We start from the raw sequence: 111,814 nt of genomic DNA on the forward strand, positions 1-111,814 counted from the left end.
GAGACCGAGATCGATGCCTGGGAGCGTCAGCGCAACGCCACTGGCGCTCCCATCAAATGGATGTTCACCACCCAACGCGCACGCATCAAGCTCCTTCGAGCCTATCCAGACCCCGCCTAAGAGTCATAATCTCTGTGCAGAGGTACTAGTAGGTCTTGTAGGCCAGGAACTTGCCCGACATGCCGATCTTCACCCGGTCGCCCTTCTGGTCGGGCTGGCGCTCCATGGTCATGTCGAAGTCGATGGCGCTCATGATGCCGTCGCCGAACTCCTCCTGGATCAGCTCCTTCCAGGTCGTGCCGTAGACCTGCACCAGCTCGTAGAAGCGGTAGATCAGCAGGTCGGTCGGCGGCACCTGGGGCAACGAGCCGCGATAGGGCACCTCCTGAAGGAGCAGCGTCTCCTCCTTGCCCAGGCCGAACAGCCTGGCGGCCTTGGTCGCCTGCTCCCTGGTCATCCTCATCTGGCCCATGCAGGCGGCCGTAACGATGATCTTCGACGCCCCGCCGATCTTCCTGGCGATCTCCTCCCAGCTCAGCTCCTTCATGCGCTTGGCGCTCAGTATCTTCTCGGTCACGTCGGCCCTGTTCATGGTTCTTTCCCTGTTGTGGCGGGAGGGTCGGGGCAAGCGCGATGCCAAGGCCGGGTGTTGATGGACACTAGGTGTGGCGGCACCAGGAACCCGGGGAAGTAGCTGCCCTTGCGCAGCCTGGGGATGCGCAGTTCGACCGTGCCGGCCCGTGTCTCCCAATCGCGATCGCGATAGCCGTTGCGCTGCGCCAGGCGGGCCGCGCTCTTCTCGCCGTGGCCGGCACCGGTCAGCGCCCCGACACCCGAAATCGCCGGTGACCGCCGCAAGGCCGCTCCCTCGCTACGGCGCTATCAGAGCGCGCGCTCGCTCGCGGCCTTGCTACTGCCAGATACACCACCAAATGGGACACGACCGGGGCCGCGCCGGCGGCATCACCTCCCTCCAGATGCCGAAGCGCAGAGGGCACGCGGCTTCGCGTTAGGTCAGATCGCGCGGACTTGTGCCAAGCTAGTTCTCGATCGACTTACCCAATTGGGTAATGCGTCCACGACTGGCCCAAGAGTAGTCTTCCTCCCACGTTCGCACGGTCTACGGGGGGAGAGAGACATGGGTCGCGCGCTCGGATGGGGGGATGCTCGCTGTCTGACGATCAACGCGGTGGCAAGAGGCGCCGGAGCCGGCCTGCTGGCAATCGTGCTGGCCGGAGCGGCGGGCCCCGCATTCGCCGATCCCTATTGCGGTCCGGGTCGCCATGTCGGCTCGGAGAATGACGGTACCGGCAAGTCCTGGACCTGTGTTCCGGATGGCGTCGTCGGATCACCGACGGGCCGGCAGTATGTCTTCCAGGGTGGGGCGGTGCAGGCCAACCGCGTCGCGGCCGGCATGGCGCTTGGCGCCGCGGGGGCGGAGCTGGTCGGCGCGCTGGTCGGCATCCTGGGCAGCAGCCAGCGCTCGGGGCCGACGGAGGAGGAACTGCGGGCTGCGGAGCAGCGACGGCGGATCGATCAGGAATGGGAGGCCAATAAAGCGGCCGCCAACGTGGAAGCGGCCGCGTATCGCGACGAGGGCCTCAAGGCGGCGCAGGCGAGCAACTACCTAGGCGCCTTCAACGCCTTCAAGCACGCCTACGAGCGCAACAGCGATTATGGCTCCCTGCGGGACATGAAGGCCATGGAGGCTCTCCTGCATCTGCAGGAAGCGCTGGCCCTGACGGCGGAGAAGAAGACGGCGCCGGCCTACACGGAATTCTTCAAGGCCGAAGCACTGGCCAGGGAAGCGTCCCGTCCGGACATCTCCCAGCGCATCGAGGCCTATCGCACCAGGCTGTTCGCGGACATCAAGGACTCACAGAAGACCGCCCCTGGCGCCACGAAGCCAACGACCAAATGCGTGTCCGTCAATGGAGACTTCGTCTGTGACTGATCGTCCTGTCGTCCCGGCTGCGTGCGCTCTGCTCCTGCTGGGAATCGCGGTCGGCTGTACGCCCGACGGCCAATCCGTTTCAACCTCGGTGCCGGCGTCGGTCGAGCCGCTCGATTTCGCGGCGCTCAACGGCAAGACGATCAGGATCGAGGGTATGGCGTCGGGCGATTTTTCCGTCATTCCACCCGAAACCAAGATCCCGCTTCGCGTCATCGGCAAGACGATCGTCTGGGGCGATCTGGAGGGCAGGTGCATCCTCAAAGGCACGGCTTACGGCAGCAGCATGGGCATCCTGTACACGCTCGACCAGCCCAGAACGGGCGTGAAGGTTCCATGCGAAGGCCAGCGCCGCTTCGTCATCAATAGCTGGACGGTGACCGCACCCGCCGATGTCAGCTACTCCAGCTCCATGGGCCTGCAGGGCAACGTGCTGGAGCTGTCGGGCGAACTGACGGAGCACAACACCATATCCGACGAGCGTCTGCACTTCACTGCCACCGAGGACATCAAGCACCAACAGCATGTGAAGGTCCGCGTCTCCGGCGACAAATGCCAGGTCCTGGAATTCGCCTGGACCACCGACAAGCGTGAACTCCACTCGTCGGTGGGGCGGCCGACCTCTGCCAAGCGAAGCGTGCGCGCGACGGGCTGCTCGATCGTGGCGCAGCCCTCATAGACATGGAGGTTGGGCCTGTGATTGATCGCTCTGCCACCTCGATTGTCTGCGCCTTGTTCTTGTTGGCGATCGCTGTCGGCTGCACGCCCGACGGCCAGTCCGTTGCAACCTCGGTGTCGGCGTCAGCCGAACCGCTCGATCCCGCGGCGCTCAACGGCAAGACGATAAGGTTCGAGGTCAAGGAGTCGGATAGCTTCATACCCAAGACCGAGATTCGGCTTTCCGTCATCGGCAAGACGATCATCTGGCCTCGCCTGGCAAAGAGCAGATGCATCCTCAAAGGCAACTCCGGCTATGACGCGGCCATCCTCTACACCCTTGATCAGCCCAGAACGGGTGTGAAGATTCCGTGCGAAGGCGAGCGTCGTTTCGCCTTCAATACCTGGGCTGTGACCGCGCCCGCGGAGGTCAGCTACTCCAGCACCATGAGCCTTCAGGGCAATGTGCTGGAGTTGTCGGGTGAGCTGACGGAGCACAACTTCGTGACCGATGAAGGGAACGCCGGGACTCCAGGATTCACGGTCACGGAAGACGTCAAGCAGCAGCAGCACGTGAAGATCCGCATCTCGGGCGACAAATGCCAAATCCTCGACTTCACCTGGACCACCGAGGTGCGCCAACTCCACTCGTCGTTGGGGCAGCCGACCTTTTCCAAGCGAAGCGCACAGGCGATGGGCTGCTCGATCATTTGACGCGCAGCCCGCATGGGCTCGGAGGCTGAATATTGCGCCGGCCATGCATTCGGCGCCGTGTGCGCCGCCAAACCAAGTGGCGGGATCGGGATTCGGCGTGCGGAATCGCACGCCTCGCGGGCGGGTATTGGGGATTAAATTTTTGGAATCGCTGACTCTTTTCCGCTTTTTCCAATTGCCGCGCGAATCCCGCTTATGTAGGCTACCGGTTGTGGGTTGTTGGGTGCTCACCACGATATGTCGGCCACCCGCTCAAGGATTGGCTCCAGACGAGCCGCACAGCGGAATGGTTGGGGAGTTGGTCGATGGCGTTATCTCGACACGAGCGGACCAAGCACAAAGCCGATCTGAACCCGCTCGAAATGATCGAGAAGCTCGTTCAGGCGAATGATTGGCCCTTCGACCGGACCTCCGAGCGGGAGATCGCGGTCGAGGTCGCCGGCCGCTGGTGCGACTACCGGATGTTCTTCTCCTGGCGCGACGACGTGGAGGCCCTGCACTTCACCTGCGCCTACGACGTCCGCATCCCGACCGAGCGCCATTCCGACATCCACGGCTTGCTGGCCCTGATCAACGAGAAGATGTGGCTCGGCCACTTCGACCTGTGGACCGAGGAAGGCCTGCCGATGTTTCGGCACGCCATACCGCTGCGGGGCACCGAAGGCCTCAAGCCCGAGCAGCTCAACGACCTGGTCGACGTGGCGATCAGCGAAAGCGAGCGTTTCTACCCCGCCTTTCAGTACGTCGTCTGGGCGGGCAAGTCGCCTTCCGACGCGTTGACCGCCTCGATCCTCGAGACGGTCGGCGAAGCCTGAACGAGAAGGACTCTCCGACGCCCCCTCTCCCAAAAACATAAACAACGTCAGAAGTTGGAAAGTCCCCAGCGGCGCCGGTCTCAAACCGGCGCCGCGACGATTTTGGCCTCCCGTCAGCCACGGCTATAAGGCGCCGCATGACCCTCCTGCTGCTGCCCTACCCCAAGATCCAGCCCGAGATCTTCTCGATCGGCCCGTTCGCGGTGCGCTGGTATGCGCTGGCCTATATCGCGGGCCTGCTGATCGGCTGGCAGATCATGCGGCGGGTCTGCGAGCAGCCGCCCAAGGTGCTGTCGCGGGAGAAGATCGACGACTTCCTGCTGTGGGCGGCGCTGGGCGTCATCCTGGGCGGCCGGCTGGGCTACGTGCTGTTCTACAAGCCGGGCTTCTTCCTGGAGAACCCGCTGCAGATCCTGCTGTTGTGGGAAGGCGGCATGTCCTTCCATGGCGGCCTGCTGGGCGTGATCGCAGCTATCCTCGCCTTCTCCTGGAAGAACGGCATCACGCCCTTCCTGCTGTCGGACTTGGTGGCGCTGGTGACGCCGATCGGCCTGTTCTTCGGCCGGCTGGCCAACTTCATCAACGGCGAGCTGTGGGGCCGGCCCACCGACGTGGCCTGGGCGATGATCTTCCCGCGCGCCGAGCCGGCCGTGCCGCGCCATCCCAGCCAGCTCTACCAGGCGACCTTCGAGGGCATCCTGCTGTTCCTGCTGGTGCTGGCGGTGTGGCGATGGACCGACGGCCGCCGCCGGCCCGGCCTGATCACCGGCGTGTTCTGCATGGGCTACGCCGTGGCCCGCATCGTGGGCGAGATCTTCCGCGAGCCCGATTCCTTCCTGGGCTTCCTGGCCGGCGACTGGCTGACCATGGGCATGGTGCTGTCGCTGCCGGTGCTCGCCTTCGGCGCCTGGCTGGCCGTGCGGGCCTATCGGAACGCGCCGGTCACGACGCCGTGACGTCCGAACTCGGCCGGCTGATCGCGCACCGTATCGCGCTCACCGGCCCGATCTCCGTTGCCGACTTCATGGCCGAAGCGCTCGGCCATCCCCGCCTCGGCTACTACCGCCGCGCCTTGCCGGTCGGCGCCGCCGGCGACTTCACGACGGCGCCCGAGATCTCGCAGATGTTCGGCGAGCTGATCGGCGCCTGGCTCGCCGAACGCTGGCTGGCGATGGGCCGGCCCGCGTTCAACCTCGTCGAGCTCGGCCCCGGCCGCGGAACCCTGATGGCCGATGCGCTCCGCGCCACGCGCGGCACGCCGGGCTTCCACGCATCGCTGCGGCTTCACCTGGTCGAGACCGACGCGCCGCTGCGCGCGCTGCAGGCACAGGCGCTCGCCGCCTTCGCGCCGACCTGGCACGAGCGCTTCGACGACGTGCCGACCGGGCCGCTGCTGCTGGTCGCCAACGAGTTCTTCGATGCCCTGCCTGTGCGCCAGTTCGAGAAGACCGCGCACGGCTGGCGCGAGCGCATGGTCGGTTCGCCCGACGGCGAGACGCTGACGTTCGCCCTGGCGCCGGGCGCGACGCCGTTCGCGCGCTTCCTGCCCGATGCGGCGGAAGGCACACAAGCGGAGATCAGCGAAGCCGGCCGCGCGCTCGCAGGCGCGATCGGCGCACGCGTGAAGCGCGATCGCGGCTGGGCGCTGATCATCGACTATGGCTACGACTCGGGCGCGGGCCGCTCGCTGCAAGCGGTGCGCGGGCACAAAGGCGCCGGCATCCTCGAGCGGCCGGGCGAGACCGACTTGAGCGCGCATGTCGATTTCGCGGCATTGGCAGCAGCGGCCGATGCGCCGACCTTCGGGCCGGTCCCGCAAGGTGACTTCCTGCGTCGGCTGGGACTCCTGCAGCGTGCTGAAACCCTGAAATCGCGCGCCTCGGCGGCCCAGCGCGCGGCGATCGACGCGGCGTCGGCGCGCTTGATCGGCAAGGACCGAATGGGCACCTTGTTCCGCGTCCTGGCCGTCGGCGACGGCACAAGTCCCCCGGCCGGTTTTTCGGAAGCTCCATGATCGAAGCCCCCTCGCTCGCGCTCGACGGCGTCGCGCACCGCTTCTTCACCCGCCGCGGCGGCGTCAGCAGCGGCCTCTATTCCTCGCTGAACTGCGGCTACGGCTCGGGCGACAGCCCCGACAACGTGCGCGAGAACCGCCGCCGCGTCGCCGCGACCTTCGGCAAGAGCGAGCCCGAGCTCCTCACCCTGTACCAGATCCATTCGACCGAGGTGCTGACGGTCGGCGCCGGGCGCTGGACCTCGCCCGGCGCGCCCAAGGCCGACGGGCTGGTGACCGACCGGACCGACGTCGTGCTGGGCGTGATGGCCGCCGACTGCGCACCCGTCCTGCTGGCCGATCCGCAGGCGCGGGTGATCGGCGCCTGCCATGCCGGCTGGCGCGGCGCGCTGAGCGGCGTCGCCGAGGCGACGATCGCGGCGATGGAGAAGCGCGGCGCGCGGCGCGAGCGCGTGCGCGCCACGGTCGGCCCCTGCATCGGCCGCGACTCCTACGAGGTCGGGCCGGAGTTCCCCGCGCCCTTCCTGCAGCAGGACGAGGCGAACGCCGCCTTCTTCCGCCCCGCGCTGCGCGTCGGCCACTTCCTGTTCGATCTCGCGGGCTACCTGACGCACCGCATCGGCAAGGCCGGCGTCGCCGCGGCGGCGACCGGTCACGACACGCTCGCGGCGGCGGACGATTTCTTCAGCTATCGCCGCAACACCCTGCAGGGCGTGCGGGATTATGGACGAGGCCTCTCGGCAATCGCGCTCGAGGACTGACGTGCCGTATTTCGTGATCCTGATAGTCTGCCTGCTGCTCGGGGCGATCGCGACATGCGTCCTGTTGTGATCGCGCTCGGCCTGCTGCTGGCCGGCTGCATCGCGACGCCCAAGCCGTTCGAGCACGATTCCGGCAACGACGAGCCCTTCCGGCCCAAGCGCGACAAGATCGAGGTCGCGATCGCGCCGCCCGCCAACATGCCGGACAAGATGGCCGAGCGCGTCGCCACGGCGCTGGCGATCGAGCTGCAGTCCTACGACATCGTCGCCGCCGTGCAGCCGACAGCGGCGCCGCTCAAGGTCGCGGGCGCCATGAGCACGCGCGACGCCGAGTTCGGCACCGGCATCGAGATCGAGATCGAATGGTACGTGCTCGGCAAGGGCCGCGGCCTCGAAGGGCCGGCGATCAGCAAGACCGTGGTGCAGTCGCGCGACTTCCTCGAGGCCAACGACCGGCTGGTGTCGCGCATCGCCCAGCAGGCCGCGCCGCGCATCGCCACGCTGATGGGCAAGCCGCCCGTCTACGAGGCGCGCGCGCCAGGGCAGATCGCGGCTGGCGTCAACGCGCCGACGCCGGGCTCGCCTGAGCCGTCGCCGGCCCAGGCCGCGGCCGCCGCAGGCTCGACCGCGCCGCCGCCTGCCGCCGGCATGCAAACACCGCCAACCAACCAGCGAGCCATCAAGGTGATGGTGGCGCCGATCGAAGGCGCGCCCTCCGACGGTAATCGCCAGCTGTTCGGCGGCATGCGCCGCGCGCTGGGCTCGAGCAAGATCGTGGTGATGGATTCGCCCGGCGCCGACACCTTCGTCGTGACCGGCCGCGTCAAGCTGACGGCGATCGACGACCGCAGCGGCCAGCTCGAACTCACCTGGGTCCTGAAGGACCCGAGCGGCAAGGAGATCGGCAAGGTCGACCAGTCCAATCCGGTGCCGCTGGCCGCGACGCGCGGCTCGTGGGCGGGCTTCGGCGACATCGTCGCGCAGGCCGCCGTCGAAGGCATTCTGGAACTGCTCGAAAAGTCGCTCGGCAAGCCGCGCTGAGGCCGTCCGCGAGCCGGGAATCGGCTTGTCAGAGGGGGGCCGAAGGCTGCTACTGTCCGCGCCAGCGGCTCGATTCTTGCAACAGACAGCCGCAGGTAAGGGAGACGAGTAACATGTTCCAATTCAGGAAGTCGGTCGCCGCGCTCGCGGTGGCCGCGAGCGTCGCCGGCTTGTCGGCCGCGATGCCTGTGGGGGTGCAGGCGCAGACGCTGAAGGCGGTGATGCATTCGGACGTGAAGATCCTCGATCCGATCTGGACGACCGCCTACATCCAGCGAAATTTCGGCTACATGGTCTGGGACACGCTGTTCGCGATGGACGAGAAGTTCGCCGTGAAGCCGCAGATGGTCGACAAGTACGAGGTGTCGTCCGACAAGCTCACCTGGACTTTCACGCTGCGCGACGGCCTGGAATGGAGCAACGGCACGCCGGTCATCGCGGAAGACTGCATCGCCTCGATCAAGCGCTGGGCGGCGCGCGATTCGATGGGCCAGAAGATGATGGGCTCGGTCGCGGGCTTCGAGGCGGTCGACGCCAAGACCTTCAAGATGAAGATGAAGGAGCCGTACGGCCTGGTGCTCGAATCGCTCGGCAAGCCCAGCTCGAACGTGCCCTTCATGATGCCGAAGAAGACCGCGGAGACCGACCCCGCGACGCAGATCAAGGTCGAGGACGTGATCGGCTCGGGGCCGTTCGTGTTCGTCGCCAGCGAATGGAAGCCAGGCGAGAAGGTCGTCTTCACCAAGAACGCCAAGTACAAGCCGCGCGCCGAGCCCGCCTCGGGCCTCGCCGGCGGCAAGGTCGTCAACGTCGCCCGTGTCGAATGGATCGCCATGCCCGACGTGCAGACGCAGGTGGCAGCCATCCAGAACGGCGAGATCGACATGATCGAGGCACCGGGCCACGACCTGCTGCCGCTGCTCGGCAAGGACAAGAACATCAAGCTGTTCGACAGCAACCCGCTGGGCAACCAGTACGTGATGCGCTTCAACCAGCTCAGCAAGCCGTTCGACAACGCCAAGATCCGTCACGCCGTGATGGTCGCGTTCGGCCAGGAGGACTTCCTCAAGGCAACGATCGGCGATTCGAAGTACTACAAGACCTGCAAGCCGGTCTTCATCTGCGGCACGCCGCTGGCCAGCGAAGACGGCATGAAGGACGTGCTCAACCAGAACGCGGCCAAGGCCAAGGAGCTGCTGAAGGAGGCCGGCTACGACGGCACGCCGATCGTGCTGCTGCAGTCGACCGACCTGCAGGTGCTGACCAACCTCGCGCCGGTCGCCAAGCAGCAGCTCGAGGCCGCCGGCTTCAAGGTCGACCTGCAGTCGAGCGACTGGCAGACCGTGGTCGCCCGCCGCGTCAAGAAGGACCCGCCGGCCCAGGGCGGCTGGCACGCCATGCTGACCTCGTGGGTCGCCGCCGACATCCTCAATCCGGTGATGGCCGGCTTCTTCAATTCGTCGTGCGACAAGGCGATGTTCGGCTGGCCGTGCGACGAGACGATCGAGAAGATGCGCGACCAGTTCTCCAAGGAGACCGATCCGGCGAAGCAGAAGCAGATCGCGTTGGACTTGCAGAAGTACTGGGTCGACCATCCGACCCACGTCAATCTCGGCCAGTGGTACTCGCCGGTCGCCATGCGCACCAACGTCGACGGCATGCTCACGGCGCCGGTGCCGGTGTTCTGGAACATCACCAAGAAATAAGACAGCGCACGCGGGGCTTCGGCCCCGCGTGCCCATCGATGATAGCAGGCTTCACCGAGGTCTGCTCTCTTCAATGGGGAGAGTAAACGTAGAGGGGCGCACATGAGCAAGGGTGGAATGAAGCGGCGAACATTCGGCGCGTTGACCGCGGGCGCAGTCGTCGCCGGCAGCCTGCCGGCGCGGGCGGCCGACAAGGTCCTGCGCTTCGTGCAGAACGGCAACATGACGATCCTCGATCCGATCTGGACGACGGCCTACGTCACGCGCACGCACGGCTACTTCATCTACGACACGCTGTTCTCGATGGACGCGAACAACGTCGTCAAGCCGCAGATGGTCGAGAAGCACGACGTGTCGGCCGACAAGACGCTATGGACCTTCACCCTGCGCGACGGCCTGGAATGGCACGACGGCAAGCCGGTGACGTCGGAGGACTGCATCCCTTCGATCAAGCGCTGGGGCGCGCGCGACGCGATGGGCCTCAAGCTGATGGACTTCGTGAAGGAGATGAAGGCGGTCGATGCCAAGACCTTCACCATCCAGCTCAAGGAGCCGTACGGTCTGGTCCTCGAATCGCTCGGCAAGCCCAGCTCGAACGTGCCCTTCATGATGCCGAAGAAGGTCGCCGAGACCGACCCGTTCAAGCAGATCGACAGCCAGATCGGCTCCGGCCCGTTCATCTACGTCAACGCCGAGTCCAAGCCCGGCGAGAAGCACGTCTACGTCAAGAACCCCAAGTACAAGCCGCGCAGCGAGCCGCCCTCGGGCCTCAGCGGCGGCAAGGTGGTCAAGGTCGACCGGGTCGAGATCATCGAGATGCCCGACCCGCAGCAGCAGGTGAATGCGATCGTCGCCGGCGAGATCGACCTGATCGAGCAGCCGCCGCACGATCTGATCCCGATCCTCAAGGGCGACAAGAACGTCCAGACGGTCGACTGGAACCCGCTCGGCCAGCAGTTCGTGTACCGCATGAACCACCTGCAGCCGCCGTTCAACAACCCGAAGATCCGCATGGCCGCGCTGCTCTGCATCGAGCAGGAGGAGTATCTCAAGGCGACGGTCGGCGAGCAGCAGTACTACAAAGTGAGCTCGGCCGCCTTCATCGGCGGCACGCCCAACGCCTTCGAAGCGCCGGACGGCCTGTTCATCAAGCCGAACTACGAGAAGGCCAAGGCGCTGCTGAAGGAAGCGGGCTACGACGGCACGCCGATCGTGCTGATGCAGTCGACCACGCTGCCGGTGCTGACCAACACCGCGCCGGTCACCAAGGCGCAGCTCGAGAAGGGCGGCTTCAAGGTCGACATGCAGTCGATGGACTGGCAGACGCTGGTCTCGCGCCGCACCAAGAAGGATCCGCCGGCCCAGGGCGGCTGGAACGTCTTCCACACCTTCACCGTGGCGGCCGACATCCTGAACCCGATCTCCAACACCTACATGGTCGCCCAGGGCGACAAGTCGTGGTTCGGCTGGCCGACCGACCCGGAGATGGAGAAGATCCGCGACGCCTACGCCAAGGAGACCGATCCGGCGAAGGCTAAGGAGCTGGCACACGCCGTGCAGAACCGCGCCATCGAGACCGCCCAGTACGGCTGGATCGGTCAGTGGTACGGTCCGGGCGCGGCACGCAAGAACATCCAGGGCTGGCTGAAGGCGCCGGTTCCCGTGATGTGGAACGTCACGAAGGCTTAAAGAGGTATCGCAAGGTACATGCTCGATTTCATCGCCCGTCGTCTGGTCGCCATCATCCCGGTTCTCGCGGTGGTGGCGGTCCTCGTCTTCCTCATGCTGCGGCTGACGCCGGGCGATCCGGCGGCGGTGATCGCCGGCGACAATGCGACCTCCGACCAGATCGCCGACATCCGCGAGAAGCTCGGCCTGAACCTGCCGATCTGGCAGCAGTTCGGCATCTGGATCGGCAACATGCTGCAGGGCAATTTCGGCGAGAGCTTCTTCTTCAAGAAGACCGTCGCCGAGCTGATCGCCCAGCGCGTCGAGCCGACCCTGGCGCTCGCCCTCTGCACCCTGATCTTCGCCGTGGCGATCTCGGTGCCGATCGGCGTAGCGGCGGCCTACAAGCAGGGCTCGGCGTTCGACCGCTCGGTCATGGCCTTCTCGGTGCTCGGCTTCTCGATGCCGACCTTCGTGATCGGCTACTGCCTGATCTACGTCTTCGCCATCGAGCTCGGCTGGCTGCCGGTGCAGGGCTACGTGCGCATCGCCGTCAATTTCGGCCAGTTCTTCGAGCGCATGATCCTGCCCTCGATCACCCTGTCGGTCGGCTTCATCGCCCTGATCGCCCGCATCACCCGCGCCTCGGTGCTCGAGGTGCTGAACGAGGACTACATCCGCACCGCCCGCGCCAAGGGCCTCTCCAACCGCGTCGTGCTGATGCGCCACGCGCTGCGCAACGCCGCGGTGCCGATCATGACCGTGATCGGCCTCGGCATCGCCATCCTGATCGGCGGCGCCGTGGTGACCGAGAGCGTCTACGGCCTGCCGGGCCTCGGCCGCCTCACGGTCGAGGCGGTGCTGAGCCGCGACTTCCCGACCATCCAGACCGTGATCCTGCTGTTCTCCGTCGTGTACGTGGTCATCAACCTGCTGATCGACATCAGCTACACCCTGTTCGATCCGAGGATCCGCTATTGAGCGCGATTGCCCCTGAAGACGTCGCCGTCGATTCCGCGTCGATCGCCGCCGCGTCGAACAAGCGCCGGCCGCTCTGGCAGCTGGCGATCCGCAATCCCAACGTGATCTTCGGCGGGGCGATCCTGCTGATCATGGTGATCATCGCGGCCTGCGCGCCGCTGCTCGGCGCCGTCGACCCGACCCGCATCGATCCCGCGTCACGCAACAAGAAGCCGGGCACCGAGATCACCTACCGGCTCGACGACGGCAAGACCGCCAAGCGCACCGCGATCATGGGTACCGACAGCCTGGGCCGCGACGTCTACAGCCGCGTGCTCTACGGCACGCGCGTCTCGCTGATCGTCGGCGTCGCGGTCTCGATCTGCGCCATCGCCATCGGCATGGTGATCGGCCTGGTCTCGGGCTACATCCGCTGGGCCGACGGCATCATCATGCGCTTCATGGACGGGTTGATGGCCATCCCGGGCATATTGCTCGCCATCGCGCTGGTCTCGATCTGGCGCTCCGGCCTCTACACCGTGATCCTGGCGATCGTCGTGCCCGACGTGCCGCGCGTCGTGCGCCTGGTCCGCTCGATCGTGCTCAGCGTGCGCGAGGAGCCCTATGTCGAGGGCGCGATCTCGGTCGGCACGCCGACCTGGACCCTGATGTTCCGCCACATCCTGCCCAACACCATCGCGCCCCTGATCGTGCAGGCGACCTTCATCGCCGCCGCCGCGATCCTGGCCGAGGCGGCGCTCTCCTTCCTCGGCATCGGCATCCCGCCGGAGACGCCGAGCTGGGGCAACATCATGTCGGAGGGCCGCACGCTGTTCCGCGTGTTCCCGCACAACATCCTCTATCCCGGCATCTTCCTCGCGCTGACGGTGCTGGCGATCAACATCATGGGCGACGGTCTGCGCGACACGCTCGATCCGAAGATGAGCAAGAAGGTCTAGCGTTTCATGGCTGACAAGAAGCCGGTCCTCGAGGTCCGCAACCTGACCGTGGCGCTGCCGTCGGGCGCCGACCGCGCCCATGCCGTCGAGAAGGTGAGCTTCACCGTCAGTCCCGGCGAGATCGTCTGCCTGGTCGGCGAATCGGGCTCGGGCAAGTCGGTGATCGCCTTCACCGTGATGGGCCTGCTCGCCAAGGCGCTGAAACCGACCGGCGGCGAGATCCTGCTCGAGGGCGAGAACGTGCTGACCGCCAGCGAGCAGCGGCTGCGCGAGCTGCGCTGCACGCGCATGTCGATGATCTTCCAGGAGCCGATGACGGCGCTGAACCCGGTCATGACCTGCGGCGAGCAGATCGACGAGGTGCTGCGCACCCACACCAAGCTCGACCCGGGCGCGCGCCGCACCAAGATCCTCGGCATCCTGAAGCGCGTGAAGCTGCCGGAGCCGGAGCGCATCTACGCCTCCTACCCCCACCAGCTCTCGGGCGGCCAGCGCCAGCGCATCATGATCGCCATGGCGCTGGTGCTCGATCCGGTGCTGCTGATCGCCGACGAGCCGACCACCGCGCTCGACGTCACCACTCAGGCCGAGATCCTGAAGCTGATCGCCGAGCTGCAGACCAGCCAGGGCACCGGCGTGCTGTTCATCACCCACGACTTCGGCGTGGTCGCCGAGATCGCCCACAAGGTCGCGGTGCTGCGCTGGGGCGAGCTGGTGGAGATGGGGCCGACCGAGCAGATCCTGTCGCGGCCGCAGGAAGGCTACACCAGGATGCTGATCTCTTCGGTGCCGTCGATCGTGCCGGCGCATCGCGGCGTGCGGCTCGACAAGGCGACCGTGCTGCGCACCGAGAAGCTCGGCAAGACCTACTCGGGCAAGTCGTTCTTCCAGAAGGCGCGCACGGTCAAGGCCGCGGTCGACGTCGATCTCGACATCAGGAAGGGCGAGACGCTCGGGATCGTCGGCGAATCGGGCTCGGGCAAGTCGACGGTGGCGCGCTGCATCGCCCGCCTGATCGATCCGACCGAGGGCAAGGTCTATCTCGGCGACACCGAGATCGCGACCATCTCGGCGAGCCGGCTGCGGCCGCACCGCCGCAAGGTGCAGATCGTCTTCCAGGATCCCTACCGCTCGATGAACCCGCGCATCACGATCGGCGAATCGATCATCGAGGGGCCGATGAATTTCGGGCTCAAGCGCGACGAGGCGCTGGCGCGCGCCCGCAGGCTGATGGAGACGGTGCGGCTCGATCCCAACTCGCTCGACCGCTACCCGCACCAATTCTCGGGCGGCCAGCGCCAGCGCATCTGTATCGCCCGCGCGCTCGCCATGGAGCCCGAGCTGCTGATCGCCGACGAGGCGGTGTCGGCGCTCGACGTCTCGGTGCAGAAGCAGGTGCTCGAGCTGCTCGACGAGATCCGCGTCAGGCTCAACCTCGCCGTGCTGTTCATCACCCACGACCTGCGCGTCGCGGCCCAGATCTGCGACTACGTCGCCGTCATGAGCCAAGGCCGCGTGGTCGAATACGGCGCTGCCGAGCAGGTGTTCGGCTCCCCGAAGCACGACTACACCAAGGCCCTGTTCGCGGCCGCCCCCGGCCGCCACTGGGAATTCGGCAAGTTCGCCGCAGCCTAGGTCGCTCCGCGGCTGCGGAGCGACCGCACTGACCAGAGCACGAGCGCCCGTGGAGTGGCGCGCTCCCAGCGCCACCGGCTGCCAGACGCGCGCAGACACCTATTTTGGGCATTGGACGCGATTTTTCGGCCCAAGAATTAGGGGTCGAGTCGCCTTCCATTGCCCGTAATGGGGTTCCTCCGCAGAGGCTTATCCACAAGCCGTGACGCGTCCGGCCAGGGGATGTAGCCTTCGCGGCAAGGAAAGCTCCGGAGGCCGACGCCGCGCCTCCCCTTCCGGCGCCGGATGCAAACGGCTGACTCGTGTCAGGGAGGTAGCCATGGCCGATAGCGTCTACAAAGTGATCGAGCTGGTCGGCACCAGCACCGAGTCCTGGGAGAAGGCCGCCAAGGTGGCGGTCGAGCGCGCCGCCGAGTCGCTGCGCGATTTGCGCGTCGCCGAGGTGGTCGAGCAGGACATCGTGATCGAGAAGGGCAAGGTCACGTCCTACCGCACCAAGCTGAAGCTCTCCTTCAAGTACGAAGGCGGCGGCTGACGCTTCAGCTGTAGCGCTCGCGTACTTTCTTCTCGACCCAGCCGGCGGCGAGGAACGCGCTCGCCGAGATCACGGTCGCCACCAGCGAGGCGCCGAACGCCTGCTCGGTCTGGAAGTCCGACTTGGTCTTGGCGAACAGGTAGCCGAGGCCGGTCGTGCCCATCAGGAACTCCGCCACCATGGCGGCGAGGATGGCGTGCGCCGCCGCGAGCTTGAAGGCGATCGCGAGATTGGGCATCGCCGCCGGCAGCGCCAGCCGTCGCAGCAGGTCGAGCCGCGAGGCGCCGAGCACACGGAACAGGTCTTCGGCTCCGGGCGGCGGCTGACGCAGGCCGGACGAGGCGAACACGAAGCTCGGGAAGAAGGTGATGATCACCACGATCGCCAGCACGGTCGAGGTGTCGTATCCCAAAAGCCGCGCGATCACCGGGATCAGCGCCACCACCGGCACCGAGCTGAACAGCACGGTCAGCGGATTGAGCAGGCCCGAGGCGATCGGCGAGAACCAGGCGGCAACCGCCAGCCCCGTCCCGACCAGCATGCCGGCGACCAGGCCGAACACGGCGATCGAGAGAGTGATGCCGACATTGCCGAGATAGACACCGGGATGACTGACGAGATCGCCCAGCACCGCGGTCGGCGTCGGCATGACGATCGGGTTGAAGCTGTTGACGACCACCCAGGCTTGCCAGGCGAACAGCAGCAGCAGGATGCCCCAGTAGTCCTCGACCAGACGCACCAGCAGCGGGCGCATCAGCCGAACCTCGCGTAGGCCGCGCGCTCGAGCAGCGTCAGCAGGCCGTAGAAGAACAGCGACGCCCCGACTGCCAGCAGGACGGCGCACCACAGCAGCACGATCTGGAAGTTCTGCATGGCATTGATGATCAGGATGCCGATGCCGCGCGGCGCGCCGAACCACTCGCCGATGATCGCGCCGATTAGCGCCGCCGGCCAGGCGAGCCGCAGCCCCGAGACCAGCGACGGCAGCGCCGCCGGCAGCTCCAGCCGGCCGAAGCGCTTGATCCGGTCGGCGCCCAGCACGGCGAACAGGTCGCGATGCGCCGGCGTGGCGCGCTGCAGGCCCGAGCTCACCGAGACGAAGACGATGAAGAAGACGTGGATCGACGACACCGCCGCCGGCGTGCTCTCGCGCGTCAGCAGCACCAGGAAGATCGGCCCGAGCGCGATCGACGGCACCGAGTTCAGCACCGCCGCCAACCGGTCCGAGCCGCGGCGCAACGCCGGCAGCAAGTGCGCGACCGTCGCCAGGATCAGCCCGGCGCCCGTGCCCCAGAGATAGCCGAGCGCCGTCGATTCCAGCGTGGCGCCCAGCGCCCGCAGGAACAGCGGCCGGCGGCGCTCGTCGGTCAGCTCGGCCAGCACGTCGCTCAGCGGCGGCCAGGAGATGCCGAGGATCTGGGTGCGGCCGACCACCTCCCACAGCGCCAGGAAGAGCGCGATGCCCAGCGCGCCCAGGAGGGTCTGTTTCATGTCAGCCCTCCCTCCCCATTCATATGGGGAGGTGCCCCCGTAATCGGGGGTGGAGGGGTCATTGCTGGGAGCGCGGCACTCTGTGCCGCTCTTTTCGCTGCAACAGCATGAGCGCGACTATGCGCGGAGGTTACTCCGCGCTTGTCGCGCGCTCCCAGCCATGACCCCTCCGTCGCCGTATGACGGCACCACCTCCCCAGATGACTGGGGAGGAAGGAATCATGAGCGCGCCTCGGCCTCATGCTTCCAGCGCCGCGGTGAGATCGTCGACCAGGCGGTGGAATGCCTCGCTGCGCATGACCCAGGGATCGCGCGGGCGGGCGAACGGGACCTGGACCTCGCGCAGGATGCGGCCGGGCCGGCCGCTCATCACCACCACGCGGTCGGCGAGGAACAGCGCCTCGTCGACCGAATGGGTGATCAGCATGGTCGTGATCTGGCGTGCCGACCAGATGCGCTGCAGCTCGACATTCATCTGCCGCCGCGTTACCGCGTCGAGCGCGCCGAACGGCTCGTCGAGCAGCAGCACCTCGGGCTCCAGCACCAGCGCGCGGGCGATCGAGGCGCGCTGGCGCATGCCGCCGGAGAGCTGCTTGGGCCGCGCCTTTTCGAAGCTCGCCAGCCCGACCAGCTCGAGCAATCGCGCGATCGCGGGCTCGTCGATCCTGCGGCCGGCCAGCCGGAACGGCAGGGCGATGTTGTCGTGGACGCTGAGCCACGGCAGCAGCGCATGGTCCTGGAACGCGACGCCCAGCGCATGCTGGGCCGAGACCAGGCCGGGCGCGGCGCCATTGACCGTGACCGTGCCGCCGGTCGGCTGCTCCAGCGAAGCGACCAGCCGCAGCAGAGTGCTCTTGCCGCAGCCGCTCGGGCCCAGGATGGCGACGAACTCGCCCGGCGCGATGGTGAGCGAGAGCTCGGCGAGGGCGAGCACGCCCTCCTTGTCGCCAGGCAGCGGGAAGCGCTTGCTGACCTTGTCGATCGCGATGGCGACGTTCATTGGACCGCGGACCTCCAGGTCCGCATCATGATCATGAGCGGACCTGGAGGTCCGCGGTCCGGCAAGACGCTCATGCCGTCATCTTGTCGAAGCGGTCCATCAGCTTCGGCAGGCGCTCGGCCAGCCGCCGCTCAATCTCTTCGCGATCGACCGTGAGCAGCTCGCGGTCCTTCATCACCACGTTGCCGTCGATCACCACCGTGCGCACGTCGCGGCCGACCACCGTGTTCGCCGCGACGAAGTAGATGTCGTAGAGCGGCGACTGGTCGAGCTGGCTGCGATCGACCAGCAGGATGTCGGCTTTCTTGCCGACCTCGAGGCTGCCGATCTGCTTCTCGATCCCGAGCGAGCGCGCGCCGCCGTTGGTGGCGACCTTGAGGATCTCCTCGCTGGGCATGACGTTGCGGTAGGCGAAGGGTGTGCCGTTGACCGCCTGCTGGCCGACGCGCGCCATGTGCGCCACCTGGAAGATGTCGAGCGAGCCCCAGGAGGCGGCGCCGTCGGTGCCGAGCCCGATATCGATGCCGCGCCGCCACATCTCGAGCAGCCGGTGCGGGCCGATCGCGTAGTTGCCGAAGGCGCAATGGCAGGCCGACGGCCGGTGCTTCACGTAGAGGTCCATCTCGTTCTCGGACAGCAGCACCGAATGGGCGCAATGCATGTGCCGGTCGAGCGCGCCCAGGCTCAGCAGGTACTCGGCCGGGCGCTTGCCGAACTTGGCCAGCGCATAGTCGATCTCGTAGACGCCCTCGCAGAGATGGGTGTGAATCTTGACGTCCAGCGCCCGCGCCGCCTCGGCCATCGCCTCGATCAGCGCCGGCGTGCAGGTCATGATCTGGCGCAGCGACAGCGTCGCCTGCACGCGGTCGGTGCCGCCCTTGGTCCCCGCCCACCGCTTGACCAGCGCGACATTGCCGTCGAGCGCCTTCCTGGTGGTGGTGATCATGGTCTTGGGCCAGTGATCGCCCTGATCGATGGTGTTGAGCGACACGAAGCCCCGGATACCAGTGTCGATCGCCGCCCGCGCCATCGCATCGGGATGCGGGCCCCCTGCCTCGGCGAAGCAGGTCGTGCCGACCGAGATCATGTTGGCGTAGCACAGCAGGCCGGAGAGATAGACGTCCTCGTCCGTCAGCATCGATTCGAACGGCACGTAGTAGTTCCACCACACCGGGATCTTCACCGGCCGGCGCCTGTCGATCTCGGCGATCTTGCCGCGCAGCAGCGTCTGCGCCGTGTGCACGTGGGCGTCGATCAGGCCGGGCATGGCGATCTGGCCCGAGCCGTCGATCGTCGAGGTGGCGGTCACGCTGCGCTTGGCCGCAGAGGCCTTGCCGATCCAGACGATCTTGTTGCCGCGGACGGCGACGGCGCCGTTGGCGATCACGCGGTTCTTGCCGTCGATGGTGACGACGTCGCAGCCGCTCAGCAGCAGGTCGGCCTTCAGAGGCGCGGGCATTCGGGTCAACCCTTCTTCAGCGAGGCATGGACCTCTTCCATCAACGAGAAGTCGCAGAGCTTGTCGATCTCCGGCAGCTTGTCGCGGCCCGACGCCTTGGCCGCGGCGTACATCGGCCCGGCGATGGTTTCCTTGTCGAGCACCAGCAGCGGCAGGTTGGGCTTGTCGGGGTTCTTGAGCATGCCGATCTGCAGCTCGTTCTGGCGGGTCTGCTGCTTGAGATCGAGGCCGAGGTCGGCGCCGTACTTGGTGACGCAGAGCTTGGCCGCCACCGCTGGATCCTTGGCGTTCTCCATCCAGCCGCGCGTCAGGCCCTTGAGATACCCCAGCACGATCGGCCGGTTGGCCGCCAGCCAGTCGCGCTTCACGAACACCAGGTTGGTGTAATAGCGATAGCCCATCGAATCGAACGAGGTGAAGTGGAAGTCCTTGCCGCGGACCATGTTCATCTTCACTTCCAGCGTCACCGCCTGGTTGGTGCCGAAAGCGGTGTAGCCGTCGCCGGCCTTGGCGAGCAGCGGCTCGGGCGAGAAGCCGGCCGGCACGAACTCCCACTGCTTGGGCAGGTTGTTGAGCGCGAGCGTCGCGTCGATCGCGGTGCGCTCGTTGGGGCCCTGCGCCAGGATCTTCTTGCCGACGATGTCGGCCGCCTTGAGGATCGGCTTGCCGGGCAGCGACAGGATGCCGAGCGGCGACACCGGGAAGGTGCCGGCGACCAGCACGAAGTCGTTGCCGCGCGCCAGTGCGTCGAGATAGGGCAGCCAGTTGCCGTAGCCGATCTCCGCCCCGCCCGAGGCCACCGTAACCGGCGGCGGCGGTGCGTTCGGCCCGCCCGGCAGGGTCTTCACGTCGAGGCCTTCCTGCTTGAAGTAGCCGTTCTCGATGCCGAGCCAGACGCCGGCATATTCGACGTTGTTGATCCAGCCGATCGCCACCTTCACCGGCTTGGCCTGGGCGATGGCCGGCGCGGCGAGGCCGGCCGCGGCGGCTGCGGTGGCCTGCAAGAAGTGTCGACGCTGCATGATTCCCTCCCCGGTTTCCGACTACCTTATAGCGGCGTGCAAGCGCCGGGCCATCGGAGCAACTCTCTCATGCTCCTCTCCCCCACTAGAGGGAGAGGTTGGGTGAGGGGGGTTACTCCTAGGTCGCAATCTCGATGCTTACTTCGACGTCGTCGCCATAGCGTTCCTTCTTCCACTTCCTCGCCGTCGCGACAGCTTGTGCGATCAAGGCAATGTGGTCCCGAACTTCTTGAGGCGCCGCATCGACCTCCGATATTTCGACGACGTACGGTGGTTCGATTCGGCTCATGCCGCCGTAGACCATCAGGTCAATCATCGCATCGAGGCTCGAACCGCAGCCCTTTATCGCGCCGAGTGCTCCCTTGAGCGCATCGACGAAATCGACTGCCTCCTTCCACGCTCCCGCGCTGAGCTGAATGGTCGGCAAGTCTGCCCTATTGCGGGTGTCCATCGGACGGAACGTACCATGGGACCCATCCCCCTCACCTAGCCTCTCCCCCTAGCGGGGGAGAGGAACATGAACGAAACTAACGAAATGACCGGCTTTCTTGAAGACGCCTCGTTCAACCAGTCGCCGGCGTTCGGCGACGTCGATCTGTTCAGCGCCGACAAGCCACTGAGCGAAGCGGCGGCACGCTGCGGGCTCGACGCGAAAGCGCTCGCCGCTTGCGGCAAGGACTACGGCTCGGCCGAGACTCTCGATCTGGGTCGCGTAGCGAACGAGAACCCGCCCAGGCTCAGGACGATGGACGGCAAGGGCAACCGCATCGACTTCGTCGAGTTCCATCCCGCCTATCACGCGCTGATGGCCAAGAGCATCGGATGGGGCATCCATAGCGGCGCCCACGACGGCAGCGAGCCCAACGCGCCGCTGACCAGCCGCGCGGTGCGGCTCTACCTCGCGACCCAGGCCGAGAGCGGCCATCTCTGCCCGATCACCATGACCCACGCCTGCATCGGCGCGCTCAAGTCCGAGCCCGACGTGCTCGCGAAGTGGCAGGCCAAGATCGTGTCGCGCGAGTACGACAAGCGCGCGCTGCCGTGGTGGGAGAAGGCGGGCGTCACCCTCGGCATGGGCATGACCGAGCGCCAGGGCGGCACCGACGTGCGCGCCAACATCACAGAGGCGGCGTTGCACGGCGATCATGTCGAGATCAGCGGCCACAAGTGGTTCATGTCGGCGCCGATGTGCGATGCCTTCCTCGTGCTGGCGCAAGCCCCCGGCGGCCTCACCTGCTATCTGATGCCGCGCTACCGGCCCGACGGCAGCCAGAACGCCATCCGCTTCCAGCGCCTTAAGGACAAGCTGGGCAACAAGTCCAACGCCTCGTCCGAGGTCGAATTCCACGGCGCCTGGGCCGAACGCATCGGCGCCGAAGGCCAGGGCGTGCGCACCATCATCGAGATGGTGAACCTCACACGGCTCGATTGCGCCATCGCCTCGGCCGGCCAGATGCGCTTCGGCCTCAGCCAGGCGCTGAACCACATCCGCAACCGCTCGGTGTTCCAGAAGCGGCTCGCCGACCAGCCTGCGATGCGCGCCGTGGTCGCCGACATCGCGCTCGAGCTCGAGGCGCAGATCGCGCTGGTCTTCCGCCTCGCCCATGCCATCGACAAGGGCGAAACGGCCTACGCACGGTTGCTCACGCCGGCGGTAAAATTCCTGATCTGCAAGAGCACGCCGCACGCCGTCTACGAATCGCTCGAGTGCCTGGGCGGCAACGGCTACACCGAGGATCTGCCGATGGCCCGCCTCTACCGCGAGGCGCCGCTCAACGCGATCTGGGAAGGCTCGGGCAACGTCATGGCCCTCGACGTGCTGCGCGCCGCCGGCCGCGCGCCCGATGCCACGATGGAGACGGTCGGCGCGCTGGTGCGCACCGCCGGCCAGGCGTTCGACGTGCGTCGGCTGGCGGCAGCCCTCGAGAAGACGCTGAAGTCGCCCGACGCCGAGCGCCGCGCCCGCTTCCTGTGCGAAGGCCTCGCCCGCCTCGCCGCGCTGGCGGCGCTGGCGGAAGCCAACTCGCCGTTCGCGACCCTCTATGGCGATGCGCGGCTGACCGGCTTCCCCTTCTCGCAGTACGGCGCAGCCGACCTCGGCGCCAGCGAGGCCGCGCTGTTGGATCGCGCCCTGGCCGCCTGACTGCCAATGGCCGCGCAGAAAGCCGCTGTTTCCAGCCCTCGGCGCGCCGCGCCCCTTTCCACGGCCTCCGACGCCCACGGATCGCGCATTGCTGGAGAATCGAGGCCAAGCCGGGTGGCGAATTTTGTCTCCGCCAAAAGAAAATATGTCGAATAGGGTAACGCATGCTCACCCGCCGCCGCGCCCTCGCCGGTCTCGCCGCAGCCGTCGGGAGCCGTAGCGCCTTCGCGCAATCGGGACCGCAAGCCGATCTCTACGGCGCCCAGGAAGGCTACCCGGTCCCGTCGCGCCTGGTCGGCCAGCTCGAGGGCAATCCCTGGCCGCCGAAATACCGCGTCGGTGCCTTCACCCATCTCGACCGGATCTACGACACGCGCACGGTCAGCGGAGCCGCCGAACCCTCGCCCTTCAAGCGCGCGTCCTTCGAGGCGCCGGCAGCGGTGGCCGATCATCTCGCACGCCAACCGGTCACCGGACTGCTGATCGCCCGCGCCGACCGCATCCTGTTCGAGCAGTACCAGTACGGCCGCACCGATCGCGACCGCTTCGTCGCACAGTCGATGGTGAAGTCGATCACCGGCCTGCTGGTCGGCCTCGCCATCGCCGATGGCGCCATCCAGTCGGTCGACGATCTGCCGGAGAAGTACGTGCCCGGCTTCACGGGCAGCGAATACGGCCGCACGCCGATCCGTGCCCTTCTGCACATGTCCTCGGGCGTCGAGTTCGGCGAGGACCGCGACGACGGCCGCGACCTGAACCGCCTGTGGCGCGGCGTCGTTGCCGGACGGGGACCGGGCCACGGCACGGTCGACAGCATTCGGCAATTCAATCGGCGCATCGCGCCGCCGGGCACGCGCTACGCCTACGCCAGCATCGAACCCGACGTGCTGGGGATGGTGCTGAAGCAGGCGATCGGCAAGACGGCGTCGGCCTATCTCCAGGAAAGGATTTGGCAGCCGATCGGCGCCGAGTCCGATGCGACCTGGCTGATCGACGCCGAAGGCTACGAGCTCGCTCATTTCGGCTTCTCGGCGGTGCTGCGCGACTATGCGCGGCTCGGCCGGCTGCTGGCGCATGACGGCGCGTGGAATGGCCATCAGATCATCCCGGCCCAATGGATGATGGACGCCACCACGGTGCGTCCGTCGGACACCTATCTTTTGCCGGGCAAGGCGATGCGCGGCTTCGGCTACGGCTATCTGCTGTGGTTGCTGCCGGGCGAGCGGCGCCAGTTCGCGCTGGTCGGCGATCTCGGGCAACGGATCATCGTCGATCCGCCCTCGAAGCTGGTCATGGTGCAGACCGCGCTCGACGAAGCCGACGGCGCGTCCTGGAAACTCTGGAGGACACTCGTCGCGCAGCTCGGCTAGTCAGGCGCTCGACCTACGACCTAGGCCTTCTGAAGCAGGTGGATGTAGCAAACAGCACCCACGCCGACCATGTGGGCGAGACCTGTGCGGGCGCCGCGATGCTGCCGCGCGCCGGCCTCGCCGCGAAGCTGCAGCACGATCTCGCCGATCTGGCCGACGCCGGTCGGGCCGATCGGATGGCCCATGGCGATCAGGCCGCCCGACGGATTGACGGCGCAACGTCCGCCGATCTCGAGCGCCCCTTCCTTCAGGAGATGCACGCCCTGGCCCTCGGGGCACAGGCCGATATTCTCGATGTAGTGCAGCTCCTCGACGGTGAAGGCGTCGTGCAGCTCGATGATGTCGAGATCCCGGGCCGAGATCTGCGCCTCCTGGAGCGCCAGCCCCGCGGTTTCCTTGGTCAGCACGGCGTCGAAGCCCTGCCCCGCCGGGTAGACCCGCTCGCTGCGCGCCGTCGAGCCGGCGACGCGAATCGCTCGCGACGCATCGAGGCCGAGACGTCGGATGCCGTCCTCCGACGCCACGATCGCGGCGGCGGCGCCCTCGCCCACCGGCGTGCATTGCAGCGCCGTCAGCGAGCCCGCGACCCGCTTGCCGCCCAGCACCTCGTCGAGCGTCCGTTCCTTCTGGCGCTGGGCGTTCCTGTTCTTCGCGCCGTTGCGATGGTTCTTGACCGCGACCCGCGCGATGTCCTCGAAGCTCACGCCGTGCCGATGTGCGTACTCGTTGGTCAGCAGCGAGAAATGCGTGAACTGGGCGATCGCGTCCTCGGCCAGGGCGTCGATGCCGGTGCTCTCTCGCCGCACCGGGTTGCGCTTGTCGACGCCGACTGCCAGCGCGACGTCGCTGATGCCGCTCGCGACCTCGATGCAGGCCTGGCGGAACGCGGTCGACCCCGAGGCCGAAGCGTTCTCGATATGGGCGATCGGCAGGCCAGTCGCGCCGAGATGGCGCAGCATCGGCCGTCCCACCGCCATGCCGAGCAGGGCCGTGGCGACATAGGCCGATTCGACGGCCGGCCACTCGATCGCCGCATCGGCCAGCGCCGCGCGGATCGCCGTGACCCCCAGGGTCACGTAGGGCGTCGGGCCGGGGTTCTGGTAGGGATGCCAGCCGATGCCGACTATGTAGACCGGACGCAGGTCCTTCAGGGTTCTGGCCATGTCAGCGCTCCGGCGCAAAGCGCAGGTCGCGCTTGCCATCCTCGACCGGCACGAGGGTCGCCTTCATCGCTGTGCCTGGCGCGATCGAGGGGGCGGGATCGACCAGCAGGGTGCGCACCACCGGCCCTTCCTCGAGCGCGATCTTGCCGATGGAGAAAGGCGCCGGCCGGGCCTTGTCGGCATGCAGGTGAACGACCGTCGAGGACAGCAGCGTGCCTCGGCCGCTCAGCGTCATCGGCTGCAGGTCGCCGCCGTGCCGGCCGCAGACCTCGCAGCCATGGGTCTGCATCGGGTAGAAGACGTGGCCGCAGGCGCAGCGACCGCCGAGCAGCGTGGCGGCCGGCGTGTACAGCGAGGGCTTCAGCAGCGCGTCCATCACAGGCTGCGCCCGATGATCTCTTTCATGATCTCGCTGGAGCCGCCGAAGATCCGGTTCACGCGGGCGTCGGCGTAGGCGCGGGCCACCGGGTACTCCCACATGTAGCCGTAGCCGCCATGGAGCTGCAGGCAGGTGTCGACGACGCGGCCGTAGGTCTCGGTCAGCCACAGCTTGCACATCGCCGCGGTCGGCACGTCGAGCGCGCCCTTCATGTGCAGGGCGGTGCAATGGTCGAGGAACACACGCGCGATCTTCACCTCGGTCTTGACCTCGGCCAGCTTGAAGCGGCTGTTCTGGAAGTCGATGATCGGCTTGCCGAACGCCTTGCGCTGCTTGGTGTAGTCGAGCGTCCAGCCCAGCACCGCCTCCATCGCGGCGACCGCGCCGATGCCGATCAGCAGCCGCTCGCGCGGCAGCTCCTGCATCAGGTAGGCGAAGCCGCGGCCTTCGTCGCCGAGCCGGTTGGACACCGGCACGCGCACCTGCTCGAAGAACAGCTCCGACGTGTCCTGCGCCCTGAGCCCGATCTTCTCGAGGTTGCGGCCGCGGCTGAAGCCCGGCCGGTCGGCCTCGACCAGGATCAAGCTGACGCCCTTGGCGCCCGCACCCGCCGTCGTGTCGGTCTTGCAGATCACGATGATCAAGTCGGCGTGCTGGCCGTTGGTGATGAAGGTCTTCTGGCCGGCGATGACGTAGTCGTCGCCGTCGCGCACCGCCATCGTGCGCACGCTTTGCAGGTCGCTGCCGGTGCCGGGCTCGGTCATGGCGATCGCGCCGACCGTCTCGCCGCTGGCCATCTGCGGCAGCCACTTCCGCTTCTGCTCCTCGCTGCCGTAATGGAGGATGTAGCGGGCGACGATGTCGGAATGCACGCGGAAGCCCGGCCCGGTGTACATGCCGCGCATCATCTCCTCGGTCATGATGCCGATGGTCAGGAAATCCGCGCCCGCGCCGCCATACTCGGCCGGGATGTCGGTCAGCAGCAGGCCGGCCTGGCCCGCCTTGCGCCACAGCTCGCGGCTGACCACGCCGTCCTTCTCCCACTGGGCGTGATAGGGCGCGATCTCCTTCTCGATGAAGCGCCGCGCGGTGGTGCGGAACTGGTCGTGCTCGCTGCCGTAGCTCAGGGCATCCATGGCGTTCCTCATATATTTGTTGATCAGCAAATAAGTTTTCTTTAAGCTCCTGTCAATGCCGATCGAAGCCACGCGCCGCAGGACCCAGGCCGAGCGACGGGAGGAGGCCGAAAGCGCCATCCTCGACGCCACGACGCGGCTGATCGCGGGGAAGGGCCTCGACGAGTTCACGCTGGCCGATGCGGGCGAGGCTGCCGGCTACAGCCGCGGCCTGCCGGCGCACTATTTCGGCTCCAAGGCCGACCTGCTGACCGCCGTCGGCGAGCACATCCGCCGCTGGTTCTTCACCGGTCTCGAGGCGCACCTGCAGACGCGGCGCGGGCTCGCCAACCTGCTGGCCGCCATCGATTTCTACTTCGAGGTCTGCGGCCGCGACCGCGCCATGGTGCTGGCGCTGCACACCCTGCTGGCCGGCGCCCTGAACAAGCCCACGCTGGCCGGGGCGGTCGCCAAGCTCAATCGCGAGTCGAAGCGCTCAGTCGAGGTTGCGCTGCGCGCCGGCATCGCCAATGGCGAGATCCGCCGTGCCATCGACGTCGACGCCTGGTCGATCCAGATCCTGGCGACGGTGCGCGGCATCATCGCCATGTGGCTGGTCGATCCCGACAGCATCGACCTGGCAGCGCAGCGCCGCACACTGGTGGCCGCGCTCAAGCGCGATCTCGCGCCTTAAGACAGAGGACACGATGGACGACATTCTCGATCTCGGCGGCAAGGCCGCGCTGGTCACCGGCGCGGGCCAGGGCGTCGGCCGGCAGATCGCCCTGCACTTCGCCGAGCACGGCGCGGCCGGCGTCGCGGTCAACGACTACTTTCCCGAGCGCGCGCAGCTCGTGGTCGACGAGATCGCGGCGTTGGGCGGCAAGGCGATCGCCGTGCCCGGCGACGTCACCGATCTCGGCGCGGTGAAGGCGATGGTGGGCAAGGCCGAGCAAGCTTTCGGGGCTGTCGACATCCTGGTGAACAACGCCGGCAACGCCGGCGCCAATCCCGATGCCGCGGCGCGCAAGCCGTTCTGGGAGACCGGTCCCGAAGCCTGGAACAGCTTCCTCGGCGTCAACCTGTATGGCGTGATCAACTGCGCCAGCGCCTGCATCCCGCCGATGATCGAGCGCAAGGGCGGCCGCATCATCACCATCATCTCCGATGCCGGCCGCATGGGCGAGGCGGGGCTGGAGGTCTATTCCGGCGCCAAGGCCGGCGCCGCGGGCTTCACGCGGGCGATCGCCCGCTCGCTCGGCCGCTACGGCATCACCGCCAACTGCATCGCCATCGCCGCCACCATGACGCCGGCGATCGAGGGACGGCTCAGGGCCAATCCCGACGTGCTGAAGAAGATGATGGAGAAGTACGTCATCCGCCGCCCCGGCCAGCCGGGCGACGTCGCCAACATGGCGCTGTTCCTCGCGTCGGGCGCCAGCACCTGGATCACCGGCCAGACCTATCCGGTCAATGGCGGCTTCTCCTTCGCGATGTGATGACCATGAGCGCCCCTCCGAGCCAACGCATTCACACCGAGCGGCGCGGCCACGTCCTGCTCATCACCATCAACCGGCCGGAGGCGAAGAACGCCTTCGATTCGGTCTCGGCGCAGGCGATGCACGCGGCGATGGACCTGCTCGACGCCACCGACGAGCTGTTCGTCGGCGTGATCTCCGGCGCCGGCGGCACCTTCTCGGCCGGCGCCGACCTCAAGGCGGTGGCGCGCGGCGAGCGCGCGGTGACCGCACGCGGCGGCTTCGGCATGTTCAGGCGGCCCTCGCGCAAGCCGCTGATCGCCGCGGTCGAGGGCTATGCCGTGGGCGGCGGGCTGGAACTCTGCCTGTCGTGCGACCTGATCGTGGCGGCGCGCGACGCGAAGATGGGCCTGCCCGAGGTGCGCCACAACGTGGCGGCGGTCGGCGGCGGGCTGTTCCGCCTGCCGCGACGCATCCCCTATCATGTCGCCATGGAGCTGGCGTTGACCGGCGGGTTTCAAGACGCGGCGTTCTTCCAGCGCCACGGCTTGGTGAACCGCATCGCCGAACCGGGCGAGGCGCTGGCCGACGCGCTCGCGCTCGCCGAGCTGCTGCTGGTCAACGGCCCGACGGCGCTTGCCGCCTCCAAGGAGATCATCTTCCAATCGGCCAACTGGACCGACGAGGCGGCGTGGACCGAGCAGGCGCCGATCGCGGCGATCGCCTTCGAGGCCGAGGACCGCGCCGAAGGCCTGCGCGCCTTCGCCGAGAAGCGAAAGCCGGTCTGGAAGGGCCGCTAAAGACAACGCTGCGGGAGGAACGACGATGAACGACAGCATCCGCCAGGCACCGACCACGGTCACCATCACCTTGCGCGCCCTCGCCCGCTTCCCCGAACGCCGTGCCTTCGTGTGGGACGGCGGGATGCTGAGCTACCGCGAGACCTACGATCTGATCGGCCGCCTGCAGGCCGCCATGACGGCGGCCGGCCTGCACAAGGGCCAGACCGCGGCCTTCCTCAGCGCCAACTCGGCCGTGACCTGGTGCGCCGGCGTGGCCGCCCAGGGACTGGGCCTGGTGATCACTTGGCTGCACCCGCTGGGCTCCCTCGCCGACCATCTCGACGTGATCGAGGACGCCGAGGCCTGCGCCCTGGTGGTCGATCCGCTGACCCACGCCGAGCGCGGCCGCGATCTCGCGGCGCGGGCGCCGCGCCTCGAGACCGCGCTCACCATGGGCAAGGCCGATTTCGGCCGCGACCTGTTGGCCGCCGCCCGGATGATCGGCACCGCGAGCCCGGTCGATCTCGCCTCGGCCGACGACTACGGCATCATCAATTACACCGGCGGCACGACCGGCAAGTCCAAGGGGGCGATCCGCCGCCATCGCGCGCTCAGCAACGGCACGCAGGCGATTTCCGCCGACTTCGAGTTCCCCGCGACGCCGCGCTATCTCGCGGCGGCACCGATCACCCATGTCTCGGGCTCCAAGGTGCTGCCGACGCTGGTGCGTGGCGGCGAGGTCCATCTGCTGAAGGGCTTCGATCCGGAGACGTTCCTGGCCACCATCGAGCGCGAGAAGATCAATACGACGCTCATGGTGCCGACCATGATCTACGTGATGCTCGATCATCCGAAGCTCGACAGGACCGACCTGTCGTCGCTCGAGCTGCTGCTCTACGGCGCCTCGCCGATGTCGCCGACGCGGCTGGTCGAAGGGCTGGAGCGGATCGGGCCGGTGTTCAGCCAGCTCTACGGCCAGACCGAATGCTATCCGGTGAGCGTGCTGCGCAAGAGCGACCACGATCCGCGCCGGCCCGAGCTGTTCGCCTCCTGCGGCTTCCCGCTCGCCTCGGTCTCGGTGAGCTTGCGCGACGGCGACGACAACGAGGTCAAGCCCGGCGAGCCGGGCGAGATCTGCGTGCGCTCCAACCACACGATGGAGAAGTACTGGAAGCGCCCGGAGCAGACCGCCGAGACGCTCAGGAACGGCTGGCTGCACACCGGCGATATCGCCCGCGCCGACGCGCGCGGCTACCTCTACATCGTCGACCGCAGCAAGGACATGATCGTGTCGGGCGGCTTCAACATCTACCCGCGCGAGGTCGAGGACGTGATCTCGTCCCATCCCGACGTCGCCATGGTGGCGGTGATCGGCGTGCCGCACGAGAAGTGGGGCGAGGCGGTCACCGCGCTGGTCGTCGCCAAGCCCGGCGCGAAGCCTGCGCCCGAAGCGCTGATGCAGCTGGTCAAGGACCGCAAGGGCGGCACTCACGCGCCCAAGCAGGTCGAGTTCGTCGAAGCCCTGCCGCTCACCGCCGTCGGCAAGGTCGACAAGAAGGTTCTCCGCGCGAAATACTGGGCCGGCCGCGAGCGCATGGTGAGCTGACTCGGTTCGCAAGAACCCGAAAGCCGTCTACAGTCGGCGGATGAGCAAGAAGATCTTCACCGCCTGTCTCGGCACCGAGACCAACACCTTCGCCTCCATCCCCACCGGCCTTCAGCTGTTCGAGGAGACCTGCCTTTACCGCAAGGGCAGCTACGGCAAGGACTTCCCCATGTTCGGTGCGCCGCTCGCGGTCTGGCGCCAGCGCAGCGAGGCCAAGGGCTGGACCGTGGTCGAGAGCCTGTGCGCCTTCGCCATGCCGGCCGGCAAGACGGTGAAGAAGGTCTACGAGGCGTTCCGCGACGAGATCGTCGCCGACCTCAAGGCCGCCATGCCGGTCGACGCCGTGTTCCTGTCCTGCCACGGCGCCATGGTCGCCGAGGGCTACGACGACTGCGAAAGCGACCTGCTCGCCCATGTCCGCAAGGTGGTCGGCCCGAACGTGCCGGTCGGCGTCGAGCTCGATCTCCATTGCAACATCGGCGAAGGCACGATGCGCGACGCCACCGCGCTGGTGCTGTTCAAGGAATATCCGCACGTCGACGTCTCGGAGCGCGCCGAGGACCTGTTCAACGTCATGGAAGGCGCCATCGAGGGCCGCACCAGGCCGGTGATGGCGACCTTCGACTGCCGCATGATCGGCGTGTTCCACACCACCCGCCAGCCGATGCGCGGCTTCGTCGACAAGCTGCAGGCGATGGAGGGCAAGGACGGCGTGCTGTCGCTGTCGGTCGCGCACGGCTTCCCGTGGTCGGACATCAAGGAGATGAGCAGCCGCATCATCGCCATCACCGACGGCGACAAGGCCAAGGCCGAGACGCTCGCGAAGGAGCTCGGCCTGGAGTTCTTCGGCATGCGCGACAAGACGCAGCCGCCTTACGTCACCCTGGACGTGGCGATGGCGCGCGTGAGCTCGCACAACCTGCCCAAGCCGATGGTGCTGGCCGACGTGTCGGACAATGCCGGCGGCGGCGCCGCCTCCGACTCGACCTTCATCCTGCAGGCCCTGCTCGACCGCAAGGTGAAGGACGCGGCGATCGCGATGTTCTGGGATCCGGGGGCGGTGAAGCTCGCCTTCGAGGTCGGCGAGGGCGCCGAGCTCGACATCCGGTTGGGCGGCAAGCTCGGGCCGCAGTCGGGCCCGCCGATCGACGCCCGCGCCAAGGTGCTGGCGCTCGGCCGCGAGATCACCGTGCATTTCGGCGGCAACCGCAAGGGCGTCGGCAATATCGGCGACGCCGCGGCGCTGCAGATCGACGGCGTGACGGTGATCGTCAACACCAAGCGCAGCCAGTGCCACAGCCTGGAATGCTTCACCAAGCTCGGCGTCGATCCCTCGACCAAGAAGGTCGTGGTGGTGAAGTCGATGCAGCACTTCCACGCCGCCTACGCGCCGATCGCCAGCGAGGTGGTCTATGTCGCAGCACCCGGCGCGCTGATGCCGGACTGGTCGCTGCTGCCCTACACCAAGGCCGACAAGACGCAGTGGCCGTTCGTGGCCAATCCACACCAATGAAGGCGTCATTGCTGCTCGGCGCCGCAGCGCTGCTGTTGTCGGCGCCCGCCGTCGCCCAGACCTCGCCCAACGGCGTCAAGGCGATCAGCCCGCCCGGCGCGCCCAAGCCTGTCGGCGCCTGGGGTCTCGGCTCGCGCGCCGGCGATCTCGTGTTCATGGCCGGGATGCAGGGCTTCGGCCCGGACGGCAAGCTGCCGCCGGATCCCGAGACGCGCATCCGCCAGGCCTTCCTCAACATCAAGGCGCTCGCGGCGTCCGAAGGGGCCAGCCTGCACGATTGCGTGCGCGTCACCGTCTATCTCAGCGACCTGCATCGCTATGCCGGCATCGTCGACAAGGTGCAGGCGGAGCTGTGGGGCAACCCGCCCTATCCGCCCCGCACCATGGTGGAGGTGCAGCGCCTGTTCGACGACGACATCATCGAGGTCGACACGGTCTTCTATGCGCCGGTGAAGAAGTAGAAGGCGCAACCTCCCGAGCCATGGTGGCGTTCAAACGACACCAGGCCACTACAGCTAAGCCTGTCCCACCTGATGATCCAACGGAGTACCCCCGCCTGACCGGCGGTGGTGCTCTTTTTGTGGGATAATGGTGCCATGGCCCAGATGGACTGGCGCACCGCGGCCATCGAACGCGGCCTCGAGGTCACCGACCTCGCCGAGCATGTCGGCACCGAGATCGGCGGCCTCGACCTGGACGACGACCACGACGAGGCGCTGGTCGCCCTTGTCCGCGCTGCGTGCGTGGAGCGAACGCTGCTGCTGTTCCGCGGCCAGACCGATCTTACGCCCGCGGCCTATCTCGCGTTCGCGCAGCGCTTCGGCGGTCGCCCGGACCTCCATTCCCTGCGCCACTACTGCCTGCCCGACCATCACGAGATCTTCGTCGTCGGCAACGTGCATGAGCGGGATACCAAGACGGGCTCGCCGAAGGTCGGGCTGAACTGGCACACCGACCACTATCACTTGCCCGAGCCCGGCCTGTTCACCTACCTGCACGCCATCGAGGTGCCGCCGGGCCAGGGCGATACGCGCTACGCCAACGGCATCGCCGCCTACGAGGCCCTGCCGGCCGACAAGCGCGCCGAGATCGAGGGGCTGAAAGTGCTGCACAGCCGGGCGCGCCTGTTCAAGAACCTGTTCCCCGAGGCGACCGAAGCGGAGCTGGAGGCCGAGCGGCGCAGGATCCCCGACGTCGTCCATCCGCTGGTGCGCACCCATCCGGAGATCGGCAAGCGCGGCCTCTATCTCGGCGGCGAATGGGGCTCCTGCATCGACGGCCTGGACGCCGGCCGCGCGCAGGCGCTCTACGACGAGCTGCTGCAGCACATGATCCAGGACCGCTTCTGCTACCGGCACCGCTGGCAGGCGGGCGACGTGCTGATGTCGGACAACCGCTGCTCGATGCATCGTGCGAGCGAATGGGACGAGGCGGCTTACGTCCGCCGCCTGCATCGCATCATCATGATCGACAGCAAGGCGCCTTACTGAGCCGCGGGTAACTTACTTCTTCGCGCGTAACATCACGCGAATTTCGAATGCGCTACGAAAGATCAATTCGTTCGTACGCGTGCAATCCGCCACCACCTGCAGAGCCTCACACCTGTGGAGGTTCTGTCTCAATGCTCACACACTCCCTGCGTCATGCCGCGGCCGCCCTCTCGGCCGCGGTGCTGGCGGTCGGCCTCGCCGGCCCGGTCTTCGCCCAGGCGCCGAAGGGCGATTTGGCCGAATGCCAGCGCCTGCACGGCCTGTGGTCGCGCTACAACGGCACGTCCGCCTACGGAAAGATGGCGGGCGCCGACGTCGCCCTCGAGGAATGCCGCAAGGGCAACATCGAGGCCGGCATCGCCGACCTCAAGCGGACGCTCCAGCGGTCCAACATCCCGCTGCCGCCGTCGGAGGCCGCCACGGCGCCACGCTAACCGCCTCCGCCGAGGCTCAAGGCCGCCCTCTCCGGGGGCGGCCTTTTTGCCAAAACCCATTCTGTCCGGCATCGCCCGCGCTCGTATTTCCGCCCATCCGGGCGGAAATCGCGCAGACCAGTCGCGATATTTCAGCCGGTTTACAGGTTCCGGGCCGGCTGATATGGTCCGCCCGCATTTACGGCCGGGGGCGGCCGTTTCTCATTTGAGATCAACGGCTTAGCCATGAAAATCTTGACCGGTAACAGCAACAGGCCGCTGGCGGAAGCCATTGCCGCCAAGCTTGCCCTGCCCCTGGTCAAGGCGAACATCCGCCGTTTCTCCGACAACGAGATCTTCGTCGAGATCCTGGAGAACGTCCGCGGCGAGGACGTGTTCGTCATCCAGTCGACCAGCTACCCGGCCAACGACCATCTGATGGAGCTGCTGATCACCATCGATGCGCTGCGCCGCGCCTCGGCACGCCGCATCACCGCGGTGATGCCCTACTACGGCTATGCGCGGCAGGACCGCAAGACCGCAGGCCGCACGCCGATCTCGGCCAAGCTGGTGGCCAACCTGATCACCCATGCCGGCGCCCATCGCGTGCTGACGCTCGACCTGCATGCCGAGCAGATCCAGGGCTTCTTCGACATCCCGGTCGACAACCTCTATGCCGGCCCGGTGTTCTCCAAGGAGATCAAGGAGACGCTGGCCAACCGCAGCCTGACCGTGGTGTCGCCCGACACCGGCGGCGTGGTGCGCGCGCGGGCGATCGCCAAGCGGGTCGACGCCGACCTCGCGATCATCGACAAGCGGCGCGAGCGCGCCGGCGTCAGCGAGGTCATGAACGTGATCGGCGACGTCAAGGATCGCGACTGCATCCTGATGGACGACATCGTCGATTCGGCGGGCACGCTGTGCAACGCCGCGGTCGCGCTGATGGACCAGGGCGCGAAGTCGGTCTGTGCCTACGCCACCCACGGTGTGCTGTCGGGCGGCGCGGTGGCGCGCGTGGCCGCCTCGCCGATCGAGAAGATGGTGATCACCGATTCGATCATGCCGACCGAAGCGGTGCGCATCTCGCCCAACGTGCGGCCGCTGTCGGTCGCGCCCTTGATGGCCGAGGCGATGAAGCGCATCTCCGACGAGACGTCGGTGTCGAGCCTGTTCAATTAGAAGGAATTCACGGGATCCGGCGATAGGCACCCCTGGAGGCCACGCCGCGATGAAGAGAGAGCAACAGCAAACCTTTAGGAGAAGTTGAAATGGCAGAGACGACCAAGGTCGTCGCGAAGAAGCGGGACCGGGCCGGCAAAGGGGGCGCCCGTTCCAGCCGTCGCGATGGACTGATTCCCGCCGTGATCTACGGCGACAAGCAAGCCCCTGTGATGATCGCGGTCGACCCCACGTCGGTCGAGCGCGTGATGCTTCGCGAGGGCTTCTTCAATCACCGCCTCCAGATCGACGTCGAGGGCACGACCATCGACGCCCTGCCGCGCGACGTGCAGGTCGATCCGGTGACGGACAAGCCTCTGCATCTCGACTTCCTGCGCATCGGACCCGATTCGATCATCACCGTGCAGGTGCCCGTGCACTTCCGCAACGAAGCGGCGGCGCCCGGCATCAAGCGCGGCGGCGTGCTCAACGTCGTCATGCACGAGATCACCGTGCGCACCAAGCCGGCCAGCATCCCCGAGTATTTCGAGGTCGACCTGACCGGGCTCGAGATCGGCCATTCGATCCACATGTCGACGCTGAACATCCCCGCCGATGTGCGCGTCGTGACCCGCGAGAAGGACCCGACGGTGGCCACGATTGCGGCGCCGACGGTGGTTCGCGAGGCGGCGGCCCAGGCGGCGGCGGATGCCGCGGCGGCGGCCAGCGGCGCTCCGGCGGCCGAGGGTGCGGCTCCGGCGACGGGTGCAGCCCCGGCAGCGGGTGCGGCTCCGGCGGGCGGCGCGGCTCCGGCAGCGGGTGCCGCTCCGGCAGCGGGCGGCAAGGCTCCGGCTCCGGCGAAGAAGTAAGCCTCGTGCTCCTGCTGGTCGGGCTCGGCAACCCCGGGCCACGCTACGCGGGGCATCGGCACAATGTGGGGTTCATGGCGGTGGACGAGATCGTCCACCGCCGTGTCTTTTCACCGTGGCGCTCGCGCTTTCACGGCGAGGTGGCGGAAGGCCATCTCGGCGGCGAACGCACGATCGTGCTGAAGCCGATGACCTTCATGAACGAGTCGAGCAGGGCGGTCGGCGAGGCGGTGCGCTTCCTCAAGGTGCCGCTCGATCGCGTCGTGGTGTTCCACGACGAGCTCGACATCGCGCCCGGCCGGGTGCGCATGAAGAAGGGCGGCGGCGCCGGCGGCCACAACGGCCTGCGCGACATCGACGCCCATGTCGGCAACGACTATCGCCGGGTGCGGATCGGCATCGGCCATCCTGGGCACAAGGACCTGGTGCTGCACTGGGTGCTGCGCAACTTCGAGCCGGACGAGACCGATTCGAAGGACGGCTGGGTCCCCAAGGTGCTGCACGCGCTGGCCGAGGAATCGGCGCTGCTGGTCGAGGGCGGCGCCAAGGGCGACGAGAAATACATGAGCCGGGTGGCGCATCTCGCGCCGCCTCCCGATCTCCCGGCGAGACTGAACCTTAAAGATTAGGCGTTAAGACGAGTCATGGGCTTCAATTGCGGCATCGTCGGCCTGCCCAATGTCGGCAAGTCGACCCTGTTCAACGCGCTGACCGCCACCCAGGCGGCGCAGGCGGCGAACTATCCCTTCTGCACCATCGAGCCGAATATCGGCCGCGTCGCGGTGCCCGATCCGCGGCTCGACAAGCTGGCGGCGATCGCGAGCTCCGCCAAGATCGTGGCGACGCAGCTCGAGTTCGTCGACATCGCCGGCCTGGTCAAGGGTGCCTCGAAGGGCGAGGGCCTCGGCAACCAGTTCCTCGGCAACATCCGCGAGGTCGATGCAATCGCCCACGTGCTGCGCTGCTTCGAGGACGGCGATGTGACCCACGTCTCGGGCAGCGTCGATCCGGTGCGCGACGCCGAGATCGTCGAGACCGAGCTGATGCTGGCCGACCTCGACAGCCTCGAGAAGCGCCTGCCCAACCTCGAGAAACGCGGCAAGGGCGGCGACAAGGAAGCCGCCGCCGAGGTGCCGGTCGTCAAGAAGGCGCTCGACGCGCTGCACGACGGCAAGGCCGCGCGCGAGGCCGCGATCACCGCCGAGGAGCGGCCGATCTTCGCCCGCCTGCAGCTCATCACCGCCAAGCCGATGATGTACGTGCTGAACGTCGAGGAGGCCTCGGCCGCGTCGGGCAACGCCCACAGCGCCAAGGCCGCCGAATGGGCCAAGGGCCGCGGCATCCAGAGCGTCGTGATCTCGGCGGCGATCGAGGCCGAGGTGGCGCAGCTACCGGCCGAAGAGCAGGGCGAGTATCTCTCCTCCCTCGGCCTGAAGGAGACCGGCCTGGCCCGCGTCGTGCGCGCGGGCTACGCGCTCTTGGACCTGGTGACCTTCTTCACCGTCGGCCCCAAGGAGGCGAAGGCCTGGACCGTACGCCGCGAGGCCAAGGCGCCCGAGGCGGCCGGCGTGATCCACACCGACTTCGAGAAGGGCTTCATCCGCGCCGAGACCATCGCCTACGACGACTACGTCGTGCTGAACGGCGAGGCCGGCGCGCGCGATGCCGGCAAGCTGCGGCTCGAGGGCAAGGACTACGCCGTGAAGGACGGCGACGTCTTCCACTTCCGCTTCAACGTCTGATGCTGAGGGCGCGCCGCGGAAGGGGCGCGTCATGATCATTCGGACCGCGGGCCTCCAGGCCCGCTCAGGACTCATGAGGCGGACCTGGAGGTCCGCGGTCCAAAGACGCGCCACTGGAGTGGCGCGCCTCCAGTTTTAGAGCGCTCGCATCGCCAGCACGGCGGCGAGCACCACGGCCAGCACGACACTCAGGCCCTTCCAGAACAGCAGCGGGTTGCGCTCGATCAGCGGCGCGCGGGCGGCGCGCAGGAAGGCCTCGTTGGGCCGCTTAAGGTCGGCCACGAACTCCGACAGGTCCTCGTAGCGCTTGGCCGGATCGGGATGGACGGCCTTGCGCAGCGCGCCATCGATCCAGGCCGGGATCTCCCGCTCGCCGTCGAGCGCGGAGACGTAGCGCGCGGCGCGCTGCTGGCCGCGCGTGCGGGCACGCGCCATCTCGGCGCCGTAGGGCAGCCGGCCGGTCAGCATCTGGTAGGCGATGACGCCGAGCGAGAACTGGTCGGAGGCCGCCGTGCCGCCCTCGCCCAGGAAGTACTCGGGCGCGGTGTACTGGATCGCGCCCGGTACGGCGATGCGCTCGGCGCCGCCCGCGGTCTCGGCAACACCCGCCACCTGGACCGAGCCGAAGTCGATGATCTTCACCGTGCCGGTGCGGTCGACCATGACGTTCTCCGGCCTGAGGTCGCGATGCAGCATCTCGCGGCGGTGAAAGGCGCGCAGGCCGCGCGCGATCTGCTCGACGATGCCGCGCACCCTGTCGGCGTCGGGCCGGGGGTTGTCGACCATCCACTGCGCCAGCGTGCGGCCGTCGACATACTCGGTCACCGCGTATAGGTAGCTGCGCTTGCGCGACTGCGGCGACGGCCGCAGCACGTGCGCATTGTCGATCCGCCGCGCGATCCATTCCTCGAGCATGAACTGGCGCAGATAGGCCGGCTCGTCGCGCAGCTCGATCGACGGGATCTTGAGCGCCACCGTCGCGCCGTCGCCGCCGCCCCCATCGCCATCGACGGCGAGATAGACGTGGCTGCGGCTGTTGGCGTGGAGCTGCCGCACGATGCGGTAGCCGTCGATCACCTCGCGCGGCTGCAGCAGCGGCGGCAGCGGCAGCGCACCGGCCTGGCCGACGATCTCGTCGGCCTCGCCGTCGGGCAGGTCCTCGACCCGCAGGATCTGGACGGTGAGGTTGTCGGCGCTGCCCTGCTCCATTGCCTCGCCGACGATCGCCCGTGCCGCCGCGTCGAGGTCGCCGGCATGGGTATGGAGGCGCGCCGCCATCGCCGGCCCGGCGACGTGCTCGTACACGCCGTCGGTCACCTGCATCAGCACGTCGCCCTTCTGCAGGGCCAGCGAGCGGTAGTCGATGTCGACCTGGGCGCTCGCCCCCAACGCCCGGCCGAGATAGACCTCCTCCGACGACAGCACCACGCGATGGTCCTCGGTGAGCTGCTCGAGCGCGTTGCCGACCAGGCGGTAGATGCGCGAATCGCCGACATGGAACAGGTGCGCAGTGGTCGACTTCACCACGACCGCGCTGAAGGTGCAGACATAGCCGCGGTCGCGGTCCGCACCCAGCCGGCCACGCCGGGTCTGGGCATAGAGCCAGGAATTGGTGGCGTCGATCACGCGCTGCGCCGAGGTCCTCACCGACCACGCCTCGGAGGTGCAGTAGTAATCGGTCAGGAAGCCCTTGACCGCCGATTCGCTGGCCTCGCGGCTCACCGGGCTGCTGCTGATGCCGTCGGCCAGCGCCACCGCGATGCCCTTGCTGCCGAGCAGCGGCGCGCCCGGGATCATGGCGCCGTGGAAGTCCTGGTTGGACTCCTTGCGGCCCTTGTCGGAGTGCTGGCCGATCGAGATCCTGAGCTCGCGCGCCATCCGCGCGCGATCAGTCGGCGTCGGCCAACACGCCGCGCGCCGCCAGTGTGCGCTTCGGCGCGGTGCGGACGTGCGTGGCATAGAGCGTAAGCCCGGTGAAGGCCAGCCCGCCGACCAGGTTGCCGATCACCGTCGGGATCTCGTTCCAGAACAGGTAGTCGACCACCGTGAAGTGACCGCCCAGAAGCAGTCCCGCCGGGAACAGGAACATGTTCACGATCGAGTGCTCGAAGGTCATGGCGAAGAACAGCATGATCGGCATCCACATGGCGATCACCTTGCCGGGAACGGTGGTGGAGATCATCGCGCCGACGACGCCCGCGGAGACCATCCAGTTGCACAGCATGCCGCGGACGAACAGCGTCAGCATGCCCGCGGTGCCGTGCGCGGCATAGCCCACGGTGCGGCTTTCGCCGATATGGCCGAGCGCCACGCCGACCTTGTCGGGCGGCGAGGAGAAACCGAAGGTGCAGACGATCGCCGCCATCACCGCGACGGTGAAGGCCCCGCCGAAGTTGCCGATGAACACCAGCCCCCAGTTGCGCAGCACGCCGTTCAGCGTCACACCCGGGCGCCTGTCGATCAGGGCGAGCGGACACAGGACGAACACGCCGGTCAACAGGTCGAAGCCGAACAGATAGAGCATGCTGAAGCCGACGGGAAACAGCAGCGCCCCGATGATCGGCTGGCCGGTGTTGACGCTCATCGTGACGGCGAACCAGGCCGCCAGGGTCAGCATGGCGCCCGCCATGTAGGCACGGATCACGGTGTCGCGGGTCGACATGAAGATCTTCGACTCGCCCGCGTCGACCATCTTGGTCACGAACTCCGAAGGCGCCAGATAGGCCATTACGAACTCCCCTTTTCCTCGTCGGTGAACAGCAGGCTGAGAAACACGCGGCCGTCCTCCAGCCGCACCGGATGGCGGCGGACGCAGCCCTTGTCGGCGCCGGTCGCCTCGCCGTCGGCGAGGCCGATGACCCAGTTGTGCAAGGGGCAGGTGACGTGGCGGCCGTGCACGATGCCCTCGCTGAGCGGCCCGCCCTTGTGCGGACAGCGGTCGTCGAGGGCGAAGACCTCGTCGGCGGCGGTGCGGAACAGCGCGATGCGGCCGCGCGGCGTGCGCACCACGCGGCAGCCGCGGCTGGGGATGTCGGCCAGCGCGCAGATCTCGACCCAGGGCATGGCGATAGCGTTCATCGGGCGTTCATTCGGCGGCTTGCGGCAGCGCGAGCTCGGCGACGGGCGCGAATTCGTGCGCGTCCTTGCCGGCGGCGCGCTCGGCCCACGGATCGACCTGGGCGAAGGACTGCGAGAAGACGAAGCGGTCGTACAGCGCCCGCCGCCGTTCGGCGTCCTCCATGATCTGCTGGCGGATGGTGTCGAAGCCGACCCGCCTGGCCCACTTGTGGATGCGCTCGAGGTAGCGGCCCTGCTCGCGGTAGAGCTGGGTCAGCGCGCCGATCGCCTCGATCGCCTCGGGCTCGGTGGCGACGTGGCCGAGTAGCTCGGTGCCCTTGATTTCCAGGCCGGCGGCGCCGGCGAAATGGATGTCGTAGCCTGAGTCGACGCAGACCACGCCGATGTCCTTGCAGGTCGCCTCGGCGCAGTTCCGCGGGCAGCCCGACACCGCCATCTTGACCTTGGCCGGCGTCCACGAGCCCCACATGAACTTCTCGAGCCGGACGCCGAGCCCGGTCGAATCCTGCGTGCCGAAGCGGCACCAGTCCGTGCCGACGCAGGTCTTCACCGTGCGCAGGCCCTTGGCATAGGCGTGGCCCGAGACCATGCCGGCGGCCGACAGGTCGGCCCACACCAGCGGCAGGTCCTCCTTGCGCACGCCCAGCATGTCGATGCGCTGGCCGCCGGTCACCTTGACGGTCGGGATGTCGTAGCGCTCGACGATGTCGGCGATCGCGCGCAGTTCCTTGGCGCTGGTCTGGCCGCCCCACATGCGCGGCACCACCGAATAGGTGCCGTCCTTCTGGATGTTGGCGTGCACCCGCTCGTTGACGAAGCGCGACTGGCTGTCGTCGACATACGCGCCGGGCCAGGTGCAGAGCAGATAGTAGTTGAGTGCCGGCCGGCACTTGGCACAGCCGCACGAGGTCTTCCATTCGAGCTCCTGCATGAGCTGCGGAATGGTCTTGAGTTCCTTGGCGACGATCAGGCGGCGGACATCGTCATGGCCAAGCTCGGTGCAGCCGCACATCGGCTGGACGGCGGCCGGATTGTAGGCTTCGCCGAGCTGAGCCTTGAGCAACTGCTCGACCAGGCCGGTGCAGGAGCCGCACGACGCCGAGGCCTTGGTGTGGGCGCGCACCTCGTCCAGCGACTTCAGCCCCAGGCCGGCGATCGCGCCGGTGATCTTGCCCTTGCACACGCCGTTGCAGCCGCAGATCTCGGCGTCGTCGGGCAGCGCCGCCACGGCGGCGGCCGGATCGAGCGGGATGCCGCCGGCGGCGTAGCTCTGGCCGAAGATCAGCCGCTCGCGGCGGTCGGCCACGTCCTCGCCGCGCTTCAGCAGGTCGAAGAACCACGGGCCGTCGGCAGTGTCGCCGTACAGCACCGCGCCGACGATCCGGTTGTCCTTCAGCACCAGGCGCCGGTACTGGCCGCGCGTGGCGTCGCGCAGCACGATCTCCTCGCGGTCCTTGGCCTCGGCGAAATCGCCGGCCGAGAACAGGTTGATGCCGGTGACCTTGAGCTTGGTGGCGGTGGCACTCGAGCGGAACCGCGCATCGTCGCCGCAGAGCTGGGCCGCCACGACATTGGCCATCTCGTAGAGCGGCGCCACCAGGCCGAACACCTGGCCGTCGGCCTCGGCGCACTCGCCCAACGCGAAGATGTCGGGATCGCTGGTGCGCATGGTGGCGTCGACCACGACGCCGCGGTTGACCGCGAGGTCGGCGTCCCTGGCGAGCTGCATGTTGGGCCGGATGCCGACCGCCATCACCACCAGGTCGGCCGGCAGGCGCGTGCCGTTGTCGAGCTCGACCGCCTCGACCCGGCCGTTGCCGACGATCGCCTTGGTGTTCGCCCGCGTGATCACCTTGATGCCGCGCGCCTCGATCGCGCGCTGCAGCAGATGGCCGGCCGCCGGATCGAGCTGGCGCTCCATCAGGGTCGGCATCAGGTGCAGGACGGTGACGTCCATGCCCTGCTCCTTCAGGCCGGCCGCCGCCTCGAGACCGAGCAGGCCGCCGCCGATCACGACGGCGCTGCCGCGGGCGCGCGCCGCGATCAGCATGGCGTTGACGTCGTCGAGATCGCGATAGGTCAGCACGCCCGGCAGGTCGCGACCGGGCACCGGCAGGATGATCGGATTGGAGCCGGTGCCGACGATCAGCTTGTCGTAGGGCACCGTGACCGTGGGCTCGAGCGGAATGTGGCCGAGGCTGCCGGCCGGGACGAACTCCGCCGTCACGGTGCGCGCGGCGCGGTCGATGCGCGTGACGCGGGCGCCCTTGTAGAGCGTGATGCCGTGCTTCACGTACCAGCCGTCGCCGTGGATCACGATCTGCTCGAACGACTTCTCGCCCGACAGCACCGGCGACAGCATGATGCGGTCGTAGTTCACCCGCGGCTCGGCATTGAAGATGGTGACGTCGTAGGCCTCCGGCGCCTGCTCGAAGAGCCGCTCGAGCGCGCGCCCGGGCGCCATGCCGTTGCCGACGACGACGAGCCGCTGCCTACTGTGAATGGTCATGTCCGTACGCCCAACCGAATGTGCAAACCCGCCGCGTCCTGGTCTTGCGAACCAGATGCGGTCCCGGCTGCGTCGCCGGAGCAGGCCCGTCATTGGGCTGGATGTGGAATGAGGCCGCCGTTAGCCTCACCGATATAAGTGCAAGATACGGGCCAAGCGTCAGAATCGTTGAAATTCAACGCGTTCGGGCAAAGACGCGTCGGCGCGAGTCCGCGACCCTGCCCGCAAATCCGGCAATCAGACGATGCGGCTGGTCTTGTTGCCCCAGTAGCGGTCGCGCAGCAGGCGCTTGTAGAGCTTGCCGGTCGGCAGCCGCGGCAGCTCGGCCTCGAAGTCGACCGAGCGCGGCACCTTCTGGCGCGCGAGATGCCGGCCGCAGAAGGCGATCAGCTCCTCCGCGATCGCCGGCGACGGCGGCACGTCCGGCATGAGCTGCACCACCGCCTTCACCTCCTCGCCGAGATCGACGTTGGGCACGCCGAACACCGCGGCATCGGCGACCTTGGGATGGGTGATCAGCAGGTTCTCGCATTCCTGCGGGTAGATGTTCACACCGCCGGAGATGATCATGAAGGTCGCGCGGTCGGTCAGGTAGAGATAGCCGTCGCCATCGACATAGCCCACGTCGCCGACCGTGCTCATGGCGCCGTCGGCCGAGCGCGCCTCGGCGGTCTTGCCCGGATCGTCGAAGTATTCGAACGGCGTCGCCGTCTCGAACCACAGGGTGCCCGGCGTGCCGGTCGGCAGGGGAGTCATCGCGTCGTCGAGCACGTGCAGCTTGCCCAGCAGCACGCGGCCGACGGTGCCGCGGTGCGCCAGCCATTCCTGCGCATTGCAGGCGGTGAAGCCCAGCCCCTCGGTGGCGCCGTAGTATTCGTGGATGATCGGGCCCCACCATTCGATCATCTGCTCCTTGACCTGCACCGGGCAGGGCGCGGCAGCATGGATGGCGATCTCCAGTGACGACAGGTCGTGCTTGCGCCGCGCCGCCTCGGGCAGCTTGAGCAGGCGCGAGAACATGGTCGGCACGAGCTGGCTGTGGCTGATGCGGTGCTTCTCGACCAGCGCGAGATAGTGCTCGGCGTCGAACTTCTCCATGATCACCGCGGTGCCGCCGCTGCGGATCGTCAGGCCGACCGCCGCCTGCGGCGCCGAGTGATAGAGCGGCGCGGGCGACAGGTAGATCATGCCGTCGCGGTACTGCCAGAGCTTGAGCAGGAAATCGAAGATCGGCAGGTGATAGACCGGCGGCTCGGCCGGCAGCGGCCGCAGGATGCCCTTGGGCCGACCGGTGGTGCCCGACGAATAGAGCATCGGCGTACCGAGCGACTCGTCGGCGATCGGCGTCGAGGGCAGGCCGGCGGTCGCCTGCTCGAGGTTGAGCACCTTGTCGCCGTCGCCCCTGTTCTCCCCGGGCCCGTCGACCACCAGGCAGAGCTCGACCTTGGGCGCCAGCGGCAGCGCGGCGATCGCCACGTCGCGCTTGGCCTGCGAGGTGATCAGCACCTTCGACTGGCTGTTGTTCAGGATGTAGGCCAGCTCCTCGACCGTCAGGAAGGAGTTGACGCAGGTATAGTAGTGGCCCGAGCGCTCGCCCGCCGCGCAGCATTCGACGTAGCGCGGATGGTTCTCCATGTAGATCGAATAGTGGTCGAGCCGGCCGAGCCCGCGGTTGCGCAGCAGGTGCGCCAGCCGGTTGCTGCGCGCCTCCAGCTCGCCGTAGGTGATGGTCTCGTCGCTGCCGGCCATGACGACCGCAGGACGGTCGGGGTGCTGCTTGGCGTGCTTGCCCGGGTACATGCCCGCGAGCTTAGACTTGGGCTCCGGCAACGCAAAGGAGCGCCGCCATGGCCGTCAGGCTCTTCACCCCGCCCACCCTGCCCAAGCGCGGCGGCTACAGCCAGGTCTGCGAGGTCACCTCGGGCAAGCTGATCCTGATCGCCGGCCAGGTGCCGCACGACGTCGACGACAAGATGGTCGGCGACGGCGACTTCGACGCCCAGGTCGAGCAGGTGTTCGAGAACCTCGGCCGGGCGCTCGAGGCCGCCGGCGGCAGCTTCAAGAACCTGGTGAAGATCAACAATTACTGCGTCGAGACCGTGTCGTACGAGGTGCGCGCCAACTACCGCACCATCCGCGACCGCTACGTCGACATCTCCAACCCGCCGGTCAGCACCTTCATCTACGTCCCGCGGCTCGCCCAGCCCAACTGGCTGTTCGAGATGGACGCCATGGCGGTGATCTAGGCGCTAAGACCCGATCGTCCCGCCGCCCTTCCTGGTGATCGCGACCACCGACGGCCGAGGCGGCACGCCGTCCTTGAAGTCGGGCCAGCGGGTCGACGGCTTCTCGAAGGTCGAGCCCTTGTCCTCGCCGGGATGCTGGACGGCGAGGAAGAAGGTCCGGTCGTCGGGCGTGAAGATCGGGCCGCACACCTCGGCGCCGGTCGGCGCCTGGTAGAAGCAGCGGGTCAGCGCGCGGCCGTGGCCCATCGTGTCGGCGCCATAGACGCCGTCGGCCACGCCCGCCGCCGCCGGCGCGCCGTCGGTCACGATCCAGATCCGGCCCTTCGAGTCGAAGGCGATGTTGTCGGGGCAGGAGAGCCATCCCTGCTCCGACGTCGCGCGATGATAGCGCGCGCCCGCGTCGGTGCCCGGCTTGCCGGCCAGCAGGAAGATCGACCAGGTGCCCTCGGTCGCGGCGTGGTCGCCGTCCTTGGGCGCGATCTCCAGGATATGGCCGTGGGCGTTCGCGGCCCGCGGGTTGGCCTTGTCGGTTTGGTCGGGCTTGCGCTGGCCGTTGTTGGTCAGCACGACATAGACGCGGCCGTTGACCGGGTTGGTCTCGATATCCTCCGGCCGGTCCATCGGCGTGGGCTTCAGCAGCGAGGCGGCGAGCCGGGTCTTGATCAGCACATCGGCCTGGCTGGCGAAGCCGTTCTCCGCCGTCAGCGGCCCCTGGCCCTGCACCAGCGGCAGCCATTCGACCTTGCCGTCGGCATCGAAGCGCGCGACGTGGAGCGTGCCCTCGTCGAGCAGGTTCTTGTTGGCGGCGCGGTCGGTCGGATTCCACGGCCTGGCGGTGACGAACTTGTAGACGAACTCGAAGCGCTCATCGTCGCCGGTGTAGAGCACCACGCGGCCGTCCTTGGCGAGCGCGTAGGTGCAGCCTTCGTGCTTCACGCGGCCGAGCGCGGTGCGCTTCACCGGCGCGGCCTCCGGCTCATAGGGATCGATCTCGACCACCCAGCCGAAGCGGTTCGATTCGTTGGGCTCCTTGCCCATGTCGAAACGCTCGGCGTGCGGTTCCCAGCCATATTGCGAGCGGCCGAGGCCGTAGCGCTTGACGACCTGCGGATCGAGCTTGGCCGCGTCGCCGCCGAAGAAGGCGTTGAAGTTCTCCTCGCAGGTCAGCCAGGTGCCCCAGGGCGTGCTGCCGCCGGCACAGTTGTTCAGCGTGCCGAGCACCTTGCGGCCGGTCGGATCGGCCACGGTCTTCATCAGCTCGTGGCCGGCGGCGGCGCCGGAGATCTCGATCAGCGTGTTGACCGAGATGCGGCGGTTGTACTTGCTGTCGGCGACGACCTGCCAGCCGCTGCCGCCGCGGGCGATCTCGACCACCGAGCCGCCGATCGCCGCCATCTCGACCTCGGCCTGCGCCCTGCTCTTGTCGCGCTCGGTCTCGAGGCCGGCGAACATCAGGCGCGGATTGACGTACTCGTGGTTGGCGACCAGCAGGAAGCGGTCGCCGGCCTTGCTGCCGTAGGGCAGCGGGTGCAGGCCGAGATAGTCGTTGTTGTAGCCGAACTGTTTCTCCTGCGCGGCGGCAGAGAGATTGGCCGGATCGAAGGCCGGCGCGCCCGCCACCACCGGATCGCCCCAACGGATCAGGATCTGCATGTCGTAGCCTTCGGCCACGTGCTGCTGCTCGTTCAGCGTATGAGCCAACTCCTTGAAGGTGAGCGTGGACGGCCCCGCTTCCTGGGCGGCGGTCGCGAAGGGCGAAGACGCCGTCAAGGCCACGGCTCCTCGGATCAGGCCGCGGCGGTTGAGGCGGAGGTCGATGAGGTCGGCGAGGGTGGGCTGGGTCATGGCGCCTGTCGTGAGCGCTCAAGGCTACAATTCCGTGACAGGGTCGTTCCACAAGCCAGCGAGCAACCCGTCAGCAAACCGTAGCGTGCCGCCTGTATGTCGCGGGCCATGCGACACGTCCCGACCGCCCTCCTCCTCGCGACCGTCAGCTTTGCGACGCTCGCGTCCGCCCAGACCAGATATCCGGCCGTGCTGGAAGGACACGCCATCCTGCCGGCGCTGACCTTCGTGCCGGCCCCGGCCGATGCGCCGCAGGAGCTGCAGATCTCGGGCCGCTACGCCACGCCCAGCCCGCAGCGGGTCGACGTGCCGGAGAGCGCCATGGGCATCTCCGCCCTGTCCGACAAGAACGCGCCGCGGCCGACCGGCATCAAGCTGCCGTTCAAGGGCCAGCCGGTGCAGGGCTTGTCGGGCATCCGCAACCTGAAGGACGGCACCTTCCTGACGCTGACCGACAACGGCTTCGGCTCGAAGGCCAACTCGCCCGACGCCATGCTGATGTTCCACGTCATCAAGCCGGACTGGAAGGCGGGCACGATCGAGCGAGTCTCGACCACCTTCCTGCACGATCCCGACCGCAAGGTGCCGTTCCGCATCGTCAACGAGAACACGCCCAAGCGCTACCTGACCGGCGCCGACTTCGACATCGAATCGATCCAGCCGATCGGCGACGCGATCTGGTTCGGCGAGGAGCTCGGGCCGTTCCTGGTCAAGACCGACAAGGCCGGCAAGGTGCTGGCGGTGTTCGAGACCAAGGTCGACGGCAAGGTCGTGCGCTCGCCCGACAACCCCTGGCTCGCGACGCCCGGCGCGCCGGGCCCGATGAAGTTCGAGGTCCGCCGCAGCAAGGGCTTCGAGGGCATGGCGCAGTCGCCCGACGGCAAGTTCCTCTACGGCCTGCTCGAGGGCCCGCTGTGGAACGAGGCCGCCAACGGTTTCGAGCACAAGGACGGCAAGGCCTACCTGCGCATCCTCGAGTTCGACGTCGCCAAGGAGGCGTTCACCGGCAAGAGCTGGAAGTACCCGCTCGAGGCGCCGAGCCACGCGATCGGCGACTTCAACATGATCGACGCCACCTCCGGCCTGATCATCGAGCGCGACGACAGCGAGGGCGACCCGGCGCTTGCCTGCAAGGACGGCCCCAAACCCGACTGCTTCAACCTGCCGGCCAAGTTCAAGCGCATCTACAAGGTCGACTTCGCCCAGGCCGACGCCGAGGGCTTCGTGAAGAAGGTCGGCTACATCGACCTGATGGACATCGACGATCCGAACAAGCTGGCCCGCCAGGGCGGCAAGGACGGCAAGCTCACCTTCCCGTTCTTCACCATCGAGAATGTCGACGTGATCGACGCCGACCACATCATCGTCGGCAACGACAACAACCTGCCCTTCTCGTCCGGCCGGGCGCTCGGCAAGTCGGACGACAACGAGATGGTGATCCTGAAGGTGGGCGAGCTGCTGCGCGCCAAGTAGCGGTCGGACTTCCCACGGGCTTCCCACCGACTTCCCACGCCCGTGGGAAGCCTCCGATGCCGATGGCACAAGGCTTTTCGGCGATTCTTCCCACTTTCCCGCTACCCCCCTCCGCGAATCTGGGGATAACGTCCCCGGATGGATGACGTCGAGGCCCTGCAGCGGCGCGCCTCGGCCCTGCGCGCCGAAGCCGACGCGCTGACGAACGCGTATCAGCGCGCGACTTGGCTCCGTTTCACCCTGGTCTTCTTCCCCGTGCCGTTCGTGGTCGTGCTGCTGCGGCTCGAGATCGAATCCTGGACCTACATCCTGTTCGGCAGCGCCTATCTCGGCCTCTCCGCCCTGCTCTACATCTGGGACGGTCGCGCCTCGGACAAATGCGACAAGGCCGAACGAGCAGCCCAAGCCGCGGAGCGCTCGGCAGGCGTCAGCCGCGCCTGACCGCCTTCTCGCGCCGCAGCGTTCCCTCGCGCAGCGCCTCGTAGATCGGCGTATCGCGCATCAGGGTCGGGATCAGCATCGCGGCGAAGCAGGCGCCCCGCAGCGGCAGCAGCAGGGTGAAGGCGCCCGCACGATGCCGGTGAGAGGATCAGCAGGCCGCTGCGCTCAGGCAGGCAGCACCCGCTTCATCCAGGCCGCCGTCGCCTGGGCGTCCTGGCTGTCGCTCGCCTGGAGCTTCTCGATCACGTTCTGGCGGTCGGCGAGCTCTCGGTTCTGGCTGAGCTTCAGCTTCGTCTCGATGCGCGAGAGGGGCATGCGGAAGGCGACGATGCTCTTCGTCTGCTCGCCGGCGTTGCCCGGCGGCAGGCGGCCGAGGCCCCAGGCCTCGGCGCCGCTGCCTTCGTATTGCGCGGCGAGCTTGGTCAGCACCATCAACACGGCGGGCGTCGCCTCGATGGGCTGCGGCTGACCGTAGGCGTGCACGGTGACGTAGTTCCAGGTCGGCACCTTGGGCCCCGGCGTGTACCAGGTCGGCGAGACATAGGCGTGCGGCCCCCAGAACAGCGCGAGCGACGGCACGCCGCGCGCGAACAGCTTCCAGTGGTCGTTGGCGCGCGCCATGTGGCCGATCAGGCTGCCATGCGGGCTGCCGTCGTCTTCCCACTGCAGCACGAGATGGGTGCAGAGCGGCACGCCGGCTTCGTCGGCGGTGGTGAGGAGCGCCCAGCTATGGGCCTTCATGATCTCGCGGCCCTGGTCTTCGGTGCCTTCGAAGTGCTTCGGAATATACATCGCCGCCTTTGCGCTCGCTCTGCGAGCCGGATGGTTGAACCGGCCCGCATTACCATGTCAGATGCGGCCCGCAACCGGGAGGTTTTTCATGGGTGAAGATATCCGCCTTAAGTCTGCTGCCGGGGAAATCGGCGCCTATCTCGCGACGCCCAAGGGCACGGCCAAAGGCGGCGTCGTGGTCATCCAGGAGATCTTCGGAGTCAACGCTCACATCCGCGCGGTGACCGACACGTTCGCGGCCGACGGCTACATCGCGCTGGCGCCCCGGCTCTTCGACCACATCAAGCCCGGCATCGAGCTCGGCTACACACCCGACACCATCGCCGAGGGCCGCGGCTACGTGATGACGCCGGGCTTCACCGACAAGGCGGTGCAGGACGTCGAGGCGGCGATCCAGGAGCTGAAGAAGCGCGGCGCCAGGAAGGTCGCGGTGACCGGCTATTGCTGGGGCGGCACGATCAGCTGGCTGGCCGCGACGCGGCTCAAGCCCGATGCGGTGTCGGCCTATTACGGCGGCGGCATCCACGGCACCAAGAACGAGAAGGCGACGGTGCCGACCCAGATGCATTTCGGCGACAAGGACATGCACATCCCGATGGCTCACGTGAACGAGCTGCGGCAGCTGCATCCCGGCGTCGAGATCTTCGACTACCCGGCCGATCACGGCTTCCACTGCGACGAGCGCGGCAGCTACGACGCGGCGGCCTCGAAGAAGGCGATGGAGCGGACGCTGGCGCTGTTCGCCAAGCACGTTGGCTAGTCTTCCGGACCGCGGACCTCCAGGTCCGCATCATGAGGATGAGCGGACCTGGATGTCCGCGGTCCAATGAGCAAGAAACCCGCAAAGAAATCCTTCACTCCCGACGCGCGCGGGCCCCTGAACGGGGTCCGCGTCGTCGACCTGTCGCGCCTGGTCGCCGGAAACATCCTGACCCTCCAGCTCGCCGACTTCGGCGCCGAGGTGATCAAGGTCGAGCCGCCCGAGGGCGACACCCTGCGCGGCTGGAAGGTGAAGGGCGTCGACACGGCGTGGAAGGTCTACAGCCGCAACAAGAAGAGCGTCGCGCTCGACCTGCGCTCGGACCTCGGCCGCGCCATCGTACGCGAGCTCGCGAAGACGGCCGCCATCCTGGTCGAGAGCTTCCGGCCGGGCGTGCTCGAGGACATGCAGCTGGCGCCGGCCGACCTGCACGCGATCAATCCCAAGCTGATCGTCGTGCGCATCTCCGGCTGGGGCCAGGACGGCCGCTACCGCCACAAGCCGGGCTTCGGCACCCTGATCGAGGGCTATTCCGGCTTCGCCTCGATGAACGGCTTCGGCGATCGCGAGCCCGTGCTGCCGCCGATGTACCTCGCCGACTGCATGGCGGCGCTGAACGGCTACGGCGCCGTGATGGTGGCGCTGCGCGAGGTCGAGATGAACGGCGGCCAGGGCCAGGTGATCGACCTGCCGCTGTTCGACCCGCTCTATTCGATGCTCGGGCCGCAGGCGGCCAACTACAGGCTGACCGGCGAAGTGAAGGTCCGCACCGGCAGCCGCTCGACCAACGCCGCGCCGCGCAACGTCTACCAGACCAAGGACGGCAGCTGGGTCTGCCTGTCGGCCTCGACCCAGGGCATGGCCGAGCGCGTGCTGGTCAAGATCGGCAGGCCCGAGCTGGCCAGGGACCCGCGCTTCGCCACCAACATCGAGCGGGTGAGGAACGGGCTGGAGCTCGACCGCCTGATCGGCGAGTTCATCGGCGCCCGGACCTTGGCCGAGAACCTCGCGTATTTCGACGAGGCCGGCGTCACCATCGGCCCGGTCTACGACATCAGCCAGATCGTGCAGGACGACTACGTGCTGGAGCGCGAGGCGCTGATCGAGATCCCCGACGAGCAGATGGGCGCGCTGCCGACCCACCCCGTGGTGCCGCGGATGTCCGGCACGCCGGGCGCGATCAAGTCGCCGGCGCCCAAGATCGGCGAGCACAACAAGGCGCTGCTGAAGCCGCTGCTGGGCGAGGCCGAGTACGCCAGGCTGAAGCAGGCCGGCGTGATCAAATGATGCGCCCCACCCCGCCCGTCTGGCGCTCGATCCTCTACGTCCCCGGCAACGTGCCGAAATTCATCGACAAGGCGCATGAGCGCGGCGCCGACTGCGTGCTGGTCGATCTCGAGGACAGCGTGCAGCCGGCGCAGAAGCCCGAGGCGCGGGCGATGCTGGCCGAGACCATGCAGAAGGTGGCGCGCGGCGGCGCCGACGTCGCGGTGCGTATCAACCGGCCGATGCGGCTTGCGATCGCCGACATCGAGGCGGCGGTGCGGCCGGGCCTGTCGGCGCTGTTCGTCACCAAGACCGAGAGCGTGCAGCACCTGCGGCTGCTCGACGAGGTCGTGACCGAGCTCGAGAAGGAGCGCGGCCTTCCCGTGGGCGGCATCGGCTTCGGCGCGATGATCGAGCATCCCCGCGCGCTGGCGCACATCCACGACATCGCTGAGCACGGCCCGCGCGTCGTCTCCATGATGCTGGGCGGCGAGGACTTCGCGCTCGAGACCGGCTCGGTGCCGGGCGACGAGACGCTGGAGCTGCCCAAGCGGATGGTCGCGTTCGCGGCCCAGGCGCACGGCGTCAACATGATCGGCATCCTCGGCACCGTCGCCGACTATTCCGATCCCGACGCCTACAGGACGAGCGCCGAGCGGGCGCGCCGTTTCGGCTTCTCGGGCGGCACCTGCATCCACCCCGGGTTGGTGGCGGCGCTGAACGAGGCGTTCACGCCCAAGGCGGACGAAGTCGCCTATGCGAAGAAGCTGATCGAGGCCGACAAGAAGGCGCAGGCCGAAGGCCGCGGCTCGTTCTCGGTCGACGGCAAGATGATCGACATCCCGGTGATCGACCGCGCCCGCAAGCTGCTCGCCCGCCACGCGGCGATCGAGCGGCGGCTGAAGAAGGTCTAGGCCCGCAACCCACCCCTGCCGCGGGCGTTGCCCGCGCCGCCGGCCTCCGCCTGTGCCGGCCCCCCCCGTACCGGAACCAATGCCGCCAAGGCGGCGTTAGGGCCTCGAAGGCGTCGCGCCGCGTGTCCAACGACGGAGGATCCCATGGGTATGGGTCGCGGAATCCTGCTGTGGCTGCTCGGCATCCCCCTGCCGATCATCATCCTGCTGGCGCTGTTCTGGCGATGAAATCGCGCCTGGTCTGGGAGCAGGCCGGCGAACGGACGTTCGTTGTCGTGCTCGATGCCGGCGACGAGGCGTTCGCCGCCATCACCGACTTCGCCGACAAGAACCGGCTCGGCGGCGCGTCGTTCAGCGCCATCGGCGCGTTCGAGCGGGCGACCGTCGGATGGTTCGACCTGCGCTCAAAAAGCTACCGGCCGATCGAGATCGACGAGCAGTGCGAGAGCCTGACCTTGCTGGGCGACATCGCCGTCGGCGACGACGGCAAGGCGAGCGTGCACATGCATGCCGTGCTCGGGCTGTCGGACGGCACCACGCGCGGCGGCCATTTCCTCGAGGGCATCGTGCGCCCGACACTGGAAGTCACCATAGTCGAGACGCCGGCGCATCTGCGCCGCCGCAGGCAGCCGAACCTCGGCATCGCGCTGATCCAGCCCTGACGGATACCGTACTCTGCAACGCTGAGCGGTGATGGGCCGTTATCGGCCTGCCGCAAGCCGCCGACTGATCTTCCAGAATGCAAATTGCATTCCCCCGCACCCCTTAGTGCGGGGGGATTCCTTTTGAGTTCAGTGGCGTCGCGCGTATAGTATACGCCAGTGCAAAGACCTACGGGGCCGCGCGGGGCGGCTCGAAGGGTTCCTTCCCGGGGTGTGGAAATGCGACAGCTGTTGGTGGGAGCAGCGCTCTTGGTAAGCGCGCTGGTTGTCACGTTCGCGACTGCGAGCATCCTGCAGGGCATGGCCGTGCAGAAGCGGACCATCGTCGCCGAGCCCTTCCAGGCCGACCGGATCGCGCCGGCGACCGCCACGCGCGCGCCGCGGACCGATCCGAGCGGCGGCCGCATGCTGGTCTCCAGCCGACGCGTCGAGCTGTAAGCGACAAAGACGCCTCGACCTGCTCGACCGGCAGGCAACAAAAAAGCCGCGGACTCCGCGGCTTTTTCATTTCGGCCCGTCGGCCGGCTTTTAGTGCCCCGGCCTAGTGCTTGTCGGCCCACACCTGCCGCTTCACCGCGTACATCAGGCCGGCCAGCGCCAGCATGAACAGGATGACGCGGATGCCGGTGCGGTTGCGCGCCTCGAGATGCGGCTCCGACGCCCAGGCGAGGAACTCCACGACGTCGCGCGCCTCCTGGTCGAGCGTCGCCTTGGTGCCATCGGTATACTGCACCTTGTCGTCGGCGAGCGGCGGCGGCATGGCGATGCGATGGCCCGGGAAGACCAGGTTGAAGTTGTCGTCCTTGGTGACGTTGAACTCCTTGATCTGCTCCGGCGTCAGCTTGTCGAACGGCACGTAGCTGGTGAGCAGCGAGTAGAGGTAGTCCGGCCCGCCCTCGCGCGCCTTGACGATCACGCTGAGGTCCGGCGGCGCCTTGCCGCCGTTGGCGGCCGCGGCCGCCAGCTCGTTGGGGAACGGCTTCTTGAAGCGGTCGGACGGCCGCGCCGGCCGCTCGATCGCCGAGCCGTCGTCGCCGATGTCCGGCACGGTGATCTCGGCGGCTATGCCCTTCACCTGCGCCTCGGTCAGGCCGAGATCAATCAGGTTGCGGTAGGCGACCAGGTTCAGCGAATGGCAGGCGGCACAGACGTCCTTGTAGACCTGGAAGCCGCGCTGGGCGGCGGCGCGGTCGTAGGTGCCGAACGGGCCCTTGAAGTGCCAGTGCTGGTGCTTCAGCTCGGTGTGCTCGGCCGCGACGGCGACCGCCCCGAGGCCGAGCGCTGCGAGCGCGAGCGCGCCCGAGACGAGAATCCTGCGCATGGGCCTACACCGCCTTCTTATTGAGCACCGCGTCGGCGATACTGGGCGGCAACGGGAGTGGCCGTTCGATCTTGCCCAGAATCGGCAGCAGCAGGAGGAAATGGAAGAAGTAGTAGAGCGTGGCGACGCGGGCCAGCGGCACGAAGTAGCCCTCCGGCGGGTTGGCGCCGCAGTAGCCCAGCACGATCACGTCGATCACCAGCACGAACATGAACCACTTGTAGATCGGGCGGAACACGCACGACCGCACGCGGCTGGTGTCGAGCCAGGGCAGCAGGAACAGCACCGCGATGGCACCGAACATGCAGATCACGCCGCCCAGCTTGTCCGGAATGGCGCGCAGGATCGCGTAGAACGGCAGGAAGTACCATTCCGGCACGATGTGCTCGGGCGTCACCAGCGGGTTGGCCGGGGTGTAGTTGTCCGGATGCCCGAGGAAGTCGGGCATGAAGAACACGAAGACCGAGTAGACGATCAGGAAGACGATCACGCCGAAGCCGTCCTTCATCGTGTAGTACGGATGGAACGGCACGGTGTCCTGCGGGCCCTTCGGGTCGATGCCCAGCGGGTTGTTCGAGCCGTGGACGTGCAGCGCCACGACATGCAGGCCGACCACGCCGACGATCACGAACGGCAGCAGGTAGTGCAGCGCGAAGAAGCGGTTGAGCGTCGGGTTGTCGATGGCGAAGCCGCCCCACAGCCAGGTCACGATCGAATCGCCCACGACGGGAATCGCCGAGAACAGGTTGGTGATGACGGTGGCGCCCCAGAAGCTCATCTGGCCCCACGGCAGCACGTAGCCCATGAAGGCGGTGGCCATCATCAGCAGGAAGATCACCACACCCAGCAGCCACAAGAGCTCGCGCGGCGCCTTGTAGGAGCCGTAGTACATGCCGCGGAAGATATGGATGTAGACGGCGATGAAGAAGAACGACGCGCCGTTCATGTGCAGGTCGCGCATCAGCCAGCCCGACGGCACGTCGCGGTCGATGCGCTCGACCGAGTCGAAGGCCATCAGCACATGCGGCGTGTAGTTGGTCGCGAGCACGATGCCGGTGACGATCATCAGCACCAGCATCACCGTGGCGATCGCGCCGAAATTCCAGAAGTAGTTGAAATTCCGGGGCGTCGGGAAGGTATGATACTCCTTCTCGAGGTAGCTGAAGATCGGCAGGCGGTGATCGATCCAGGCGATCACCTTGTTGTTGAAGACCGGCGGAGCGCCGTGAGACGAGGCCATAGCTTGAGAGCTCCCCTGAGCGTTCCGGCGATCAGCCGATTTTGACGAGCGTGTCGGACGAGAAGACGTACTCCGGCACTTCGAGATTCTTGGGCGCCGGGCCCCTCCGGATGCGCCCGGACGTGTCGTACTGCGAGCCGTGGCACGGGCAGAAATAGCCGCCGAACTCGCCGCGCGGGTCGCCGGACTTGTTGCCGAGCGGCACGCAGCCGAGATGGGTGCAGACGCCGATCACGATCAGCCACTCCGGCCGCACCTTCTTGGCGGTGTCGGTGACGCGGGCATTGTCGGTCTGCGGATCGGGCAGCTCGGCGAGCTTCACTGCCTCGGCCTGCTTGATCTCTTCGGGCGTGCGGTGGCGGATGAACACCGGCTTGCCGCGCCACTTCACCGTGACGGCCTGGCCGACGGCGATCGCCTGCACGTTCACCTCGATGCTCGAGAGCGCCAGCGTATCGGCGGCAGGATTGAGATTGTTGATGAACGGCCAGGCCGTTGCGATGCCACCGACGGCCGCCAAGGCACCGGTCGCGACCATGAGGAAGTCGCGCCGAGTCGGGTCGCCGTGGACGCCGGCCGGAATGCTGGAAGAAGCCATTGCTTGTTACATCCCCCGAGGAGTTAAAGGCTTATCCGCAAAAGTGCCTTTTCTTTCAAGGCTGTGTTGGTCGCAGGCCGGTCCGATCCGAAACTGTGACAGCCTGTCGCACGAAACGCTTCCGCGGCGCGGACGATGAGGGAAGGAAACCGGAATGCGCCTTGCGCTCTATCAGCCCGATATACCTCAGAATCTCGGCGCTTTCATACGCCTCGCCGCCTGCCTGGGCACCCCTTTGGACGTCATCGAACCGTGCGGCTTCCCGGTCGACGACAAGCGCATCCGCCGTGCGGCGATGGACTATGTCGATCTGGCCCGGCTCACCCGTCACGCCTCCTGGGAGGCGTTCCGGCGCGACCGCCCGCCCGGACGGCTGGTGCTGCTGACCACGGCCGGCGCGACCCGCCTGCCCGACGCCCGTTTCCAGCCCGACGACATCCTGCTGCTCGGCCGCGAAAGCGCCGGCGCGCCCGCCGAGGTCCACGAGGCCGCCGATCTGCGCGTCCGCGTGCCGCTACAGAAGGGCGCGCGCTCGCTCAATGTCGCGCTGGCCGCGGCGGTGGTATTGAGCGAGGCGCTGCGCCAGACCGACGGATACCAGCCCCTCTCATGACCGACCTTGATCGACGCAAAACCGACACCCGCACCTGGTTCGAGGGCCTGCGCGACCGCATCTGCGCCGAGTTCGAGACGCTCGAGACCGAGCTGACCGGCACGCACGCCGACCTGCCGGCGGCCAAGTTCGAGCGCAAGGCCTGGCAGCGCGACCGCGGCGACAGGGGCGAGGACCGCGGCGGCGGCGTGATGTCGATCATGCGCGGCCGGGTGTTCGAGAAGGTCGGCGTCAACGTCTCGACCGTATACGGCGAGTTCAGTCCCGAGTTCCGCAAGCAGATCCCCGGCGCCGGGCAGGACCCGCGCTTCCATGCCTCGGGCATCTCGCTGGTGGCGCACATGCGCTCGCCCCGGGTGCCGGCGGTGCACATGAACACCCGCTTCATCGTCACCACCAAGTCGTGGTTCGGCGGCGGCGCCGACCTCACCCCGATGGTGCCGCGCGAGGACGACACCCAGACCTTCCACGCCGCGTTCCGGGCCGCTTGCGACGCGCACGGCACCGACTACTACGCCCGCTTCAAGAAGTGGTGCGACGAGTACTTCTTCCTGCCGCACCGCAACGAGGCGCGCGGCATCGGCGGCATCTTCTATGACTATGTCGACAGCGGCGACTTCGCCGCCGACTTCGCCTTCACCCGCGCCGTCGGCGAGGCCTTCCTCGGCGTCTATCCGAAGATCGTGCGGGCGCACATGAACGAGCCGTGGACCGCGGCCGAGCGCGAGCACCAGCTGGTGCGCCGCGGCCGCTACGTCGAGTTCAACCTGCTGCACGACCGCGGCACCAAGTTCGGCCTGATGACCGGCGGCAATGTCGAGGCGATCCTGATGTCGCTGCCGCCGGAGGTCCGCTGGCCGTAGCCTACGGCGAGAAGGTCAGCCGCGCTTCGCCGAGGTCGGATGGCCGCCTGTCCGATCGACGATCGTCTCGCCGTTGACGACGAACTTTACCGTCAAGTCGGCAAGGCGGAGCCGCTGCCTGATCCACGCCAGCCTCGCCCATCAGCGGCCCGCGCGCGGCAGCACTTCGGTCTTGAGCCAGTTGCCGAATTCAGCCGTCCTGACCTTGGGATCGAGCACGTCGGCATGCAGGCCGTACTTCCAGGCGAGGTCCTTGCGCGCCTCCTCCTGCGTGAGGCTGCGAAAGTCCGAAACGATCGTGTCGACCTCGCCCTCCGAACGCGCCAGACCCTCGTCGAGGTGGCGCTGGACGCGCAGCGCAATGATCGCCGCGACCGCGCCGAAGTCGAACTCCGGATGGTATTGCACGCCCCAGAAGCTCCTGCCGCCCTCGCGGATCGCCATCGCCTGGACGCGGCTGACCGCATTCGAGGCCAGCAGCTCGGCGCCGGCCGGCAGCGTCTCGACTTCGTCCTCGTGGCTGCACAGCGCGTCGAAGGGGCCGGACTTTCCATCGAACAGCGCATGACGGCGGCCGGCCTCGGTCGGGGCGATGCGGCGGGCCACGCCGATCTCGCGGCCGTTCGGATTGAGATGCACCGTGCCGCCCAGGGCCGCGGTCATGAGCTGCAGCCCCCAGCACGAGCCGAAGGCCGGCACGCCGGCCTGCCACACGGCGCGGGCCAGATCGAGCTGCGCGCGGACCGTCGGCTGATCGAGCCGATAGACGTTGAGCGGCGAGCCGGAGAGCCAGGCGCCGTCGAAGTCGCCGAGCTGCGCACCCTGCGGCAGACCCTCGCTGTCGCCGATGTTGAGCGTGAAGGTTTCCAGCGGCACCCGGTCCGGCAGATGGCGGCGGACCGAGTCGATGAACTGGGCGTCGTAGGAGCGACTCCCGAGAGCCCCCAGACTCTGCAGAAGCGAATCACGGGTGCAATTGACGATGAGCAGGCGCGGCATGATCGGCCGGATCGTAGAGATGCGGCCGTCCGAGGAAAAGCGGCGGCCGCCCGAGGATTTATCGGGCCGCCCCTACCTTCTCCAGCGCCGGCGTTCCGCGCTAGGAAAGGACATGCGTACGATCTTCCTGGCCTTGGCGGCCATTCTCTCCTCCACCCCGGCCTTCGCAGGCAAGGACCTCGACGCGGTGAAGGCACGCGGCGAGCTGCTGTGCGGCGTCGCCGCCAACGGGCTGGCGGGCTTCATGGTCGTCGACAGCCGGGGCAAGTGGACCGGCCTCGACGTCGATGTCTGCCGTGCCGTCGCGGCCGCGCTGTTCGGCGACTCCGAGAAGGTGAAGTACGTGCCGGTGAGCGGCCAGCACCGCTTCACGGCGCTGCAGTCGGGCGAGGTCGACCTGCTGTCGAACAACACGACGCAGACGATGACCCGCGACACCGCGCTCGGCCTCGATTTCGGCGCCGTCACCTACTACGACGGCCAGGGCTTCATGGTGAACAGGAAGCTCGGCGTGAAGAGCGCCAAGGAGATCGACGGCGCCTCGGTCTGCGTGCCGTCAGGCAGCACCACCGAGCTCAACCTCGCCGACTTCGCCCGCGCCAACAAGCTCACGGTGAAGCCGGTGGTGATCGAGGACATGGACCAGATCCGCGCCGCCTTCTTCGCCGGCCGCTGCGACGTCTATACCGGCGACAGCTCGCGGCTCTATTCGTCGCGCGCCGCCAACGTCCCACCGCCGCTGACCGCCGACGACTTCGTCGTGCTGCCGGAGATCATCTCCAAGGAGCCGCTGGCGCCGGCCTTCCGCCACGGCGACAACCAGTTCGGCGACGTCATCCGCTGGAGCCAGTACGCCATGCTCGAGGCCGAGGAATACGGCGTGAGCTCGCAGAACGTCGACGAGATGCTGAAGAGTGACAATCCCGGCATCAAGCGCCTGCTCGGCACCACGCCCGGCATGGGTAAGGCGCTCGGCCTCGGCGAGACGTGGGCCTACACCATCGTCAAGCAGGTCGGGAACTACGGCGAGAGCTTCGACCGCAATCTCGGCATGAAGAGCCCGCTCAAGATCGATCGCGGCCTCAACCGGCTCTGGAAGGACGGCGGCCTGCAGTACGCGCCGCCGGTGCGCTGATCGTCAGGGCTTTTTGGCCATCGCCCAGCCGGCCAGCAGAGGTGCGGCGAACAGCGTCAGCACCAGCAGCGGATAAGGCGCGCCGTACGCGACGGCGAAACGGTCGAGGAAGATCGACGCATCGTGGTCGAGCGTGACGCGCTCGTAGCCGAAGTCGACGATCGCGGTGGTGACGGACCACAGGACGGCCGCGAGGACCGCTGCCGCCCGCCACTGCGGCCCTTTCGTGCGGCGCGCATGGATGACCGCCATCATCACGACATAGGGCAGCGGCACCAGCACCTTGTACCACTGCACCATGATCTCGGTGAGGCGATCGCTGATCAGCGTGTCGCCGATCATGTCGTTGACCAGCACCAGCACGGCGATCGCGCACCACAGCGCGAAGGTCACGCCCGGCCGGATCATGCCGCGCGGACCAGCCGTTCGAGCTCGGCGAGGCAGGCGGCGCGGTCGGCCGCGAAGTCACCCTCGATCCACCAGCGCTCGACCGCGTCGATCAGCCTGCCGACCTGCGGCCCGGGCTTGAGGCCGAGCCTCAGCGCATCGCCGCCGCTCACCGGCAATGGCGGCGCCGTCCAGCGGCGCGCCATCGCGAGCGCCGCACGCCAGTCACCCGGCGCGTCGCTCAACAGCAGCCGGTCAGTATAGAGACCGTTGCCGAGTCGATAGATTCCGGCGCGCCAGGCGCGCGCGCCGCCGGCGATGTCGACGACCGGCTCGTGCGCCAGGATGACCTCGAGCCGCAGCGATTCCTGGGTCGAGAGCTTCAGCCGCTTGCCGATCGCGACCGCGTTGGCATCGGCCGGCAGGACCGCCGCCAGGCGGCGCAGGCCGTCGGCCATGTCCTCGCGGGCCATCAGCGAACGCAGCCGCGCCGAGCCGGCATATTCCGGCAGCCAGTGATCGAGCACGCCCGCCTCGCGCATGGCGTCGAACGCATCGGGCGCGCCGTCGGCCTCGAGCGTGCGCAGCAGCTCCTTGCGCACCCGCTCGCCCGACAGGCCACGCAAGGTCGCGGCGTTGCGCGCGCAGGCCTGGTAGCCCGCGCCGTCGATCGGCGGCCGACCGTACCAGGCCTGGAAGCGGAAGAAGCGCAGCACGCGGAGGCGGTCCTCGGCGATCCGCGTGTCGGCGTCGCCGATGAAGCGCACGCGGCCCGCCGCCAGATCGGCGCGGCCGTCGAACGGATCGTAGAGCGTCCCGTCGGGATCAGCGTAGAGCGCGTTGAAGGTGAAGTCGCGGCGGCTGGCATCGGCCAGCCAGTCGTCGGTGAAGGCGACGATCGCGCGGCGGCCGTCGGTCTCGACGTCGCGGCGCAAGGTCGTGAGCTCGAACGGCTGGTCGTCGGCGATCGCCGTCACCGTGCCGTGCTTCAGGCCGGTCGGCACCGCCTTGATCCGGGCCGCCTCGAGCGCGCGCATCACCGTCTCCGGCGGCTTGTCGACGGCGAGGTCGAGGTCCTGGATCGGCCGGTCGAACACCGCGTTGCGCACGCAGCCGCCGACGAAGCGCGCGGCGATGCCGGCGGCGCCGAGCGCCGCGAACAGCCGCGCGGTCGCCGCATCGGTCATCAGCGCCGGCAGCGCGATCTTTCCGGCCGGCTTCATGACGTGAACAGTCCGCCGTAGCCCTGGTTCTGGGTGAAGAACATCACGAGGAAGCCTGCGATGGTGCAGACCAGCCCGGCGATCGCCAGCCAGGTGAACGGCAGGTCCTGCCAGTCCGGCAGGGTGCCGGCGAGCTTGCGCTCCTCCTTGATCCGGACGCCCCACGCCCAGAGGAAGAACGCCACGGTCGGCGCGGTCACGAGGACAAGGACCAGCAAGACGATGCGCATGGCTCAGGCAGCCGCCGTTTCCTGGGCGGTCAGGATGAAGTGCAGGTTCTTCAGCATGCCGGCGGTCGCGCCCCAGATGTAGCGCTCGCCGTAGGGCATGGCGTAGTAGCGGCGCTGGCGGCCCTGGTACTCGCGGCTGCTGATCTGGTGGTTGACCTCGTCGAGGAAGTGCTCGAGCGGCACCTCGAACACGTCGGCCACCTCGCGCGCTTGCGCAACGATGGTGAAGCCCGGTGCCACGATGCCGACGACCGGCGTGATCTCGAAGCCGGTGCCGGTGCGATAGAGATCGACCGCGCCCACGACCTCGACGAAGCGCCGCGCGATGCCGACCTCCTCCTCGGTCTCGCGCAGCGCGGTCGCGACGGCGTCCTCGCCGACCTCGCGGCGGCCGCCGGGGAAGGCGATCTGGCCCGCGTGACTCGGCATGTCTGCCGTGCGCTGCGTGAGCAGCACCGTCACCCCGTCCTGACGATCCACCAAAGGCACCAGGACCGATGCGGGCTTCCACGTCTCGGGCACCGGCACGACCCCGCTCAGCGAGAAGTCGCTGCCGATCGGCGGTGCCGGCACGGGCAATCCGGATGCCAACCGGGTACTTCTGTCACGCACCCGGCGCACAATTTCTTCAACTGTCATGCCCTTGTTCCGGCCCCAATTCTGGGCTTCCCTCACTATATATTCCCATCGACAGCATGGAGCGCCCTGGTGGCACCCGACACTTCGACCGCGAGCGACGCTGACGCCCTGGCTGCCCTGGCCGACATCGAGCGGCTGGGTGGACAGTTGCGACAGGCGCGCGCCGCCATCGGCAAGGTCATTTATGGCCAGCAGGCGGTGATCGATCAAACGCTGGTTGCGCTGCTGTCGGGCGGTCACCTGCTGCTGATCGGCGTCCCCGGCCTCGCCAAGACCAAGCTGGTCGAGACCCTGGGCATCGTGCTCGGCATGGAAAGCAAGCGCATCCAGTTCACGCCCGACCTGATGCCGGCCGACATCCTGGGCTCCGAGGTTCTGGAAGAAAGCGACATGGGCAACCGCTCGTTCCGCTTCATTCAGGGCCCGGTGTTTGCCCAGCTGCTGATGGCCGACGAGATCAACCGCGCCAGCCCGCGCACTCAGTCGGCGCTCCTGCAATCGATGCAGGAGAAGCACGTCACCGTCGCCGGCAAGCGCTACGACCTGCCGGGGCCGTTCCACGTGCTCGCCACGCAGAACCCGCTGGAGCAGGAAGGCACCTATCCCCTGCCCGAGGCCCAGCTCGACCGCTTCCTGCTGCAGGTCGATGTCGGCTACCCCGACGAGGCCGCCGAGCGCGAGATCATGATCCAGACCACCAGCGCCAACGTGCCGGTGGCGACCCAGGCGCTGACCCCCGCCGACCTGATCGCGGCGCAGGCGCTGGTCCGCCGCTTGCCGATCGGCCAGAGCGTGGTCGATGCCATCCTCAAGCTGGTCCGTGCCGGCCGCCCCGAATCGAGCGACCTCGACGTCGTGCGCCAGCGCGTCGCCTGGGGGCCGGGCCCGCGCGCCAGCCAGGCCTTCATGCTGGCCGCCCGCGCCCGCGCCATCATCCAGGGCCGTCTCGCGCCCTCGATCGACGACGTCGTCGCGCTCGCGGGACCGATCCTGCGCCACCGCATGGCCGTGAACTTCTCGGCGCGCGCCGAGGGCATCACGGTGGAGACCGTCATCGCCCAGATGTGCGCCCGTTTGGCGTAACCTGGCCCATCCGTTGCAGCGCCGGAGCCGATGGCCCAGCCGTCTACCCTTCATCGTTCCCTCGAACTCGCCGGCACCCTGCCCGCGCTGATGGTCGCGGCGGACCGCGTCGCGGCCACCGTGATCCAGGGCGTGCACGGCCGCCGTCGCGTCGGCCAGGGCGACGCCTTCTGGCAGTACCGGCCCTATCGCGACGGCGACAGCGCCAGCCAGATCGACTGGCGACAAAGTGCCCGCAGCCGCCACCTGTTCGTTCGTGAAACCGAATGGGAGGCTGCGGCGTCTGTATGGTTGTGGCGCGACGCTTCCCCCTCCATGCAGTACGCCTCGCTGCGCAACATCGACACCAAGGCGGTGCGCGCCGAGCTGATCACCCTGGCGCTGGCGAGCCTGCTGACCGATGCCGGCGAGCGGATCGCCCTCCTGGGCAGCGGCATGCGGCCGATCTCCGGCCGGGTCGCGATGCGCCGCGTCGCCGAGACCCTGTTCGACGAGACGCGCGACAGCACGCGGAATCTGCCGAGCCAGCCGCCGCTGGTGCCGCTGCCGGCGCACGGCACGGTGGTCCTGGTCTCCGACTGGCTCGATCCACTCGATACCGTCGCGGCGGCAATTCGTCATTATGCGAGCGTCGGGGTGCGCGGCCATCTGGTGCAGGTGCTCGATCCGGCGGAAGAGGACCTGCCGTTCGCGGGCCATGTGAAGTTCGAGGGCCTCGAAGCCGAGGGCCAGCACACCATCCGCCGCGTCGAGACGGTGCGCACCGCTTATGGCGCGCGGCTCGCCGCCCAGAAGGAAGGCCTGCAGCGCCTGACGCGCTCGGCCGACTGGACCGTGCATCTGCATCGCACCGACCGGCCGCCGCAGACCGTGCTGCTGTCGCTTTACCTCGCCATGGCCGACCTCCGTCGGCTGAACGCGGCGTGACGCGATGATGGCCCGGACGCTCATTGGACCGCGCGCTAAAGCCGCTTCGCGGCGAAACGGCGACTGCGCGCTCATGAGCGGGCTGGAAGCCCGCGGTCCACAGACATGCTGAGTCTCGGCGCGCTCGCTTTCGCCGCCCCCGGCATGCTGGCGCTGTTGTTGGTGCTGCCGGTGATCTACTGGCTGCTGCGCCTGATCCCGCCGCTGCCGCGGCTGATCCGCTTCCCGGCGATCCGGCTGCTGATCGGGCTCGAGCCCAGCGAGCAGACGCCGATGAAGATGCCGTGGTGGCTGCTGCTGATGCGGTTGCTGCTCGCGACCTTCCTGATCCTCGCCGTCGCACGGCCGCTGCTCAATCCGCAGGCCGAGCTGCCGGGCAAGGGCCCGCTGCTGCTCGTGATCGACGACGGCTGGTCGTCGGCGCCCGGCTGGACCACCCGCATCGCCCACGCCGAGCGCCTGATCCAGCGCGCCGAGCGCGCCGGCCGGCTGGTGGCGCTGATGGGCACGGCGCCCGTGCCGCTCGACGCACCAACGGTGCGCAAGGGCGCGCTCCGGCCCGACGAGACCCGCACCATCCTGCGCGCCTTCCGGCCCAAGCCCTGGCCGACCGACCGCGCTGCGGCCGCGCGCGAGATCGATGCGCTGAAGCTCGATCCCGGCGCCTACGTCGTGTGGCTGAGCGACGGGCTTGAAGATCCGGGCGCGGCCGCGCTCACCGAGCGGCTGCAGAAGTTCGACGGCCTGCAGGTCGTGCTGCCCGATGCCGCCAACACCCCGCTGCTCCTGTTGCCGCCCAACGCCGAGGGCCGCGACCTCAAGGTCACCGCGCTGCGGCCGGTCGCCGATGGCCCGCGCAAGGCCGCGATCCAGGCGGCCGACGACCAGGGCCGCATCGTGGCCCGCATCGAGCTCGACTTCGCCGCCGCTGCCACCAAGGGCGAGGGCATGCTGCAGGCACCGCCCGAGCTGCGCAACCGCATGACCCGGCTCGACATCGAATCGCAGGGCGGCGCCGGCAGCACCGTGCTGCTCGACGAGCGCAACCGCCGCCGGCCGGTCGCCATCCTGGGCGAGCGCGCCGCCGCCACCGGTCAGCCGCTGCTGCAGGAGGTCTACTTCCTCGAGCGCGCGCTCGATCCCTATGTCAGCCTGACGATCGGCGATCGCGAGACGGTGCTCACCCGCAACACCGCCGTGCTGCTGGTCCCCGACGGCGCTGTGCCCTCCGCCAACGACCGCGACGAGATCGCCAAATGGATCGAGCGCGGCGGCGTCGCGGTGCGCTTCGCCGGCCCGAACCTCGCCGGCGGCGCCGATCCGCTGGTGCCGACGCCGCTCCGGCTGGGCGACCGCGCGCTGGGCGGCGTCATGAGCTGGGGCCAGCCGAGCGTGCTCGCCGAGTTCCCGACCAACAGCCCGTTCCTCGGTATCCCGATCCCCAAGGACGTGCGCATCCAGCAGCAGGTGCTGGCCGAGCCGACGCCGGACCTCGCCGACAAGACCTGGGCGCGACTGACCGACGGCACGCCGCTGGTCACCGGCGAGAAGCGCGGGCAGGGTTACCTGGTGCTGATCCACACCACCGCCAACACGAGCTGGAGCAACGTGGCGCTGTCGGGGCTGTTCGTGAACATGCTGCAGCGCCTGGTGACTCTGTCGCGCGGCGTCGCCGGCGATGGCGTCAACAAGGCGCTGAAGCCGTGGCGCACGCTCGACGGCTTCGGCAAGCTCGGCGCGCCGCCCGCCGGCGCGCAGATGCTGCCGGCCGATGCCGACCAGACCTTCGCACCCAGGCCGACCACGCCGCCGGGCTTCTACGGCGACGAGAACGCGCAGGTCGCCTTCAACATCGGTGGCCATGTCGCCGCGCCCAAGCCGCTGGCGCTGCCCGCGGGCGTCGCGACCGACCGGCTGTCGGAAGGCGGCGAGACCGATCTGTCGCGCTGGTGCCTGCTCGCCGCCGCGCTGCTGCTGCTGCTCGACCTGCTGCTGTCGCTGTGGCTGCGCGGGCTGATGCCGCGAGCGGTGCGCATCGGCCGCGCGGCACCGGCCGCCGTGCTGCTCGGCCTCGCCGTGTTCGCCCTGCCGCCCGACACGCAGGCACAGACGCAGCGTGTCGCGGCACCGGCGCCGGAGAAGGCGGGCCCGCCGCCGCTCACCGACGACCAGGCGCTCAAGGGATCGCTCGATACGCGGCTGGCCTACATCATCACCGGCGACAAGGACGTCGACGACACCAGCAAGGCCGGCCTCGAGGGGCTGAGCGAGGTCCTGCGCAACCGCACCTCGGTCGAGCCGGCCGATCCGGTCGGCCTCGACCTCGAGAACGACGAGCCGCGCCTCTATCCGCTGATCTACTGGCCGATCACCTCGACCCAGCCCAACCTGTCGCCGCGCGCCTCGGCGTCGCTCGACCGCTACCTGCGCACCGGCGGCATCCTGTTCATCGACACGCGCGACCAGCAGATGTCGTTCGACCGGCCGGTCGGCGGCAACCCGGACCTCAAGCGCCTGCTCTCGGGCATCGAGACGCCGCCCCTGATCGTCATGCCGCCCGACCACGTGCTGACCAAGTCGTTCTATCTCCTGTCCGACATGCCGGGCCGCTGGACCGGTGGCAAGGTGTGGATCGAGTCCGGCGGCGGCCGGGTCAATGACGGCGTCACCACCATCGTGATCGGCGCCAACGACTATGCCGGCGCCTGGGCGGTCGACCAGCGCGGCCGCGGCATGAACCCGGTGACGCCCGGCGGCGAGACCCAGCGCGAGATGAGCTTCCGCGTCGGCGTGAACCTCGTGATGCACGCGCTGACCGGCAACTACAAGGACGACCAGGTTCATATCCAGGACATCATGCAGAGGCTCCGGCGATGAACCCGACCTCCGCCGTTTCGATCGCCTTCGATCCCGTGCTGGGCTGGCCGGTGCTGATCGCGCTCGGCGCAGCCGGCCTGATCCTGGTGCTGCTCGGCATCCGTGCCGGCGCGCGCGGCATGCTGTGGCGCTCGCTCGCCGTCATCGTCGTGCTGGCCGCGCTCGCCAACCCGGCGCTGATCGAGGAGCAGCGCAAGCCGATCGCCGACGTGGCGCTGGTCGTCACCGACGACAGCGATTCCATGGCGATCGGCGACCGTCATGCCCAGGTCCAGGCGGCCAAGGAAGCGCTGAAGAAGAAGCTCGGCCAGCAGGAAGGCCTCGAGATCCGCGAAGCCACCCTGCCGCCCTCGCACATCCAGCTCGGCAGCGAGCGGCCGGGCGGCACGCGCCTGATCGAGACCATGCGCTCGGCGCTGGTCGAGGTGCCGCCGGAGCGGCTGGCCGGCGTGATCCTGCTGACCGACGGCCAGGTCCACGACGTGCCGGCCGGCCTGCCGCCGGAGCTGGGCGGCGCACCGGTGCATGCGCTGATCGCCGGCAAGAAGGGCGAGCGCGACCGGCTGATCGTGGTCGAGCAGTCGCCGCGCTACGGCGTGGTCGGCCGCCAGGTCACCGCCAAGTTCCGGATCGAGGATCCCGCCGGCGGCACCGCGCCGGTCACCATCTCGGTCGGCGGCGAGGTCGTGCGCCGGCTCGATGTGCCGGTCGGCCGCTCGGTCGAGTTGCCGATCACCGTCGGCAATCCCGGCGCCAACGTCGTCGAGCTCGAGGTGGCGCCCGGGCAGAACGAGCTGACCCTCGACAACAACCGCGCCATCTTCACCATCAACGGCGTGCGCGACCGGCTGCGCGTGCTGCTGGTCTCGGGCGAGCCCTACCAGGGCGAGCGGGCGTGGCGGAATCTGCTGAAGAGCGATCCCGCCGTCGACCTGGTGCACTTCACCATCCTGCGCACGCCGCAGAAGGACGACTTCACGCCGGTGCGCGAGCTGTCGCTGATCGTCTTCCCGATGCGCGAGCTGTTCGAGCAGAAGCTCAAGGAATTCGACCTGATCATCTTCGACCGCTACGAGTCGGGGAACCTGATCACGCGTGATTACTTCCGCAACATCGCCGAATACGTGAAAGGCGGCGGCGCGCTGCTGGTCTCGGTCGGGCCGGTGTTCGCCACCCAGCGCTCGCTCTACCGCACGCCGCTCGGCACCATCCTGCCGGCCGCGCCGCTCGGCGACGTGCTGGAGCAGGGCTTCAAGCCCAAGATCACCGAGATCGGCCAGCGCCATCCCGTCACCGCCAACCTGCCGCAGTCGGGCGGCCCCGGGAAGGAGCCGGACTGGGGCCGCTGGTTCCGGCTGGTCACGTCGCGCACCGACCACGGCAACGCCGTTCTCGAAGGCGCCGAGAGCAAGCCGCTGGTCATCCTCGACCGCGTCGGCGAGGGCCGCGTGGCGCAGTTGATGTCCGATCACCTGTGGCTGTGGAACCGCGGCATCGACGGCGGCGGGCCGCAGCCCGAGCTGGTGCGCCGAGTCGCGCACTGGCTGATGAAGGAGCCCGACCTCGAGGAGGAGGCGCTGCGCGCCACCGCCGTCGGCGGCCGTATCGAGGTCACGCGCCGCACGCTGTCGGCGACCTTCCCGCCGGTCACCATGACGGCACCCGGCACGCCGACGCCCAGCCAGCCCAACGCCGGCGCCACGCGCACGCTGGAGCTGCGCCAGATCGCGCCGGGGCTCGGCCAGGCGATCGTCGATGTCGACAAGCCCGGTCTGTATCGCTTCGACGACGGCACGCTGCGCACCGTGGCCGCGGTCGGCAATCCCGACCCGCTGGAATTCTCCGACGTGCGCGCCACCGACCAGAAGCTGAAGCCTCTGGTCGAGGCCTCGGGGGGCAGCATCCAGTGGCTGAGCGACACGCCGGAGCCCGATATCCGCTCGGTCCGCCCCGGCCGCGCCGCCGGCGGCTCCGACTGGATCGGCCTGCGCCGCAACGAAGGCTACACCGTCGCCGGCATCAACCAGACGCCCTTGCTGCCGGGCATCCTGGTGGCGCTCGCCTTCCTGGTGGCGCTGGGCAGCGCCTGGTGGCGCGAGGGCCGCTAGGGCGCGCACGCATTCCATCGGTTTGCGACGGTTTTCACCGTTTTTGTCAAAGCCACGGTTTTGTGCGCCGGCGAGCGGCGTACAGGAGTGGACTGAACAGAGTCGAGACAGGGTCATGCCGGCCACCTTGCACCGACTCGGCACCAATCCCCTATTAAGGGCAATGGAAGCTCGTATTCCTCAAGGAATCAGGGGCGAGAATCGCGTTCCATTGCCCATAATGAGTTCGTCTGTGGAGCCTTATCCACAACCCTGCTCCAAGAGGCCGGTGTGGCGCGTGCGCCGTCGCTGCCATCCGGCACCGTCTTCGTCATCGCCGGCCGGGCGATGAGCTTCACTGCCGCGCACTCGGCCTCCTGCCGCCGCCGGCATCACGCTGAGGGCGAGACGGGCGGCGGGCCGTGGCCGACCAGGCAGGTCGCTGACGCGATGCGATCGCCCACGGTGAGGGCATAGTCGTCCAGCATCTTGTCGGGGTCGGGGATCGATCGCCAGGCATCCCAGTCCGACGTTTCCTGTTTGCGCAGGGCAAACAGGTCGCGCATCAGGTTGACCTGCAGGAACCACGCCCCTGTCGCGTCACCGTGCCCGAAGGCGATGTCCTCGGCTTCCCCCGCGCGCCACATCGTCCACGCCTCGCCGGCATTGAGGAACGTGCCCGCCGGCAGGTCGGTCGGATCGAAGGCGACGCGCAGATGCTCGCGCTGCATCGCATCGAGCTGGGCATCGGCCAGCGCCCAGCGACTTTCGTCCGGCCGCCAGTATTCGCAAACCCAGTGGTCCTCGAATGGATTGGCGGGGAAGTAGCTGGCGAAGCCGCAGCGCACGCGCGCCGGCACGCCGCGCTCGCGCAAGGCGCTGCAGGTCATCAGCGCGAAGTCGCGGCAGGTGCCGGGTGTGCGGCGCTCGGGCGGCAGGTCGCGGCGACCCGCCGCCTCGACCAGCGCCATGCGGCGGGCGACCGGCAGCGTCTCGCGGCTGAGATCGGCGGTGACGCCGTAGGCCGCCGCCCAGTCCGAATGGATCACGACCCCCTGGATGAAGGCGCACAGCCCTGCGAGATCGCTGAACGCCGCCAGAGGGGCCGCGAACCGGCCCGGCTCGGTGAGCGTGCCGTGTGTCTGGTAGTAGGGGGTCCGGTAGTAGTCGGTCATGCCGAGCTCTTCGGATGACTCGGGATCGAGTCCGGGAACGGCAGCCAGCCGTGCTTGCTCTCGCACCAGACGGTGCGCGACGGCGCGGGAAACGTCGGATCGGCGAAGGCGCCGACGGCGACGCTCAGCATGTTGGACACATGCGCGGCCTCCCAGAACACGTTCGAGCCGCAGGTCGGGCAGAAGTGGAAGGTGAGCCACCGGCCGCTGTCGCCGGCACGGCGCCAGGTCCGGTGCTCGCCCTCGATCGCGACGACCTGGTAGCGCCAGAAGAACGAGGTCGAGCCGAACACCGCGCCGGTGCGGCGCTGGCAGGCACGGCAGTGGCAGGACGAGACGAGCACCGGGTCGCCGTGAAGACGGACCCGGAGCTGGCCGCAATGGCAGGCGGCCTGGCGTTGGACAGTCATGGGGCGAGGTTTACCATGGTGGCATGGCTGAAATCCTCGCCCTTGGGTTGACCCACTATCCGCCGCTCTGGGGTCCCGACGAGCGCATGTCGTGGATCTTCCGGCGCATGCTCGCCAATCCGAAGTTGCCGGAGACGCTGAAGCAGCCCGAGGGCTGGCCCGAACCGGCGCGCGCCCAATGGAGCGACGACCAGGGCACCGCCGAGGCGGGCCGCCATCGCGCGGCGATGGTCGAGTGGTTCCGCAAGACGCGGGCCGCGCTCGACGCCTTCAAGCCGGACTTCGTGCTGATGTGGGGCGACGACCAGTACGAGAACTTCAAGGAAGACGTGGTGCCGCCCTACTGCCTGTTCGCCTACGAGCGGCACAAGTTCGCGACGCCGCCCGGCAACGTCTGGGGCGAGTCCGACAAGGTCTGGGACCTCGCCGGCCATCCGAAGGCCGCCAAGATGCTGGCGTCGCGGTTGATCGAGGACGGCTTCGACACCGCCTATGCCTACAAGCCGCTGCACCATGCGCTCGGCCACGCCTTCACCAACGCCATTCTCTATCTCGATTACGACCGCCGGGGCTTCGATTATCCGTTCGTTCCCTTCGCCATCAACTGCTACGGCCGCAAGGTGCTGGCGCAGCGCGGCGGCCTGCCGGTGTTCGATCGCGAGATCGGCGAAGCGGATTTCGATCCGCCGTCGCCATCGCCCAGGCGGCTGTTCGAATTGGGCGCGGCGACGGCGCGCATCCTGGCCGAGTCGCCGTATCGCGTGGCGCTGATCGCCTCGTCGGGCTGGAGCCACGCTTTCCTGACGCCGAAGAACAACTTCCTGTGGCCCGACACCGCTGCCGACCGGCGCATGTTCGACGCGCTCGAGCGCTGCGACTGGGAGGCCTGGCGCGGCCTGTCGACAACGGCCGTCGAGGACAGCGGCCAGCAGGAGATCCTGAACTGGTCGTGCCTGGCTGGCGCCATGAGTGCGCTTGGCCTCAGGCCGCGCGAGACCGGCTTTCTCGACACCTGGATATTCAATTCCAGCAAGGCCTTCCTGATCGCGCCGCCGGCCTGAAAGGGCCGTTACCAACGCGAAACTTGATCGCTTGTCGTCAGTGGCCATCTTGGCGGCAAGAGGTAAACATCATGATCGAACTCAGGCCTTTCGAGAAACTCGGCAAGTCGGACCACGGTTGGTTGAAGGCCAACTTCCACTTCAGCTTCGCCGACTATCGCAACAAGGATCGCGTGCATTGGGGCGCCCTGCGCGTCTGGAACAACGACAAGATCGCGCCGCAGACCGGCTTCCCGCCGCATCCCCATCGCGACATGGAGATCGTGACCTATGTCATCAAAGGCGCGATCACCCACCAGGATCACCTGGGCAACCAGGGCCGCACCGAGGCCGGCCAGATCCAGGTGATGAGCGCGGGCCAGGGCATCCAGCACGCCGAATACAACAAGGAGAACGACGAGACGGAGCTGTTCCAGATCTGGATCCTGCCGAACAAGGAAGGCGTGCCGGCGCGCTGGGAGACCGTGCAGTTCCCGGAGAACGCGCGCGACGGCAAGCTGGTGCCGCTGGCCTCCGGCCGCGGCCACGACGGCGCGATCCCGCTCCATGCCGACGGCGCGCTGTTCGCCGGCAAGCTGAGAGCCGGCGAGACGATAAGGCAGAAGCTCGACGGCAAGCCGGCCTATCTCGTGCCCGCCAGGGGCAAGATCGAGGTGACGGGCGCCGACGGCAAGCCGGTCAAGGCCAACGCCCGCGACGGCGTCGCCGTGGTCGACCAGGCCGAGATCGAGATCAAGGCGGTCGAGGACGCCGAGATCGTGCTGGTCGAAACCGATCAGTTGAACTGATCCCAAAATCTCCCTCCCCCGTCAAAGCGCCTTCTGAGGCGCGACACGGGGGAGGTGCCCGAAGGGCGGAGGGGGAAAGCCCCAGTAAAGATCTGCAATTCGAAAATCGACTTTGAGGCCTTCCCCCTCCCTACCCTCCCCCGTATGACGGGGGAGGAGAAGAGAGGGAGGAGTGCATGGCCTACAAGGGCTTCGATCTCAGCGGCAAGGTCGCGCTGGTGACCGGCGGCAACGGCGGCATCGGCTTCGGCATGGCCGACGCGATGGCGGAGGCCGGCGCCGATGTCTGCATCTGGGGCACGCGCAAGGAGAAGACCGACGCCGCGGCCGAGAAGCTCAGGCGCCACGGCCGCAAGGTCCATTCCCAGATCGTCGATGTCGGCGACGAGAAGCAGGTGATCGACGCCTTCGCCGAGACCGTGAAGGTGCTGGGCCACGTCGACAACTGCGTCGCCAATGCCGGTGTCTCGGGCCGCGGCAAGGGCTCGATCCTCGAGATGGACTACGAGGAATGGCGCCGCGTCACGCGGATCAACCTCGATGGCGTGTTCTTCACCTTCCGTGCGGCGGCCAAGCACATGGCCGAGCGCGGCAAGGGCGGCTCGCTGGTGGCGATGGCCAGCACCGCGGCGATCGAGGGCGCGGCGCGCTCCAGCCACTACGGCGCCAGCAAGGGCGGCGTCTGCGCCATGGTGCGGGCGCTGGCGGTCGAGCTCGCCCGCTACAACATCACGGTCAACTCGATCCTGCCGGGCTGGATCGAGACCGAGATGACGGCCAATGCCGTCGCCAACCCGAAGTTTGCCGGCAACGTCCTGCCGCGCATTCCGGAGCGGCGCTGGGGCGTCGGGGCCGATTTCGGTCCGCTGGCCGTCTACCTCGCCTCCGACGCGACCAAGTACACGACGGGGCGCGACTTCGTCATCGATGGCGGCTATACCCTTTTCTAAGCCTGAAGACTTCCGGAGTACCCAGGATGATGAAGACGTTCGCCGCCGCTGCAGCCGCTCTGCTGATCGCGGTTCCCGCCGTGGCGCAGCAGCAGAAGCCCGTCGCGCCGGCCGCCGCCAAGCCGGCCGCTGCCGCGACCGCCGACGAGGACAAGTATGTCGGCTACTACTATGCCAAGCCGAACTCGACCGAGATCTATCAGTCGGCCATGCAGATGATCGCCGGCGTCGACCGCGCCCAGCGCGTGCAGTTCGTCACCGTGGTGTCGCAGGGCACGATCCAGTCGTCCTATCGCGTGCCCTACTCGGTGTTCGTCAAGGGCGAGAAGGCCGACAAGCTGATTATCGTCGGCCTGGCGCCCAACGAGTTCGGCACGATCTACCGCATGCGCGCGCTGCTCGCGAACATGACGACGATGTCGCGCCTGTCGCCGTTCTTCCAGGAGCGCACGGTGGCCGAGGACGCGACGTTCTTCGACCTGCTGAAGCTGCTCGGCTTCACCTCGGTGACCATCACCGACGGCGACAAGCTCACTCACCAGGTGACAATCAAGTAGAGGTCTTCCACCTCCCCCGTCATACGGGGGAGGCCGGGAGGGGGAAAGCCTCAGTCGAAGCGCCCGTCCATCTCAGGCCGATGCAGCGCCTGACAAATGGTTTCGACGACCGCTTCGGTCTCTGAAAAGACCTGCCCATTCAGAATCGCAGCACACGGTAGCCATGCTGCCTCAGGTAGGCGTCGCGACGCGCGTCGTAAGGCGCGTCGATCACATGTTGACTGCCGTCGAGCTCCACGATCAGGCCGGCTTCCAGACAAACAAAGTCGCAGACATACTTTCCCATCGGATGCTGACGACGGAACTTGAAGCCGTTCAGTTGGCGACCTCGCAGGTGGCGCCAGAGGAGCTTCTCGGCTTCGGTCGCGGTGTTGCGGAGTTCCTGGGCGTAGCTTGTCATCGGCGAACTGAAGCGCCAATTCTGGGCGTAGATTAGGCGAAAGCAGCAACTATCGGTTGCCTTCCCCCTCCCCTGTATGACGGGGAGGAAGTCAGAGGATCGCCTTATCAATCTCCGCGTGGTACCAGCCCAGCGCTTTCTCGAATTTGCCGAAGGTCTGCTGCCGGTTCGCTCCCGTATGGCAGTTGCGCTGGATTGTCTCGCCGATGCCCAGGTCCTCGACCAGCGCCGAGGCGAACAGGTTGCGGTTGGCTTCCCAGTAGCTCTCCGGCTTCTTCGCCTTCTCCTCCGGGCTGATCAGCACCGAGAAGTGCAGCACCGATTCCTCGGGCCCGATCGGGAAGCTGGTGAAGATGCCGCAATGGTCCTGGGTGTAGGTCAGCACCGTGTTGGGAAACATCGCATAGAGCACGATCGCATGGTCGGTGATGCGCCAGTCCTCTTTCGGCTGCCCCTCCAGCTCGGTGAGCGTGCGCTTGGCCGCCGCGATGCGGATATGCTGCCCTAGCTGCTCGTAGGTCGCGATGTTGTCGAGGAACAGCGGGAATACCGTCTCGGGATGCAGGTAGCGGAAATGGTAGAGTTCGAGGAAGGTGTCGATCACCAGCTTCCAGTTCATCTTCTTGGCGATCGGCTCGAAGCTGTGCCGCTCCCAGCCCTCCATGGTCCAGCCTTCGAGGTCGGGCTGCAGTTGGCCGAGATAGGCGTCGATGTCGAGGGTCGCGTCCTCGTGATCGTCGAGCGCGGTCGGCACGACCCAGATCAGCCCGTACTTCTCGGCCGCCTTCAGCCGGCGCAGGCCGTATTTGCTTTTGTCGACCTCGCCGAACGCCGTGCCGTCGGTGATGCCAAGCAGCCGGCCGGTGAGGTCGTAGGCCCAGCCGTGATAGGCGCAGACGAAGGCGCGCTTGTTGGCGCCGCACGCCGCCTGTTCGACGCAGGCGCTGCGATGGCGGCAGACATTGAGGAAGGCCCGCAGTACGCCGTCGGTGCCGCGCGCGATCAGGATCGGCTGGCCTGACGCGTCGTGGGTGACGAAGTCGCCGGGCGCGGCGACCTGCGCCGAGTGGCCGACCACGATCGGGTGCCGGCGGAACAGCACGTCGACCTCGCGCCGGTATTGCACGGGATCGAAGTAGCCCTCGACCGGCGTGTGGCTGAGACCGGGTCCGTCGTCCCGCGTGTTGGTACGCACCATACGCAACATACGCTCGAGATACGCAACCTGGTCCGCATGCCGCATGGCCGGCCTCCGGGTTAAATGGCGTTCATGCCGCCGTCGATCACCAGTTCGGTGCCGGTGACGAAGCGCGACTCGTCCGAAATCAGGTACAGGATGCCATAGGCGATGTCCTCGGGCGTGCCGAATTCGCCGATCGGGATGGTCCGGAGCGCCCGTTCGCGGGCCTTGTCGTTGGGCAGGATGCCCTGGCCCATCGGCGTCATGATGATGCCGGGATGGACCGAATTGCAGCGGATCCTGTAGCCCTTGCGGGCGCAGTCCATCGCCACCGTCTTGGTGAACTGCCGCACCGCGCCCTTGCTGGCGCCGTAGGCCGACAGCGCCGGCGTGCCGAGGAAGGCCGCCAGCGACGAGGTGTTGACGATCGATCCGCCGCCCGACTGCTTCATCGCCGGCACGCCGTACTTGCAGCCCAGGAACACGCCCTGGACGTTGATCGACAGCATGCGCTGCCATTGCTCGACCGTCTCGGTCTCGAAGGTCGAGGGGAAAGGCCCGGCGATGCCGGCATTGTTGACCAGCCCGTTCAGCCTGCCTTCGCGCGCCATCACCGCATCGATGATGCGCTTCCAGTCCTCCTCGCGGGCCGTGTCGTGCTCCTCGAAGCGCATTGCCGCCGATCTGCTGGACGGTCTCCAGCCCGCCCGGCTGGTTGATGTCGGTCACGATCACGGTGGCGCCCTCGGCTGCCAGCAGCTTCGCGGTGGCGCGGCCGATGCCCGACCCCGCCCCCGTCACCAGTACGACCTTGCCTGCAACCCGGCTCATGCGTTCCATCCCTGAACTGTCTTGAGCCAAGGCTAGAAGCGGCGCAGCTTGGGCTCAAGCAGGGAGGTGGCCCCGATGGCCCGCACACTGGAATTCTACTTCGACTATGGCAGCCCCTATTCGTACCTGGCCGACACCCAGGTCGAGGCGATCGCCCGGCGCGCCGGGGCAACGCTCCAGCGCAAGCCGATGCTGCTGGGCGGCGTGTTCAAGGCGACCGGCAACGCCTCGCCCATGACGGTGGCGCTGAAATCCAGATGGAGCGCCTTCGACATGCCGATGTGGGCGCGCCACTACGGCGTGCCGTTCAACCGCAATCCCCACTTCCCGGTGAACACGCTGGCGCTGATGCGCGGCGCCGCGGCGGCTGAGATCGACGGCGTGTTCGAGACCTATCACCCGGCGATGTATCGGGCGATGTGGGTCGACGGCCGGAACCTCAACGACATCGAGGAAGTCGCCGCCGTGCTGACCGCGGCCGGTCTCGACGCCCGGAAGTTCGGCCAGCGCATCCAGGACCAGGACGTGAAGGACCGCCTCAAATCGACCACCGACGAGGCCGTGGAACGCGGCGTGTTCGGCGCCCCGACGATGTTCGTCGGCGACATGATGTTCTTCGGCAACGACCGTCTGCCGTTCGTCGAGTTGGCCTTGAAGGGAGAGCTCAAGTGATCCGTCCCGCCCTGCTTGCGATCGGCCTGGTGCTGGCCGGCACACCCGCGGGGGCGCAGACGGTTGGGCCGTGCCCGGGCAATGTCGGCTCGGCGGCGGTATCCAAGCCGAGTTGGGTGCTGTTCGACCTCGGCAGCGCGGTGGTGAAGCCCGAATACAAGGCGACGATCGCCGAGGCGGCCAAGACCGCCAAGGCGCGCCAGGCGACCAAGGTCTGCGTGGTCGGCCAGACCGACAAGCTGGGCGACAAGAGCTACAACGCCAAGCTGGCACAGCAGCGCTCGCAGGCGGTCGCCGCCGAGCTGATCAAGGCGGGCTACCCGGCCAAGGACGTGGTGATCGCCTCCAACCCCGAGGCGTTCGGCAACATGAGCTTCGGCGGCAGCGACGCGTCGGAGAAGGACCGCCGCGTCACCATCATCCCGCGTTAGGCCGTCGTGATCACGACCTTGCCGACGACCTGACGGTCGATCAGCGCCCGGAAGGCGTCGGCCGCGCGCTCCATCGGGAAGCAGTGCGAGATGTGAGGGCGCATGACGCCCTGCGCGGCGAGCTTCGGCAGCACTTCGATGTAATCGCGGCCGAGCTCGGGCGCGATCCGCGCGATGGTCTCGCCGGCCCGCACGCCGAGGACCGTCAGGCCTTTGATCAGCACGTGGTTGGACATGATCGTGCTCGGCCCACCCGAGGTAAAGCCGATGATCAGCAGTCGCGCGCCGTAGGCCGCAGCGCGCATGGATTTCTCCAGCACCTCGCCGCCCACCGGATCGTAGATCACATCGGCGCCCTTGCCGCCGGTCAGCTCCTTCACTGCCGCCACGAAATCGGTCGTGCGGTAGTTCACGACCGCATCGGCGCCGCTATGGCTCTTCACGATCGCGAGCCGCGCATCGTCGCCGCCGGTCGCGATCACGTAAGCGCCGAGATGCTTGGCGAGTTGCACCGCCGCCAACCCGACGCCGCCCGACGCGCCGTGCACCAGCACGACGTCGCCCTTCTTCGTTCCGGCGCGATGGACCAGCGCGTGATAGGCGGTGTGGGCGGCGACGCGGTAGCCCGCGCCCTCGATCTCCGACCAACCGTCGGGCAGGCGCATCATGCCGTCCGGCTTGGTCACCTTGGCGTACTCGGCAAAGGCGCCCGGCCGCACGCCGAAGATCACCTTGTCGCCGGGCTTCCAGCCTCGGACGTCGCTGCCGACGGCATGGATGGTGCCGGCCCCTTCCATGCCGGGAATGAACGGCACTTGCTGCTTGTGCTGATAGGTGCCGGCGACCGAGAGGATGTCGGGGAAATTGACGCCCGCCGCGCCGACCCGGACGACGACGTCGCGCGGCCCCGGCTCGGGCGTCGGAACCTCTTTGACCTGGAGGACGGAGGGATCGCCGAGGCGATCGGCAACGACCGCCCGCATGAGGCTAGTCGAGCTCGAAGGCGTTCTTGTAGTCGAGCTTCAGGGCCGGATCCTGGTCTTCCTTCTTGAGGAAGCAGTTGCCGACCACCAGCACCTCGATCTCGCTGCCCATGAAGCAGCGGAAGGCGTCCTCGGGCGTGCAGACGATCGGCTCGCCGCGCACGTTGAACGAGGTGTTCACGACCACCGAGCTGCCGGTCTGCTGCTTGAACGACGAGATCAGGTCGTGGAACGCCGGATTGGTCTCCTTGTGCACCGTCTGGATGCGGCCGGAATAGTCGATGTGCGTCACCGCCGGGATGTCCGACCGCGGCACGTTCAGCTTGTCGATGCCGAACAGCTTGTCTTCCTCGGCGGTCATGGTGCGGCGGCGCTCTTCCTTCACCGGCGCCACCATCAGCATGTAGGGGCTGTCGGTGTGGATGTCGAAATACTTGTCGACGTCCTCGCGCAGCACCGCCGGCGCGAACGGCCGGAACGACTCGCGGTACTTCACCTTGAGGTTCAGCGTCTTCTGCATCGACGGCGAGCGGGCGTCGCCGAGGATCGAGCGGGCGCCCAGCGAGCGCGGCCCGAACTCCATGCGGCCCTGCATCCAGCCGACCGCCTTCTCGCTGGCGAGCGCCTCGGCGGTGTGAAAGATCATCTTGTCGTAGGGCAGCTGGACGAATTTGGCGCCGGCCTTGGTCAGGCGCTCGGCGATCTCGTCGTCCTCGTAGGCCGGCCCGAGATAGGAGCCCTCCATGCCGTCCATGTGGCCGTTGAGCTTGCGCGCCTGGCCGAGATAGCCGTGATAGGCGGCATAGGCGGCACCGACCGCGCCGCCGGCATCGCCGGCCGCCGGTTGCACCCAGATGCCGTCGAAGATGTTCTCGCGCAGCAGCTTGCCGTTGGCGACGCAGTTCAGCGCCACACCGCCCGCGAGGCAGATGTTCCTGGCGCCCGTCTCCTTCTTCACCGAGCGGGCGAGGCGCAGCACGATCTCCTCGGTCACCGCCTGGATCGAGGCGGCGAGGTCCATGTGCTTCTGGGCCAGCAGCTCCTTGTCGGGCTTGCGCGCCGGTCCGCCGAACAGGTCGGCGAACTTGTCGTTGGTCATGCGCAGGCCGGTGCAATAGTCGAAATAGGTCTGGTCGAGCCGGAAGGTGCCGTCTTCCTTGAGGTCGACGATGTTGTTCAGGATCGTGTCCTTGAACTTCGGCTCGCCGTAGGGCGCCAGCCCCATCACCTTGTACTCGCCCGAGTTCACCTTGAAGCCCGTGTAATAGGTGAAGGCCGAATAGAGCAGGCCGATCGAGTGCGGGAAGTGGATCTCCTTCAGCATCTCGAGCTTGTTGCCCTGGCCCCAGGCGAGCGAGGTCGTCGCCCATTCGCCGACGCCGTCCATGCACAGGATCGCGGCCTCCTCATAGGGCGACGGGAAGAACGCCGAGGCGGCGTGGCTCTGGTGATGCTCGCCGAACAGCAGGCGCTTGTGCCAGTCGAAGTCCGGTTGCCACTTCTTCATCTCGTCGCGCAGCAGGGTCTTCTGGAACAGCTTCTCCTTCAGCCACAGCGGCATGGCCATGCGGAAGGAGCTGAAGCCGCGCGGCGCGAAGGCGAGGTAGGTCTCGAGCAGCCGCTCGAACTTCAGGAACGGCTTGTCGTAGAAGGCGACGTAATCGACGTCGGCCAGCTTGATGCCGGCCTGGTCGAGGCAGTAGTTCACCGCGTGCTCGGGGAAGCCGGAGTCGTGCTTCTTGCGGGTGAAGCGCTCTTCCTGCGCGGCACCGACGAGCTTGCCGTCCTCGATCAGCGCCGCGGCGCTGTCATGGTAGAAGGCCGAGATCCCCAGTACCCGCATGTTCGCCCCGCGTGTTCGCTAGAACAGCGTGTAGATGAACGGCGCGATCGCCGAGCCCTTGGTCAGCACGATCAGGCCGCCGAAGATCACCATCATGATCATGATCGGCAGCAGCCAGAACTTCTTGCGCTCCCGCATGAACGCCCAAAGCTCGACGATAATCGAACCCATAGTCTCCCTACTCCCGCGATCAGAACTGGTTCTTCATGGATTGCGGCGGCGGCCCCGGGGGCTCGCGCTCGATCCAGTAGCTCTTGGCGCCGCGGTCCATGCGCAGGCGCAGGAAATCCTTGCCGAACGCCCGCATGATGAGGCCGATCGGCGTGATGGTCACGAAGAACAGCAGGCCGAGGACCAGCGGGTTCATGACCTTGTAGAGGAGAAGGCCGAACTTCAGCCAAAGCCGGTTCAGCGGCGCCAGCACCTTGGGATAGGTGTAGGCAATCACCAGGAACGCGACCGCCAGCGGCAGGGTGTAATGCCAGCCGCGATGGTCGCGATGCCACGACAGAACGCTTACAAGGGCAAAGAAGCCCGCGAAAACGAGGCCAAATCCGCGATCGGAGCCAGCCTTGACGTGCTCCTCCCGCGAGAAATCCTCATGCAATCCGCTGGTCGCCATGAATGCTGCGGCCGGTTCCTTTTCGGGGGCCTTAAGTCCCTGATCGCCAACGCGAAGTCAATGGCGAGCAGGGACAGTTTGTGAGCCGTTTTGGCTCAGGCCTGGGCCTTACGCCTTCTGGCCGACAGCCTGCGCCAGCAGGGCGGTCAAGGTAAGGCGCCACACGGCGACCGCGCGCTCGAGGCTGAGGCCGTCGCGGCGACGCAGCACGATCCAGGCATCGAGCGACAGCGCCGCGCCGATGGCGTCGGCCAGCTCCTCGCGGGCCTGCTCGGTGAGGGTGGCGAACTCGGGCGCGAACACCTCGAAGGTCGCCTCACGCAGCTCGTTGCGCGCCTGCTGGCTGCGCTCGGTCAGCGCCGGATGGTCGACGAACTGGCCGGCCGCCACGCGCAGCGGGACGACCTTGTCGAACAGCTCGGCGAACGCCTTCACGACGTCCTCGATGCGCGCCTCCAGGGGACGGCTCGCCGACGGCATCTCCGGCACGGCCACGTCGGCCCGGATGCTGTCCATCACAGTTACGAAAAGTGACTCAACGTCGTGGAAATGCTGGAACACCGACCGGACCGAGACGTCGGCCCGCTTGGCGACGCCCACCACGGTGGGGGCCACGCTCGTCTCCGCGATCATGGCCTTGGCCGCCGCGATGATCTTGCGCCGGGTCTCGGCCGCGCGACGATTGCGCCCGTCGGTTCGCACCATAGTGTTACCTGCCTCTGCCGCCACGGCGTCGCCGCGCGGCGCTACAACCGCTACATCCGTCATTTCATCTTCCTGATCGGAAAGTGAAGGCGCCGGCTAGTCGATGACCGGGTCGGTCGCCTATTGGGAGCGGGTGAAATAGGCGCCGACTGCGGCAGGAACAAGGTAAAGACGGTCGCACCATGCTGAATACGAGCCATGCACCCCCTCTCGCGGTCCTGTGGGATTTCGGGGGCGTCATCCTGACTAGTCCGTTCGAAGCCTTCCGGCGCTACGAAAACGAGGCTGGCCTTCCCGAAGATTTCATCCGCGGCCTCAATGCGCGCAATCCAGACGTCAATGCCTGGGCGAAAATGGAACGAAGCGAGGTGACGCTCGCGCAGTTCGTCGCGCTGTTCGAAGCGGAAGCTGCGGCGCACGGTCACAAGCTCGACGGCTGGCGCGTGCTGCAGGCGATCAGCGGCGACATTCGGCCGCAGATGGTGGAGGCCCTGCGCCGCTGCAAGGCGGCCTTCAGGGTCGCCTGCATCACCAACAACATGAAGCACGGCGAAGGACCCGGCATGGCGCGCAGCCCGGACAGGGCCGCGGCGGTCGCCGAAGTGATGACGCTGTTCGAGCACGTGGTCGAATCGAGCAAACTCGGCTTCCGCAAGCCCGATCCGCGCATCTACCAACATGCCTGCGAGCTGATCGGCGTGCCGCCGGAGCGTTGCGTTTATCTCGACGATCTCGGCATCAACCTCAAACCCGCCAAGGCCCTGGGCATGCGGACGATAAAGGTGGGCGATCCAGACAAAGCGATCGCCGAATTGGAAGCGATCGTCGGCATCCCACTGAAAGGCTGACCATGAGCTGGGAGAAAGAAGTCGAGGAGCTGCGCCGCCGCGAGGCCTTCGCGCAGCGCATGGGCGGACCCGATAAGATCAAGCGCCAGCACGACGGCGGCAAGCTGACGGTGCGCGAGCGCATCGACCGGCTGCTCGACACGGACTCCTTCCACGAGATCGGTGCCATTGCCGGCAAGGCCGAGTACGACGCTGACGGTCAATTGGTCGACTTCACGGCTTCCAATTTCGTGATGGGTCGCGGCCGCATCGACGGCCGGCCGGTGGTGGTCGGCGCCGACGACTTCACGGTGCGCGGCGGCGCGGCCGACGCCTCGATCCACGAGAAGCAGGTCGTGTCCGAGCAGATGGCGGGCGAGCTCGGCATCCCGGTGGTGCGGCTGGTCGACGGCACCGGCGGCGGCGGCTCGGTGAAGAGCTACGAGATAACCGGCACGACCTACGTGCCGAAGAATCCCGGCTGGGAGCATGTGGTCGACAACCTGGCCCGCGTGCCGGTGGTGGCGCTGGGCCTGGGCTCGGTCGCCGGGCTGGGCGCGGCGCGGCTGGTGACGTCGCACTATTCGCTGATGGTGACCGGCATCTCGCAGATGTTCGTCGCCGGCCCGCCGGTGGTGGCGCGGCTGGGGGAGAAGGTCACCAAGGAGGAACTGGGCGGCACCGAGATCCACGCCCGCAACGGCGCGGTCGACGACGAGGTCGCGAGCGAGGACGAAGCCTTCGCGCGCACGCGGCGGTTCCTGAGCTACCTGCCCTCCTCGATCGACGGCCTGGCCGAGCGGCAGCCGAGCAACGACGACCCCAATCGCCGCGAGTCCGCGCTGATCGAGGCGATCCCGCGCGACCGCCGCAAGGTCTATCGCGTCAGGCCGATCGTCGAGGCCTGCGTAGATCGCGGCAGCTTCCTCGAGATCGGCAAGATGTGGGGCCGCTCGGTGGTGACCGGCCTCGCCCGGCTCGACGGCTGGCCGGTCGCGGTGCTGGCCAGCGACCCCTTCTTCTATGGCGGCGGCTGGACGACCGATGCCAGCCACAAGGTCACGCGCTTCGTCGATTTCTGCGAGACCTTCCATCTGCCGGTGGTGCACTTCGTCGACATCCCGGGCTTCGTGATCGGCGTCGCCGGCGAGAAGGCGGCCACCATCCGGCACGGCGCGCGGGCGCTGGCCGCGGTCTACCAGGCCAAGGCGCCGTGGTGCTCGATCCTGCTGCGCAAGTCGTTCGGCGTGGCGGGGGCGGCGCACCAGAACTGGCAGAAGTACAATTTCCGCTATGCCTGGCCGTCGGGCGACTGGGGTTCGCTGCCGCTCGAGGGCGGCATCGAGGCCGCCTACAAGGCCGAGCTCGCCGCCGCGCCCGATCCGGCGGCGCATCTCGCGGCGATCGAGGCGCGGCTCAACAAGGTGCGCTCGCCTTTCCGCACCGCCGAGCGCTTCGGCGTCGAGGAGATCATCGACCCGCGCGACACCCGCAGGCTCCTGTGCGAGTTCGCCAATCTGGCCGCGCCGATGCGCAGGCCCGGCCCGCGCAGCTTCGGATACAGGCCGTGAAACAGACTCTCCCACCTCCCCCGTCATACGGGGGAGGCAGGGCGGGGGAAGGCGACAACACGACTGCGGCTTACCCCCTCCTGTATCCTCCCCCGTATGACGGGGGAGGAGCATGAGTAGGAAGATCGTCAAACCGATCACCGCCAAATACCTGCAGAACGCCGCGACGTTCTATCTCGAGCGCTATCCCAGCACGGCCGAGGGCCTGCGCCGCGTGCTGAACCGGCGGGTGCGCAAGGCGGAGATGGCCGAGACGCCGATCATCGACGACGTCAAGCAGACCATTGACGCCATCGTGGCGAAGTTCGTCGGCGCGGGCGTAGTCGACGACAAGGCCTTCGCCCAGACCAAGGCAAGGGCGCTGCACCGGCGCGGCACCTCGACCCGCCAGACTCGGCAGCGGCTGAAGCTCGCCGGCATCGACGAGGAGACGCTCGACCAGGCGATGGCCGGCCTCGACCAGGAGCTCGACACCGATCCGCGCCGGCGCGAATGGCAGGCCGCGGTGGCACTGGCCCGCCGCCGTCGGCTCGGGCCGTTCCGGCAGAAAGACCGCAAGGAGCTCCGCAATCGCGATCTCGCCGCCATGGCGCGCGGCGGCTTCGAGTACGACCTTGCCAAAAAGGTGATCGACGCACCCGACCCCGACTCACTGGACGAGCCGCGCTGACGCGGGCCATGCTCGGCGCATGACCGTCACGATCTGGCACAATCCGCGCTGCAGCAAGTCGCGGCAGACGCTCGAGCTCCTGCAGAAGAAAGGCGTCGCGCCCGTCATCCGGGAATATCTCAAGGAGCCGCCCGGTAAGGCTGAGGTGGAGAAACTGATCGACATGGTGGGCGGCGATCCCGGCGAGTTGGTCCGCGACGGCGAAGCCGAGTTCAAAGCGCTCAAAAAGAAAAAGGCCGAGATGAGCAAGGCCGACATCGCCAGGGCCATCGCGGCCCATCCCATCCTGCTGCAGCGGCCGATCGTGGTTGCCGGCAAGAAGGCCGCGATCGGGCGGCCACCGGAAGCGGTGCTGCCGCTCCTGAAGTAGGCACGGAGGCCACGACGTGGTCGGCCGCCTGCGACTCTGGTCGGGCTACGTCCTTCTCGCCTATGTCACCACGCATCTGCTGAACCACGCGCTCGGCCTGATCTCGCTGCGCGTCATCGAGGCCGGCCGCCTCTGGTTCGTCTTCGTCTGGCAGAGCCTGCCGGGCCAGGTCGTGCTCTACGGCGCGCTGACCCTGCATTTCAGCCTCGCGCTGTGGGCGATCGTGCGCCGCCGCTCATTGCATCTCTCGGCGTGGGAATGGACGCAGCTCGGGCTCGGCATGTCGATCGTGCCGCTGGCGGCGCTGCATGCCGTCGCGACGCGGGTGGCGCACGACTATTACGGCGTGCAGAGCGGCTATCCCTGGGTGCTGGCCTCGCTCGCCTCGAGCGGCTGGTGGGGCATCGCGCGCCAGTTCTCCCTGCCGTTCGTGGTCTGGATCCATGCCTGCATCGGCCTCCACTTCGCCTGGCGCCTGCGCCCCTGGTATCGCGACTGGCTGCCGGTGCTCTACGCCATCGCCCTGCTGGTGCCGGCAGCCGGCGTCGCCGGCGCAGCGATCGCGCTGCGCGACATGCTCGAGATGGCACAGGTGCCCGGTTTCCTGCGCGATGTCTTCGACAAGGTGCACGCGCCGAACGCATCAACCGCGGCAGAGCTCTACATGATCGCCGACACGCTGGCCGGCGGCGCATTGGTGCTGCTGGCGGCCGCGTTCGCGGCGCGGCCGGTGCGCGATTACTGGGAACGGCGCGCGGGTGTCGTCCATCTCGCTTACAGCGACCGCAAGCGGGTCGACAGGGCGGCGGGCCTCAGCGTGCTGGAGATGAGCCGCATCGCCGGCATCCCGCACGCCTCGGTGTGCGGCGGCCGCGGCCGCTGCTCGACCTGCCGGGTGCGCGTGGGCGGCCCCGACCGCGCCAAGCTGCCGCCGCCCTCGCCCGAGGAGCAGAAGGTGCTGACGCGGGTCGGCGCGCCGGAGAATGTCCGGCTCGCCTGCCAGCTCCGGCCGCCGCCCGGCCGCTACCGCATCACGCCGTTGCTGCCGGCGACGTCCGGCCCGGTCGAGGCCTATCGCCGCCAGCCGCAGGCGCATGGCGGCGAACGCTATGTCGCGATCCTGTTCGCCGACATCCGGGGCTTCACCTCGATCTCCGAGGGCCGCCTGCCCTACGACGTGGTGTTCCTGCTCAACCGCTATTTCCGCGCCACCGGCCAGGCGGTGCAGGCGGCCGGCGGCCGGCTCGACAAGTTCATCGGCGACGGCGTAATGGCGATCTTCGGCCTCGACCGCGAGCCTGAGGTGGCCTGCCGCCAGGCGCTCGACGCCGCCCGCCGCATGTCGCTGGCGCTGGAGGACCTCAACGAGGCCCTGTCGGGCGATCTCGACCAGCCGCTGCGCATCGGCATCGGCCTGCATGCGGGACCGGCGATCGTGGGCGAGATGGGCTACGACCGCGCCGCCTCACTGACCGCCATCGGCGACACGGTGAACACCGCGAGCCGGCTCGAAACGCTGACCAAGGAGTTCAAGGTCGAGCTGGTGGTTTCACAGGAGCTGATCGACCGCGCCGGCGCCGATCTCTCGGCCGCGCCGATGCACGAGGTCGATATCCGCGGCCGCCAGGGTAAGCTTGCCGTGCGCGCCGTCGTCAGTGCCCGTGACCTCACGGCCTTGTCATCGTGATTTCGTTGCGCGGGCCGGTAGGTCCGTGAGGATGCCGGCAAAGGAGACATCGATCATGCGCGCCCTTTCGATCCTCGCCGCTCTGGCGATCGCAGCCTCGGCCGGCGGTGCGCTCGCCATGGGCAACGATTCGCAGCCGTCGTCGGCAGCATCGGGCGATCCGGACTACGGCCGCGCCAAGGCGATGATCGAGGCCAGGAAGTACGGCGAGGCGATCCCGGTGCTGCAGCAGGTCGTCGCCAAGAACCCCAAGAACGCCGACGCCTACAATCTGCTGGGCTTCGCCACGCGCAAGTCGGGCAACCCGCAGGGCTCGCTGCAGTACTACACCACGGCGCTGCAGATCGATCCCAAGCATCTCGGCGCCAACGAATATATCGGCGAGGCCTACCTGATGCTCGACCAGCCGCAACAGGCCGAGCAGCATCTCGCGCGCCTCGATCAGCTCTGCGTCTTCGGTTGCGCGGAATATCGCGAGCTCAAGGCCGCGATCGCCAACTACAAGGCCGGCAAGAAACCGACGAACTAGGGTATTCGCCCCAGCACGAGGAGGTTCCCATGCGCTCCGCCCTTTGCTTTTCGGTTGCGTCCTGCGTCCTCGGCTTCTCCATCGCAGCCTTCGCCGCCGGCGGCGGGGGCGGCGGCATCGACAGCACGCCGGCCAAACCGGTCGATCCGGCATTCGGCCAGGCCCGGGCGCTGATCGAGGCGAAAAACTACGCGGCGGCCATGCCTCTGCTGCAGCAGGTCGCGGCCAAGGATCCGAGGAACGCCGATGCCTACACCCTGATGGGCTACGCCACGCGCAAGTCGGGCAATCCCAACGGTTCGCTGCAGTACTACAATCAGGCGCTGACGCTCGATCCCAAGCATATCGGCGCGCACGAATATGTCGGTGAGGCCTACCTGATGCTCGACCGCCTGCCGGAAGCCGAGCAGCACTTGGCGCGGCTTGATTCGCTCTGCCTGTTCGGCTGTACCGAATATCGTATGCTGAAAACGGCGATCGCCAACTACAAGGCCGGCCGAAAGCCCACGAACTAGCAAGCGGAACTGATTCGTCACCCCGAGCGCAGCCGAGGGGACGACAGGGTGCGCCGTTCGTTCCCCCACGCTATGCTCGCGTCATAAACGAACGTTTATGACCGCGCCCCGGGAGGGCCCATGAGCAGCACTCCGCTTCCCCTGGTCTTCGGCGACTACGCGCTCGAGGATCGCTACCGGCTGGACAAGGGCCGCGTCTACCTGACCGGCATCCAGGCGCTGGTGCGCCTGCCGATGATGCAGCGCCAGCGCGACCTCAAGGCGGGGCTGAACACCGGCGGCTTCATCTCAGGCTATCGCGGCTCGCCGCTCGGCATGTACGACAACGCACTGTGGGGCGCGAAGCGGTACCTCAAGGAAAACAACATCCACTTCCAGCCCGGCCTCAACGAGGACCTCGCCGCGACTGCAGTGTGGGGCAGCCAGCAAACCAACCTCTTCCCGACCGCGTCGGTCGATGGCGTGTTCGGCATCTGGTACGGCAAGGGGCCCGGCGTCGACCGATCGATGGACGTGCTGAAGCACGGCAACGCCGCCGGCACCTCGCAGTATGGCGGCGTGATCGCGCTGGCCGGCGACGATCATGGCTGCCAGTCCTCGACCCTGCCGCATCAGAGCGAGCAGGTGTTCGCCGCGGCGATGATCCCGGTCGTCAATCCGGCGACGGTGCAGGAGTATCTCGACTTCGGCATCCTGGGCTTCGCCCTGTCGCGCTATTCGGGCTGCTGGGTCGGCTTCAAGGCGATCTCCGAGACTGTCGAGTCCGGCGCGTCGGTGTGGGTCGATCCCGAGCGCATCCAGGTTGTTCTGCCGACCGACTTCCAGCTCCCGCCGGGCGGGCTCGGCATCCGCAATCCCGATGCACCGCTCGAGCAGGAGAAGCGCCTGCACGGCCCGAAGATGGCCGCGGTAAGGGCCTTCGTGCGCGCCAACGGCTTCGACCGCATCGTCATCGATCCTCCCCAGTCAGGTCACCAGGCGCGGATCGGCATCATGACCACCGGCAAGGCGTACCTCGACACGCGCCAGGCGCTGGAAGACCTCGGCCTCAGCGAGGAGCGCTGCAAGGCGCTCGGCATCCGGCTGTACAAGGTCGGCGTCACCTGGCCGATCGAGCCCGAAGGCGCGCGCCGCTTCGCCGAAGGCCTCAAGGAAGTGATCGTCATCGAGGAGAAGCGCTCGAACCTCGAGGACCAGCTCGTGCGTGTGCTCTACAACGCGCCGGCCGACCGCCGGCCTCTCGTCATCGGCAAGACCGACGAGGACGGCCGCACCCTGTTCCAGAGCGAAGGCGAGCTGTCGCCGACCGGTGTCGCGTTGGTGATCGCCAACCGGCTGATGAAGCACACTGGCGATTCGCCGGAACTCAAGCAGCGGCTAGCCCGCCTCGAAGCCAAGGAGAAGCTGCTGAACGCGCCACCGCCCAAGGTGGCGCGCACGCCTTTCTTCTGCTCGGGCTGCCCGCACAACACTTCGACCAGGGTGCCCGAAGGCAGCCGCGCGCTGGCCGGCATCGGTTGCCACGGCATGGCGGTGTGGATGCCGGAGCGCCGCACCTCGCTGATCAGCCACATGGGCGGCGAAGGCGTGACCTGGGTCGGCCAGGCGCCGTTCACCTCGGAGAAGCACGTCTTCCAGAACCTGGGCGACGGCACCTACTACCACTCCGGCCTGATGGCGATCCGCCAGTCGGCGGCGGCCGGCGTCAACATCACCTACAAGATCCTGTTCAACGACGCGGTCGCGATGACCGGCGGCCAGCCGCATGACGGCCCGCTGACCGTCCCCGAGATCACCCGCCAGGTCGAGGCCGAGGGCGCCAGGAAGATCGTCGTCGTCACCGATGAGCCCGACAAGTATCCGATCAACGCCGGCTTCGCGCACGGCGTCACCATTCGCCATCGCGACGAGCTCGACGCCGTCCAGAAGGAGCTGCGCGACATCCCCGGCCTCACCGTGCTGGTCTACGACCAGACCTGCGCCGCCGAGAAGCGCCGCCGCCGCAAGCGCGGCACCTTCCCCGATCCGGCCAAGCGCGTGTTCATCAACGACGCGGTGTGCGAGGGCTGTGGCGACTGCTCCGACAAGAGCAACTGCGTGTCGGTCAAACCGCTCGAGACCGAGCTCGGCCGCAAGCGCCAGATCGACCAGAGCAATTGCAACAAGGACTTCTCCTGCCTCAACGGCTTCTGCCCGAGCTTCGTCTCGGTGCATGGCGGGACGCCCGCCAAGGCCAAGCGGCCGCAGCTCAAGCTGGTGCAGGACGATCCGTTCGACTCGCTGCCGATGCCGACCCTGCGGCCGCTGAGCGAGGCCTACGGCATCCTGGTGACCGGCATCGGCGGCACCGGCGTGATCACCGTCGGCGCGCTGATCGGCATGGCCGCCCACCTCGAGGGCAAGGGCTGCACCGTGCTCGACTTCACCGGCCTCGCCCAGAAGAACGGCGCGGTGATGAGCCATGTGCGGCTCGCGCCCAGGCCGGAGGACCTCCACGCCGTGCGCATCGCCGCCGGCGGCGCCAACCTGGTGCTGGGCTGCGACATGGTCGTGGCCGCCTCGCCGGCGGCGCTGTCGCGCATCGAGCCCGGCATCACCCGTGCGGTGATCAACGGCTACATGACGCCGGTCGCCGCCTTCGTGACCAACGGCGACATGGATCTCGGCACCGAGGCGATGATGAAGTCGATCCGCGACGCCGCCAGCAACGACGCCACGACCTTCGTCGACGGCACCGGGCTCGCCACCGCGATCCTGGGCGATTCGATCGCCACCAACCTCTTCATGCTGGGCTATGCCTGGCAGAAGGGTCTGGTGCCGCTGTCGCTCGATGCGCTGATGCGCGCGATCGAGCTGAACGGCGTCGCGGTCGAGACCAGCAAGCGCACCTTCGCCTGGGGTCGGCTCGCCGCGCACGACCTCGCCGCGGTGCAGGCCGCCGCCAAGCCGACGCTGCGGGTCGAGAAGCCGGCGGCGCGCACGCTGCCGGAGATCGCCGCCAAGCGGGTCGAGCTGCTGACCGCCTACCAGGACAAGGCCTACGCCGAGCGCTATCGCCGCTTCGTCGAGCGCGTGTCCACGATCGAGAAGGAGCGCGCCAGGGGCCGCTCGGGCCTCGCCGAGGCGGTCGCCAAGTCGCTCTACAAGCTGATGGCCTACAAGGACGAGTACGAGGTCGCGCGCCTCTACACCGACGGCGAGTTCCTGAAGAAGATCGGCGCGCAGTTCGAGGGCGACTACACGATCAGCTTCCATCTCGCGCCGCCGCTGTTCGCCGACCGCGATCCCGGCTCGGGCCAGCTCAAGAAGCGCGAGTACGGTTCGTGGATGATGAGCGCGTTCCGCGTGCTCGCGTCGCTCCGGCGCCTGCGCGGCACCGCGTTCGACGTCTTCGGTTACACCGAGGAGCGCAAGATGGAGCGCCGCCTGATCGCCGAGTACGAGGCGACGGTCGATTCCCTGCTCGCCACGCTCGACGCCAACAACCACGGGTTGGCGGTGCAGATCGCAGGCGTGCCGGAGACCATGCGCGGTTTCGGTCACATCAAGGAAAAGAACATTGTCGCCGCCAAGGCGCGTGAAGCTTCGCTGCTTGCTGCCTATCGCACGCCCGCCAGCGAGAAGATCGCGGCCGAGTAATAGTCCCAGAAGCGACTGCGGGACGCCGTTGCTCCCGATGGGGTTGGGGAAGGAGCAGCGACGTCCCGGCTACGCAGCGTCTCCGCGAAGGGAGGGATGCAGAGGCGCCTCAATTCGCCCTATAGGCCCACGGGCGGTGGATTTCTAGCACAATCCGCACTTTCAGGTTGCAGCCGCGCTGCGCTTATCAACGGCTCGTGCAGATTGCCTGCTGCAACAGACAGCACCCGATCGGAATCGCCCTAGGCGCGGCCGACTTGATGCGAATAGGACGCCGGATCGAAGCGGATTCCGCGCTCGGTCTTGCCGCCCAGCCGGTCGAGGGCGCGCTGCCACTTGGCGTCAAGATCGGTGTCGAACACCAGAGCTGCATCGGCCTCGACTACCAGCCATGCATTATCCTGCAACTCGCGGTCGAGTTGGCCCGGCGACCAGCCGGAATGGCCGAGCGCCAGCCAGGCCTGCTTGGGGCCGCTGCCGCTCGCCATGTCCTTCAGGATCTCGAGCGAGGCGGTGAGCGCCATGCCGCCGTCGATCAGCAGAGTTTCGTCGCGCTTGTAGTCGGCCGAGTGCAGCACCAGCCCGCGCGCGGTCTCGACCGGGCCGCCGAACAGCACCGGCTGGATGTTGGAGATCTTGGGCACCTCGATGCCGAGCTGCTTGTAGACCTGGCCGAGGGGCAGATCCTCGACCTTGTTGTTGACGATGATGCCGAGCGCGCCGTCGTCATCGTGCTTGCAGATGAAGACAACGCTCTTCTGGAAGCGCCCGTCCGGCATGGAGGGCGCTGCGACCAGAAAGCGGCCAACCAGGGTGGCGGCAGGAGTGCTGGACCCGGGCATGATCAAGTGTCCTCCAAATCCATGGGGATTGTCCGGTCAAAGATCAAGGCCGCCCAAGGAGATAGCCGGAGCGCCGATGGACAAAAACCGCGCTTCTGTCCTAGGGTCCGCTCGTCTAACTGCCACGAGCGAGGACAAAGGACTATGGCCAAGGTTGGCGATAAGGTCCCCAGTGCAACACTGAGGATGATGGGCCCGGAAGGGCCCAAAGCAATGACAACGGAGGAGCTTTTCGCTCCCGGCAAGAAGGTCGTCGCCTTCGCGCTGCCGGGTGCATTCACACCAACTTGAAGCGCCAAGCATGTGCCAGGTTTTCTGGCCAACATTGATGCGATCAAGGGCAAGGGCGTCGACACGGTAGCCTGCATCTCCGTGAATGACGCATTCGTGATGGGTGCCTGGGCCAAGGACACCAAGGCGGACGGCAAGATCCAGATGCTGGCCGACGGCTCGGGCGAGTTCAGCCGGGCGATGGGCCTGACGATGGACCTGACCAAGAACGGTCTCGGCGTGCGCAGCCAGCGCTACGCCATGGTCGTCCAGGACGGGGTCATCAAAGACCTGTACGTCGAGAAGCCGGGCGCCTTCGAGGCGTCGACGGCGGAGAACGTCCTGAAGCACCTCTAGAGAGGTGCCCAGGGACCCCAAAGCCGACCTTGCCCAGAGTTCTCAACCGCGATTGACAAGAGGAGCAAGAGACATGGTCAAGGTCGGCGACAAGGTCCCCAGCGCAACGCTGCGGACGATCGGCCCCGAGGGGCCCAAAGCCATCACCACCGAAGAGCTGTTCCCCGCCGGCAAGAAGGTCGTTGCCTTCGCCCTGCCGGGCGCCTTCACGCCGACCTGCTCGGCCAAGCACGTGCCGGGCTTCGTCAACTCGTTCGACCAGATCAAGGCCAAGGGTGTCGACACCATCGCCTGCATCTCGGTCAACGACGCCTTCGTCATGGGCGCCTGGGGCAAGGACCAGAAGGCTGGCGACAAGGTGATCATGCTGGGCGACGGCGGTGCGGAGTTCACCAACGCCATGGGTCTCAGCATGGACCTCACCAAGAACGGCATGGGCGTGCGCAGCCAGCGCTACGCCATGATCGTCCAGGACGGCGTCATCAAGGACCTGTTCGTCGAGAAGCCGGGCGCCTTCGAGGTGTCGGCGGCCGAGAACGTCCTGAAACACCTCTAGCCCGCCGGGGAGGCGCATGGCGCAGCCGGAACCGCCCGTCTTCACCGGACTGTTCTCGGTCAACGGCGCCACGCGCCTCTACGGCACGATCGGCGATCCGATCCGCCAGCTGCGGATGACCGGAATCATGCCGCAGGTCTTCGCCGCGGTCGGGGCCAATGCGGTGTGGCTGCCCTTCGAGGGCGGCGCGCCGCTGCTGCAGCTCATGCTCGACGGCCTGCGCGGCAAGCTGCGCAACCTTGCGGGTTTCACCGTCACGATCCCGCACAAAACGGCGATCCTGCCGCTGCTCGATCGCGTGTCGCCGCGCGCCCAGGCGGCGGGCAGCGTCAACATGGTCAAGCGCGACGGCGCCCAGCTGGTCGGCGACATCGGCGACGGCCTGGGCTTCGTGCGCGGGCTGGAGGCAGCGGGCCATCGCGTGCACGGCGCCAGCGTCTGGCTGGTCGGCCTGGGCGGCGTCGGCGGCGCGATCGCCGCGGCGCTGTGCGAGGCCGGCGTCGGCCGGCTGCTGGTCACCGAGCTCGACGACGCGCGCGCCGATGCCGCCGTCGCGCGACTCTCCAAATTCTATCCCAACGTGCCGGTGGCGAATGTCGACATGCCGCCCAAGGGCATCCACTACGCCATCAATGCGACGCCGCTCGGCCTGCGGCCCAACGATCCGCTGCCGTTCGATCCGATGATGCTGGCGCCCGAGGTGCTGGTCGCCGAGGTGATCATGAGCCCGGCCGAGACGCCGCTGCTGCAGCGCGCCCGCACCCACGGCCGGCGCATCCATCACGGCCGCCACACGCTCGACCACCAGGTGCCGATCTATCTCGACTGGTTCGGCATCGACGCCAAGGGCATCGACATCGTGCGGTTGGTGAGGTCGATCCCATGAAGACCGCCCTCATCACCGGCGCGACCGACGGCGTCGGCCGGGTCGTCGCCAGGCGTCTCGGCGCGCAGGGCTGGCGGCTGCTGGTCCATGGCCGCAGCCAGGAGCGCGGCGAGGCGTTGGTGCGCGAGATCGAAGGCGCCGGCGGCAAAGCCACGTTCCTCGAGGCCGACCTCGCGTCGCTTGCAGCGGTGCGGCGGCTCGCCGACGCGGTGAAGCAGCAGACGGACCGGCTGGAGCTGCTGATCAACAACGCCGGCATCGGCACGGCCGGCGACAGGCCCGGCCGCCAGGAGAGCGCCGACGGCCACGAGCTGCGCTTCGCGGTGAACTACCTCGCGGGCTTCCTGCTCACGCATCTGCTGCTGCCGCTGGTCAAGACGGCGGCGCCGGCGCGGATCGTCAACGTCTCCTCGGCCGGGCAGGAGGCGATCGACTTCGGCGACGTGATGCTGACCAGGGGCTACAGCGGCAGTCGCGCCTATCGCCAGAGCAAGCTGGCGCAGATCCTGTTCACGGTCGACCTCGCCGAGGAGCTGAAGGGCGCCGGCGTCATCGCCAACTGCCTGCATCCCTCGACCTACATGAACACCACCATGGTGAAGCAGTCGGGCAATTCACCGCTCAGCAGCGTCGAGACCGGCGCCGACGCGATCCTGCAGCTCGCGGTGTCTCCGAAGCTCGACGGCAGGAGCGGCCTCTACTTCAACGTCATGAACGAAAGCCGCGCCAATCCTCAGGCTTACGACGCCAAGGCGCGCGCCAGCTTGCGAAAGCTCAGCCTCGAGCTGACCGGTATAAAGTCAGCCCGCCGTTGACGTGGATGGTCTGGCCGGTGACGTAGCTCGCCGCCGGCGAGCACAGGAAAGCGATCACTGCCGCGACCTCCGCCGGCTTGCCGTAGCGGCGCATGGGAATCGATTCGCTCACCTTGGCCATGCGCTCGCGCGGCACGGCGGCGTGGCCGTCGGCGTCCTTCTCGATGAAGCCCGGCGCCACGCAGTTGACGGTGGCGCCGCTCGGCGCGAGGTCGGCGGCCAATGCCTTGGCCAGCGCCTCCATGCCCGCCTTGGCAGCGGCCGAAGCCGGGAAGGTCATGATGCCGCGCGCGAAGGCATGCGCCACGAAGGACGAGACGCCGACCAGCCGGCCCTCGCGGCCCGCCTTGACCAGCCACGGCTTGGCGGCAGTCGCGAGCTCGAAGAAGGCCGAGGTCATGGCCGCGAGCGAGGCGTCCCACGCCGCGCGATCGATCTCGCCGACCAGCCGGCGATCGGCGAAGCCTGCGTTGCTGACCACGCCGTCGAGCTTGCCGAAGCGTGCCACCGTCTCCTCGACCAGCCGCATGCCGGTGCCGGGCTGGGCGAGGTCGCCTTCGACGATCAGCGTCTCGGCCCCGGCGGCGGCGACCGCTTGGGCGACGCGCTCGGCGCCCGCGCGGTTCTTGCGGGCGTGCAGGGCAATGGCGGTGTCGGGAGCGGCCAGGGTCCGGGCGGCGGCGGCGCCGATGCCCGAGGAGGCACCGGTAATCAGGAAGACGCGCATCGCGCCACTTTAACCAGCGTTCGGCGCGGGCTCCAGACGCGGCGGCTTCGGCGCGGCGAAGAGGAGCTGCAAGGTGCCGGCGACGAGGCCGCAGCCGACCCCGATCTTCCAGGCGAGATCGTAGCTGCCCATCAGGTCGAACAGCACGCCGCCGCCCAGCGCGCCGGCGAAGCTGCCGACCTGGTGGCTCATGAAGGCGAGGCCCTGGATCATCGCCTGCCAGCGCAAACCGAACATCTCGGCCACCGAGCCCGAGATCAGCGGGCCGACGCCCAGCCAAAGGAAACCCATGGCTGCCGCGAAGACCAGGGAACCGATCGGTGTCGGCGGCTGGGCGAAGTAGATCGCCAGCACGATCGAGCGGGCGATGTAGAGCCCGCCCAGCAAGGCCTGCTTGGGCCAGCGGCCCCCGGCCCAACCGAAGAACAGGCTGCCGGCGACGTTGAACGCCGCGATCACGGCCAGCGCCTGGGCGCTCAGCATCGGGTCCATGCCGCACAGCGCCAGGTAGGACGGCAGGTGGGTGGCCAGGAAGATGAGCTGCATGCCACAGACGCAGTAGGCTCCGGCCATCACCAGGAAGCCGCGGTGGGCGAAGGCGGCCGCCAGGGCTGCCCGGGCCGTCGTGTCGTCTGCACCCGTCCCGCGTGAGGGCAACACCACCCTGTCTACCCGGCCCGCGAGCCAGGCCGCCGGGATCATCATGATGGCCAGCGCGGCGAAACCGAGCACGCCGGCCCGCCAGCCCCAGCCCTCGGCAAGGACCTGGCCGAGCGGCGCGGCCACGATCGAGCCCAGCGAGCCCCCGGCCGTCACCAGGCCGAGCACGGTGCTACGGACCGCCACGGGCACCGCCCGCGCAGCCACCGCCAGCGCCATGGCCGAGGCGGTACAGGCCAGTGCACCCCCGATCAGGACTCCCGCCCCGATCGTCACGCCGACCAGCCCGCGGGCTGATGCCAGGACCAGCAGCCCCGCGACATAGCAGACAGCGCCGGTCACCAGGGTCCGGCGGAAGCCCAGCCGGGCCGAGAAGCCGCCGGCGATCGGCTGCAGTACTCCCCAGGCGATGTTCTGGACGGCAATGGCCAAAGTGAAGTCGGCGACCGCGAGTCCGAGATCCCGGGTCAGCGGCTGGAGGAACAGGCCGAGGCTCTGGCGCAGGCCCATGGCGAGGCTCAGCATCAGGGCGACGGCGATCAGGATCGGACGATTGGGCATTACACAGGTCTGTGTAATATACACAGACCTGTGTACTATGCACAAGTCTGTGTACTAACCTGTCGGCCGCTACACAAGGCGGTGCAAATGAGCCGAAAACCAGCCAGCGAGCGCATTCTCGAGACGGCCGACCGGCTGTTCTACGGTCAGGGCACGGTGATCGGCGTCGACACCATCGCGGCCGAAGCCGGCATCAGCAAGCGCACGCTCTACAATCACTACCCCAGCAAGGACACCCTGATCGTGGCCTATCTGCAGCGGCGGCTGCGGGAGATCCCGACCACGGACGCCCCGCCGGCGCAGCAGATCCTGGACGACTTCGACCGGCTGGAGCGGGCGTTCGGCTGGGACGGCTTCCGCGGCTGCGCCTTCGTCAACGCGGTCGCCGAGCTCAAGGACCCGCGGCACGCCGCCAACGCCATCGCCCTGCAGTTCAAGGAGCGGCGCCGGCAGTGGTTCCGCGCCCTGCTCGAGCTCGGCGGCGCTCCCGACCCCGAGGGCCTGTCGCTACAGCTCCTGCTGCTGGTCGACGGCGCAATCGCCGCCGCCCTGGTGCGTAAGGACCCGACGGTCGCCCGGGCGGCGAAGGAGGCCGCGCGGGTGCTGCTGCAGGCGGCCGGCCTGGTCGCCCACGCGCCAACCGCCCCGTCGGCACCGAAGCCGGCGGACCCGCCGGCGAGCCGGCCGCCGCTTGGCTGACATCGCGCAGCTTCCGCGGCCGCTTCCGCCGCATTAGCGACGGCTGACCTAACGGCGGGAGATCGACGTCGCCTCGGCGACCTCGCCGCCGCCATCGGCCTGCCGATAGTCGTACTTCACGATCACGCCCGGCGATGGCGCATACCATTCGCGCAGCACGATCTCGCTCGATCCGCCGATCGCCTTCTGGCGCGCGACGACCAGGAAGGCATCGAAGCGGCCCGCCGACGTGTCGAGCCGCTCGTAACGCTCCACCCGATAGGACAGATCGATCGTGACCAGGGTTCGCGACGAGCGCTGCGACGGCCCGAAGTAGCGCGCGGCGATCGTCTTGTTGACGGCCAGCGGCCACAGCGCGCGCGGCTTGACCTGCACCGGAAAGGTCTCGAGCTGATGGCCCGACAGCTCAATGGTCGGCGCATACCACGCCAGGTATCCGTCCAGCATGCCCGATCCCTGGATGAACAGCCGGCAGTGATCGTCCTCCGGCCAGGCCCAGGCCGTCTTTCGCAGATTCGAGTACTCCACGGCTGTACCGGGCTCGGCACACTTGAAGTCGGCGGTCTGAGCGGCCGCCTCGCCCATGCCCAGCAGTGCGGCGGCCATCGCGACGCCCGATCGAAGCTTCATGCTGCCATGTTAGCAGCACGGCGCGCGCAGCAAGTGGCCTAAAGCGACGCACGACCGAGTTGCGGACTCGACAACTCGCCGCGCGGCCCGCGACCGGCCGACGGCCTCTCACCCTTCGGCCGCGACCACCGAATCGACCGGCGATTTCGACGCCCAGGGCGATGTCTCGGCCAATGCGGCGATCGGCGCCAAGGTGCGAAACCAGAATCGCGACACGGTCGGCACGGTGCAGGACCTCTATGTCGACGCGTCCGGCAGCATCAAGACGGTGGTGATCGCGGTCGGCGGCTTCCTCGGTGTCGGCTCCAAGGATGTCGCGGTGAAGTGGAGGGACCTCAAGCGGACCCGCGACGGCAAGTCGGTCGTACTGAGCACCGACCTCAACAAGGATCAGCTCAAGGCGATGCCGGACTACAAGGACGAGCGTCGCGTTCCCAGTCAGGCGGCCACGCCGAAGTAACGGGCGGCGGTTGGACCGGCGGCGGCGGCTGCCCTAAAATCGACTCCGCAACGCGTTGGAGGGAGTTGATGCCGCGGTCGTCGTGGAAGGGCTATCTCAAGCTGTCGCTGGTCTCCTGCGCGGTGGCGCTCTACAGCGCGAGCTCGTCGTCCGAGCGGGTGTCGTTCAACACGCTGAACCGCAAGACCGGCAACCGGCTGAAGCAGAATCTGGTCGATTCGGTGAGCGGCGAGCCGGTCGACACGGCCGACCGCGTCAAGGGCTACGCGGCCGCCAAGGGTCAGTATGTCCTGGTCGAGGACGCCGACCTCGAGGCGCTGAAGATCGAGACCACCAAGACGCTCGAGATCGAGACCTTCGTGCCCCAGGCCGAGATCGATCCGATCTACCTCGACAGCCCCTACTACCTCGCGCCGGACGCCAAGGTCGCCGAGGAGGCCTTCGCCGTCATCCGCGATGCCATGATCGCCAAGAAGGTGGTCGGCATCGGCCGGGTCGTGCTGAGCCGCCGCGAGCGCATGCTGATGCTGCAGCCGCGCGGCAAGGGCATGCTGGCGACGACGCTGCGCTATCCCTACGAGATCCGGCAGGACGCCGAGGTGTTCGATCCGATCGGCGACGTCCGGCTGCCGGGAGAGATGCTCGACATCGCCCAGGAGATCATCGCCCGCAAATCCGGAACCTTCGCGCCCGACAGCTTCACCGACCGCTACGAGGAGGCCGTGGTCGCGATGCTGCGCGCCAAGCAGGCCGGCGAAGCCTTCGCCGTGCCCGAAGCGGCGGAGCCGGCCAATGTGGTGGACATCATGGACGCCCTGCGGCGCAGCCTCGAGGCCGGCGAAGCCAACCTGCGCCGGCCGCCTGCGCCCAGCAAGAAGCCGGCGGAGACGCCCGCCACGGCGGACCAGACCGCGCGCAAGGCACCGCCTCGCAAGGCGGCGGCGCGCAAAGCCGCGCGCTGAAGGCAGGAGGCCCGATGCGCCTCGCCGGACAAACGCTCTTCATCGTCGGCCGCATCCAGGGCCTGACGCGGCGACGGCTCGACCAGCTGGTGCGCGCGCAGGGCGCCAAGCTCGCGACCCGGCCGGCGGCATCGGTGACGACGATCGTCTTCGGCCATTCCGCCATCTCCAAGGTGCTGAACGATGGACGGTTGCGGCTGCCCACCGGCCTGTCGGCCAAGGCGCCGCTGATCAGCGAGAACGTGCTGCGCTGGCAGCTCGGCCTGCGCGAGCCGCCGCCGGCGGTCGATCGCAGCATGGGCTGGGCCGACATCGAGCGGCTGACCGGCCTGTCGCGCGATCTGGCCGCCTGTCTCGTCCTGTTCGACGTGCTCGAGCCGGTCGACGACAAATTCAGCTATCGCGACCTCGTGGCGGTGCGCGAGGCGGCGCGCCTGCTGAAGCGCGGCGTGCTTCTTCCCGACGTGCTCGAAGCCTCGCTGGCGCTCGGCCGGCGCGGCAGCCATCTCGCCGAGGCGCGGCTGACCGAGGGCCCGTCGGGCGAGCTGGTACGCGAGATCGCGGGCCAGCTCGCCGAGCTCAGCGGCCAGCTGACGATGCCCCTCGACCAGACGCCGCGCAGCATCGACGACCTGCTGGTCGACGCGGAGCAGGCCGAGGAACAGGGCGACCTCGCCACCGCCGAGAGCCTCTACACCACGGCGATGCGCGCCGACGCGGCCGATCCTGTGCTGCCGTTCAATCTCGGCAACGTGTTCCAGGCGCAGGGCCGACCGACCGAGGCCAAGATCGCGTGGCAGATTGCGGTGGCGCGCGACCCGGCGTTCGCCGAGGCCTGGTACAATCTCGCTCACGCAGCGGAGGACGAGCGGCAGACCGATCTCGCGATCGCCACCTACCGCCGGGCCGTGCAGGCGCAGCCCGACTATGCCGACGCCCATTTCAATCTCGCGCTGCTGCTGACCCAGCTCGATCGCTGCGGCGAGGCGCTCGTCACCTGGCAGCGCTTCCTCGAGCTCGAGCCCTCGTCGAAGCAAAGCGGCACGGCGCAGAAAGCGATCGCGCTCTGCCGCATGCGCATCCAGCAGGACAAGGCGCAAGCCGGCTGACGTCAGGCCTTCGCGATCCGATCCGCCCAGGCTGCGAGCGCGTCCATCATCTCGCGCAGGACATCGGCGTCCTTGCGGCCGCTGCGCGCCGGCACGTGGAACGAATGGTCGGCGTCGTCGAACAAGTGGAGCGTGGCGCGCTTGCCGAGTCCGGCCACCATCGGCTCGAGCAGCGCCGTGTCGGCCAGCGCATCGCGCGTGCCCTGGAGGAAGAGCATCGGCACCTTCACCTCGCCAAGGTGTTTCGCCCGCGCATCGGACGGCTTGCCGGCCGGATGCAAGGGGAAGCCGAGGAAGGCGAGGCCGCATACACCGTCGAGCGGCTCGGCTGCCTCAGCCTGCGAGGTCATGCGGCCGCCGAACGACTTGCCGCCGGCGATCAGCGGCAGGCCGGGCATGAGCTCGGCCGCCTTCGCCACCGCGGCACGGACCGTCGCGTGCGCGAGCGCCGGCGGATCGGGCCGACGTCCGCCTTGCTCCATATATGGGAACTGATAGCGCAACGTCGCGACACCGCGCTCGGCAAGCGCGTCCGCGACGCACGCCATGAAGGGATGCGTCATGCCGGCACCGGCGCCGTGCGCGAGCACGTAGCAACACTGCGCGTCAGGCGCCGACCGCAACAAACCCGACACGCCTCGATCGTCATCGACGTCGATACTGAGTGACCGCACACCGCGCGACATAGGACGCCTCCTTCTGCAACCACTTTCCCGCGACAAGGATGAAGCTGCAATTTGATCCGCTGGCGCGTTTCGGTTCGCCGGCTAACATTGTCGTGTCCTGTGGGAAGGACTGACTACTACTTGGGGACGTTCACATGGCTATCTTGAAAGGGGCGGTTTTCGCCGCACCGATTTTTTGCGCGTGCGTGGCGTTTGCCCAAACGCCGCAGCAACTCAACTACTGCAAGGCGCTGACCACGACCTACCGCAATGCCGTAGGGTCCGGCTCGGCGCCGATGCAGAAGCTCGAAGCGGCCACCATCGAATGCTCGACCAATCCGGTCGGCTCGATTCCGGTGCTCGAGCGCGGCCTCAAGGAAATGAAGGTCGAGCTGCCGCCGCGCGCCTAGCTCCGAACGCGCAAGGAGTGGCCGCCAGAGGCCACTCCTTCGCCCTTTCCGGCAAAAATCGCCGGCCACTGCAATTATTAACGCTGCAATAACGGTCCGCTCACGCTCGTCGCACGGCAATCATGCATCCGTGCCCCCGAGCGAAGGGAGATGGCAGATGCAGGCAGTGCTGGGCGGGGTCGACGCCTTCCCAAGGGCGCACCTGGTCGTGGGCATCGTGGGGCCCGTGGGACGCCGCTACGACCGGACGCTGGCGCCGCTGTTCGAGCAGCTGATCGAGGCCCAGGGTGCCCGCGGCACCTATGACGTGGGCGAGATCCAGGACGGCGATCACCTTGCCCTGCACTGCGCCTTCCAGCTCAAGACGGATGCCGATCGCTTCGCCGCCGCGCTGCAGGCGACGACGGTCGGCCGCTACCCCGGTTTCGCCAGCCAGCGCGAGTTCCTGGTCAACCCGATCGTGCTCAAGGCCATCTCGAGCGTGCTGCAGGAACGCGCCCGTTAGCCCTCCCGCGCCGCTTGTCGTACGGTCTCCGAGGGAAGGTGCGCATCGAGCCCGCCGCGGACGAGCGCGTCCCAACCTTCCTCGGGGTCGTCAACCAGCTCGAACAGCGACAGGTCCTGCTCGCCGATCACGCCATCGGCGAGCATCTCGTCGAAGTTGATGACTTTCTGCCAATAATCCCGGCCAAACAGCACGACCGGCAAGGCTGGCGCCTTGCGCGTCTGCAGCAGAGTCAGGATCTCGAACAGCTCATCGAGCGTGCCGAAGCCGCCCGGAAAGACCGCCAGCGCGTTGGCGCGCATCGCCAGGTGCATTTTGCGCATGCCGAAGTAGTGGAGCTTGAAGGTCAGCGCGGGCGTGGAGAAACTGTTCGGCTCCTGCTCGGCCGGCAGGCCGATGTTGAAGCCGATGCTTGGGGCACCGGCCTCGAACGCGCCGCGGTTGGCCGCCTCCATGATTCCCGGCCCGCCGCCGGTGGCGATGACGTTCTCGCCACATCCTTTCGCCGCCAGCAGGGCACCGCCTCGCGTCGAGACGATGCGGGCAAACGCACGGGCGCGCTCATAGTAGACGGCGAGCTGCAGCAGCCGGTCGATACGCGGACTCGATGCCGGGCTGCGGCGCAGCAGCTCGGCCTGCTCGGGCGACGGGATGCGAGCGCTGCCGAACACCACGACGGTGGAGACGATGCAGGCCTTGCGCAGCGCCTGCTCGACCTTGGCGTATTCCAAGGCAAAGCGCAGCGGACGCATCTCGTCGGAAAGCAAAAACTCCTTGTCGTCGACGGCAAGGAGATAGCTCTGGGCCGCGCGCTGGGCGCTGTTGTCGGTGGGGTGCACGAAGTCCTCGCTGGGTCGGCGCCAACCTAGCGCGAGCCGTCGCAAAAACGCACCCCCGGGGAACCGGGCCGCCTGCGCCTGGGGGAAGGGGAACAAAGGGGTTCGATCGGCGTCTTGGTTGGTATCGTGAATGGGCGGTAGTGTTCGGCAGCTTCGTCGAACCGGGAGTTCCCAATGTCTGATCCAGGTCGCCTCTCGTTCCACGTGCCGGCTCCGGCAGTGCGACCCGGGGGGACGCCGGACTTCAGCGAAGTAAAGATCGCCCCGGCCGGTGAGGTCAGGCGCCCCGATGTCGACGTCGCTGCCGAAGATATCCGCGACCTCGCCTATTCGATCATCCGCGTGCTCAATCGTGAAGGCGAGGCGGTGGGGCCATGGGCCAATCAGCTGAGCGCCGAGGCGCTGCTCGAGGGCCTGCGGCACATGATGACGTTGCGGGCGTTCGATGCCCGCATGCTGATGGCGCAACGCCAGGGCAAGACGTCCTTCTATATGCAGCATATGGGCGAGGAAGCCGTGAGCTGTGCCTTTCAGAGAGCGCTCTCGCCCGGCGACATGAACTTCCCGACCCATCGGCAGGCCGGCCTCTTGATCGCAGGCGGCTACCCTATGCTCAAGATGATGTCGCAGATCTATTCGAACGAGCTCGATCCCCTGAAGGGCCGCCAATTGCCGATCATGTATTCCTCGCGCGAGCACGGCTTCTTCTCGATCTCCGGCAATCTCGGCACCCAGTTCGTCCAGGCGGTGGGCTGGGCGATGGCGTCGGCCATAAAGCGGGACACGAAGATCGCCGCCGGCTGGATCGGCGACGGCTCGACGGCGGAGTCCGATTTCCATGCGGCCCTTGTGTTCGCTTCGACGTACAAGGCGCCGGTGGTGCTCAATATCGTCAACAATCAGTGGGCGATCTCGACCTTCCAGGGCATCGCACGCGGCGGCTCGGGAACCTTCGCGGCCCGCGGCCTCGGATTCGGCATGCCGGCGCTGCGGGTCGACGGCAACGATTACCTCGCCGTCCATGCCGTCGCGAAATGGGCGGTCGAGCGGGCGCGGCGCAATCTCGGACCGACGCTGATCGAATACGTGACCTATCGCGTGGGCGCGCATTCCACCTCGGACGACCCCACGGCCTATCGACCGAAGATGGAGTCCGACTCCTGGCCGCTGGGCGACCCCGTGCTGCGGCTGAAGCAGCACCTGATCCGCCTCGGCGCCTGGTCGGAGGAGCGGCACAAGCAAGCCGAGGCGGAGATCCTGGCGTCGGTGATCGAGACCCAGAAGGAGGCCGAAGCCCACGGGACGCTGCACTCCGGCCCCCATCCCTCGGCGCGCGACATGTTCGAGGGGGTCTACGAGGCTATGCCGCCGCACCTGCGTCGGCAGCGCCAGCAGGCGGGGGTGTAGCCGTGCCGCGCAAGACGATGGTGGAAGCGATTCGCGATGCCCTGGACGTCTCGATGCAGCGCGACGAGAACGTCGTCGTGTTCGGCGAGGATGTCGGCTACTTCGGCGGCGTCTTCCGCTGCACCCAGGGCCTGCAGCAGAAGTTCGGCATGAGCCGCTGCTTCGACACCCCGATCAGCGAGCTCGGCATCGTCGGCGTTGCCGTCGGCATGGCGGCCTACGGGCTGCGACCGTGCGTCGAGATCCAGTTCGCCGATTACATGTATCCGGGTTATGACCAGATCGTGTCGGAGGTGGCGCGCTTGCGCTACCGGTCGAACGGTGAGTTCACGGCGCCGCTGGTCGTGCGCATGCCGACCGGCGGCGGCATCTTCGGCGGCCAGACGCACAGCCAGAGTCCGGAGGCCCTGTTCGTCCATGTCGCGGGCCTCAAGACGGTCGTCCCGTCCAATCCCTACGACGCCAAGGGCCTGCTGATCGCGGCGATCGAGGACAACGATCCGGTGATCTTCCTGGAGCCCAAGCGGCTCTATAACGGGCCCTTCGACGGCCATCACGACCGGCCCGTCACGCCGTGGTCCAAACATGCGCAGGGCGAAGTGCCGGACGGTCACTACACGGTGCCGCTCGGCAAGGCCGCCATCCGCCGGGCGGGCGCGGCGGTGACGGTGCTGGCCTACGGCACCATGGTCTTCGTGGCCGAGGCCGCTGCCGCCGAGACCGGGATCGACGCCGAGGTGATCGACCTGCGGACCCTTCTGCCCTACGACCTCGAGACCATCGTCGCGTCGGTCGAGAAGACCGGCCGATGTGTCATCGTCCATGAGGCGACATTGACCGGCGGCTACGGCGCCGAGCTGGCGGCGCTCGTGCAGGAGCGTTGCTTCTACAGCCTCGAGGCGCCGATCGCGCGCGTGACCGGCTGGGACACGCCCTATCCGCACGCCCAGGAATGGGACTACTTCCCGGGGCCGGCGCGTGTCGGTCGTGCCCTCAAGGCCGTGATGGAGGCTTGAGATGGGCACCCGCATCGTCAAGCTCCCCGATGTCGGCGAAGGCGTGGCCGAGGCCGAGATCGTCGAATGGCATGTCGAGGTCGGCCAGTCGGTGCTGGAGGACCAGATCCTCGCCGCCGTCATGACCGACAAGGCGACGGTCGAGATTCCCTCGCCGGTCGCCGGAACCGTCGTTGCCCTGGGCGGCGAGGTCGGCAGCGTGCTCGCGGTCGGTGCCGAGCTCGTCCGCCTCGAGGTCGCCGGCGCCGGCAGCGACGAGGTCGTGGCCACACCCAAGCAGGCGGTGGCCGAACCGCCCCGTGATCCGAAGAAGGCCGAGCCTGCTGCGGCCGAGAAGGCGCCATCACCGGCCGCGCCGCCGAAACCCGCCGTTCGCGCCGAAGCGGCGTCGCCTTCCCTGCCGCGGCCGGCGATCGCCAAGCCGATCGCATCGCCGGCCGTGCGCCGGCGCGCGCGCGACGCCGGCGTCGATCTGCGCCAGGTGCGTGGCAGCGGACCGGCCGGCCGCATCTCGCATGACGATCTCGACGCTTTCCTGCGCGGCGCGGGCGGGCCTGCCGCGGGAGGAGCGGCGCGGGTCGCGAACACGAAGGTCGAGACCATCAAGATGGTGGGGCTGCGCCGGCGCATCGCCCAGAAGATGGCCGAGTCGAAGCGGCGGATCGCACATTTCTCCTATGTCGAGGAAGTCGATGTCACGGCGCTCGAGGAGCTGCGCACGACGCTCAATGCGCAGGAGCGGCCGGATCGTCCGCGGCTGACGCTCATCCCGTTCCTGATGCAGGCGCTGGTCAGGGCGGTTGTCGATTTCCCCGAGATGAATGCGCTTTACGACGACGAGGCGGAAACCATCGACCGCCATGGCGGCGTCCATATCGGCATCGCGACCCAGACCAACGCCGGCCTGCTGGTGCCCGTCGTCCGGCATTGCGAGGCGCGCGGCCTGTGGGACTTCGCGACGGAAGTCCGGCGCCTGGCGGAAGCCGCGCGTCAGGGCACGGCGACACGGGCCGAGCTTTCCGGCTCGACGATCACCATCACCAGCCTCGGCGCGCTGGGTGGCATCGTCACCACGCCGGTGATCAATCGGCCCGAGGTGGCGATCATCGGCGTCAATCGCGAGGTCGTGCGGCCGGTCTGGCTGGGCGCGCAGTTCGTGCCGCGCACCATGATGAACCTGTCCTCGTCGTTCGATCACCGCGTGATCGACGGCTATGCCGCCGCGCGCTTCGTCCAGCGCATCAAGGGGCTGCTCGAGGCCCCGGCGACTCTTTTCATTGAGGGATGAGATGGCTGAAATTTCCGCCAAGGTGCTGGTGATCGGCGGCGGGCCCGGCGGCTACGTCACGGCCATCCGGGCCGGCCAGCTCGGCCTCGACGTCGTCCTGGTCGAGCAGGACGGGCGCGAAGGCGGGCTGGGCGGCACCTGCCTCAATGTCGGCTGCATCCCGTCGAAGGCGATCATTCACGCGGCCGACGCGTTCCATCACGCGCGCGAGCAGGCGACGTCGGCGCCGTTCGGCGTGCGCGTCGAGCGGCCGACCCTCGATTTCGCGCGCACGGTCGAATGGAAGGACGGCATCGTCGGCCGTCTCACCAGCGGGGTTGGCGCCCTGCTGAAGCGGCACAAGGTCAAGATCATCCACGGCCATGCCGAGATGCTCGACGGCAAGACCTGCCGCGTCGAGGCCGACACCGGTCCGCAGACGGTGCGGGCGGAGCATGTCGTGCTCGCCACCGGATCGGAATCGGCCGGCTTGCCGACGCTGCCGTTCGGAGGCCCCGTGATATCCTCGACCGATGCCTTATCCCTGCCGGCGGTGCCGGAGCGGTTGGCGGTGGTCGGCGCGGGCTATATCGGCCTGGAGCTCGGCACCGCCTTCGCCAAGCTCGGCGCCAAGGTCACCGTCGTCGAGGCCGAGGACCGGATCCTGCCGGCATACGATGCCGAGCTCACGCGCCCGGTGGGCCGCCGCCTGAGAGCGCTGGGGGTCGACGTCCTGACCGGCGCCAAGGCTTCCGGCCTGTCCGATGACGGCAAGGCGCTGCGGGTCTCTCAGCAAAGCGGCGCCGGGCGCGACATCCCGGCCGACAAGGTCCTCGTCGCCACGGGCCGGCGCGCACGCACGGCCGGCCTCGGCCTCGACCGGCTCGATCTCACGATGAACGGCGCGTTCGTGCGGATCGACGAACGGTGCGCGACGTCCATGTACAACGTCTGGGCGGTCGGCGATCTGACCGGCGAGCCGATGCTGGCGCATCGTGCCATGGCGCAGGGCGTCGCGGTGGCCGAGATCATCGCCGGCCATGGCCGCGTGTTCGATCCCGTCGCGATCCCCGCCGTCTGTTTCACCGATCCTGAGATCGTCACCGTCGGCCTCTCGCCCGAGGCCGCCCGCGCCGCCGCCCACGAAGTGCATGTCGGGATGTTTCCACTGTCGGCCAATGGCCGCGCGCTGACGCTCGGTGCCGAGGAAGGCTTCGTGCGCGTGACCGCGCGGGCCGACAATCATCTGGTCCTCGGCATCGCCGCCGTGGGCGCGGGCGTATCGGAACTATCGGGTGCCTTCGGCCTCGCGCTCGAGATGGGCGCGCGGCTGGAAGACATCGGCGGCACCATCCACGCCCATCCGACGCTTGGAGAAGCGTTCCACGAAGCAAGCTTGCGCGCGCTGGGCGAAGCCCTTCACGTCTAGCGAGAGGCCCTGATGGAGAGATAATGGCGCGCCCGAAGAGATTCGAACTCCTAACCTTCTGATCCGTAGCTAGAAGGCCAGAAATAGAAAAATCATTGAGCTATCGGACTTTTGGGGCGTCCAGCGTCGCACGGTTCAGGCCGTGTTCTGCGCCAAAATCGGCCCCTTGTTGCGCGTCATTCTCGGCTGGCGAGGGCCGTGAAAAGCCAACTGGGTCAGGTTCGGCTGTTCGCAACTGCTACAGTGCGTTCGCCTTCACCGCCTGATTTCGGATACCAGTCGCACGATTGAAAATCCAGGCATGGGGCGACGCCTCGGCCGGGATCACCTGCGGCAGCGCATCTGGGGCGCATGTTGACACGGCCGGCTCGGCCTCCGCACAAATCTCGACGCACCCTTTGAATTCGAACGGCCAGCAGTTCGCTGAATTTCGCCTTTACCTGGGCCAAGCTGACGGTAACCGTGGGCTTGCTAAATCAGCGCCACTTCAACTCACCACCTTGCGGTAGAGATGCCAGGTCGCGTGCCCGAGCACGGGCAGCACGATGGCGAGGCCGACCAGCAGGGGGATGGCGCCGATCACCAGGGAGCCCGCGATGATCAGGCCCCACATCGCCATCGGTCCGGGATTGGTGAGCACGACGCGCACCGAGGTGGCGACGGCCGTGCCGACGCCGACGTTGCGGTCGAGCAGCAGCGGGAAGGAGACGACGCCGATCACCAGCGCCACGAGGGCGAACAGGAAGCCGACGCCGCAGCCGACCACGATCATCGTCCAGCCCGCCGGCGTCGTCAGCGCATCGCGGGCGAAGGCGGTGGCCGAGACCGGCGAATCGGGCCCGAGGGTCACGATGTAGATGAGGTTGGCTGTGAACAGCCACAGGCAGAACAGCCCGAACAGTAGCGCACCCAGCACCACGATCGCCCCGATCGCTGGTGCGCGCACCACGGCGAAAGCGTCCGCCCAACCGGTGCCGATGCCCATCTCGCGCCGCCGGCTCATCTCGTAGAGGCCGAGACCGAACAGCGGGCCGACGAGGGCGAAACCCGAGATCAGCGGGAAGACCAGCGCCACCATGCCGTAGTCGGCGGCCATGCGCGATATGACGAGGCCGGCGACGGGATAGATGAGGCAGAGGAAGATGACGTCCGTGCGGCAGGCCCCGAAATCCTTGACGCCCTTGGCAAGCGCATCGCCGATGTCGGCGGCATGGATGCGGCGGACCATCGGCGCGACCGCGTCCCGGCTTTCCCAGGCGCCTTCGACCGTGTGGGCCGTCTCCTCCATCGCGTGGCCGGTCTGCTTGAGGTGATCCCAAGCCCATTCGATGGGATTGCGGATCTGCGCGACCATGTCTGCCTCCTCTCGAACAGGAAGTCCGGAGGTCGCGGCGACAGTGACCACGAACGTGCCGCGATCCACCACGCGAAAATTCTACGCCTGTTTGGCCGCCATGTGGAGAGATTTGAGCAGGCTTTCCGCGAGGGCGCGACAGCTGGCGCCGCGGCCAGTCACGCTCCCCTTCCGGCGGGTATGGTCGCTTGCCCTGACAGGTCAGGCCGCCGGGCCTGCCAGAGGCGCGCGCCCACTGCGACCACTTCGCCAGTCTCGCCGCGCCCGCCCGGAACGATGACGCCACCCGCCCCGGCAGGGCTGACCGTCTGCGATCGCGGCCACGACGCGCTCCCCGAGATCCAATGAGTAACCTCCGCCATCGCTGCTGGCCTCCCGCCCAGCACGGTGGCCGGGGCCCATCCGTCCACGCCGGGGAAGCCCAGCCGATTCAGGGAGGGACAGAAAAAGGCTCCAGGGTCCGGCGCTAGCTTAGCCGACGGAAAGGGCCTATTGTTGAACTGAAGGTGTTCCGCCGGACGTTTGCGCCGAACGACAATTGCCTTCGTGCTTTGGCCTTACCAGCTGCGCCGCGGTGAGCGCGGGGACATGATCGAAGTGACGCCCGTCGCCTCTGAATTGGAGGGGCCGGCGATAGTATAAGCGCATTGCTAGGTTGTGCGGCTCGGCCGCCGGTGCGGCGGAAAGGCCACCTTCGAGTTCCAGGGAGAACTTCGATGGTGCGTTGGACCTTGATGGCTTCGTTGATTCTTGCGGCGCTGACACCTCCGGCCGCGGCGGCCGGCGATGCCGGCGCAGGTCAGAAGATTTTTTCTTTCCACTGCATCCGTTGCCACCAGATCGGAGAAACCGCGAAGAACGCCGTCGGGCCGAAGCTGAATGGCCTTTTCGGCCGGCGGGCTGGATCTGTCGAAGGCTTCAGCTATTCGTCCGCCAACAAGAATTCCGGCATCGTTTGGGACGAAGCTACGTTCCGGGAGTACATCAAGGGGCCGAAAGCGAAAATCCCCAACACCAAGATGGATTTCCCGGGCCTCAAAACCGACAAGGAAATCGACGATATCGTCGTTTTCCTCAACCAGTTCGCCGCCGACGGAAAGAAGAAATAACCGGATCGGCGCTCGACGGCAGTACGGGCGCCGGTCTTCGGCCCGG

The 111,814-nt window shown here is 67.8% G+C and carries 112 protein-coding genes and 4 pseudogenes; 73 read left to right on the forward strand and 43 right to left on the reverse strand.

From position 1 onward, the window contains the following. Positions 1–120, forward strand: a pseudogene (locus J0J01_RS07735) (IS630 family transposase); the annotation flags it as partial. Positions 121–145: 25 nt separating this feature from the next. Here J0J01_RS07735 and cynS read toward each other — a convergent pair. Continuing rightward, positions 146–592 carry a cyanase gene (gene cynS, locus J0J01_RS07740; protein WP_296379689.1) on the reverse strand — a complete coding sequence of 149 codons (447 nt, stop codon included), beginning with the start codon at positions 590–592 and terminating at the stop codon, positions 146–148. Positions 593–675: 83 nt separating this feature from the next. After that, positions 676–831, reverse strand: a pseudogene (locus J0J01_RS07745) (transposase); the annotation flags it as partial. Positions 832–1,138: 307 nt separating this feature from the next. On the opposite strand from J0J01_RS07745, the gene J0J01_RS07750 reads away from it, so the two are divergent. From J0J01_RS07750 to J0J01_RS07815, 14 genes are all read left to right on the forward strand, one after another. Then, positions 1,139–1,954 (forward strand): hypothetical protein, encoded by an 816-nt coding sequence (locus tag J0J01_RS07750; protein ID WP_296379690.1) that lies wholly within the window; start codon positions 1,139–1,141, stop codon positions 1,952–1,954. After that, entirely contained in the window at positions 1,947–2,630 is a 684-nt protein-coding gene (locus J0J01_RS07755) for a hypothetical protein (RefSeq protein WP_296379691.1), read from the forward strand. The genes J0J01_RS07750 and J0J01_RS07755 overlap by 8 nt, the downstream gene beginning before the upstream one ends. 17 nt (positions 2,631–2,647) lie before the next feature. Further along, entirely contained in the window at positions 2,648–3,322 is a 675-nt protein-coding gene (locus J0J01_RS07760) for a hypothetical protein (RefSeq protein WP_296379692.1), read from the forward strand. Between the two features lie 305 nt (positions 3,323–3,627). Beyond that, positions 3,628–4,137: a YbjN domain-containing protein gene (locus J0J01_RS07765; RefSeq protein WP_296379693.1), complete on the forward strand. Its 510-nt coding sequence runs from the start codon at positions 3,628–3,630 to the stop codon at positions 4,135–4,137. 137 nt (positions 4,138–4,274) lie between these two features. Beyond that, entirely contained in the window at positions 4,275–5,093 is an 819-nt protein-coding gene (gene lgt, locus J0J01_RS07770; protein ID WP_296379694.1) for a prolipoprotein diacylglyceryl transferase, read from the forward strand. Further along, positions 5,090–6,151 (forward strand): SAM-dependent methyltransferase, encoded by a 1,062-nt coding sequence (locus tag J0J01_RS07775; RefSeq protein WP_296379695.1) that lies wholly within the window; start codon positions 5,090–5,092, stop codon positions 6,149–6,151. Before lgt ends, J0J01_RS07775 begins: the two co-directional genes overlap by 4 nt. Beyond that, the gene (gene pgeF / locus J0J01_RS07780; protein ID WP_296379696.1) at positions 6,148–6,912 is read left to right on the forward strand and encodes a peptidoglycan editing factor PgeF; all 765 of its coding nucleotides are present in this window, start codon (positions 6,148–6,150) and stop codon (positions 6,910–6,912) included. The genes J0J01_RS07775 and pgeF overlap by 4 nt, the downstream gene beginning before the upstream one ends. Positions 6,913–6,966: 54 nt before the next feature. Further along, positions 6,967–7,953, forward strand: coding sequence for a hypothetical protein (locus J0J01_RS07785; protein ID WP_296379697.1), 987 nt, complete (start codon positions 6,967–6,969; stop codon positions 7,951–7,953). Between the two features lie 113 nt (positions 7,954–8,066). Further along, a complete protein-coding gene (locus J0J01_RS07790; RefSeq protein WP_296379698.1) occupies positions 8,067–9,659 on the forward strand; it encodes an ABC transporter substrate-binding protein in 1,593 nt (530 codons plus the stop codon). A 117-nt stretch (positions 9,660–9,776) separates the two neighbouring features. Further along, complete coding sequence (locus tag J0J01_RS07795) at positions 9,777–11,348, forward strand: ABC transporter substrate-binding protein (RefSeq protein WP_296379699.1); 1,572 nt, start codon at positions 9,777–9,779, stop codon at positions 11,346–11,348. Positions 11,349–11,366: 18 nt separating this feature from the next. Next, positions 11,367–12,308: an ABC transporter permease gene (locus tag J0J01_RS07800; protein ID WP_296379700.1), complete on the forward strand. Its 942-nt coding sequence runs from the start codon at positions 11,367–11,369 to the stop codon at positions 12,306–12,308. Beyond that, positions 12,305–13,246: an ABC transporter permease gene (locus tag J0J01_RS07805; RefSeq protein WP_296379701.1), complete on the forward strand. Its 942-nt coding sequence runs from the start codon at positions 12,305–12,307 to the stop codon at positions 13,244–13,246. Before J0J01_RS07800 ends, J0J01_RS07805 begins: the two co-directional genes overlap by 4 nt. 6 nt (positions 13,247–13,252) lie before the next feature. Continuing rightward, positions 13,253–14,881, forward strand: a complete 1,629-nt coding sequence (locus J0J01_RS07810) for an ABC transporter ATP-binding protein (protein WP_296379702.1) — start codon at positions 13,253–13,255, stop codon at positions 14,879–14,881. A 319-nt stretch (positions 14,882–15,200) separates the two neighbouring features. Continuing rightward, positions 15,201–15,416, forward strand: a complete 216-nt coding sequence (locus J0J01_RS07815; protein WP_296379703.1) for a dodecin family protein — start codon at positions 15,201–15,203, stop codon at positions 15,414–15,416. A 4-nt stretch (positions 15,417–15,420) separates the two neighbouring features. Here the strand turns inward: J0J01_RS07815 and J0J01_RS07820 are convergent, their stop codons facing one another. The 6 genes from J0J01_RS07820 to J0J01_RS07845 all read right to left on the reverse strand — a co-directional run bounded on the left by J0J01_RS07820 (position 15,421) and on the right by J0J01_RS07845 (position 20,839). Beyond that, positions 15,421–16,170, reverse strand: a complete 750-nt coding sequence (locus J0J01_RS07820) for an ABC transporter permease subunit (protein ID WP_296379704.1) — start codon at positions 16,168–16,170, stop codon at positions 15,421–15,423. Further along, a complete protein-coding gene (locus J0J01_RS07825; RefSeq protein WP_296379705.1) occupies positions 16,170–16,907 on the reverse strand; it encodes an ABC transporter permease subunit in 738 nt (245 codons plus the stop codon). Before J0J01_RS07825 ends, J0J01_RS07820 begins: the two co-directional genes overlap by 1 nt. Positions 16,908–17,145: 238 nt before the next feature. Next, complete coding sequence (locus tag J0J01_RS07830) at positions 17,146–17,907, reverse strand: ABC transporter ATP-binding protein (protein ID WP_296379706.1); 762 nt, start codon at positions 17,905–17,907, stop codon at positions 17,146–17,148. 70 nt (positions 17,908–17,977) lie between these two features. After that, positions 17,978–19,366, reverse strand: a complete 1,389-nt coding sequence (locus tag J0J01_RS07835) for an amidohydrolase (RefSeq protein ID WP_296379707.1) — start codon at positions 19,364–19,366, stop codon at positions 17,978–17,980. 5 nt (positions 19,367–19,371) lie between these two features. Beyond that, complete coding sequence (locus J0J01_RS07840) at positions 19,372–20,388, reverse strand: ABC transporter substrate-binding protein (RefSeq protein WP_296379708.1); 1,017 nt, start codon at positions 20,386–20,388, stop codon at positions 19,372–19,374. 118 nt (positions 20,389–20,506) lie between these two features. Continuing rightward, the gene (locus J0J01_RS07845; protein WP_296379709.1) at positions 20,507–20,839 is read right to left on the reverse strand and encodes a hypothetical protein; all 333 of its coding nucleotides are present in this window, start codon (positions 20,837–20,839) and stop codon (positions 20,507–20,509) included. 84 nt (positions 20,840–20,923) lie between these two features. Here J0J01_RS07845 and J0J01_RS07850 point away from each other — a divergent pair, with 84 nt between their 5' ends. Both J0J01_RS07850 and J0J01_RS07855 read left to right on the forward strand, forming a co-directional pair. Next, the gene (locus J0J01_RS07850; protein WP_296379710.1) at positions 20,924–22,531 is read left to right on the forward strand and encodes an acyl-CoA dehydrogenase family protein; all 1,608 of its coding nucleotides are present in this window, start codon (positions 20,924–20,926) and stop codon (positions 22,529–22,531) included. A 164-nt stretch (positions 22,532–22,695) separates the two neighbouring features. Further along, entirely contained in the window at positions 22,696–23,901 is a 1,206-nt protein-coding gene (locus tag J0J01_RS07855) for a serine hydrolase (RefSeq protein ID WP_296379711.1), read from the forward strand. A 20-nt stretch (positions 23,902–23,921) separates the two neighbouring features. On the opposite strand, the gene J0J01_RS07860 is transcribed toward J0J01_RS07855, so the two are convergent. From J0J01_RS07860 to J0J01_RS07870, 3 genes are read right to left on the reverse strand one after another with little or no spacing between them, the layout of a single operon-like run. Next, the gene (locus J0J01_RS07860) at positions 23,922–25,064 is read right to left on the reverse strand and encodes a thiolase family protein (protein WP_296379712.1); all 1,143 of its coding nucleotides are present in this window, start codon (positions 25,062–25,064) and stop codon (positions 23,922–23,924) included. A gap of 1 nt (position 25,065) precedes the next feature. After that, positions 25,066–25,440 carry an OB-fold domain-containing protein gene (locus J0J01_RS07865; protein WP_296379713.1) on the reverse strand — a complete coding sequence of 125 codons (375 nt, stop codon included), beginning with the start codon at positions 25,438–25,440 and terminating at the stop codon, positions 25,066–25,068. Continuing rightward, positions 25,440–26,579 (reverse strand): acyl-CoA dehydrogenase family protein, encoded by a 1,140-nt coding sequence (locus J0J01_RS07870; protein ID WP_296379714.1) that lies wholly within the window; start codon positions 26,577–26,579, stop codon positions 25,440–25,442. Before J0J01_RS07870 ends, J0J01_RS07865 begins: the two co-directional genes overlap by 1 nt. A 55-nt stretch (positions 26,580–26,634) precedes the next feature. On the opposite strand from J0J01_RS07870, the gene J0J01_RS07875 reads away from it, so the two are divergent. The 12 genes from J0J01_RS07875 (at position 26,635) to ychF (ending at position 37,609) form a co-directional block, all read left to right on the forward strand. Beyond that, complete coding sequence (locus tag J0J01_RS07875; protein ID WP_296379715.1) at positions 26,635–27,252, forward strand: TetR family transcriptional regulator; 618 nt, start codon at positions 26,635–26,637, stop codon at positions 27,250–27,252. A 13-nt stretch (positions 27,253–27,265) separates the two neighbouring features. Next, positions 27,266–28,057, forward strand: coding sequence for an SDR family oxidoreductase (locus tag J0J01_RS07880; RefSeq protein WP_296379716.1), 792 nt, complete (start codon positions 27,266–27,268; stop codon positions 28,055–28,057). Positions 28,058–28,062: 5 nt separating this feature from the next. Then, positions 28,063–28,836, forward strand: coding sequence for a crotonase/enoyl-CoA hydratase family protein (locus J0J01_RS07885; RefSeq protein ID WP_296379717.1), 774 nt, complete (start codon positions 28,063–28,065; stop codon positions 28,834–28,836). Positions 28,837–28,861: 25 nt separating this feature from the next. Next, the gene (locus J0J01_RS07890; protein WP_296379718.1) at positions 28,862–30,424 is read left to right on the forward strand and encodes an AMP-binding protein; all 1,563 of its coding nucleotides are present in this window, start codon (positions 28,862–28,864) and stop codon (positions 30,422–30,424) included. Positions 30,425–30,464: 40 nt separating this feature from the next. Further along, on the forward strand, positions 30,465–31,937 hold the full coding sequence (locus J0J01_RS07895; protein WP_296379719.1) for a M81 family metallopeptidase: 1,473 nt from the start codon (positions 30,465–30,467) through the stop codon (positions 31,935–31,937). After that, the gene (locus J0J01_RS07900; protein ID WP_296379720.1) at positions 31,934–32,398 is read left to right on the forward strand and encodes a RidA family protein; all 465 of its coding nucleotides are present in this window, start codon (positions 31,934–31,936) and stop codon (positions 32,396–32,398) included. Before J0J01_RS07895 ends, J0J01_RS07900 begins: the two co-directional genes overlap by 4 nt. 135 nt (positions 32,399–32,533) lie before the next feature. Continuing rightward, positions 32,534–33,427, forward strand: coding sequence for a TauD/TfdA family dioxygenase (locus J0J01_RS07905; protein ID WP_296379721.1), 894 nt, complete (start codon positions 32,534–32,536; stop codon positions 33,425–33,427). Between the two features lie 131 nt (positions 33,428–33,558). Continuing rightward, entirely contained in the window at positions 33,559–33,861 is a 303-nt protein-coding gene (locus tag J0J01_RS07910) for a hypothetical protein (protein WP_296379722.1), read from the forward strand. A gap of 225 nt (positions 33,862–34,086) precedes the next feature. Then, a complete protein-coding gene (locus J0J01_RS07915; RefSeq protein ID WP_296379723.1) occupies positions 34,087–35,019 on the forward strand; it encodes a ribose-phosphate pyrophosphokinase in 933 nt (310 codons plus the stop codon). Between the two features lie 89 nt (positions 35,020–35,108). Next, positions 35,109–35,867, forward strand: a complete 759-nt coding sequence (locus tag J0J01_RS07920; RefSeq protein WP_296379724.1) for a 50S ribosomal protein L25/general stress protein Ctc — start codon at positions 35,109–35,111, stop codon at positions 35,865–35,867. 5 nt (positions 35,868–35,872) lie between these two features. Beyond that, a complete protein-coding gene (gene pth / locus J0J01_RS07925; protein ID WP_296379725.1) occupies positions 35,873–36,496 on the forward strand; it encodes an aminoacyl-tRNA hydrolase in 624 nt (207 codons plus the stop codon). Between the two features lie 15 nt (positions 36,497–36,511). Next, positions 36,512–37,609, forward strand: coding sequence for a redox-regulated ATPase YchF (gene ychF, locus J0J01_RS07930; RefSeq protein WP_296379726.1), 1,098 nt, complete (start codon positions 36,512–36,514; stop codon positions 37,607–37,609). 135 nt (positions 37,610–37,744) lie between these two features. Here ychF and J0J01_RS07935 read toward each other — a convergent pair whose 3' ends face one another. The 5 genes from J0J01_RS07935 to J0J01_RS07955 form a co-directional block, all read right to left on the reverse strand. Beyond that, entirely contained in the window at positions 37,745–39,487 is a 1,743-nt protein-coding gene (locus J0J01_RS07935; RefSeq protein WP_296379727.1) for a bifunctional protein-serine/threonine kinase/phosphatase, read from the reverse strand. 10 nt (positions 39,488–39,497) lie between these two features. Beyond that, on the reverse strand, positions 39,498–40,337 hold the full coding sequence (locus tag J0J01_RS07940; RefSeq protein ID WP_296379728.1) for a formate/nitrite transporter family protein: 840 nt from the start codon (positions 40,335–40,337) through the stop codon (positions 39,498–39,500). Beyond that, positions 40,337–40,678: a nitrite reductase small subunit NirD gene (gene nirD / locus J0J01_RS07945; protein ID WP_296379936.1), complete on the reverse strand. Its 342-nt coding sequence runs from the start codon at positions 40,676–40,678 to the stop codon at positions 40,337–40,339. Before nirD ends, J0J01_RS07940 begins: the two co-directional genes overlap by 1 nt. A gap of 16 nt (positions 40,679–40,694) precedes the next feature. Continuing rightward, the gene (gene nirB / locus J0J01_RS07950) at positions 40,695–43,196 is read right to left on the reverse strand and encodes a nitrite reductase large subunit NirB (RefSeq protein ID WP_296379729.1); all 2,502 of its coding nucleotides are present in this window, start codon (positions 43,194–43,196) and stop codon (positions 40,695–40,697) included. Between the two features lie 237 nt (positions 43,197–43,433). Further along, on the reverse strand, positions 43,434–44,996 hold the full coding sequence (locus J0J01_RS07955) for an AMP-binding protein (RefSeq protein ID WP_296379730.1): 1,563 nt from the start codon (positions 44,994–44,996) through the stop codon (positions 43,434–43,436). A 47-nt stretch (positions 44,997–45,043) separates the two neighbouring features. On the opposite strand from J0J01_RS07955, the gene J0J01_RS07960 reads away from it, so the two are divergent. After that, positions 45,044–45,442, forward strand: a complete 399-nt coding sequence (locus J0J01_RS07960) for a RidA family protein (protein WP_296379731.1) — start codon at positions 45,044–45,046, stop codon at positions 45,440–45,442. A gap of 3 nt (positions 45,443–45,445) precedes the next feature. Here J0J01_RS07960 and J0J01_RS07965 read toward each other — a convergent pair whose 3' ends face one another. After that, positions 45,446–47,287 carry a PhoX family phosphatase gene (locus J0J01_RS07965; RefSeq protein ID WP_296379732.1) on the reverse strand — a complete coding sequence of 614 codons (1,842 nt, stop codon included), beginning with the start codon at positions 47,285–47,287 and terminating at the stop codon, positions 45,446–45,448. Positions 47,288–47,395: 108 nt separating this feature from the next. On the opposite strand from J0J01_RS07965, the gene J0J01_RS07970 reads away from it, so the two are divergent. Both J0J01_RS07970 and J0J01_RS07975 read left to right on the forward strand, forming a co-directional pair. Next, positions 47,396–48,760: an esterase-like activity of phytase family protein gene (locus tag J0J01_RS07970; protein WP_296379733.1), complete on the forward strand. Its 1,365-nt coding sequence runs from the start codon at positions 47,396–47,398 to the stop codon at positions 48,758–48,760. Between the two features lie 138 nt (positions 48,761–48,898). Further along, positions 48,899–49,201, forward strand: a complete 303-nt coding sequence (locus J0J01_RS07975) for a hypothetical protein (protein ID WP_296379734.1) — start codon at positions 48,899–48,901, stop codon at positions 49,199–49,201. Between the two features lie 165 nt (positions 49,202–49,366). Here J0J01_RS07975 and J0J01_RS07980 read toward each other — a convergent pair whose 3' ends face one another. Continuing rightward, complete coding sequence (locus J0J01_RS07980) at positions 49,367–49,993, reverse strand: FMN-binding negative transcriptional regulator (protein WP_296379735.1); 627 nt, start codon at positions 49,991–49,993, stop codon at positions 49,367–49,369. 88 nt (positions 49,994–50,081) lie between these two features. Here J0J01_RS07980 and J0J01_RS07985 point away from each other — a divergent pair, with 88 nt between their 5' ends. The 5 genes from J0J01_RS07985 to J0J01_RS08005 all read left to right on the forward strand — a co-directional run bounded on the left by J0J01_RS07985 (position 50,082) and on the right by J0J01_RS08005 (position 54,033). Further along, positions 50,082–50,753, forward strand: coding sequence for a dienelactone hydrolase family protein (locus J0J01_RS07985; RefSeq protein WP_296379736.1), 672 nt, complete (start codon positions 50,082–50,084; stop codon positions 50,751–50,753). 66 nt (positions 50,754–50,819) lie between these two features. Then, entirely contained in the window at positions 50,820–52,040 is a 1,221-nt protein-coding gene (locus J0J01_RS07990; RefSeq protein WP_296379737.1) for a CoA transferase, read from the forward strand. Further along, on the forward strand, positions 52,037–52,933 hold the full coding sequence (locus tag J0J01_RS07995) for a CoA ester lyase (protein ID WP_296379738.1): 897 nt from the start codon (positions 52,037–52,039) through the stop codon (positions 52,931–52,933). The genes J0J01_RS07990 and J0J01_RS07995 overlap by 4 nt, the downstream gene beginning before the upstream one ends. Before the next feature lie 224 nt (positions 52,934–53,157). Next, on the forward strand, positions 53,158–53,595 hold the full coding sequence (locus J0J01_RS08000; RefSeq protein WP_296379739.1) for a PPC domain-containing DNA-binding protein: 438 nt from the start codon (positions 53,158–53,160) through the stop codon (positions 53,593–53,595). A gap of 300 nt (positions 53,596–53,895) precedes the next feature. Then, positions 53,896–54,033 (forward strand): hypothetical protein, encoded by a 138-nt coding sequence (locus J0J01_RS08005; protein WP_296379740.1) that lies wholly within the window; start codon positions 53,896–53,898, stop codon positions 54,031–54,033. Positions 54,034–54,136: 103 nt separating this feature from the next. Here J0J01_RS08005 and J0J01_RS08010 read toward each other — a convergent pair whose 3' ends face one another. From J0J01_RS08010 to petA, 3 genes are read right to left on the reverse strand one after another with little or no spacing between them, the layout of a single operon-like run. Beyond that, positions 54,137–54,916, reverse strand: a complete 780-nt coding sequence (locus J0J01_RS08010) for a cytochrome c1 (protein WP_296379741.1) — start codon at positions 54,914–54,916, stop codon at positions 54,137–54,139. Positions 54,917–54,920: 4 nt separating this feature from the next. After that, positions 54,921–56,156 carry a cytochrome b N-terminal domain-containing protein gene (locus J0J01_RS08015; RefSeq protein ID WP_296379742.1) on the reverse strand — a complete coding sequence of 412 codons (1,236 nt, stop codon included), beginning with the start codon at positions 56,154–56,156 and terminating at the stop codon, positions 54,921–54,923. A gap of 31 nt (positions 56,157–56,187) precedes the next feature. Further along, complete coding sequence (petA, locus tag J0J01_RS08020; RefSeq protein WP_296379743.1) at positions 56,188–56,754, reverse strand: ubiquinol-cytochrome c reductase iron-sulfur subunit; 567 nt, start codon at positions 56,752–56,754, stop codon at positions 56,188–56,190. A 154-nt stretch (positions 56,755–56,908) separates the two neighbouring features. Between petA and J0J01_RS08025 the strand changes: the two genes are divergently transcribed. Together J0J01_RS08025 and hemF are read left to right on the forward strand one after the other, a co-directional pair. Further along, entirely contained in the window at positions 56,909–57,367 is a 459-nt protein-coding gene (locus tag J0J01_RS08025) for a tRNA (cytidine(34)-2'-O)-methyltransferase (RefSeq protein ID WP_296379744.1), read from the forward strand. Next, positions 57,364–58,230 (forward strand): oxygen-dependent coproporphyrinogen oxidase, encoded by an 867-nt coding sequence (gene hemF, locus J0J01_RS08030; protein ID WP_296379745.1) that lies wholly within the window; start codon positions 57,364–57,366, stop codon positions 58,228–58,230. The genes J0J01_RS08025 and hemF overlap by 4 nt, the downstream gene beginning before the upstream one ends. 141 nt (positions 58,231–58,371) lie before the next feature. On the opposite strand, the gene J0J01_RS08035 is transcribed toward hemF, so the two are convergent. Continuing rightward, positions 58,372–59,229 (reverse strand): type 1 glutamine amidotransferase, encoded by an 858-nt coding sequence (locus tag J0J01_RS08035; RefSeq protein ID WP_296379746.1) that lies wholly within the window; start codon positions 59,227–59,229, stop codon positions 58,372–58,374. Between the two features lie 112 nt (positions 59,230–59,341). Between J0J01_RS08035 and J0J01_RS08040 the strand changes: the two genes are divergently transcribed. Further along, on the forward strand, positions 59,342–60,364 hold the full coding sequence (locus tag J0J01_RS08040; RefSeq protein WP_296379747.1) for an amino acid ABC transporter substrate-binding protein: 1,023 nt from the start codon (positions 59,342–59,344) through the stop codon (positions 60,362–60,364). Between the two features lie 3 nt (positions 60,365–60,367). On the opposite strand, the gene J0J01_RS08045 is transcribed toward J0J01_RS08040, so the two are convergent. From J0J01_RS08045 to J0J01_RS08060, 4 genes are read right to left on the reverse strand one after another with little or no spacing between them, the layout of a single operon-like run. Next, positions 60,368–60,772 carry a hypothetical protein gene (locus J0J01_RS08045; RefSeq protein ID WP_296379748.1) on the reverse strand — a complete coding sequence of 135 codons (405 nt, stop codon included), beginning with the start codon at positions 60,770–60,772 and terminating at the stop codon, positions 60,368–60,370. Further along, positions 60,769–61,974 (reverse strand): CCA tRNA nucleotidyltransferase, encoded by a 1,206-nt coding sequence (locus J0J01_RS08050; RefSeq protein WP_296379749.1) that lies wholly within the window; start codon positions 61,972–61,974, stop codon positions 60,769–60,771. Before J0J01_RS08050 ends, J0J01_RS08045 begins: the two co-directional genes overlap by 4 nt. Next, a complete protein-coding gene (locus J0J01_RS08055; protein ID WP_296379750.1) occupies positions 61,971–62,204 on the reverse strand; it encodes a hypothetical protein in 234 nt (77 codons plus the stop codon). Before J0J01_RS08055 ends, J0J01_RS08050 begins: the two co-directional genes overlap by 4 nt. A 3-nt stretch (positions 62,205–62,207) precedes the next feature. Continuing rightward, complete coding sequence (locus J0J01_RS08060; RefSeq protein ID WP_296379751.1) at positions 62,208–62,795, reverse strand: CoA pyrophosphatase; 588 nt, start codon at positions 62,793–62,795, stop codon at positions 62,208–62,210. Between the two features lie 117 nt (positions 62,796–62,912). On the opposite strand from J0J01_RS08060, the gene J0J01_RS08065 reads away from it, so the two are divergent. The 4 genes from J0J01_RS08065 (at position 62,913) to J0J01_RS08080 (ending at position 69,838) form a co-directional block, all read left to right on the forward strand. After that, on the forward strand, positions 62,913–63,926 hold the full coding sequence (locus J0J01_RS08065) for a MoxR family ATPase (protein WP_296379752.1): 1,014 nt from the start codon (positions 62,913–62,915) through the stop codon (positions 63,924–63,926). A gap of 30 nt (positions 63,927–63,956) precedes the next feature. Beyond that, on the forward strand, positions 63,957–64,853 hold the full coding sequence (locus tag J0J01_RS08070; protein ID WP_296379753.1) for a DUF58 domain-containing protein: 897 nt from the start codon (positions 63,957–63,959) through the stop codon (positions 64,851–64,853). 105 nt (positions 64,854–64,958) lie between these two features. Next, on the forward strand, positions 64,959–67,730 hold the full coding sequence (locus tag J0J01_RS08075; protein WP_296379754.1) for a DUF4159 domain-containing protein: 2,772 nt from the start codon (positions 64,959–64,961) through the stop codon (positions 67,728–67,730). Beyond that, the gene (locus J0J01_RS08080) at positions 67,727–69,838 is read left to right on the forward strand and encodes a hypothetical protein (RefSeq protein WP_296379755.1); all 2,112 of its coding nucleotides are present in this window, start codon (positions 67,727–67,729) and stop codon (positions 69,836–69,838) included. Before J0J01_RS08075 ends, J0J01_RS08080 begins: the two co-directional genes overlap by 4 nt. Positions 69,839–70,209: 371 nt before the next feature. Here J0J01_RS08080 and J0J01_RS08085 read toward each other — a convergent pair whose 3' ends face one another. Further along, positions 70,210–70,992, reverse strand: a complete 783-nt coding sequence (locus tag J0J01_RS08085; RefSeq protein ID WP_296379756.1) for a transglutaminase domain-containing protein — start codon at positions 70,990–70,992, stop codon at positions 70,210–70,212. Beyond that, positions 70,989–71,402 carry a GFA family protein gene (locus tag J0J01_RS08090; RefSeq protein ID WP_296379757.1) on the reverse strand — a complete coding sequence of 138 codons (414 nt, stop codon included), beginning with the start codon at positions 71,400–71,402 and terminating at the stop codon, positions 70,989–70,991. Before J0J01_RS08090 ends, J0J01_RS08085 begins: the two co-directional genes overlap by 4 nt. Positions 71,403–71,425: 23 nt before the next feature. On the opposite strand from J0J01_RS08090, the gene J0J01_RS08095 reads away from it, so the two are divergent. From J0J01_RS08095 to J0J01_RS08110, 4 genes are all read left to right on the forward strand, one after another. Further along, positions 71,426–72,463 carry a hypothetical protein gene (locus J0J01_RS08095; RefSeq protein ID WP_296379758.1) on the forward strand — a complete coding sequence of 346 codons (1,038 nt, stop codon included), beginning with the start codon at positions 71,426–71,428 and terminating at the stop codon, positions 72,461–72,463. Positions 72,464–72,534: 71 nt separating this feature from the next. After that, entirely contained in the window at positions 72,535–73,251 is a 717-nt protein-coding gene (locus J0J01_RS08100; RefSeq protein WP_296379759.1) for a pirin-like bicupin family protein, read from the forward strand. Positions 73,252–73,427: 176 nt separating this feature from the next. Then, the gene (locus tag J0J01_RS08105; protein WP_296379760.1) at positions 73,428–74,201 is read left to right on the forward strand and encodes an SDR family oxidoreductase; all 774 of its coding nucleotides are present in this window, start codon (positions 73,428–73,430) and stop codon (positions 74,199–74,201) included. Between the two features lie 26 nt (positions 74,202–74,227). After that, the gene (locus J0J01_RS08110) at positions 74,228–74,758 is read left to right on the forward strand and encodes a hypothetical protein (RefSeq protein WP_296379761.1); all 531 of its coding nucleotides are present in this window, start codon (positions 74,228–74,230) and stop codon (positions 74,756–74,758) included. A gap of 139 nt (positions 74,759–74,897) precedes the next feature. Here the strand turns inward: J0J01_RS08110 and J0J01_RS08115 are convergent, their stop codons facing one another. From J0J01_RS08115 to J0J01_RS08125, 3 genes and pseudogenes are all read right to left on the reverse strand, one after another. Next, complete coding sequence (locus tag J0J01_RS08115; RefSeq protein ID WP_296379762.1) at positions 74,898–75,158, reverse strand: DUF559 domain-containing protein; 261 nt, start codon at positions 75,156–75,158, stop codon at positions 74,898–74,900. A gap of 91 nt (positions 75,159–75,249) precedes the next feature. Further along, positions 75,250–76,353 (reverse strand): SRPBCC family protein, encoded by a 1,104-nt coding sequence (locus tag J0J01_RS08120; protein WP_296379763.1) that lies wholly within the window; start codon positions 76,351–76,353, stop codon positions 75,250–75,252. Positions 76,354–76,415: 62 nt separating this feature from the next. Beyond that, positions 76,416–77,178: pseudogene (locus J0J01_RS08125) on the reverse strand (glucose 1-dehydrogenase). A gap of 66 nt (positions 77,179–77,244) precedes the next feature. Here J0J01_RS08125 and J0J01_RS08130 point away from each other — a divergent pair. Further along, the gene (locus J0J01_RS08130) at positions 77,245–77,841 is read left to right on the forward strand and encodes a 2-hydroxychromene-2-carboxylate isomerase (protein WP_296379764.1); all 597 of its coding nucleotides are present in this window, start codon (positions 77,245–77,247) and stop codon (positions 77,839–77,841) included. After that, a complete protein-coding gene (locus J0J01_RS08135; RefSeq protein ID WP_296379765.1) occupies positions 77,838–78,272 on the forward strand; it encodes an OmpA family protein in 435 nt (144 codons plus the stop codon). Before J0J01_RS08130 ends, J0J01_RS08135 begins: the two co-directional genes overlap by 4 nt. Here the strand turns inward: J0J01_RS08135 and J0J01_RS08140 are convergent. The 5 genes from J0J01_RS08140 to J0J01_RS08160 all read right to left on the reverse strand — a co-directional run bounded on the left by J0J01_RS08140 (position 78,269) and on the right by J0J01_RS08160 (position 82,488). Further along, complete coding sequence (locus J0J01_RS08140; RefSeq protein ID WP_296379766.1) at positions 78,269–79,255, reverse strand: NADPH:quinone oxidoreductase family protein; 987 nt, start codon at positions 79,253–79,255, stop codon at positions 78,269–78,271. The two genes, J0J01_RS08135 and J0J01_RS08140, sit on opposite strands and share 4 nt — an antisense overlap. 4 nt (positions 79,256–79,259) lie before the next feature. After that, entirely contained in the window at positions 79,260–81,098 is a 1,839-nt protein-coding gene (locus tag J0J01_RS08145) for a carbamoyltransferase (protein ID WP_296379767.1), read from the reverse strand. 18 nt (positions 81,099–81,116) lie between these two features. Then, the gene (locus tag J0J01_RS08150; protein ID WP_296379768.1) at positions 81,117–81,269 is read right to left on the reverse strand and encodes a DUF5989 family protein; all 153 of its coding nucleotides are present in this window, start codon (positions 81,267–81,269) and stop codon (positions 81,117–81,119) included. Positions 81,270–81,288: 19 nt separating this feature from the next. Continuing rightward, entirely contained in the window at positions 81,289–81,720 is a 432-nt protein-coding gene (locus J0J01_RS08155; RefSeq protein WP_296379769.1) for an SxtJ family membrane protein, read from the reverse strand. 108 nt (positions 81,721–81,828) lie between these two features. After that, positions 81,829–82,488: a TetR/AcrR family transcriptional regulator gene (locus tag J0J01_RS08160; protein ID WP_296379770.1), complete on the reverse strand. Its 660-nt coding sequence runs from the start codon at positions 82,486–82,488 to the stop codon at positions 81,829–81,831. 119 nt (positions 82,489–82,607) lie between these two features. Here J0J01_RS08160 and J0J01_RS08165 point away from each other — a divergent pair, with 119 nt between their 5' ends. From J0J01_RS08165 to J0J01_RS08200, 8 genes are all read left to right on the forward strand, one after another. After that, positions 82,608–83,273: an HAD-IA family hydrolase gene (locus J0J01_RS08165; RefSeq protein ID WP_296379771.1), complete on the forward strand. Its 666-nt coding sequence runs from the start codon at positions 82,608–82,610 to the stop codon at positions 83,271–83,273. A 2-nt stretch (positions 83,274–83,275) separates the two neighbouring features. After that, entirely contained in the window at positions 83,276–84,823 is a 1,548-nt protein-coding gene (locus J0J01_RS08170) for a carboxyl transferase domain-containing protein (protein ID WP_296379772.1), read from the forward strand. A gap of 112 nt (positions 84,824–84,935) precedes the next feature. Further along, positions 84,936–85,493: a RecX family transcriptional regulator gene (locus J0J01_RS08175; protein ID WP_296379773.1), complete on the forward strand. Its 558-nt coding sequence runs from the start codon at positions 84,936–84,938 to the stop codon at positions 85,491–85,493. Positions 85,494–85,512: 19 nt separating this feature from the next. Then, positions 85,513–85,863 (forward strand): arsenate reductase (glutaredoxin), encoded by a 351-nt coding sequence (gene arsC / locus J0J01_RS08180; RefSeq protein ID WP_296379774.1) that lies wholly within the window; start codon positions 85,513–85,515, stop codon positions 85,861–85,863. Between the two features lie 16 nt (positions 85,864–85,879). Beyond that, entirely contained in the window at positions 85,880–87,550 is a 1,671-nt protein-coding gene (locus J0J01_RS08185; RefSeq protein WP_296379775.1) for an adenylate/guanylate cyclase domain-containing protein, read from the forward strand. Positions 87,551–87,605: 55 nt separating this feature from the next. After that, on the forward strand, positions 87,606–88,079 hold the full coding sequence (locus J0J01_RS08190) for a tetratricopeptide repeat protein (protein WP_296379776.1): 474 nt from the start codon (positions 87,606–87,608) through the stop codon (positions 88,077–88,079). 29 nt (positions 88,080–88,108) lie between these two features. After that, complete coding sequence (locus tag J0J01_RS08195; RefSeq protein WP_296379777.1) at positions 88,109–88,594, forward strand: tetratricopeptide repeat protein; 486 nt, start codon at positions 88,109–88,111, stop codon at positions 88,592–88,594. Positions 88,595–88,714: 120 nt separating this feature from the next. Next, on the forward strand, positions 88,715–92,233 hold the full coding sequence (locus J0J01_RS08200; RefSeq protein WP_296379778.1) for an indolepyruvate ferredoxin oxidoreductase family protein: 3,519 nt from the start codon (positions 88,715–88,717) through the stop codon (positions 92,231–92,233). Positions 92,234–92,475: 242 nt separating this feature from the next. Here J0J01_RS08200 and J0J01_RS08205 read toward each other — a convergent pair whose 3' ends face one another. Next, positions 92,476–93,075, reverse strand: coding sequence for a YqgE/AlgH family protein (locus J0J01_RS08205; RefSeq protein ID WP_296379779.1), 600 nt, complete (start codon positions 93,073–93,075; stop codon positions 92,476–92,478). Between the two features lie 144 nt (positions 93,076–93,219). Here J0J01_RS08205 and J0J01_RS08210 point away from each other — a divergent pair. From J0J01_RS08210 to J0J01_RS08225, 4 genes and pseudogenes are all read left to right on the forward strand, one after another. Further along, positions 93,220–93,702, forward strand: a pseudogene (locus J0J01_RS08210) (peroxiredoxin). 73 nt (positions 93,703–93,775) lie between these two features. Then, positions 93,776–94,258 carry a peroxiredoxin gene (locus J0J01_RS08215; RefSeq protein WP_296379780.1) on the forward strand — a complete coding sequence of 161 codons (483 nt, stop codon included), beginning with the start codon at positions 93,776–93,778 and terminating at the stop codon, positions 94,256–94,258. 16 nt (positions 94,259–94,274) lie between these two features. Continuing rightward, the gene (locus J0J01_RS08220) at positions 94,275–95,144 is read left to right on the forward strand and encodes a hypothetical protein (RefSeq protein ID WP_296379781.1); all 870 of its coding nucleotides are present in this window, start codon (positions 94,275–94,277) and stop codon (positions 95,142–95,144) included. Then, on the forward strand, positions 95,141–95,959 hold the full coding sequence (locus tag J0J01_RS08225) for an SDR family NAD(P)-dependent oxidoreductase (protein ID WP_296379782.1): 819 nt from the start codon (positions 95,141–95,143) through the stop codon (positions 95,957–95,959). The genes J0J01_RS08220 and J0J01_RS08225 overlap by 4 nt, the downstream gene beginning before the upstream one ends. Here the strand turns inward: J0J01_RS08225 and J0J01_RS08230 are convergent. Continuing rightward, on the reverse strand, positions 95,919–96,686 hold the full coding sequence (locus J0J01_RS08230; protein WP_296379783.1) for an SDR family oxidoreductase: 768 nt from the start codon (positions 96,684–96,686) through the stop codon (positions 95,919–95,921). The two genes, J0J01_RS08225 and J0J01_RS08230, sit on opposite strands and share 41 nt — an antisense overlap. A gap of 9 nt (positions 96,687–96,695) precedes the next feature. Then, entirely contained in the window at positions 96,696–97,907 is a 1,212-nt protein-coding gene (locus tag J0J01_RS08235; protein ID WP_296379784.1) for an MFS transporter, read from the reverse strand. 87 nt (positions 97,908–97,994) lie between these two features. Between J0J01_RS08235 and J0J01_RS08240 the strand changes: the two genes are divergently transcribed. Continuing rightward, complete coding sequence (locus J0J01_RS08240) at positions 97,995–98,606, forward strand: TetR/AcrR family transcriptional regulator (protein ID WP_296379785.1); 612 nt, start codon at positions 97,995–97,997, stop codon at positions 98,604–98,606. A 48-nt stretch (positions 98,607–98,654) separates the two neighbouring features. Here the strand turns inward: J0J01_RS08240 and J0J01_RS08245 are convergent, their stop codons facing one another. Beyond that, on the reverse strand, positions 98,655–99,236 hold the full coding sequence (locus J0J01_RS08245; RefSeq protein ID WP_296379786.1) for a hypothetical protein: 582 nt from the start codon (positions 99,234–99,236) through the stop codon (positions 98,655–98,657). A gap of 181 nt (positions 99,237–99,417) precedes the next feature. On the opposite strand from J0J01_RS08245, the gene J0J01_RS08250 reads away from it, so the two are divergent. From J0J01_RS08250 to J0J01_RS08260, 3 genes are all read left to right on the forward strand, one after another. After that, positions 99,418–99,696, forward strand: coding sequence for a PRC-barrel domain-containing protein (locus J0J01_RS08250; RefSeq protein WP_296379937.1), 279 nt, complete (start codon positions 99,418–99,420; stop codon positions 99,694–99,696). Positions 99,697–99,764: 68 nt separating this feature from the next. Next, on the forward strand, positions 99,765–100,658 hold the full coding sequence (locus J0J01_RS08255; RefSeq protein WP_296379787.1) for a Ku protein: 894 nt from the start codon (positions 99,765–99,767) through the stop codon (positions 100,656–100,658). 14 nt (positions 100,659–100,672) lie between these two features. Then, positions 100,673–101,767: a tetratricopeptide repeat protein gene (locus tag J0J01_RS08260; RefSeq protein ID WP_296379788.1), complete on the forward strand. Its 1,095-nt coding sequence runs from the start codon at positions 100,673–100,675 to the stop codon at positions 101,765–101,767. Between the two features lie 2 nt (positions 101,768–101,769). Here the strand turns inward: J0J01_RS08260 and J0J01_RS08265 are convergent, their stop codons facing one another. Then, entirely contained in the window at positions 101,770–102,453 is a 684-nt protein-coding gene (locus J0J01_RS08265; RefSeq protein ID WP_296379789.1) for an alpha/beta family hydrolase, read from the reverse strand. 185 nt (positions 102,454–102,638) lie between these two features. Between J0J01_RS08265 and J0J01_RS08270 the strand changes: the two genes are divergently transcribed. Beyond that, entirely contained in the window at positions 102,639–102,842 is a 204-nt protein-coding gene (locus J0J01_RS08270; RefSeq protein WP_296379790.1) for a hypothetical protein, read from the forward strand. A gap of 157 nt (positions 102,843–102,999) precedes the next feature. After that, a complete protein-coding gene (locus J0J01_RS08275) occupies positions 103,000–103,347 on the forward strand; it encodes a hypothetical protein (RefSeq protein ID WP_296379791.1) in 348 nt (115 codons plus the stop codon). Here J0J01_RS08275 and J0J01_RS08280 read toward each other — a convergent pair. Next, positions 103,344–104,186: an LOG family protein gene (locus tag J0J01_RS08280; RefSeq protein ID WP_296379792.1), complete on the reverse strand. Its 843-nt coding sequence runs from the start codon at positions 104,184–104,186 to the stop codon at positions 103,344–103,346. The genes J0J01_RS08275 and J0J01_RS08280 overlap by 4 nt on opposite strands. Before the next feature lie 174 nt (positions 104,187–104,360). On the opposite strand from J0J01_RS08280, the gene J0J01_RS08285 reads away from it, so the two are divergent. The 4 genes from J0J01_RS08285 to lpdA are packed head-to-tail and all read left to right on the forward strand — an operon-like array spanning position 104,361 to position 109,305. Then, positions 104,361–105,593, forward strand: a complete 1,233-nt coding sequence (locus J0J01_RS08285) for a 3-methyl-2-oxobutanoate dehydrogenase (2-methylpropanoyl-transferring) subunit alpha (protein ID WP_296379793.1) — start codon at positions 104,361–104,363, stop codon at positions 105,591–105,593. A gap of 2 nt (positions 105,594–105,595) precedes the next feature. Further along, positions 105,596–106,609, forward strand: coding sequence for an alpha-ketoacid dehydrogenase subunit beta (locus J0J01_RS08290; protein WP_296379794.1), 1,014 nt, complete (start codon positions 105,596–105,598; stop codon positions 106,607–106,609). A gap of 1 nt (position 106,610) precedes the next feature. Beyond that, complete coding sequence (locus J0J01_RS08295) at positions 106,611–107,897, forward strand: dihydrolipoamide acetyltransferase family protein (protein WP_296379795.1); 1,287 nt, start codon at positions 106,611–106,613, stop codon at positions 107,895–107,897. A 1-nt stretch (position 107,898) separates the two neighbouring features. After that, the gene (gene lpdA, locus J0J01_RS08300) at positions 107,899–109,305 is read left to right on the forward strand and encodes a dihydrolipoyl dehydrogenase (RefSeq protein ID WP_296379796.1); all 1,407 of its coding nucleotides are present in this window, start codon (positions 107,899–107,901) and stop codon (positions 109,303–109,305) included. 487 nt (positions 109,306–109,792) lie between these two features. Here lpdA and J0J01_RS08305 read toward each other — a convergent pair whose 3' ends face one another. Further along, positions 109,793–110,659 carry a DUF2189 domain-containing protein gene (locus tag J0J01_RS08305; RefSeq protein WP_296379797.1) on the reverse strand — a complete coding sequence of 289 codons (867 nt, stop codon included), beginning with the start codon at positions 110,657–110,659 and terminating at the stop codon, positions 109,793–109,795. Positions 110,660–111,375: 716 nt separating this feature from the next. Here J0J01_RS08305 and J0J01_RS08310 point away from each other — a divergent pair. Continuing rightward, positions 111,376–111,768 carry a cytochrome c family protein gene (locus J0J01_RS08310; protein ID WP_296379798.1) on the forward strand — a complete coding sequence of 131 codons (393 nt, stop codon included), beginning with the start codon at positions 111,376–111,378 and terminating at the stop codon, positions 111,766–111,768. Positions 111,769–111,814 lie beyond the last annotated feature (46 nt).

The sequence above is a fragment of the Reyranella sp. genome (assembly GCF_017305915.1).
Lineage (GTDB): Bacteria > Pseudomonadota > Alphaproteobacteria > Reyranellales > Reyranellaceae > Reyranella.

Coding starts and splice junctions, on each gene's coding strand:
- cynS (WP_296379689.1), bottom strand. CDS start 592: ATGAACAGGGCCGACGTGACCGAGAAGATACTGAGCGCCAAGCGCATG.
- J0J01_RS07750 (WP_296379690.1), top strand. CDS start 1,139: ATGGGTCGCGCGCTCGGATGGGGGGATGCTCGCTGTCTGACGATCAAC.
- J0J01_RS07765 (WP_296379693.1), top strand. CDS start 3,628: ATGGCGTTATCTCGACACGAGCGGACCAAGCACAAAGCCGATCTGAAC.
- lgt (WP_296379694.1), top strand. CDS start 4,275: ATGACCCTCCTGCTGCTGCCCTACCCCAAGATCCAGCCCGAGATCTTC.
- pgeF (WP_296379696.1), top strand. CDS start 6,148: ATGATCGAAGCCCCCTCGCTCGCGCTCGACGGCGTCGCGCACCGCTTC.
- J0J01_RS07785 (WP_296379697.1), top strand. CDS start 6,967: ATGCGTCCTGTTGTGATCGCGCTCGGCCTGCTGCTGGCCGGCTGCATC.
- J0J01_RS07790 (WP_296379698.1), top strand. CDS start 8,067: ATGTTCCAATTCAGGAAGTCGGTCGCCGCGCTCGCGGTGGCCGCGAGC.
- J0J01_RS07795 (WP_296379699.1), top strand. CDS start 9,777: ATGAAGCGGCGAACATTCGGCGCGTTGACCGCGGGCGCAGTCGTCGCC.
- J0J01_RS07800 (WP_296379700.1), top strand. CDS start 11,367: ATGCTCGATTTCATCGCCCGTCGTCTGGTCGCCATCATCCCGGTTCTC.
- J0J01_RS07810 (WP_296379702.1), top strand. CDS start 13,253: ATGGCTGACAAGAAGCCGGTCCTCGAGGTCCGCAACCTGACCGTGGCG.
- J0J01_RS07815 (WP_296379703.1), top strand. CDS start 15,201: ATGGCCGATAGCGTCTACAAAGTGATCGAGCTGGTCGGCACCAGCACC.
- J0J01_RS07820 (WP_296379704.1), bottom strand. CDS start 16,170: ATGCGCCCGCTGCTGGTGCGTCTGGTCGAGGACTACTGGGGCATCCTG.
- J0J01_RS07825 (WP_296379705.1), bottom strand. CDS start 16,907: ATGAAACAGACCCTCCTGGGCGCGCTGGGCATCGCGCTCTTCCTGGCG.
- J0J01_RS07830 (WP_296379706.1), bottom strand. CDS start 17,907: ATGAACGTCGCCATCGCGATCGACAAGGTCAGCAAGCGCTTCCCGCTG.
- J0J01_RS07835 (WP_296379707.1), bottom strand. CDS start 19,366: ATGCCCGCGCCTCTGAAGGCCGACCTGCTGCTGAGCGGCTGCGACGTC.
- J0J01_RS07840 (WP_296379708.1), bottom strand. CDS start 20,388: ATGCAGCGTCGACACTTCTTGCAGGCCACCGCAGCCGCCGCGGCCGGC.
- J0J01_RS07845 (WP_296379709.1), bottom strand. CDS start 20,839: ATGGACACCCGCAATAGGGCAGACTTGCCGACCATTCAGCTCAGCGCG.
- J0J01_RS07850 (WP_296379710.1), top strand. CDS start 20,924: ATGACCGGCTTTCTTGAAGACGCCTCGTTCAACCAGTCGCCGGCGTTC.
- J0J01_RS07855 (WP_296379711.1), top strand. CDS start 22,696: ATGCTCACCCGCCGCCGCGCCCTCGCCGGTCTCGCCGCAGCCGTCGGG.
- J0J01_RS07860 (WP_296379712.1), bottom strand. CDS start 25,064: ATGGCCAGAACCCTGAAGGACCTGCGTCCGGTCTACATAGTCGGCATC.
- J0J01_RS07865 (WP_296379713.1), bottom strand. CDS start 25,440: ATGGACGCGCTGCTGAAGCCCTCGCTGTACACGCCGGCCGCCACGCTG.
- J0J01_RS07870 (WP_296379714.1), bottom strand. CDS start 26,579: ATGGATGCCCTGAGCTACGGCAGCGAGCACGACCAGTTCCGCACCACC.
- J0J01_RS07875 (WP_296379715.1), top strand. CDS start 26,635: ATGCCGATCGAAGCCACGCGCCGCAGGACCCAGGCCGAGCGACGGGAG.
- J0J01_RS07880 (WP_296379716.1), top strand. CDS start 27,266: ATGGACGACATTCTCGATCTCGGCGGCAAGGCCGCGCTGGTCACCGGC.
- J0J01_RS07885 (WP_296379717.1), top strand. CDS start 28,063: ATGAGCGCCCCTCCGAGCCAACGCATTCACACCGAGCGGCGCGGCCAC.
- J0J01_RS07890 (WP_296379718.1), top strand. CDS start 28,862: ATGAACGACAGCATCCGCCAGGCACCGACCACGGTCACCATCACCTTG.
- J0J01_RS07895 (WP_296379719.1), top strand. CDS start 30,465: ATGAGCAAGAAGATCTTCACCGCCTGTCTCGGCACCGAGACCAACACC.
- J0J01_RS07900 (WP_296379720.1), top strand. CDS start 31,934: ATGAAGGCGTCATTGCTGCTCGGCGCCGCAGCGCTGCTGTTGTCGGCG.
- J0J01_RS07905 (WP_296379721.1), top strand. CDS start 32,534: ATGGCCCAGATGGACTGGCGCACCGCGGCCATCGAACGCGGCCTCGAG.
- J0J01_RS07910 (WP_296379722.1), top strand. CDS start 33,559: ATGCTCACACACTCCCTGCGTCATGCCGCGGCCGCCCTCTCGGCCGCG.
- J0J01_RS07915 (WP_296379723.1), top strand. CDS start 34,087: ATGAAAATCTTGACCGGTAACAGCAACAGGCCGCTGGCGGAAGCCATT.
- J0J01_RS07920 (WP_296379724.1), top strand. CDS start 35,109: ATGGCAGAGACGACCAAGGTCGTCGCGAAGAAGCGGGACCGGGCCGGC.
- ychF (WP_296379726.1), top strand. CDS start 36,512: ATGGGCTTCAATTGCGGCATCGTCGGCCTGCCCAATGTCGGCAAGTCG.
- J0J01_RS07935 (WP_296379727.1), bottom strand. CDS start 39,487: ATGGCGCGCGAGCTCAGGATCTCGATCGGCCAGCACTCCGACAAGGGC.
- J0J01_RS07940 (WP_296379728.1), bottom strand. CDS start 40,337: ATGGCCTATCTGGCGCCTTCGGAGTTCGTGACCAAGATGGTCGACGCG.
- nirB (WP_296379729.1), bottom strand. CDS start 43,196: ATGACCATTCACAGTAGGCAGCGGCTCGTCGTCGTCGGCAACGGCATG.
- J0J01_RS07955 (WP_296379730.1), bottom strand. CDS start 44,996: ATGTACCCGGGCAAGCACGCCAAGCAGCACCCCGACCGTCCTGCGGTC.
- J0J01_RS07960 (WP_296379731.1), top strand. CDS start 45,044: ATGGCCGTCAGGCTCTTCACCCCGCCCACCCTGCCCAAGCGCGGCGGC.
- J0J01_RS07965 (WP_296379732.1), bottom strand. CDS start 47,287: ATGACCCAGCCCACCCTCGCCGACCTCATCGACCTCCGCCTCAACCGC.
- J0J01_RS07970 (WP_296379733.1), top strand. CDS start 47,396: ATGCGACACGTCCCGACCGCCCTCCTCCTCGCGACCGTCAGCTTTGCG.
- J0J01_RS07975 (WP_296379734.1), top strand. CDS start 48,899: ATGGATGACGTCGAGGCCCTGCAGCGGCGCGCCTCGGCCCTGCGCGCC.
- J0J01_RS07980 (WP_296379735.1), bottom strand. CDS start 49,993: ATGTATATTCCGAAGCACTTCGAAGGCACCGAAGACCAGGGCCGCGAG.
- J0J01_RS07985 (WP_296379736.1), top strand. CDS start 50,082: ATGGGTGAAGATATCCGCCTTAAGTCTGCTGCCGGGGAAATCGGCGCC.
- J0J01_RS07990 (WP_296379737.1), top strand. CDS start 50,820: ATGAGCAAGAAACCCGCAAAGAAATCCTTCACTCCCGACGCGCGCGGG.
- J0J01_RS07995 (WP_296379738.1), top strand. CDS start 52,037: ATGATGCGCCCCACCCCGCCCGTCTGGCGCTCGATCCTCTACGTCCCC.
- J0J01_RS08000 (WP_296379739.1), top strand. CDS start 53,158: ATGAAATCGCGCCTGGTCTGGGAGCAGGCCGGCGAACGGACGTTCGTT.
- J0J01_RS08005 (WP_296379740.1), top strand. CDS start 53,896: ATGGCCGTGCAGAAGCGGACCATCGTCGCCGAGCCCTTCCAGGCCGAC.
- J0J01_RS08010 (WP_296379741.1), bottom strand. CDS start 54,916: ATGCGCAGGATTCTCGTCTCGGGCGCGCTCGCGCTCGCAGCGCTCGGC.
- J0J01_RS08015 (WP_296379742.1), bottom strand. CDS start 56,156: ATGGCCTCGTCTCACGGCGCTCCGCCGGTCTTCAACAACAAGGTGATC.
- petA (WP_296379743.1), bottom strand. CDS start 56,754: ATGGCTTCTTCCAGCATTCCGGCCGGCGTCCACGGCGACCCGACTCGG.
- J0J01_RS08025 (WP_296379744.1), top strand. CDS start 56,909: ATGCGCCTTGCGCTCTATCAGCCCGATATACCTCAGAATCTCGGCGCT.
- hemF (WP_296379745.1), top strand. CDS start 57,364: ATGACCGACCTTGATCGACGCAAAACCGACACCCGCACCTGGTTCGAG.
- J0J01_RS08035 (WP_296379746.1), bottom strand. CDS start 59,229: ATGCCGCGCCTGCTCATCGTCAATTGCACCCGTGATTCGCTTCTGCAG.
- J0J01_RS08040 (WP_296379747.1), top strand. CDS start 59,342: ATGCGTACGATCTTCCTGGCCTTGGCGGCCATTCTCTCCTCCACCCCG.
- J0J01_RS08045 (WP_296379748.1), bottom strand. CDS start 60,772: ATGATCCGGCCGGGCGTGACCTTCGCGCTGTGGTGCGCGATCGCCGTG.
- J0J01_RS08050 (WP_296379749.1), bottom strand. CDS start 61,974: ATGAAGCCGGCCGGAAAGATCGCGCTGCCGGCGCTGATGACCGATGCG.
- J0J01_RS08055 (WP_296379750.1), bottom strand. CDS start 62,204: ATGCGCATCGTCTTGCTGGTCCTTGTCCTCGTGACCGCGCCGACCGTG.
- J0J01_RS08070 (WP_296379753.1), top strand. CDS start 63,957: ATGGCCCAGCCGTCTACCCTTCATCGTTCCCTCGAACTCGCCGGCACC.
- J0J01_RS08075 (WP_296379754.1), top strand. CDS start 64,959: ATGCTGAGTCTCGGCGCGCTCGCTTTCGCCGCCCCCGGCATGCTGGCG.
- J0J01_RS08080 (WP_296379755.1), top strand. CDS start 67,727: ATGAACCCGACCTCCGCCGTTTCGATCGCCTTCGATCCCGTGCTGGGC.
- J0J01_RS08085 (WP_296379756.1), bottom strand. CDS start 70,992: ATGACCGACTACTACCGGACCCCCTACTACCAGACACACGGCACGCTC.
- J0J01_RS08090 (WP_296379757.1), bottom strand. CDS start 71,402: ATGACTGTCCAACGCCAGGCCGCCTGCCATTGCGGCCAGCTCCGGGTC.
- J0J01_RS08095 (WP_296379758.1), top strand. CDS start 71,426: ATGGCTGAAATCCTCGCCCTTGGGTTGACCCACTATCCGCCGCTCTGG.
- J0J01_RS08100 (WP_296379759.1), top strand. CDS start 72,535: ATGATCGAACTCAGGCCTTTCGAGAAACTCGGCAAGTCGGACCACGGT.
- J0J01_RS08105 (WP_296379760.1), top strand. CDS start 73,428: ATGGCCTACAAGGGCTTCGATCTCAGCGGCAAGGTCGCGCTGGTGACC.
- J0J01_RS08110 (WP_296379761.1), top strand. CDS start 74,228: ATGATGAAGACGTTCGCCGCCGCTGCAGCCGCTCTGCTGATCGCGGTT.
- J0J01_RS08115 (WP_296379762.1), bottom strand. CDS start 75,158: ATGACAAGCTACGCCCAGGAACTCCGCAACACCGCGACCGAAGCCGAG.
- J0J01_RS08130 (WP_296379764.1), top strand. CDS start 77,245: ATGGCCCGCACACTGGAATTCTACTTCGACTATGGCAGCCCCTATTCG.
- J0J01_RS08140 (WP_296379766.1), bottom strand. CDS start 79,255: ATGCGGGCGGTCGTTGCCGATCGCCTCGGCGATCCCTCCGTCCTCCAG.
- J0J01_RS08145 (WP_296379767.1), bottom strand. CDS start 81,098: ATGCGGGTACTGGGGATCTCGGCCTTCTACCATGACAGCGCCGCGGCG.
- J0J01_RS08150 (WP_296379768.1), bottom strand. CDS start 81,269: ATGGGTTCGATTATCGTCGAGCTTTGGGCGTTCATGCGGGAGCGCAAG.
- J0J01_RS08155 (WP_296379769.1), bottom strand. CDS start 81,720: ATGGCGACCAGCGGATTGCATGAGGATTTCTCGCGGGAGGAGCACGTC.
- J0J01_RS08160 (WP_296379770.1), bottom strand. CDS start 82,488: ATGACGGATGTAGCGGTTGTAGCGCCGCGCGGCGACGCCGTGGCGGCA.
- J0J01_RS08165 (WP_296379771.1), top strand. CDS start 82,608: ATGCTGAATACGAGCCATGCACCCCCTCTCGCGGTCCTGTGGGATTTC.
- J0J01_RS08170 (WP_296379772.1), top strand. CDS start 83,276: ATGAGCTGGGAGAAAGAAGTCGAGGAGCTGCGCCGCCGCGAGGCCTTC.
- J0J01_RS08175 (WP_296379773.1), top strand. CDS start 84,936: ATGAGTAGGAAGATCGTCAAACCGATCACCGCCAAATACCTGCAGAAC.
- arsC (WP_296379774.1), top strand. CDS start 85,513: ATGACCGTCACGATCTGGCACAATCCGCGCTGCAGCAAGTCGCGGCAG.
- J0J01_RS08190 (WP_296379776.1), top strand. CDS start 87,606: ATGCGCGCCCTTTCGATCCTCGCCGCTCTGGCGATCGCAGCCTCGGCC.
- J0J01_RS08195 (WP_296379777.1), top strand. CDS start 88,109: ATGCGCTCCGCCCTTTGCTTTTCGGTTGCGTCCTGCGTCCTCGGCTTC.
- J0J01_RS08200 (WP_296379778.1), top strand. CDS start 88,715: ATGAGCAGCACTCCGCTTCCCCTGGTCTTCGGCGACTACGCGCTCGAG.
- J0J01_RS08205 (WP_296379779.1), bottom strand. CDS start 93,075: ATGCCCGGGTCCAGCACTCCTGCCGCCACCCTGGTTGGCCGCTTTCTG.
- J0J01_RS08215 (WP_296379780.1), top strand. CDS start 93,776: ATGGTCAAGGTCGGCGACAAGGTCCCCAGCGCAACGCTGCGGACGATC.
- J0J01_RS08220 (WP_296379781.1), top strand. CDS start 94,275: ATGGCGCAGCCGGAACCGCCCGTCTTCACCGGACTGTTCTCGGTCAAC.
- J0J01_RS08225 (WP_296379782.1), top strand. CDS start 95,141: ATGAAGACCGCCCTCATCACCGGCGCGACCGACGGCGTCGGCCGGGTC.
- J0J01_RS08230 (WP_296379783.1), bottom strand. CDS start 96,686: ATGCGCGTCTTCCTGATTACCGGTGCCTCCTCGGGCATCGGCGCCGCC.
- J0J01_RS08235 (WP_296379784.1), bottom strand. CDS start 97,907: ATGCCCAATCGTCCGATCCTGATCGCCGTCGCCCTGATGCTGAGCCTC.
- J0J01_RS08240 (WP_296379785.1), top strand. CDS start 97,995: ATGAGCCGAAAACCAGCCAGCGAGCGCATTCTCGAGACGGCCGACCGG.
- J0J01_RS08245 (WP_296379786.1), bottom strand. CDS start 99,236: ATGAAGCTTCGATCGGGCGTCGCGATGGCCGCCGCACTGCTGGGCATG.
- J0J01_RS08255 (WP_296379787.1), top strand. CDS start 99,765: ATGCCGCGGTCGTCGTGGAAGGGCTATCTCAAGCTGTCGCTGGTCTCC.
- J0J01_RS08260 (WP_296379788.1), top strand. CDS start 100,673: ATGCGCCTCGCCGGACAAACGCTCTTCATCGTCGGCCGCATCCAGGGC.
- J0J01_RS08265 (WP_296379789.1), bottom strand. CDS start 102,453: ATGTCGCGCGGTGTGCGGTCACTCAGTATCGACGTCGATGACGATCGA.
- J0J01_RS08275 (WP_296379791.1), top strand. CDS start 103,000: ATGCAGGCAGTGCTGGGCGGGGTCGACGCCTTCCCAAGGGCGCACCTG.
- J0J01_RS08285 (WP_296379793.1), top strand. CDS start 104,361: ATGTCTGATCCAGGTCGCCTCTCGTTCCACGTGCCGGCTCCGGCAGTG.
- J0J01_RS08295 (WP_296379795.1), top strand. CDS start 106,611: ATGGGCACCCGCATCGTCAAGCTCCCCGATGTCGGCGAAGGCGTGGCC.
- lpdA (WP_296379796.1), top strand. CDS start 107,899: ATGGCTGAAATTTCCGCCAAGGTGCTGGTGATCGGCGGCGGGCCCGGC.
- J0J01_RS08305 (WP_296379797.1), bottom strand. CDS start 110,659: ATGGTCGCGCAGATCCGCAATCCCATCGAATGGGCTTGGGATCACCTC.
- J0J01_RS08310 (WP_296379798.1), top strand. CDS start 111,376: ATGGTGCGTTGGACCTTGATGGCTTCGTTGATTCTTGCGGCGCTGACA.